Origin of the sequence: Saccharothrix tamanrassetensis (genome assembly GCF_014203665.1) — a bacterium.
GTDB classification, from domain to species: Bacteria; Actinomycetota; Actinomycetes; order Mycobacteriales; family Pseudonocardiaceae; genus Actinosynnema; species Actinosynnema tamanrassetense.
In genome coordinates this window covers 1-112,729 of the sequence record NZ_JACHJN010000002.1, presented here as the reverse complement: position 1 = coordinate 112,729, position 112,729 = coordinate 1, and the positions used below count along the sequence as shown (strand labels likewise).

Here is a 112,729-nt window from a genome sequence, read left to right as displayed (position 1 = left end):
ATGGGCGGCACTCCTCGGTGTTCTCAGCGAACTCTCAGGCCCGCACCCTGCCGTGCTGGGCCGAACAGAGCAACCAGCGTCACCCGTTGGCACCAGTGCTACGAGGAATGTGCTGGTCACCACCGCCCCTTAGGGGACATTCCGAGAAAAACCAGGGCAGTCCGCCCTTCCCGACCGTCCACCCGGGACGCATCATGGGCGGGTGAAAACGGGGGTTACCGATCGTGTCGCGCAATTCCGCGACCAGTACTGGGACCGGGGCGAGCCGGGGCGGGACACGCCGCCCGCGCTGGTCTCCGGCCTGTACCGGCTGTGGCTGCTCGGCCTGCTGCTCAAGCTGCTCGGGTCGTCCTGGGACGTCGCCTGGCACTTCAAATGGCTGCGCGACGAACTGGCGCCACCGCACCTGATCAACACCATCGGCACGGTGATCGTGGTGGGGCTGACGCTGTTCCACACCTACACCGGGTACGGGGCGGACCGGCCCGCGCTGCGGCTGATGCAGTGGGGCACCGGCGTCTTCCTGGTGGCACTGCCCATCGACCTGATCAACCACCGCATCAACGGGCTGGACATCACGTCGTGGAGCGGCTCGCACGCCCTGCTCTACCTGGGCACCGCGATCATGCTGGCGGGTGCCCTGCGCGGGTGGATCCGGCTGTACCCGGAGTCCCGGTGGCGGGTTCCCGGGCTGGCCGCGCTGTGGTTCTTCTTCCTGGAGAACATGTGGTTCCCCAACCAGCACCAGGAGTACGGCGTGCTGGAGATCGCGTCCTGGGACCGGGGTGACCCGTACGCGGAGCCGATCCTGCTCCAGTTCGCGGCGGACCAGATCGGGCGCCCGGTCGACCGCGAGTCGATCGTGCAGTTCTCGCTGCCCATCCCCGACTGGGTCTACCCGGTGTGGGGCCTGATCGCGGCGGCCCTGGTGCTGGTCGCGGCGCGGCGGACCATCGGCAGGCGGTGGGCGGCGACGGCGGTGGCCGGCGGTTACGTGGCGTACCGGTGCCTGATCTGGCCGCTGCTGGCGGGTGCGGACTTCCCGCTGTCGGCCGTGCCGCTGTTCCTGGTGCTCATCGGCCTGGCCGTGGACGCGGCCCACCTCGGCCGGGTGCCGACGCCGGTCGCGGCGGTGCTGGGCTCGGCGGCGGTGACCGGGCTCGGGTACGGCGGGATCTGGGCGCAGCAGGCGTTCGACGCGGCCCCGCCGATCTTCTACCCGTCGGCGGCGGCGACGTTCGTGGTGCTCAGCGTGCTGTGGACGGCCGGGGACCTGGTCGCCCGGCGCTGGGAGCCTGCGGCCCGCCGGTCCTTGCGGGTGGGGCCCACCCCCACCTGAGGACGGGTGTCCGCCGGATCGAACCGGCGGGCGTGAGCGCCCAGGATCGATCACGTCGAAACCTGATCGATCCTGGGGGCTCCCTGATGACCAAGCGTTTCCTGCGGGCGGCGGTGGCCGCCGCGCTCACGGTCGGCCTGGCCGCGGCCACGGTCGGCGTCGCCGCGGCCGGGCCACCGTCCACGCTCTCCGAAGCCGCCCAACGGCTCATGGCCGCCGGCGTGCCCGGTGTCGTGGTGCGGGTGGACGACGGCCGCAGCCGGCCGGTGGAGATCGTGCGGCAGCAGTGGTGGACCAGGGCGGACCACCGGCTCGCTGCCGACGACGAGTTCCGGATGGCCTCCAACACCAAGACCGTGACCGCGACCATCCTGCTCCAGCTGGTCGCCGAGGGCCGGGCCGGGCTGGACGACCCGGTTCGGAAGTGGCTGCCCGGCGTGGTGCCCGACGGGTCCGCGATCACGCTGAAGATGCTGCTCAACCAGACCAGCGGCCTGTTCGACTTCCTCAACGACCCGGCCACCTTCGGCATGCTCACCGGCCAGGCCCCGCGCCCGTGGCCGCCGGCGGACCTGGTGGCGGTGGCCGTGTCGCACCCGCCGCTGTTCCCGCCCGGTGAGCGGTGGAGCTACAGCAACACCAACTACACCCTGCTGGGCATGGTGCTGGAGAAGGTCACCGGCCGTTCGTACTCGGACCTGGTCACCCAGCGGATCACCAGGCCGTTGCGGCTGGAGGACACCTACCTGCCGACGAACGCGGACTTCCGGGGCCGGCACGCCCACGGCTACGAGCCCGACGCCGAGCACCTCGCCCCGCTGTTCCCGCCCGGCACGCCCGTCGGCGACGGCTTCGCGGGCCCCGAACGCCACGACCGGGTGAACACGACCGCGATCGACCTGAGTGCGGCGTGGTCGGCGGGCGGCCTGGTCTCCACCGCTCACGACTGGAACCGGTACCTGTCGGCGCTGATGTCCGGGCGGCTGGTCCCGCAGGCCCAGCTGGAGCAGATGCGGACGGCGGTACCCCAGGGCGGTACCTCGGACGACGGCTACGGCCTGGGTCTGATGGAGGTCAACACGCCGTGCGGCACGGTCTGGGGCCACTCCGGCGGCTTCCCCGGCTACCGCAGCCACAACTACACCGACCGCACCGGCCGCCGCACGGTGAACGTGCTGGCCACCACCACCTACGGCCTGCGCACGCCCGAGGCCGCCGCGGCGCAGGAAGCGCTGGTGAACGCGGCCGTGTGCCGGATGTACGGCAAGACCGGCTGACCCGACCGGCGCGGAGACCGACCGGGACGAGAACGGCCCCCTCCGGACGTGGAGGGGGCCGTTCAGGCGATCGAGTCAGCCGGCGATCATCCGACCGGAGGACTTCAGGTGCTCGCAGGCCTGGGCGATGCGAGCCGCCATGCCCTGCTCGGCCGCCTTCAGGTAGCTGCGCGGGTCGTAGGCCTTCTTGTTGCCGACCTCGCCGTCCACCTTGAGCACGCCGTCGTAGTTGGTGAAGAAGTGGCCCACGATCGGGCGGGTGAAGGCGTACTGCGTGTCGGTGTCGATGTTCATCTTGATCACGCCGTACGAGACCGCCTCGTGGATCTCCTCCAGCAGCGAGCCCGAGCCGCCGTGGAAGACCAGGTCGAACGGCTTGGAGCCGGGCGCCAGGCCCAGCTTCTCGGCCACCACGTCCTGGCCCTGCTTGAGGATCTCCGGGCGCAGCTTCACGTTGCCCGGCTTGTACACGCCGTGCACGTTGCCGAAGGTCGCGGCGACCAGGTAGCGGCCCTTCTCACCGGTGCCGAGGGCCTCCACCGTCTTCAGGTAGTCCTCGGGGGTGGTGTAGAGCTTGTCGTTGATCTCGTTGGCGACGCCGTCCTCCTCGCCGCCGACGACGCCGACCTCGATCTCCAGGATGATCTTCGCCTTGGCGGCGGCCTCGAGCAGCTCGGTGGCGATCTTCAGGTTCTCGTCCAGCGGCACCGCCGAGCCGTCCCACATGTGGGACTGGAACAGCGGGTTCAGGCCGCGGTCGACGCGCTCCTGGCTGATCGCGATGAGCGGGCGGACGTAGCCGTCCAGCTTGTCCTTGGGGCAGTGGTCGGTGTGCAGCGCGATGTTCACCGGGTACTTCTCGGCGACCACGTGCGCGAACTCCGCCAGCGCGACCGCGCCGGTGACCATGTCCTTGACCTTGGTGCCGGAGGCGAACTCGGCACCACCGGTCGAGACCTGGATGATCCCGTCGCTCTCGGCCTCCGCGAAGCCGCGCAGCGCCGCGTTGAGCGTCTCGGACGAGGTGACGTTGATCGCGGGGTAGGCGAACTCGTTCGCCTTGGCGCGGTCGAGCATCTCGGCGTAGACCTCGGGGGTGGCGATGGGCATCGTGTGGTCCTCCTCGGGTGCCCGGAACGCGGTGTCGCGCAGCATCCTACGGGCACCGCCCGGCGGGAGAAGTCGATCACCGGCATAGTGGAGCCATGGCGATCGCACGGTGGAACGGCGAGATCATCGCCGAGAGCGACAAGACCGAGATGGTGGAGGGGAATCACTACTTCCCCCTGGAGTCGGTGCACGCCCACTACCTGAGGCCCTCCGACACCACGTCGGTGTGCCCGTGGAAGGGCACGGCGAACTACTACACCCTGCACGTGAACGGCGAGGAGAACACCGACGCCGCGTGGTACTACGCGGAGCCCAAGGAGGCGGCGGCCGACATCAAGGGCCACGTCGCGTTCTGGCGCGGCGTCGAGATCACCGACTAGGTCCGCGCCGAGGGCGCGCTCTCGCGAGTCGCGGGTTCGGGCCGGCTGAGCCCCGAACGCGCGACTCGCGAGGTTCGACCACGCGGCGCGCCGGGCGGCGCGCAACCGCGACACGCCGAGCGCGAACGCATGACGTGGCGTGGGCGGCACCCCCTACTCGGCCAGCGCGGCGGCCAGCTCCCGGAACGCCCCGGAGGTGTCCTGCCGCTCGCCGAGCAGCTGCACGGACACGTGGTCGGCCCCGGCCTCGTGGTGCTCGCGGAGCCGGCGCGCGACCCGGTCCACGGACCCCCAGGCCACCAGCGCGTCCACCAGCCGGTCGCTCCCGCCGTCCCGCAGGTCGTCCTCGGTGAAGCCGTTGCGCAGCCAATTCTTGGCGTAGTTCTCCAGCGCGAGGTAGTGCCTGAGGTTCTCCCGCCCGACGGCACGCGCCTTCGCCGGGTCCTCCTCCAGCACGACGTGCTGCTCGGGCGCGAGCACGGTGCCCGCGCCGATGGTCTCCCGGGCCCGCGCGGTGTACTCGGGCGTCACCAGGTAGGGGTGGGCGACGCTGGTGCGCGCGGCGGCGAGCCGGAGCACTCGCGGGCCGAGGGCGGCCAGGGCCAGGCGGTCGCGCGGGACGTCGAGTTCGTCCAGGTAGTGCACCAGCTTCTGGTAGGGGCTGTGGTAGACCTCACCGACGCTCTCCCGGTGGCCCGCGCCGACGCCGACCAGGAACCGGTCGGTCCAGGCGAGGTCCCGGTAGCCGGTGTTGACCTCGGCGGCCGGGGTGGTCCACACGTTGAGGATGCCGGTCGCGATCACCAGCCGGTCGGTGGCGTCGAGCAGCTCGGACACCAGGCCCAGGACACCGCCGTCGGGTGCCCCGCCCAGCCACAGCGTGCCGAAACCCAGCTCTTCCAGCCCGGTCGCGGCGCCGGCGCGGCCCGCCCAGCGGCCTGCCAGGTCCCACACCCCGTACTTGCCCAGCTCAACGGTCACTTCGACTCCCCTCGAAACCTGCGGTCGACCACGGCAACCCGCGCGTCCCACCATTTAGTCCTGGCTGTGATGTTCGGCGCGACCCGACTCGCGAAGTTAGGTTCGCACCATGACGAAACTGGGAACCAGCGACCTGGACGTGTCCCGCCTCTGCCTCGGCGGCAACGTGTTCGGGTGGACGGCCGACGAGGAGGCGTCCTTCGCCGTGCTCGACGCGTACGTGGCGGCCGGCGGCAACTTCGTGGACACCGCGGACGTGTACTCGGCCTGGGGCGACGCCCACGTCGGCGGTGAGTCGGAGACGGTCATCGGCAGGTGGCTGAAGGCGCGCGGGAACCGGGACGCGGTGATCGTCGCCACCAAGGTCGGGATGCTGGAGGTGGGCGGCCTGGACAACCTGAGGGCGGACACCATCGCCACCGCCGCCGAGAACTCGCTGAGGCGGCTGGGCGTGGACCACATCGACCTGTACTACGCGCACCAGGACGACCCGAAGACGCCGCAGGAGGAGACCCTGGCGGCGTTCGACGCGCTGGTGAAGGCCGGCAAGGTCCGGTACGTCGCGGCGTCGAACTACACCGCCGCCCGGCTGACCTCGGCGCTGGAGGTCTCCGAGCGCGAGGGGTTCGCCGAGTACGTGGCGCTCCAGCAGCACTACAACCTGGTCGAGAGGTCCTACGAGGGCGAGCTGTCGACCGCGGTCGCCGATGCGGGCCTGTCCTCGGCGCCGTACTGGTCGCTCGCGAAGGGCTTCCTGACCGGCAAGTACCGGCCCGGCGTGGAGGTCGAGAGCGTGCGCGCGGCCGGCGCGTCGAAGTACCTGGACGACCGCGGCCTGCGGGTGCTCGCGGCGTTGGACGAGGTGGCCGCCGCCCACGGCACGAGCGTCGCTTCGGTGGCGCTGGCCTGGCTCGCGGCGCAGCCGACAGTGGCCGCGCCCATCGCCAGCGCGCGGACCGCGGACCAGTTGGACGACCTGCTGCCCGCGCTGGAGCTGGAGCTGAAGGCGGACGAGATCGCCCGGTTGACCGCCGCGAGCGAGGTCCAGATTTCTTAACTCACCAGTAGCTTACTGGCGGTAAGTTGCGTTACGGTGACCTCCAGGCGAACCCGTTCGAGGAGGTCACCGTGGACGTTGCGGGCAAGGTTGTGCTGATCACCGGCGCGGCGAGGGGCATCGGCGCGGAGGTGGCCCGCAGGCTGGCCGCCAAGGGCGCGAAGGTGGCGCTCGTCGGGTTGGAGGGCGACCGGCTGCGCCAGGTCGCCGACCAGTGCGGCGGCCGGGCGTGGGAAGCCGACGTCACCGACTGGCAGGCGTTGGAGACCGCCGTGAACGGCGTGGTCGACCACTTCGGCGGCATCGACGTGGTGGTGGCCAACGCGGGCATCGCGGCCACCGGCTTCGTGCGTTCCATCGACCCGGCCGCGTTCGAACGGGTCATCGAGGTCAACCTGCTCGGTGTGTGGCGGACCGTGCGGACCTGCCTGCCGCACCTGATCGCCAGCCGGGGTTACTGCCTGGTGGTGTCGTCGCTGGCGGCGATCGTGCACATCCCCGGCAACGCGGCCTACTCGGCGGCCAAGGCGGGCTGCGAGGCGTTCGCGGACAGCCTGCGCGCCGAGGTGCGGCACCTGGGCGTCGGCGTGGGCGTGGCGTACTTCTCGTGGATCTCCACGGACATGGTGAACAGTGCCGACCAGCACCCGGTGTTCGGCCCGCTGCGCAGCGGGATGCCCGGCCTGGCGGGGAAGAAGTACCCGGTGTCGGTCGTGGGCAAGGCCGTCGTCCGCGGCATCGAGCGCCGCGCGAGGGCCGTGCACGTGCCGGGCTGGGTCGGCGGCCTGAAGATCTTCCGCGCGTTTGCCCCGAGGGTGGTGGACCGGCAGGCGGCGAGCCAGGTGCCCGCCGCCGACCGGGAGATGGCGAACGGGGACCGCCCCGACCTCCCGAGCCTGGTGGGACCGGGAGGTCAGGCGGCGGGCCTGAAGGAGCCCGCCCCGAAGAACCGCTAGAACCGGCCGGAGCCCGGTCGGAGCCCGATGGACCGAAGCCCGGTCGGAGCCCGATGGACCGGAGCCCGGTCGGAGCCCGATGGACCGGAGCCCGGTCGGAGCCCGATGGACCGAAGCCCGGTCGGTCGGAGCTAGAGCCAGACACCCATGAGCGGCTGCCACTCGTGCACGCGCGTCTCGGCCACCACCCCGGCGGGCGTGTACGGGTCGGCGGCCAGCACGGCCTTCAACTCGGCCTCGTCCGCGACGTCGTAGATCAGCACCGCACCCGACTGGTCGGCGTACGGCCCGGACACCAGCAACTTGCCCTGCTCGACCAGTGTCGCCAGGTAGTCCCGGTGCGCCGGTCGGACGGCCATCCGCTCGTCCTGGTTGTCCCCGAACTTCAACTCGACCACGAACCGAGCCACCGCCCACCTCCGCAAGAGACCAACGCTCTACCCGAAGCTACCGGCCGAGGAGGTAACGTCTTTTCCGTGGTCGGTTCGGAGCAGAGCAGCGGCGGCATCGCGCGTGTGCAGGACACGCTGACGAACCTGCGCATCCAGGACGGCGTGGCCCCACCGCCCACCGGTCCGCTCACGCTGGAGGACCTCTACCGCCAGCACCGGATGCGACTGGTCCGACTGGCCCTGCTCCTCGTCGACGAACCCGCGACAGCGGAGGACGTGGTCCAGGAAGCCTTCACCGGCCTGCACCGCAACTGGTCCAACCTCCGGGACGCCCAGGCGGCGGTCGGCTACCTGCGCACCGCGGTGGTCAACGGCTCCCGCAGCGTCCTGCGCCGCCGGAAGACAGCCCGCGACTACACCCCTCCGCACGTGGCGAACGCCCGTTCGGCGGAAAGCCTCGCCATGCTGACGGCCGAACACCAGGCAGTCGTCGCCGCCCTGTCCCAGCTGCCCCCGCGCCAGCGCGAGGTGCTGGTGCTGCGCTATTACGGCGACCTCACGGAAGCGGAAATCGCCGAGGCGACCGGCATCTCCAAGGGCACCGTGAAAAGCACCGCCAGCAGAGCCCTAGACGCCTTGCAAAAAATCATGGCCGCCCGCTAATCCTCACAAATATCCACTCCATACCACCTCGACATCACTCCACCGCAATAGCCGCGCGCAGCGCACACCTCTGCCGTGCTGTGTGTCATCCCCGTACGGCCTGCGCGCAGCGAACCACGCTTGTCTTGGGGGTGCAAGCACGCTTCACCGCTTGCACCCCCAAGACAAGCGTGGTTGTCTTTTGACCAGGCCGTACAGGGATGACACACAGCACCACGCCCGCAAAGCTCGAAGAGCTTTGCCCTCATCCTTGGTGGTCTGCCCGTCCGGCGAGGACTCTTTTCCTTTTCTTTCTGACGGGATCGGTCGGCGACTTGGTGCTGGATCGCTTTTGGTTCTCAGACTAAAAGCAAAAGCGACGCTCGCCGCTTGGCAGGCCTCCGGGGAGGAAGAACGAAGAAAGGGCGGTCGTGTTCTCCCCGCATGGCCTGTCAAAGACGACCACCCTTGTCCGGGGAGGTCAAGCGGAAAGCGTGCTTGACCTCCCCGGACAAGCGCGGTAGCCCTCCGGGCAGGCCATACGGGGAGAACACGAGGCGACGGGTCTGTGGGGGGGGTGCACGGCCTGGGTCGGGAGGCGGGTTCTGTTAACGCCGGGTGTCCGTGGAGGGGTCCTCGAACCTGGCGCACGGGGCGGAACCGGCGTGTCAGGGGTGGGTCCGCGGGTGGGCGGATGTGTACCGGGTGGGGGAATCGGGCACTTGGTATAGACCAATGGTGCGTCGATGCCGCACTATCGGTCCTCGTGGCGCGCACTAGACACGTGATAGCCGTCGATGTCGGCGGTACCGAGACCAAGGCTGCACTGGTGGCCGGCACCGCCCTCGACGTCCGGGCGGTGAAGCAGCGGCGGCGGGCTACCACCCGTGACGCCGAGGCAGTGGTCGACGACGTCGCCGCGTTGGTCGAGGAGTTGCGTGCGGGTACCGACGTCGAGGCGGTCGGGCTGGTCGTGCCCGGGGTCGTGGACGAGGACAACGGGATCGGCGTGTACTCGGCCAACCTGGGCTGGCAGGACTACCCGTTCGTCAAGCAGGTCGAAGCGCGGATCGGGTTGAAGACCTCGTTCGGGCACGACGTGCGGGCCGGAGGGTTGGCCGAGTTGCGCATCGGCAACGCCCGCGGCCTCCGGAACGCGGTGATCATGCCGATCGGCACGGGCATCGCCGGCGCGCTCGTCCTGGACGGCCGGATCTACCGGGGCGACGGCAGCGTCGGCGAGATCGGCCACGTCGACGTCGGGCACGGCGACCCGTGCGGCTGCGGCCAAACGGGTTGTGTCGAGGCCAGGGCCTCGTCGGCGGCCATCGCGCGCCGGTACGCCGAGCGGACCGGCAACCCGGTCCACGGCGCCGCCGACGTGGCGAAGCTGGTCCGAGCGGGCGACCCGGACGCGGTGATGGTGTGGCAGGAAGCGGTGGAAGCCCTGGCTAGGGGCATTCTGCTGGTAGCGGCTCTACTGGGCCCGGAGGCGGTGGTCCTGGGCGGTGGTCTCGCGCTCGCCGGGCCGCTGCTCACGGACCCGTTGCGGGACCGGCTGGACGGGTTGATCACGTTCCAGCGGCGTCCGGAACTGCGGCTGGCGGCGTTGGGCGACGAGGCCGGATGCCTCGGCGCCGCGCTGCTGGCCATCGACATGCTGGAGGAGAGATGAGCACGTGGGGTGGACCGGTGGACGTGACCCTGACCGGTGGTCGGGTCGTCACGCCGGACGGGGTGCTCGACCAGGGCTGGGTGGCGGTGCGCGACGGCTTGATCGTCGCCGTCGGCGAAGGGACCGCCCCTGACGGGCCGATCACGGACGTGGGTGACAACTGGCTGGTGCCGGGTTTCGTGGACATCCACTGCCACGGTGGCGGCGGTGAAGCGTTCACCAGCGCCGATCCGGAACGGGTGCGCAAGGCCGCCGCCGCGCACCGCCGGCACGGCACGACGACGATGCTGGCCAGCCTGGTGTCCCGCCCGATACCCGAGCTCGCCGACCAGGTGAGCGCGCTGGCCGAGCTGGTCCAGGACGGCGTCGTCGCGGGCATCCACCTGGAGGGCCCGTTCCTGTCCGCCGCCCGCTGCGGAGCACACGATCCCGCCATCCTGTGCCCGCCGGACCGCGCGTCGGTCAACCAACTGCTCATCGCGGGCCGCGGCACGGTCCGCATGGTCACCGTCGCGCCGGAGCTCGAACACGGCGTGGAGGCGGTCCGCCAGTTGGTCGACAACGATGTCCTGGCCGCGATCGGCCACACGGACGCGACCGAAGCCCAGATCCGGCCCGCCGTGGAGGCCGGAGCGACGGTGGCGACGCACCTGTTCAACGGGATGCGCCCGCTGCACCACCGGGAGCCCGGTCCGATCGGCGCGCTGCTGGACGACGAGCGCGTCACCGTGGAGCTGATCTGCGACCTGGTGCACCTGCACCCGACAGCGGTCCGGCTGGCCGCCCGGCACGCGGGCCTGAACCGCACCGTGCTGGTCACCGACGCCATCGCGGCGGCCGGTGTGGGTGACGGCGTGTACGACGTGGGCGGGCTGGAGGTGCGCGTGGTGGACGGCGTGCCGACGCTCGCGGGCGGCGCGTCGCTGGCGGGCAGCACGCTCACCATGGACGCGGCCTTCCGCAACGCCGTGCAGTCCTGCGGGCTGACCATGGCGGAGGCGGTGAACGCCACCGCCACCCGTCCCGCGTACCTGCTGGGCATGGAGGACAAGACCGGTGAGATCAAGACCGGCCTGGCCGCCGACCTGGTGGTGCTGGACGACGAGCTCAAGCCCCGCGAGGTGATGAGCCGGGGCGAGTGGGTGAAAGACTGACCCACGTGCCCGACGACCACGAGCGGCTGGTGGCCGACGCGTTGCGCGCGCAGGCCACCAGCTCCGGCAGCTTCGCCACCCCCGCGTCCCGCCCGACCCGCCCGGCGCTGGGCGCGGGGTGGGTGCTGCTGCTCGCCGTGCTGCTCGGGTCCGCCGCCGGAACGGTCGCGGCGGTGATCACGCTCCGTTGAGCCTGTACCGTGGTTCGGGTGACGGTCTCGCTCGCCTCCACCTCGCTCGCCATCGGCCCGGCGTGGCTGGACCCGCAAACCCTGCTCGAAGGACTCGGGCCGTACATGCTGGTCGGCCTGTGCTTCATCGTGTTCGCCGAGTGCGGCCTGCTGGTCGGCTTCTTCCTGCCCGGTGACTCGCTGCTGTTCACGGCGGGTCTGTTCGTGGCCAACGGCATCCTGGACTACCCGCTGTGGCTGGTGTGCCTGCTGCTCACCGCCTGCGCCCTGGTGGGCAACGTGGTGGGCTACTGGATCGGCTGGCGGGCCGGACCGGCGCTGTTCAGCAAGCCGGAGTCGAAGATCTTCAAGAAGGAGTACGTCGACAAGACGCACGAGTTCTTCGACAAGTACGGCGCCCGCGCCATCGTGATGGCCCGGTTCGTGCCGATCGTGCGGACGTTCATCACCGCGATGGCGGGCGTGGGCCGGATGGACACCCGCAAGTACTTCACGTACTCGCTCATCGGCGGTGTGGCGTGGGCGGCCGGTCTGACCGTCCTGGGCTACTTCCTGGGCCAGATCCCGTTCGTGCGCGACAACATCGAGATGATGCTGATCCTGATCGTGCTGATCTCGGTCGTCCCGATCGTCATCGAGGTCATCAAGGCGCGGCGGGAGAAGAAGGCGCTGCTGGCGCAGGAGGCCGACGACATCACCCAGCAGTTCAAGCGCATCGACTGAGCCCCTTCGGCCCCGGGCCGGTCGGCGTGCGCTGATCAGCGGTTGACCGCGCCCCTCAATGGTCTGTACCAGTTGAGGGGTGCTCCGCAATGCGCTCGCCGCGTGCGCGGCCCTCCTGCTCGTGGTGACCGGCACGTCGGTGCCCGCGACCGCCGCACCGCGCGCCGTCGTCGGGGCGTATCACGGCAACTGGTCCAGCGGGTCGAAGCCGATCTCCGCGATCCCGTCCGACACCCCCATCACGCACCTGTTCTACGCGTTCTCCACCATCGAGAACGGCCGCTGCGTGCTCGACGCCCCCACCGCGGCCAAGGACTTCGCCGACATCACCGACCTCAAGCGCCGCAAGCCCTCGCTCAAGGCGTTGATCTCCATCGGCGGCTGGGGCGCGGGCGGCTTCTCCGACGCGGCACTGACCCGCGAGTCCCGGCAGTCCTTCGTCGCGTCCTGCGTGGACCGGTTCTTCCGGCAGCACAGGGGCGTCTTCGACGGCGTGGACGTCGACTGGGAGTTCCCGGTCTACGGCGGCCCCGCCGAGATCACCGACCGCCCGTCGGACAAGCGCAACATGACCCTGCTGGTGCGCGAGTTCCGCCGCCAGCTGCCCCACCGCGCCCTGGTCACCGCCGCGCTGCCCACCGGCCGGCTCCAGACCGACGGCGCCTACGACCCGGCCCGGAGCTTCGAGCTGGGCGCGCTGGGCCGTGAACTGGACTTCATCACCCTGATGACCTACGACATGGGCACCGGCTTCTCACCCGTGTCGACCTTCAACGCCCCGTTCCGCGAGGTCCGCGAAGACCCCATGCCCGCCGCCGACCGCCGCTGGAACAACGTGACCGGCGCCGTCGACTACTACGTGCGGCACGGCGTCTCCCCGCGCAAGCTCGTCCTGGGAACGCCGTTCTACGGCCGGGGCTTCGTCGTCCGCGCGGAGGGCCCGGACCACGGCCTGTACCAGCCGTACGAAAGCGCGTTCTGGGTCGACGGCGTGGACGAGGTGCAGCGCCTGCGCACGACGCCGGGCTGGCGCGAGTACTGGCACCCGACCGCGCGGTCGCCCTGGCTCTACAACGCGGCCGAGCGGAAGTTCGTCAGCTTCGAGAACGCCCGCTCCATCGGGCTGCGGGCGAGCTACGCCGAGCACCGGGGCCTGCTCGGCACGTTCATGTGGGAGTTGGGCCACGACGACACGCAGCACACCCTCCTCACCGCCATGGCCAGGCCTTTCCGGTAACCGGTGAAGGCCCGGACGTCCCCCCACCCGGACGCACGCGAAAGGCCCCCGTACCGGTTGGTGCGGGGCCAGGTGTCCGACGAGCACCTGCGCTCCTTCGTCGCCGTCAACGAGCGAACATGGAGCCCGGGTTGAACAGGTTCTCCGGGTCCAGCGCCTGCTTGATCTCGCGGTGGACCCGGAGACCGACCGGCCCGATCTCGGTGGCCAGCCACTCCCGCTTGATCCGGCCGATGCCGTGCTCGCCGGACACCGTGCCGCCCAGTGCCAGCCCCAGTCCCAGGATCAGGTCGAACGCCGTCCGGGCCCGCTCCAACTCGTCCACCGAGGACGCGTCGTACACGATCGTCGGGTGCATGTTGCCGTCACCGGCGTGCCCCACGACGGCGATCCGCAGCCCCACCTCGGCGCTGATCCGCTCGCACCCGGCGATCAGCTCCGCGATCTTGGTGCGCGGCACGCAGACGTCGTCGGTCAGCCAGGCCCCGTAGACCTCCAGCGCCGTCAGGACCGCCCGACGTGCCGTCAACAGGTCGCGGCCCTCGCCGAGGTCGTCCGTCGCGTACGTCAGCGCCGCCCCGGAATCGACGCACACCTGCTCGATGACGGCCAGTTCCCGCCGAGCCGCCTCGCCACCCGCGTCGGACTGGCAGATCAACAACGCCGCACCGGCGTTCAGGTCGGTGTTCAGGTAGCGCTCGACCGCCTCGATGGAGGTCCGGTCCATGATCTCCATCAACGACGGCACGACGCCCTCGCGCACCACCCTCGCCACCGCCGCCCCGGCGTCGGCCGTGCGGTCGAACGTCGCCACCAGCGTCGACGGGGCCTGCGGCAACGGCCGCAACGCCAGCGTCGCCCGCGTGATGACGCCCAACGTGCCCTCGCTGCCGACGAACAGCTTGGTGAGGTCGTACCCGGCGACGCCCTTGACCGTGCGCCGCCCGGTCTTGAGCAACGAGCCGTCCGCCAGCACCACTTCGAGCCCCAGCACGGAGTCGGTGGTCACGCCGTACTTCACGCAGCACAGGCCGCCCGCGTTGGTGGACAGGTTCCCGCCGATCGTGCACCAGTCGTAGCTGGACGGGTCCGGCGGGTAGAACAGCCCGTGCTTCTCCACGGCCCCGCGCAGGTCGAGGTTGACCACCCCCGGCTCGACCACGGCCAACCGGTTGTCGGCGTCGACCTCCACGATGGCGTTCATCTTCGTGGTGACCAGCACCACACACCCGTCGATGGCGTTGGCCGCACCCGACAGGCCGCTGCCCGCCCCGCGCGGCACGATCGGCGTGCGGAAGGCGGCACAGGCCCGCACCACCGCCTGGACCTGTTCGGTGGAGACCGGCAGGACCACCGCCAAGGGCGAGCCGGAGGGCGCGAGCGGCATCATGTCGCGCTGGTAGGCGGACGTCACGTCGGCGTCGGTCAACACCGCGTCCGCACCCACGGCCGCGCGCAGTTCGGTGAGCAGCGCCTCCATACGGACACGCTAGCCGCCGGAACCCGCTGTGTTCGAGTGTGCGCGCAGCGGTCCGGTCGCCAAGCTTTCGGCAAGCGTTAGCCGGGAGTGGCAATGCGGACACCGGGGCCCACGTAGGGTGGCACCCGTGGTGTTGTCCGCATCGTCCGAAGCCGTCGCCTTCGCCCCGTTGGAGACCGCAGGCCCGCTGGCCGTGTGGCTCATCACCCTGAGCTTCGTCTTCTTCGAGTGCGCGTTCATCTTCGGCCTCTTCCTGCCCGGCGACTCGCTGCTGTTCGCGGCCGGGGTCGTGCTGGCGCAGCACGACGGCGAGCTGAGCGCGTGGCTGCTCTCCATCGCCGCCATGATCGTGGCCGTGGTCGGCAACCAGATCGGCTACTACATCGGCCGGCACACCGGGACCAGGCTGCTGGCCAGGCGCGGCGGCAAGGTGCTCAACAAGGAGAACCTCGCCAAGGCCCGCGACTTCCTGGACCGGCGGGGCTTCTGGGCGATCGTGCTGGCCCGCTGGATCCCGTGGGTGCGCACGCTGGCCCCGATGATCGCCGGTGCGGCCCGGATGGACCCGCGCAGGTTCATGCTGGCGACCACCATCGGCGCGCTGGCCTGGGTGCCGACGCTGGTGCTGGCCGGCTACTACGGCGCGGGCCTGCTCACCTCGATCCCGTGGCTCCAGACGGCCGCCGTCATCCTGAGCGTCGCGTTCTTCGTCTTCGGCACCGCGTACGGCCTGTACCGGTACCGCCAGGAGATGCGCAAGCCGCTCGAGGAAGAGGTCGGCAGCGCCCCGGGCAACCAGTAGCCGCGCGACCGGGAGCCGGGCGACCGGAGCCGGGCAGGGGAGCCGGCGACTAGAGCACCTCGGTGATCAGCAGGTCGGCGGTGGACTTGGACGCGTTGATCATCAGCGCGTTGACGTGGTCCGTGCCGCTGAGCACGCGTTCCCGGGCGTCCTCCACCGACCGGCCGTAGCGGACGTGCCGGTCGATCAGCCGGGCCACCCGCAGGTCCTCGTCGATCATCAGGAACCACGCCTCGTCCAGCACGATCCGCACGCGCTTCCACTTGTCGTACTGCATGAGCAGGTAGTTGCCCTCGGTCACGACCAGCGGCACGTCCGGCGGCACCGGCACCGCGCAGGCCACCGGCTCCTCGATCTCCCGGCGGAACTCGGGCGCGTACACCACGTCCGGCCTGCACGCCTTGAGCCGCCCGAGCAGGTCCACGTAGCCGGGGATGTCGAACGTGTCCGGCGCCCCCTTCCGCTCCGCGACGCCGAGCCGCTCCAGCTCCCGCTGCGCCAGGTGGAACCCGTCCATCCCGACCAGCGCCGCCGAGCCGTCCAGCGCCTCCACCAGCCGCCGCGCCAACGTCGACTTCCCCGAGCCGGGCGCACCGCCGATCCCGAGCAGCTTCCGCTCACCCGTCTCGGCCAGCCCCCGCGCCCGCGCGACCAGTTCGTCGAACCTCACCCGCTGTCCCGCCACCGCTCCAACTCCTCAACCCAGTCCCACGCGGCGTTGCGCACCCGCACCGCGGCGACCTCGTTCGCCCGGCGCACGGCCTCCGCCACCGGCAACCGGCCGGCGACCGCGACCGCCAACGCCCCGTGCCAGACGTCGCCCGCGCCGTTGGTGTCCCGCACCTCCACCACGGGTACCGCCTGGCTGCCGACCACGCCATGCCGCGACCAGGTGACGGGCTCGGGCCCGTGCGTGCGGATCACCAGCGGCACACCGCGGGCGTGCACCTCGGGCTCGGACAGCTCGAACGCGGCGGAGCACGCGGCGACGTCCACGAGCGGCAACAGGTCGTCGAGGACAGGTTTCCAGCTACCCGCGTCCAACACCACAGACACGCCCTCACGTCTCGCCTGGCGGGCGACCTCCAGCGCCAGCGGCCCCAGGTGGCCGTCGAGCAGCACCACATCGGACTCGGCGACCAGCCGCGGGTCCACTGTGGCCCTCGGCGTGAACCCGGCGGCGTTGCGGGAGACGACCGTGCGCTCACCGTCCCGCTCACGCACCGCGACCATGCTCAGCGCCGGTCCGCCGGGCCCGAAGTCGTGCACCTCGACGCCGCGGAGCATCCCGCGCGCGAAGTCGCCGAGCTGGTCGCCCAACGCCGTGCACAGCACCGCCCGGTGCCCCAGCGCGGCCACGGCGCGCGCGGCGTTCGCCGCCGGACCGCCCGGTGCCAGGTGGACCCCCAGCGACTGGACCTTCTGCCCCGGCAGGGGGAATTCGACCACCCGCTGGGAGACGTCGACCGTCGTCAGGCCGACACAGAGCACCGTTGCCAAGCCCCTGCACCTCCGAGCCGGTATGGTCGCCGCAATCGCTTGCGCAAGGCCGAACGGGACGGGTCCATGGTCACCATGAAGGAGGTCGCCGCGCTGGCCGGTGTCTCCATCACCACGGTCTCACACGTGATCAACGAGACCCGGTCGGTCGCGTCGAGCACCAGGGAACGGGTGCTGAAAGCGATCGAGGAGACCGGGTACACCGGCGACGCGATCGCCCGCTCGCTGGTCACCGGGGGTACGAAGTCGCTGGGGCTGGCGGTGTCGCTGGTGTCGCACCCCTACTTCGCGGAGCTCATCGCGGCGATCGAGGGCGAGGCCACCCGGGCCGGGTACACGCTGGTGCTGATCGACACCCGGGACTCCGCCGAGTCGGAGCAGGCGGCGGTGCGGATGCTGCGGTCGCGCCGGGTCGACGGGGTGCTGCTGACGCCCACGGCCGGGTCGGCGGCGCTGCCCGAGCTGCGCCGGCTGGGTGTGCCGACGGTGCTGGTGGACCGGCTGACCGTGGCGAAGGACCTGGACCAGGTGGGGCCGGAGAACGTGCAGGCCACCTCCACCCTGGTGCGGCACCTGGCGGAGCTGGGGCACCGGCGGATCGGCCTGGTCACCGCCCCGCCGGGACTGGCGACCACCGACGAACGCGTGCTCGGCTACCGGCTGGGCCTGGGGCGCGCCGGTCTGGCGTGGGACGAGGGGCTGGTGACGCGGTCGCTGGACCCGTTGCTCGGGCGGGCGTCGGCGGTGGTGGTGAGCGACCACCAGGTGTTGATGGGCGTGCTGCACACGGCCCGTGCGCGGGGCGTGCGGATCGGCAGCGAACTGGCGCTGGTGACCTACGACGAGGTGGAGTGGGCGGAACTGGTCGACCCGCCGCTGACCACCATGGCGCAACCGGTGGAGGAGATCGGGCGGACCGCCGTGCGGTTGCTGCTGGCGCGCATCGCGGACCCGGACCGGGCGCCGGAGACGATCCGGCTGCCGCCCGAGTTGAAACACCGCCAATCCTGCGGATGTCACTAGTACGTGGGCCCGTGCTGATACCCGGCTTGGGTTCGGTGACCTTCGTGCGCTCCCCGTGCCGGACGACTCGCGCAGACAGTTCCGCCGGGACGCGGCCGTGCGGCCGGCGTGGCTCAGCTCTGCGGCGGCGTGCAGCCGTTGCGCTCCAACAGGGCCGCCGCTTCCAACGCCATCCACCCACCCAGCTGGACGGACAGGTCCCGCTCCGGTTCGTCCTTCGTCGGCCGCACCGCCCGCACCGTCCACTCCGGACCGAACAGCGGGCCGCCGACCACCGTCGTCCGGTTCGCCCACAGCGCGTCCGCCGACCTGAACACGAGGTCGGCCGCCTTGGCGGCCTCCGGCCGGTCGAGCTCCAGCGCCGCCAGCGCGAGGTAGCGCATGAGGATCCCGCCGAACAGGCCGCCGTCCCCGCCGCCGTGACCGCGCAGCACGCCGTCCGTGGCGAGGTTCTTGTCCACGGCCGTGATGATGCGGGCGGCGCGGTCGGCGTACTCCGCGCTGCCGAGTTCGACGCACGCGCCGAGCACCACGCCCTGGCCGTACGTGTAGAGGTTCTTCTCGACCTCCCGGACCGAGCCGTCGGGGTGGACGTGCAGGCCGTCCCAGAACAGCCCGGTCTCCTCGTCCAGCAGGTGGTCCTCGACCCAGTCCACGATGGACCGAGCCCGACCCAGGTCCCCGTACTCGCCACCGGCTCCCGCGAGGCGGGCGAAGAAGATCGCCGCCGGACCGTTGGCGGGGACGTTCTTGAAGTCGTCGTTCCGCTTCCACCAGATCCCGCCGCCCGCGTGGTCGGTCCACCCGGCGCGCAGCCGGCGCGCGATGGCGTCGACGGCACCGGGCTTCTCGACCCCGGCCCGGGCGGCTCGCTGCAGGGCCAGGCCGAGCCACGCGATGTCGTCGTAGAAGTCGTTCGTCCAGCCGAGCACGTTGCGGACCCGGATGCCGCGCACCAGCCGCCGGATCGTGGTGAGCCGGGCGTCGCTGGGGGCGCGGAGCTGGGCGTCCAGGACGCAGTCCAGCAGGTGCGCCTGCCACCAGTAGCCGAACCGCAGGTGCACCCGGCCGGGCCAGTCCACCGGCCACCCGACGGCGCCGAGCAGCGTGCCCGGCAGGCCCCAGACCCGGCGCAGGTGGCGCGACTCGACCGCGCGTTCGGCCACGCCCGCGCGGGCGGCGAGGAGCTTGGGCGTCGTCACCCGTCCAGCTTGCCCACTTGACCGTTCAAGTCGCGCGCCGGAACAGCTCCCAGTGGTAGAGCGCCATGGCCACGCTCGTGGTGAGGTTGTAGCTGGACACCTTCGGCCGCATCGGCAACGACACCACCCGGTCGGCCCGCGCCCGCACCACGTCCGACAGCCCGTGCCGCTCGGACCCGAAGGCCAGCACGGCGCCGTCCGGGATCCGCGCGTCCCGCAGGTCCTCCCCGTCGGCGTCGAAGGCGATCACCTCGCCCTCGATCCCGCCCACCCCGTCCAGGCGCCCCACCGGCACCGCGAAGTGCAACCCCGCGCTGCCCCGCACGACGTTGGGGTGCCACGGGTCCACGTCCCCGACCGACACCACGCCACCGGCGCCCAACCCGGCGGCCACCCGGATCACCGCACCGAAGTTGCCCAGGTTGCGCGGGTTGTCCAGCAGCACCAGCGGCGCGGTCCGCGCACCGAACCCCGGCTCGGCGGGCCGTCGGGCCACACCGCCGACGCCGGTCGGGTGCGCCCGGCCGACCACCCGGACGAACTCGGCGGCATCGACCACCCGCGCGCGCTGCTCGAACACGCCGACCAGGTCAGGCGCATGGGACCGGGCGAACGCCACCGCCTTCGCCGCGTCGAGCACCACGACGGGGTCCACTTCCGCACCGAACCGCAACGCGTGCTTGACCGCGTGAAAGCCCTCCAGCGTGACGCTCATCCGACCATCATCGCGAACCCCGCCCGTCACCCGAGCGGGGTCGTCACCGCTACTTCTTGTCGGTGTCCCCGCCGCTTCCGGTCTCGCCGCCACGGGGAATGCCTGCCGAGGTCGAATCGATCATCGGCGGAGACTACAGCTCGCCGGGATGACTCCTTCGGGTGACCCGCCGCTGTTCAGGCCAGATCCAGTTTCACCCCGACCTTGCGATATGCCGGTATGTCGCACACGGTCAGCGTGGTTTCCGGCTGGCCGGCCCGGTTCACGGTCTGGGTGAGCGTGTAGTCGTCGCGGGTGGGCACGAGTCCGAGCTTGTCCACCCGCACGTGGTAACCGACTGGCAGCGTGATGACGTACTGGGCGAACGGCACGATCTCGCCGAACGACACCAGCAGCTCGTCCGGCAGGTAGCCCTTCATGAACGGTGCGCACTTGGCGGGCCAGAACACGTCCACCACGAAGCTCACCTCTTCACCGCGCAGAGCGGGCTCGTCGAGGTGCACCATCGTCTTCAGCCGCCGGTGGTCCAGCCACGCGGTGGTCACGCCGAACCGCGTGCCGCCTTCACCGCCGACCTGGACACTGCGCACCTTCACCTTCACCCGCCGGATCAGCCGGACCGGCCAGTCCCAGTTGGTCCGATCGGTAAAACTGCAGAAGTCCAACTCGTCACAGCGGACCACAATGGTGAAGGCGATGTGCTGGTGCACGTCCCCGTTCGACCGGATGTCCACTTCCTGGTGCCAGTACTTCACCGCCCATTTCCGGCCGTGCCGCTTTTCCAGGGTGTCGCAGTAGCGCAACAGCAGCCGGCGTTCCGCGTCGTCCCGGCGGTGCCACGCCACCCGGTTCGCCACCAGCAGCACGACGAGCACCGTCACACCGCCGGTGACCAGCATCCACCCGATGGCGCGCAGACCTGCCGCGACGGCCGCGAAGCCGGCGGCGACCGAGGCCGCGGCGGACGCCTCCAGCGGTCCGAAGACGCCGGAGTGCACCACGTAGTCCCGCAGCCACGAACCCATCACCGCCCCCGGCGCCCGACGCCTGCCGCGGTGCGCGGGTTCCCGAACCTCAAGACGTGTCCGAGCCACCCCCATCGCCGACCGCCTTTCCCCGACCCGTGGTTCCAGGGTAAGGCACGGAAACGCCCGCGGAATTACGATTCGTACGGTCGGGTACTCGATTGGTCCACTACGGTGATGGCCGAATGGGCACTTTATCGGTGATTGGTGAACTGCACCGGATTACACATTTGTTCAGCCCGTCGCTTCAGCCAGAAGCCGGCCCACGAGGCGGCCACCGCGAAGCCCACCAGGAGCTGCACGGTGCGGGCCGCGGACTCCGGGTACAGCACACCGTCGATGTAGGTGTCGATGAAGCCGCTGGCCAGTTCCGGTTGGCCGGCGGCGCTGCGGAAGGTGTTCTCCAGCCAGGTCAGCGGGCACGCCAGCGGGAACGTCACGACCAGCAGGCCCCAGGCGGCCATCGCCAGGTGCGGGTAGATGAGGCGCGGCCAGCGCCAGGCCAGGAAGCCGCCCACCACCAGGAACACCAGCACGGCGAAGTGGAGCACCATGACCAGTTCGGCGAACGCCAACGCGACCACAGCGACCTCCCTTGACTGCCAGAGTAGGCCGGAATACCCGCGGATGCGCCTGATATAACGCGCGTCACCCGCGCGGCAGCGCCTGCCAGGGGACTCGGGACGCCACGTCGAGCAGCAGGTCGGCGAGGTGGCCCAGCGGGGCCTGGAGCATCGGGCCGGGCACCGCCGCCGCCAGGTTGTGCTCGTCGAACGCGATCGCCACGCCGTTCGCGCGCGGGTCCTGGAGCAGGGCCTGCGGCAGGCCGGAGCCGAGCAGCGCGGTGGCGAAGGCCGGGTTCTTGCGGCGCACCTCGTAGCGGGCGTCGAACGCCGGGTCTCCGGTGGCCACGAACTGCTCGAACAGGCCCCACACGCTGTCGTTGCGCGGGCTGATCAGCACCCACGGGCCCGGCATCGGACGCGGCACGACGACCACGGAGTACGTCCGGTACTCCGAGGTCACCATGTTGTCCGCGCGCAGCACGACCTCCACCGCGAGCACCGGCACGCCCCGCCAGTGGCCGACCAGCTGGAACTTCACCCGGCTGCGGTCGGCCTCCAGCATCCGGCCGATCTGCGGCACGCGTTCCTGGAAACCCTGGTCCTCGGCGACGAACCGCCAGCCCAGGGACGCCTCCAAGGCCCGCATCCGCTGCTCGCACTGGTTCACGAACCGCGGGTTCGTGAACGGGTTGCGCTTGCGGCGCGCCAGCCCCACGGCGACCCCCACCCCGAGGATCGCCACGATCACCAGGAGCAGGACGAGGCTCACCATGTCAGGCCAGGCCGAGGTCGGCGAGGTCCAGCAGGTAGCGGTACGGCAGGCCCTGCGCCTCGATCACCTCACGGGCCACCGTGCCGCGGTCCACCACGGTCGCCACGCCCACCACGGTCGCGCCCGCCTCGCGCAGGGCTTCGACCGCGGTCAGCACGCTGCTGCCCGTGGTGGAGGTGTCCTCCACGGCGAGCACGCGCTGCCCGGCGACCTCGATGCCCTCGATCCGGCGCTGCATGCCGTGCTGCTTGGTGGCCTTGCGCACCACGAACGCGTCCAGCACGTCACCGGCCGCCGAGGCGGCGTGCATCATCGCGCACGCCACGGGATCCGCGCCCAGCGTCAGACCGCCCGCCGCGACGTAGTCCCAGTCGGCGGTGAGCTGGCGCAGGAGCCTGCCGATCAGCGGGGCGGCGGCGTGGTGCAGCGTCGCCCGCCGCAGGTCGATGTAGTAGTCGGCCTCGGCACCCGAGGACAACGTCACCTTGCCGTGCACGACGGCCAACTCGCTCACCAACCGCGCCAGTTCGGCCTTGGCGCCGGAGTCCAGAACCACTTCAGTTCGCACGGGTTCCAAGACTGTCATACGCCCGTACGCTGGCACACCGTGACGCTTCCCGACACCCTGATCGTCGAGCAGCCGTGGGGCGCAGCCCGGCACCTGTTCGGCACCCGCTTCGAGACCCGCGCGTACACCGAGCAGGGCGCACCGGTCGCCGTGGCGGCCGACCGGAAGCGGCTCGGGCCGGTGCGCAAGCTGTTGCGCGCCACGGGTTTCTCGGGTCGCACGACGTTCGACCTGGCGGTGTCGCAGCTCGGGCAGCCGCTGCTGCTGATCCGGAAAGGGCCGGGCAAGCCACCCACCCGGGTGTCCCGCCCGGACGGCGTCCCGCTCGGCTCGGTGGTCAAGGAGAGCCGCACCCACTACGCGCTGCTCGACCCGTCCGGGCGACGGATCTGCTACTTCGGCGACGTGGCCGGCTTCACGCAGGGCGCGATCGCCAGGCGGGACGGCCGCAGGGTGCGCCGGGACGTGCTGCACGTCCGTCCGGGCACCCCCGAACCGGCGCGCTCGCTGGCGATCGCGGTGGGTCTCGCGTTCGACGTGGTCCGGGGTGTCGGCACGAACCACACCGGGGGCGGCGGGTTCGACTTCCCCGCCGCCTGACCGCTGCGGCTACCAGGCGTCCTGGGTGAACTGCCCCGGCTCGTCGTCGTCGTCGCGGCGGGCCGGTCGCGGGGTGCCGGAGGCGACGACGTCCTCCGGGTCGTTGCCCTCCTGGAGCGCGTTGTAGGCCCGCTGGAGCTCGGGCACGCCGGCCTGCAACGCGCGCTGCACGCTCTCGTCGCCCGCCCGCTCGCCGGACGCGATGTCCTGCCACGTCATCTCGCCCGCGTCGATCCGGCGGGCCAGGTCGCGCAGTTCCTTCGGCGCGGCGGCGCTGTTGGCGAACCGGTTGATCTCGGCGTAGTCGGCCTCGGTCAGGCCCTTGGACCGCAGCTGCACCTGGACGGCCTCACGGGAGATCCGCTCGGCCGCCGCCAGCCGCTGGTCCACGTCGGCGACCAGCGCGTCCAGCCGGGCCCGGTCGTAGGGGAACGTCACTGCCCACCCCCGCCGCCCGCGCCGGCACCGCTCGGGGCGGGAGCCGGGGCTCCACCGCCACCGCCACCACCGGCCGTCCCGCCGCCACCGCCGCCCGCACCCGCGGTGTACCGGCCGGTGCCGCCGACGGCGCCCTTGAGGCCGTAGCCGTCCAGCGCGAGGCTGAACGCACCCGACTTCACCGCCGACTTGCCGTTGTCGAACTTCTGCTTGCCGTCCTGCACGCCGTCCACCACGTCGAGCAGGTCGTTGACGTCGCGCACGTCCTTGAGCTTGGCCAGCGCGGTGCCCATGGCGACGATGCCGTCGACCATGCCCTGGACGCCCTCGATGATGGTCTGGATGGAGAGGATGATCTTGCGGATGGCGTCCACGATCTGGATGGCGTCGTAGACCATCCACACCGCCTTGCCCCAGCCGACCACCGGGATGGGCGCCATGAGCACGGCTTCCATCAGCTTGGTGACCAGCTTGTCCAGCAGCGTCAGCGCCAGCCCGGTGGCCGTGCGGCAGGTCGACGCCATGGACTGGAACTTGTTGCCGATGATCCGGGCCACCTGCGAGTCCGCCTCGATGGCGAGCACCCACATGGTGTTCATCCGCAGCTCGAACGCCTGCGCCGCGTCGCCGTCCCAGTGCGGCGACAGCTGCTCCACGCCCGCGCCCACGTTGTGCCGCACCGAGTCCAGGGCCTTGGCGACCTGGTCCCACGCGTTGGCGTTGGCGTCGATCTTCTCGAAGTCGCCCAGCAGCGGGCTGATCAGCGACTCGATCAGGTTCTCGCCGGTGACCTTCTCATAGATCCAGTTGACGCCCTGGATCTTCCAGCCGGCCTTCTCGATGAGCTCCTTGGTGGTCTGCCGGCCCGGCCGGTCCTCGGCGGCGACGCGGAGGGCGACGGAGGGGTCCTCGACGTCGGCGTACCCGGTCACCTGCCACCGCCCAGGGTGGGCGCCTGCGCGGCCTCGGCGAGCTTGGCCAGCACCTCGTCGAGCAGGCTCATCGCGGCTTCCTCGCCCTTGGCGTACAGGTCGGCGGCCTTGGTCAGGCCCTCGGCCTCCTTGGTCATCATCCGGTTCGCGAAGTCCAGCGTCTCGCCGTACAGGTTCGCGACCCCGGTGACGACCGGGTGGAGCAGCGTCAGCAGCCCGGTGAAGCCGGCGGTGTCACCGCCCTTGGTGACCGCGTGGTCCTTGATGGTCAGGAAGTGCTGCGCGTTGCGGGTCAGCAGCTCGCCGTACCCGTGCAACTCGGCAGGCTCGACCTTGAAGCCTTCACCCATGGACGGATCCCTCCTCACTCCGATTCGGGGAGTGGGACGGTCCGGACGGCCGTCGGGTTCCCGCCGTTCGCCACCGATCGCGGGGCGGTGGGTCAGGTCCGGCCGCGCGCTCCGGCGGCCCGGGACGCCAGGGCGCGCAGCAGCGGACGCGGGATGAGCCTGCTCAGCGTCGCGATCGCCTTGTACTGGAGACCGGGGATGGACAGCTGCCTGCCGGACCGCAGGTCGGCCAGGCAGTCGTGCACCACGCGGTCGGCGTCCAGCCAGAGGAACTCCGGGGTCTTGGACATGTCGATCCGCGCGCGCTCGTGGAACTCGGTGTGCACGAAGCCGGGGCACAGGGCCAGCACGCGCACCCCCGTGCCCGCCGTGGCCTGCGCCATGCCCTCGGAGAACGCGGTCACCCACGCCTTGTCCGCGCTGTAGGTCGAGCCGCGGCCGGGCAGGAAGCCGGCGATGCTGGACACGTTGACCACCGCGCCCCGACGACGCTGCACCATGCCGGGCAGCGCGGCGCGGGTCAGCCGCAGCACGCTGGTCACGTTCACGTCGAGCTGGGTCTGGAGCTTGTCCGCGTCGGCGGCGAAGAACTCACCCGAAATGGCGAACCCGGCGTTGTTCACCAGCAGGTCGAAGGGGCGGGCCGCCAGCACCCGCTCGACCTCGCCGCGGCCTTCCCCGGTCGCCAGGTCGGCGGGCAGCACCTCCACCCGCACGCCGTGCTGCGCCCGCAGCTTCCCGGCGGTCTCCTCCAACCGGTCCACCGTGCGGGCGACCAGCACCAGGTCGTGCCCCTCGGCGGCGAGCCTGCGCGCGAAAGCGGCCCCGATCCCGGCGGTCGCGCCGGTGACCAGGGCGAGCGGCGGGGTCACTGCTTGCGGCCGAACTGCGGGCGGTGGACCTCGCCACCGGTGTCGGCGTCCGGATCGGCGTCGAACGGGTCGACCACGTCTGCCAGCTCCCCGAGATCGCGCAACAGTCGTTCCAGCCGGGCGGGTGTCGAGTTCGGCGGCGCCGCCGCCAGCACCCAGTCGTCCTCCAGCCAGACCACGGTGACGTCCGCGCCGATCTCCTCGGCGGCGTCCACCAGGTCCGGCGTGATCAGCTTGCGGGCGGCGGGCAGCTCGCTGACGAACGCGTACCGCGAGCCCACCGGGCCGAGCAGGTCGGGCATCTGGTCGCGCTGGAACGGCACGCTGGGCAGCCACAGCTCGACCACCACGCCGAGCGCACGCCGGCAGCGCACGCCCACCAGCACCGAGTTGACCTTGCCCCCGGTCTCGTGGTCGAGCACGTAGACCTGGCGGCGGCCGTCCGCGGTGAACGTCGAGCCCGCCACCACGTCCTTCGCCACGCCGGTGCCGTAGTACGCGATCGCGCCGCTCTCCCAGCGGGTGGGCAGCACGTGGTCGGTCTCCTCGAACTGCCACCCGCGCAACGCCGCCCACCGACGCCGCTCGCGGTTACGCGCGGTTCGCTGCGCCCGGTCGGTCGCGAGCAGAGCGAACCCCGCCACGCCCGCGACGGCGGCGACGGTGAACCAGACCCACGCCGGTATGCCCACGACTGCGAGAGTAGCGGGCCCGGGGACGAGAACGAAGATCACTGCGCCTAATCGTCGCCGTGCCGCTCGGACGGGCGAGGTCGCCCGGGAGTCCCGCGGCGACCTCGCCCGGCGAAGCTCAGGTACGGCCGACGATCAGGCCGGATTGGTCGTCGAGGACGTCGACCTTCACCGTGTCGCCGTCCCGCACCTCGCCCGCCAGCAGTTCCTTCGCCAGCTGGTCGCCGATGGAGGACTGCACCAGCCTGCGCAGCGGCCGGGCGCCGTAGACCGGGTCGAAGCCGTTGATCGCGAGCCACTCGCGGGCGGCCGGGCTGACCTCCAGGGACAGCCGGCGCTGGGCCAGCCGGCGGGCCAGCCGGTCCACCTGGATGTCCACGATCGAGGTCAGCTCCTCGGTGGCCAGCGCGTGGAACACCACCACGTCGTCCAACCGGTTGAGGAACTCCGGCTTGAAGTGCGTGCGGACCACCGACATGACGGCGTCGTTGCGCTGCCGCTCGTCCAGGTTGGCGTCCGCGATGACCTGCGAGCCCAGGTTCGAGGTGAGCACCAGGATGGTGTTGCGGAAGTCGACCGTGCGGCCCTGGCCGTCGGTCAGCCGGCCGTCGTCCAGCACCTGGAGCAGCACGTCGAACACGTCCGGGTGAGCTTTTTCCACCTCGTCGAGCAGCACCACGCTGTACGGCCGCCGCCGGACGCTCTCGGTCAGCTGCCCGCCCTGGTCGTAGCCGACGTAGCCGGGGGGCGCACCGACCAGGCGGGCCACCGAGTGCTTCTCGGAGTACTCGCTCATGTCGATCCGGATCATCGCCCGCTCGTCGTCGAACAGGAACTCGGCCAGCGCCTTGGCCAGCTCGGTCTTGCCCACGCCGGTCGGCCCGAGGAACAGGAAGCTGCCGGTCGGGCGGTCCGGGTCGGCCACGCCCGCGCGGGTCCGCCGCACCGCGTCGGAGACCACGCGCACCGCCTCGGCCTGGCCGACGACGCGCTTGGCCAGCTCGTCCTCCATCCGCAGCAGCTTCGCCGTCTCGCCCTCCAGCAGCCGGCCCGCCGGGATGCCGGTCCACGCGCTGACCACGTCCGCGACGTCGTCCGGGCCGACCTCCTCCTTCAGCATCACCGCCGCGTCCTGGGTGCTGCGGGTCGCGGTCTCCAGCTCCTTCTCCAGCGCCGGGATGCGGCCGTAGCGCAGCTCGGCGGCCCGGCCCAGGTCGCCGTCCCGCTCGGCCCGCTCGGACTCGCCGCGCAGCTGCTCCAGCTGCTCCTTCAGGTCGCGGACCTTCTCGATCGAGCCCTTCTCGTTCTGCCAGCGCGCGGTCAGCGCGGACAGCGTCTCGCGCTGCTCGGCCAGCTCGGCGCGCAGCGCGGCGAGGCGTTCGACCGAGGCCGGGTCGGACTCCTTGGCCAGCGCCATCTCCTCGATCTCCAGCCGGCGCACGGCCCGTTCCACCTCGTCGATCTCCACCGGCCGGGAGTCGATCTCCATCCGCAGCCGGGACGCCGACTCGTCCACCAGGTCGATCGCCTTGTCCGGCAGGAACCGGGCGGTGATGTACCGGTCGGACAGCGTGGCGGCGGCGACCAGGGCGGCGTCGGTGATGCGCACGCCGTGGTGCACCTCGTAGCGGTCCTTCAGGCCGCGCAGGATGCCGATCGTGTCCTCCACGGACGGCTCACCCACCAGGACCTGCTGGAACCGGCGTTCCAGCGCGGCGTCCTTCTCGATGTGCTCGCGGTACTCGTCCAGCGTGGTCGCCCCGACCATCCGCAGCTCGCCGCGGGCCAGCATGGGCTTGATCATGTTGCCCGCGTCCATGGCGGACTCGCCGGTCGCGCCGGCTCCCACGATCGTGTGAAGTTCGTCGATGAACGTGATCACCTGGCCCGCCGAGTCGGTGATCTCCTTGAGCACGGCCTTGAGCCGCTCCTCGAACTCGCCCCGGTACTTCGCGCCCGCGACCATCGCGCCCAGGTCCAGCGCCACGACCCGCTTGCCGCGCAGCGACTCCGGCACGTCGCCGGCGATGATCCGCTGCGCCAGGCCCTCCACGATGGCGGTCTTGCCCACGCCGGGCTCGCCGATCAGGACCGGGTTGTTCTTGGTGCGGCGGCTGAGCACCTGCACCACCCGGCGGATCTCGGTGTTGCGGCCGATCACCGGGTCGAGCTCGCCCTTGCGGGCCCGTTCGGTCAGGTCGACGCCGTACTTCTCCAACGCCTTGTAGGTGCCCTCCGGGTCCGGGCTGGTCACCCGCGCGGAGCCGCGCACCTTGCCGAACGCCTCCTTCAGCGCGTCCGGCGTCGCGCCGTGCCGGGTGAGCAGGTCGGCGACCTGGCCGCCGTGGTGGGCCAGGCCCACCAGCAGGTGCTCGGTGGAGACGTACTCGTCCCCCATCTCGGTGGCCAGTTCCTGGGCCTTGCCGAGCACGCGGACGGCGTCCCGGGACAGCTGCGGCGCGGACACCGACGAACCGCTCGCCGCGGGCAGCGCGCGGGCCAGCTGCTCCAGCTCCTTGTGCACCAGCTTCGGGTCCGCGCCCACGGCGGACAGCAGCGGCGCGGTCAGCCCGTCGCCCTGGGCCAGCAGCGCGCCGAGGAGGTGGACCGAGCTGACGTCGGGGTTCCCCGCGATCGTCGCCGCCTGCACCGCGGCGGACACCGCCTGCTGCGTCTTCGTGGTCGGGTTGAAAGCGTCCATTCCTCACCTCGGTCGGCGTGTCGTGCACAGGGCCGGCGTTCCGAACCGCCCGCCACCCACCTCAACGTCAGAAAAGTTGAGCCAGTTCCGCTCAACCTAGCGGAAGTGGTGTGTCCTGGGCCACGGCTTGACCTCCACCATGCTGGAGGTTTTACGGTGAGTGACATGACCGTGAAGCTGAACCACACCATCGTTTCCGCTCACGACGCCCAAGCCACCGCCGACTTCCTGGTCCAGGTCTTCGGGTTCCGACCCGCCGTCCCGTTCGGGCCGTTCCTCTGCGTCGAGACCGACAACGAGGTCTCCCTCGACATCATGTCCGTGACCGACGCCATCACCCCGCAGCACTACGCGTTCCTGGTGTCCGACGCCGAGTTCGACCGGATCTTCGACCGGGTGCGCGAGCGCGGCCTGCCGTACTGGGCCGACCCGTTCCACCGGGAACCCGGTGTGATCAACACCAACGACGGCGGGCGGGGCGTGTACTTCGAGGACCCCAACGGGCACAACCTGGAGATCATCACCGTCCCGTACGGGGGCTAAATCCGGTGCGCCCGCCCGGCGGACCCGTGATGATCCGCGCATGACTTCACTCGTGCAACACATCACGATCGACTGCGGGGACGCCTACGAGCTGGGCCAGTGGTGGAGCCGGGTGACCGGCAGGCCGCTGGCCGACGACGACGAGCCCGGCGACCCGGAGGTGCTGATCAAGCTGCCCGCGGGCCCCGGACTGCTGTTCATCCAGGTACCCGAGGGCAAGGCGGTGAAGAACCGGGTGCACCTCGACCTCCAGCCCGACTCCACGCGGGACGAGGAGGTGGAGCGGCTGCTCGGCATCGGCGCCACCCTGGTCGACGACCGGCGCCGGCCGGACGGCAAGGGGTGGGTCGTGCTGGCGGACCCGGAGGGCAACGAGTTCTGCGTGGAACGCAGCGCAGCGGAGCGGGCCGCCAACCCCTGACCCGGTCACCCACATGTCGCAGTGAGGTTGTCCACACCACCGGCGTAGTTGTCCACAATCCGCAGGTGGGAATCCACAGGTCACCACGGCACACCGCACTGGTGCGGAACACCAGCCGCCACCAGGGTGACGCCGCCGAGGTAGCTTCGGCGGGTCGGGACGCGGATTCCGCCGATCGAAGCACTTGGTCGGCGAAAATCGTGGCTCGACCCGCCGACGTCCACCGGGATCCGGCCCGACATGCCTCCGGGCAGGTCAATCCGACCCCGGATGACCACCTGAAAGTTGCAACTGACCGTGACCGCGCGTAATCGCACTGCACTCGAAGGTGGCATCAAGGAGTCAACCGGCCAGTTGACGGGTTAGCCTCCCATCGTCGGGGATGGATGCTTGACGAGGACGTAGCGCCTTGCTGGCGCCGCCAGAAACGTGGAGACTGCGCCCGGACCATGACTGCGAACGCTGTGTTGAGCCCCATCCCGAGCCCTCCCCACCGAGAACCTCCTCCGGGTGTCACCGCGATGGTGCGGATGATCCGGGAGAGCTTCGCGGTGGTCGAGCCGCGCTCCGAAGAGGTCGCCAAGTTCTTCTACGGCATGCTCTTCAGCCTGGCGCCCGCGACCCGCGAGATGTTCCCCGCGAACATGGAGGTGCAGCGGAGCAGGCTGCTCCGGGCCCTGGTCCACGTCGTGCAGATGGTGGACCGCCCGGACGACCTGATCCCGTTCCTGCGCCAGCTCGGCCGTGACCACCGCAAGTTCGGCGTGGTCAACGTGCACTACGAGTCGGTCGGCACCGCCCTGCTGGCGGCCGTGAAGAAGTACGCGGGCAGCGCGTGGACGCCCCAGGTCGAGCTGGCCTGGGCCGAGGCGTACACGATCATGGCCCGCGCCATGCAGGAGGCGGCGGCGGCCGACGACGGACCCGCCTACTGGCACGCCACCGTGCTGGAGCACCAGCGGGTGAGCTGGGACCTGGCCGTGGTGCGGCTCCAGCCGGACCACCCCATCGGCTACCGCGCCGGCCAGTACGTGAGCGTGGAGACGCCGCAACGGGCCCGGCTGTGGCGGTACTTCTCGCCCGCCAACGCCCCGCGCGACGACGGCATCATCGAGTTCCACGTGCGCTCGGTGGAGGCCGGCTGGGTGAGCCGGTCGGTCGTCGGTCACACCCAACCGGGCGACGTCTGGCGCATCGGTCCGCCGATGGGCCGGCTGCACGTCGACCGGAAGTCCGGCAACGACGTGCTCATGGTGGCCGGCGGCACGGGCGTCGCGCCGATGCACGCGATCATCGACGAGATGGCGCAGTGGGGCGAGAACCCCCGCGTGCACCTGTTCGTCGGCGGCCGGACCCGCGAGGACCTCTACGACCTGGACAACCTGCAACGGTTCGCCATGACCAACCCGTGGCTGACCGTCGTGCCGGTGCTGGAGTCCGACCCCGGCGCGCGCGGGGTGGAGCAGGGCACCCTGGCCGACGTGGTCACCCGGTACGGGGCCTGGGAGGACCGGGACGTGCTGGTGTGCGGTTCGCCGTCGATGATCCGGGCCACCGTGTCCCGGATGCTCGTCGCCGGCACGCCACTGGACCGCATCAAGTACGACCCGTTCACGCTGGACTGAGCCCGGACGGCCAGGTCTCCGCTCGCGGCCTGGCCGGCACCCGGGTCCCGGACGGCTCGGCCGGTGCTCGCTGCGGGCCGGTGCTCGCTGCTCGCGGTCCGGTCAGCGCTTGCGGTTGGGCTTCCAGACCACCAGGGCCGTCTCGTGCCGGACCGGCACGAGGTCGCGGCGCAGCGAGGCGTGCACGGAGGCCGCCGCGTGCTCGGCCGCAGCCAGCGCGGACGCGAGTTCCTCGGTCAGCTCCGCCAGTCGGGCGCGCAGCGCGCCCACCTCGTTCTCCAGCTCGATGATCCGCTTGATGCCCGCCAGGTTCACGCCCTCCTCCTGGGAGAGGCGCTGCACCTCGCGCAGCAGCACGATGTCGCGCATCGAGTACCGCCGCCCGCCACCGGACGTGCGCCCCGGCGACACCAGACCCAACCGGTCGTACGACCGGAGGGTCTGCGCGTGCAGGCCGGACAGCTGCGCCGCCACGGAGATCACGAAGAACGGGGTGTCCTCGTCCGTTCCGGGCGGGAACGGAAAAGTCATGTAGACCTCTTCTCCACCAGGGCGTTGAGGTCCGCCCTCGGGTCGTGCTGAGCCGTCTTCGACGCGTACGCCTCCAACGCCTCGCGCGCGGCGGCGTCCATGTTGTTCGGCACCGCCACCTGCAGCGTGATCAGCAGGTCGCCGACCTGGCCGTCACGCCTGGCGATGCCCTTGCCCTTGGCCCGCAGCACCCGGCCGGAAGCCGTGCCCGCGGGCACCTTCAACGTCACCTTGCCGTCCAGCGTGGGCACGGTCAACGTGGTGCCCAGCGCCAGTTCGGGGAACGTCACCGGCACGGTCACGGTCAGGTTGTTGCCCGACCGCCCGAACAACGGGTCCGGGTTGACGTGCACGCGGACGAACAGGTCGCCGTTGGGCCCGTTGTTGCGGCCCGGCTCGCCCTGCCCGGCCAGCCTGATCCGCTGCCCGTCGTCCACCCCCGCCGGGATGCGGATGGTCAGCGTGCGGGTCTTGGTGCTCACCCCGTCGCCACCGCAGTCCGGGCACGGGTCGTCCACGATCCGCCCGGTGCCCCGGCAGTCGGCGCACGGCTCGGAGAACGCGAACGCACCCTGGTTGCGGGTCACCAGGCCCGCGCCGGCGCAGTTCGGGCAGGTGCGCGGCGAGGTGCCCGGCCGTGCCCCGGAACCCGCGCAGGTGGAGCAGGTCGCCGGGCTGGACAGCCGCATCGGCACCGTCGCGCCCTGCACCGCCTCGGTGAAGTCGATCCGCACGTCGGTCTCGACGTCCTCGCCCCGGCGCGGCCTGGTCGCCGACGACGCCGTGCCGCCGGCCCGCCGGTTGAACAGGCCGCCGAGCAGGTCGCCCAGGCCGCCCATGCCACCGGCCTGCTGCTGCCGGCTGAACAGGTCGCCGACGTCGAAGCCGCCGCCCTGCCCGAAGCCGCCGGGGAAGCCCCCGCCGCCCGCGAACAGCCGGCGGGCCTCGTCGTACTGCTTGCGCTTGGCGGTGTCCGAGAGCACGCCGTACGCCTCGGACACCGACTTGAAGCGCGCCTCGGCCTTGGCGTCACCGGGGTTGGCGTCGGGGTGGAGCTCCCGCGCCAGCTTCCGGTACGCCTTCTTCACCTCGTCGGCCGAGGCGTCCGAGGAGACGCCCAGCTCACGGTAGAAGTCCTTGTCGATCCAATCCCGAGCACTCACCCGGACGTCCCCCCTTCCGTCAGTCCTGCTGCTGCTCGTCCGACGGCTGGTCCGCCGCCGGTTCGTGATCGGTCACCGCGACCAGCGCGGGCCGCAGCACGCGCTCGCCGAACCGGTAGCCGCGCCGCAGCACGGCGGTCACCGTCGGGCCGGTCACGTCCGGGGACGTGCTGTGCTGCACCGCCTCGTGCACCGAGGGGTCGAACTCCTCGCCCTCGTGCCCGAACGGCTCCAGCCCGGTCCCGTGCAGGGCGCCGACCAGCTTGTCGGCCACCGCCTTGAACGCGCCGGTCAGGTCGCCGTGCGCACCGGCCCGCTCGATGTCGTCCAACACCGCCAGCAGTTCGTTCGCCACCTGCGCCTTGGCGTTGGTGATCACCGACTCCCGGTCGCGCTCGACGCGCTTGCGGTAGTTGGCGTACTCGGCGGTGAGCCGCTGGAGGTCGGCGGTCCGCTCGTCCAGCTGCGCCTTCAGCTCGGCGGCCGGGTCGGCGTCCGCGAGGTCGGCCTCCGGGGCGGCGTGCCTGCCGCCCCCGTCGCCCGCGCCCGCCTCGTCCGGGCCGGTGCCCGGAGCCGACGCCGAGCCCGACCCGTCCGAGCCTTCCGGCGCGCCGGCGGCTGCCGACCCGCCAGGGGTACCCGCCGCACCGGAGGTCTCCGGTGCGGCAGCGGTCTCCGGTGCGTCCTCCGCGACCGGGGGACGCACCTCGCCGGTCTCCGGGTCGATCCGGCGACGGTCGCGCACCACCACGTGGGGCTGCTCTTCCGGCTGGGACTGGGGCTGGGTCACTTCTTCTCGTCCTCGTCCACGATCTCGGCGTCCACCACGTCGTCGGCCTTGGCACCCCCGGCGGCACCGGACGGGCCGGCGTCACCGGTGGGCGCGTCCGCGGTCGGGTTCGCGCCGGTGTTGGCGTACAGGGACTGGCCGATGGCCTGCGACTCGGTGGCCAGCTTCTCCACCGCGGACCGGACCTTGGCGATGTCCGTGCCCTTCAGCGCCTCGTTGGTCTCCTCGATCGCGGCCTTGACCTTCTCCTTGACGTCGGCCGGGATCTTCTCGTCGTTCTCCTTGACGACCTTCTCGGTCTGGTAGACGAGCGTCTCGGCCTGGTTGCGGACCTCGGCCTCGTCGCGGCGGCGCTTGTCCTCCTCGGCGTGCGCCTCGGCGTCCTTGATCATCCGGTCGATGTCGTCCTTCGGCAGCGCCGAGCCGCCGGTGATCGTCATCCGCTGCTCCTTGCCCGTGCCCATGTCCTTCGCGGACACGTGCACGATGCCGTTCGCGTCGATGTCGAAGGTGACCTCGATCTGCGGGACGCCGCGCGGGGCGGGCGGCAGGCCGGTCAGCTCGAACATGCCGAGCTTCTTGTTGTCCGCCGCGAAGTCGCGCTCACCCTGGAAGACCTGGATCTGCACGGACGGCTGGTTGTCGTCGGCCGTGGTGAAGATCTCGGACCGCTTGGTCGGGATGGTCGTGTTGCGCTCGATGAGCTTGGTCATCACGCCGCCCTTGGTCTCGATGCCCAGGGACAGCGGGGTGACGTCGAGCAGCAGGACGTCCTTGACCTCGCCCTTCAGCACACCGGCCTGGAGCGCCGCGCCGACCGCGACGACCTCGTCCGGGTTCACGCCCTTGTTCGGCTCGCGACCGCCGGTCAGCTCCTTGACCAGCTCGGCCACCGCCGGCATCCGGGTGGAGCCGCCGACCAGCACCACGTGGTCGATGTCGCCGACCGAGATGCCGGCGTCCTTGATCACGTTGTTGAACGGGGCGCGGGTGCGCTCCAGCAGGTCGTTGGTGATCCGCTGGAACTCGGCGCGGGACAGCGTCTCGTCCAGGAACAGCGGGTTCTTGTCCGCGTCGACGGTGATGTAGGGCAGGTTGATGGCGGCGTTGTTCGAGCTGGACAGCTCGATCTTCGCCTTCTCGGCGGCCTCGCGGATCCGCTGGAGGGCCATCTTGTCCTTGGTCAGGTCGATGCCGCTGGACTGCTTGAAGCGCTCGACCAGCCAGTCCACGATGCGCTGGTCCCAGTCGTCACCACCGAGGTGGTTGTCACCGGAGGTCGCGCGCACCTCGACCACGCCGTCGCCGAGCTCCAGCAGCGAGACGTCGAACGTGCCGCCACCGAGGTCGAAGACCAGGATGGTCTGCTCCTTCTCGCCCTTGTCCAGGCCGTAGGCCAGGGCGGCGGAGGTGGGCTCGTTGACGATGCGCAGCACGTTGAGGCCCGCGATCTGGCCGGCCTCCTTGGTGGCCTGCCGCTGCGCGTCCTCGAAGTACGCGGGGACGGTGATCACCGCGTCGGTGATCTCCTCGCCCAGGTACGCCTCGGCGTCGCGCTTGAGCTTCATCAGCACCCGCGCGCTGATCTCCTGCGGCGTGTACTTCTTGCCGTCGATCTCGTCGGTCGTCCAGCTCGTGCCGATGTGCCGCTTCACCGACCGGATCGTCCGGTCGACGTTGGTCACCGCCTGGTTCTTGGCGGGCTGACCGGTGAGCACCTCGCCGTTCTTGGCGAAGGCCACGATGGACGGGGTGGTCCGCGACCCCTCGGAGTTGGCGATGACCGTCGGCTCGCCACCTTCGAGAACCGCGACGACAGAGTTGGTCGTCCCCAGGTCGATGCCGACCGCTCGCGCCATTGGATTCCTCCTGGTAGTGCGTCTGTGAGAGCCCCGCGTTGAGCGGCGTGGACTCAAGTTTGCCAGGCTGCCCCGACTTGAGTCCACTCGACTCAATCTTTCTGCTCGTCCAACGAGTGGGAGTCGTCGGGTGTTCCCGGCTGACGGTGATCCGGGACACTCGACCCATGGACTCGCCCGCGGACATGACGGCCGCCGTTACTGCCTCCATGCTCGAGCGCACCGGCCGCACGCTGGACGAATGGGTCGCGCTGGTGGCGGACTCCGGCCTCGACCCGACCGACCGGAAGACGGTCCGCGCGTGGCTGCGGGACACCCATGGCGTGAGGCAGAACTCGCAGTGGGCCATCGCCGACGCGGCGGCCCGTGCGGCGGGCTGGGTGGAACCGACCTTGGCGGAGTACGTCGACTCGCAGTACACCGGGCGCAAGGCACCTCTGCGGCCCGTCTACGACCGGATCGCCGTACTGGCGCTCTCCCTGGGCGAGGACGTCCGCGCCGAGGGTCGCGCGACCTACGTGCCGTTCGTGCGGGGGCGCCAGTTCGCCGCCGTCCAGGCCCTCGCGACCAGGGTGGACCTCGGCCTGCGCTTCACCGAAGCCCCGACCGGCGGCCGGCTGGCACCAGGCGGTCCCGGCCAGTCGACCCACAAGGTGTCGCTGACCGGGACCGATGAGGTGGACGGGGAGGTGGAAGCGCTCCTGCGCGCGGCGTACGAGCAGAACGCCTGATCAGGAGCCCTGGTCCGGCGACGACCGGTCGTCCCCGCGCGGCCGGCGCCTGGTGAGGATCCGCAGCGCGTCGGCGGCAGCCCGCCGGCGCGCCGGTTTGCCGGACCAGATCAACGGGAGGATCACGAGCAGCAAGAGCAGGAAGCGGAGGCCCGCCACAGCGGTCACGGAGATCACCGCGGGCGTGGCTTCGGTCACCCAACTGGCCAGTCCGATCAACGCAACCTCCGACGCGTCGACGTCGACCTGACCAGGTTATCCATCAGAGGGACACGGCGGACCACCCCAACCGGGTGATCGTCGGGGCCCGCCCCGGGCGGGCCCCGACCACCGACCTCTCAGGCGGCGCGCAACGTCAGGTCGCCGCTGTTGGACCGCAGGACCAGCTCGACGGAGGCGTTCGGATCGCTCTTCACGTCGATGTTCTTGTCCCCGCTGCCGGCTTCGACCTCGACCCGGTACGCACCCTGCGGCACCCGCACGTTCACGTTGCCCGACCCGGCCTCCGCGCGCACGGGTCGCACGGCCGCCATCTCGACATCGATGTTGCCGGAGTTGTTGTCCACCATCACCGGCCCGCTCATCTTCGACAACCGGATGTCCCCGGACCCGACCTTGCCGTTGAACTCCCCGCCGATGTCCGAACCGATGACGTCACCGGAGCCGTTGTCCACCCGGACCACCCCGGCCACGTTGCGGACGGTCGCGTTGCCCGACCCGACACTGATCTCGACACTGGCCACACCGTCCAGCGTCACGTCACCGGAACTGTTGTCCCCGAGGATCTTCACGTCCTTGGAAGGCACGGTGACCTCGTAGTTGACCGAACACCGGTTGCCGCACCCGTCGAGCACGAGGGTGTCGCCCTCCAACCGGTGCGTGACCCCGGTCGGCTTGTCGGCGTCCTTCGGGTACTCGACCTTCCGCCGGACCTCGGTGCTCCCGGCCCCGTCCCGACTGCGCACCACGACGTTCCCCGAACCGTTCTGAAGGCGAACAGTGGAAACCGTCTCGGTCACCTCGTGCCGATCATCGAAGCTGTTCTGCACCAGCCGCACACAAGACGACAGCGCCCCCGCCACAGCCACCGCCATGACGGCCGCCAACGCGATCCGCTTAACCACCACTGCCCCCTCAGGCATCAAGGTCATTACCCACAAACTAGGACCCGGCCCCGCCCACCGACACCAGGAAGGCCCCCGACCCACTACGGGGGCTGTCCCTACCCCATCCGTCAGCGAACCCCCGCCCACCGGCTGCGCGCCCCGCGCACACCTGTGGTCCGCCTGCGCGCCCCGCGCACACCTGCGATCCGCCTGCGCGCCCCGCGCACACCTGCGATCCGCCTGCGCGCCCCGCGCACACCTGCGATCCGGCTGCGCGCCAGCGCACACCCCTGCTGCTGCGTGTCATCCCCGTATGGCCTGCGCGCCAGCGAACCGCATGTGTCAAGGGCAGATCGAACCCGCGACCACCGAACACACCCTCACGATCTGCCCTTGACGCATGTGGTTGTCTCCGACCAGGTCATACGGGGAGGACACGCAGACCACCGCCCTTCAAGGCTCGAAGAGCTTTGAAGGGCTTTTGTGGAGATCCTTGGCGGCCAGCCCGTCCGGCGAGGACGCTTTTCAAGCCCGTAGACCCCAACCCACCGAATCCACCCCGAGGCCACGCTCCGCAGGCGTCCCCTCGACGTGAACGCCCCCGACACACACCCAACCAGCCAGGTACGACAATCCCCGCGCCCAAAGCTGAGAACCGCCACGCAGCCCAACCCTCGAACTCTCAGCTGAAGACCCTCAAGCCCACCCTCAGCCCTCAGCCCCAGGCCCAGGCCCCTCAAGTCCAAGCCCCTTCGAACCAGGCCCCTCAGCCTTCAGCCCGAAGCCCTCAAGCCCTCAAGCCCTCAAGCCCTCAAGCCCTCAAGCCAACGACTCCACCACCGCACGCAACGCCGGAGCACACCGCGCCGGATCCCCCAGGAACCGCTCCGAAGCGATCACGTGCGACTCCGTCATCCGCTCCCACACCAACCCCTGCACCGAAACCACCGTGATCACCAACCGGAACGGCTTCACGTACCGCCCCAGCCGGCTCTCCACCCCCCGCACGACCTCCCCGACCGGCAACGCACCGGGCGACCGCCCCGCGTGCACCCGCTCGTACTCCGAAGCCGCGCCCTTCAACGCCAGCACCGCCGCCCGCAAGCTGGGCCGGATGGCCAACGACGCCCCGCCCGGGTCGATCGGCGACCCCGAGGGCAGCTCCGTCCGGGCGTGGTCGAGCACGTCCGCCCACCACCCGAGCCACTCCTCCGCCGCCCCGCCGCGATCCACCCCCGGCGGCACGAACACCGGCACCGACGGGTCCAGGCCAGGCAGTTCCGGCACGGTGTCGACCGACAGCGCCAACGTGTCACGGAGGAACAGAGCGGTGTTGACCGTCTGGTTCGTCCCGTGCGACACCTGCCACGACTCGCGTCCGGCGAACTTCATGCCCACAGTGTCCCGCGTGAAGGTCATCGAGAGGGCATCAGAAGGGACACGACCGGCTCCATCTGTTCCGCCGTTGGGGGGAAATCCGCGATCAGGCCCTGGATCAGCAGCCCGTCCAGCGCCGCCACGAACCCCAGGAACGCCGCCGGCTCCATCGTGCCGAACACGGACGACAGCAGCGTGATCCACCGGCGGGCCGCCGGCCGCAGCTCGGGCCGCCGCGCCGCCAGCAGGTACAGCTCGTACTCGGCCAGCGTCCGCCCCCGGTTCACCCCCACGGCCTCCGCCAGGAACCGGGCCACCGAACCCGGCGTCGGCTTGACCGCCCCGAACCCCAGCGCCATCTCCCGCGCGGACCACGTCAACGTCGCGATCAGCAGGTCGTCCAGGGTCGCGTAGTAGTACGTCGACGACGACACCGGCAGGTCGGCTTCACGGGCCACGGACCGGTGCGACACCCCGGCCACCCCTTCACGCTCGATCACCCGCAGCGTCGCCGCGAGCAGCGCACGCCGCCGCCGCTCGCCCCTCGCCCTGCGCCCGTCAGCCGGCGGACGCACCGGCACTGCCCAGCTCGATCGCCACCACACCCAGCACGACCAGCACGAGTCCGCCGATCATGGTGAGGTTGATCGGCTCCTCGAACAGCACCACACCGACCGCCGCCACCGCCGCGATGCCGAACGCGCACCAGATCGCGTACGCCACGCCGATCGGCATCCCCGCCTTCAACACGTACCCGAGCGAGGTGAACGCCACGAGGTACCCCACCACCACCGCCACCACCGGCCACGGCTTGGTGAACCCCTCGGACAGCTTCAGCGACACGGTGGCCACCACCTCGCCCATGATCGCCAGTGCGAGCAGCAGGTACACCACAGCGCACCTCCCAACTAGTTGAACACCTGTCCCACTAGTTTATGTGATCGGCCACGCTCAGGTGGTTACCCGTGAGTAGTCGGGCGTAGGCTGCCCAGCCAGGAGAACGGACGAGAAAGGCCGCCACCACAATGGGAGCCCTCCAGCTCACCCTCGGCGCCATCGGCGTCGCCGTCAGCGTGTACGCCTGGGGTCTGTTCGTGGCCGGTGTGGTCCGGATGATCAGGATCATCCGCCTGGGCCAGCCCGACGCGACTCGCAACGGCCCGTTCGGGCCGCGCCTGCGCACCCTGCTCGTGGAGTTCGTCGCGCACACCAGAATGGCCAAGTTCCGCAAGGTCGCCCCGTGGCACTGGATGGTGATGTGGGGCTTCCTCATCGGCTCCGCGGTGCTGTTCGAGGCCTACGGCGAGGTGTTCTACCCGCCGTTCCACTGGCCGGTCATCGGCACGTGGTCGCTCTGGGCCCTGCTCATCGAACTGCTCGGCCTCGGCACGGTCGTCGGCGGTGTCGCGCTCGCGATCATCCGCCAGCTCAACCACCCGCGCCGGGCCGACCGGCTGTCCCGGTTCGCCGGTTCGAGCTTCAAGGCCGCCTACTTCGTGGAAGCGGTCGTGATCATCGAGGGTCTCGGCATCCTCGGCGTGAAGGCGTTCAAGCAGTCCTCCGGCCTGGAGGACCCGCCGCTGTGGTCGTCGTTCGTCACGCAGCCGCTGAGCCACATCCTGCCCGCCAGCCCCGACTGGATCTCCATCATGGCGATCGTCAAGCTGCTGTCCGGCATGATCTGGTTGATCGTCGTCGGGCGGAACCTGACCATGGGTGTCGCGTGGCACCGGTTCAGCGCGTTCTTCAACATCTACTTCAAGCGCGAGGACGACGGCGGGGTCGCGCTCGGCGCCTTGAAGCCCATGATGAGCGGCGGCAAGGTCCTCGACCTCGAAGAAGCCGACCCGGACAAGGACGTGTTCGGCGTCGGCAAGGTGGAGGACTTCTCCTGGAAGGGCTGGCTGGACTTCAGCACCTGCACGGAGTGCGGTCGCTGCCAGTCCCAGTGCCCGGCGTGGAACACCGGCAAGCCGCTGTCCCCGAAGCTGGTCATCACCCAGCTGCGCGACCACGCGTTCGCCAAGGCCCCCTACCTGCTGGCCGGCGGCAGCCGGGACATGGCGGGCGACGAGGTCGGCCTGACCGAGGACAAGTACGAGGACTACCAGAAGCGCCTGGAGTCCATCGACGTGCTGGCGATGGCCGAGTCCGAGCGCCCGCTGATCGCCGGCGCCGAGGAGCTGGGCGTCATCGACCCCGAGGTGCTGTGGTCCTGCACCACGTGCGGCGCGTGCGTCGAGCAGTGCCCGGTGGACATCGAGCACGTCGACCACATCGTCGACATGCGCCGCTACCAGGTGCTGATCGAGTCGAACTTCCCGTCCGAGCTGGGCGGCATGTTCAAGAACCTGGAGAACAAGGGCAACCCGTGGGGCCAGAACGCCAAGGACCGCCTGGCCTGGACCGAAGGCCTGGACTTCCCGGTGCCGGTGTTCGACGGCGAGCTCGGCGACACCGAGTACCTGTTCTGGGTCGGCTGCGCCGGCGCCTTCGAGGACCGCGCCAAGAAGACCACCCGGGCCGTCGCGGAGCTCCTGCACACCGCGGGCGTCAAGTACACCGTGCTCGGACCGGAGGAGACCTGCACCGGTGACCCGGCGCGGCGCGCGGGCAACGAGTTCCTGTTCCAGATGCTGGCGCAGCAGAACGTCGAGGTCCTCAACACCGTCTTCGACGGCCGCGACCCCGGTCAGCGCAAGATCGTCGTGACGTGCGCGCACTGCTTCAACACCCTGGCCAACGAGTACCCGCAGGTCGGCGGCCAGTTCGAGGTCGTGCACCACACCCAGCTGCTGAACCGCCTGGTGCGGGAACGCCGGCTGGTGCCGGTCGCCGAGATCGCGGAGGACGTCACCTACCACGACCCGTGCTACCTGGGCCGGCACAACAAGGTCTACGAGGCCCCGCGCGAGCTGGTCGGCGCGTCCGGCGCGAAGCTGCGCGAGATGCCCCGCCACGGCGACCGCTCCATGTGCTGCGGCGCGGGTGGCGCGCGGATGTGGATGGAGGAGCGCATCGGCAAGCGCATCAACATCGACCGCGTGGACGAGGCGCTCGGCACCGCCCCGTCGAAGATCGCCACCGGCTGCCCGTTCTGCCGCGTGATGCTCACCGACGGCGTGACGGCCCGCCAGAACGAGGGTCAGGCCGGCTCGCACGTGGAGGTCGTGGACGTGGCGCAACTGCTGCTCACCGCCGTTCGCCGGGGCAAGGAGCGCCAGGACGTGCCGACGGACGAGGTGCCCACCGGCACCCCGCTGCCGGACGAGGACAAGGCACCCACCCAGCGCTAGCAGAGCCGAGAAGAAGGCCCGCCCGTCCTGTGTGGACGGGCGGGCCTTCTTCTCGGTCGACCAGTCCCTCGAACCAGTCAGGCCCTCGGACCGGTCAGCCCTCAGACCAGTCAGCTCGAACCGGTCAACCCTCCGAACCCCGGTCAGTCCCCGTCCGTGATCCGGTCGTACACCAGGTTCAGCACCCAACTGGCCAGCGCCACGATGATCGCGCCGAAGAACGCGGGCCAGAAGCCGGTCACCTCGAACGGCAGGCCGAACTGCTGCGCCAGCCACCCGGTGAGCCAGAACAGCAGCCCGTTCACCACCAGGCCGATCAGCCCGAGCGTCACCAGGTAGAAGACGCAGCCGAAGAACTTCACCAACGGCTTCACGATCACGTTGACGAGCCCGAACAGCAGCGCCACGCCGAGGAGCGTGCCGATCTTCGCGGGTGTCGAGCCTTCCCCGAGGTCGATGCCGGGGATGACCGTGGAGACCCAGACCGCCACCGCGGTCAGCAGCACGTGCACCAGAATGCCCATGCCGCGCAGGCTAGCGGTGACGGTGGTCCGAACGGCTCAGGCGCGACGACGCCTGCGTGCCGCCAAGTAGGCCAACGCCCCACCGCCCACCAGCAGCCCGCCGATCACCACGAACACCCCCGGCGCCACACCGGTCGACGCCAGGCCACCGCCGCCGCTCACCACTGCGACCGGCGCGGCGACGGTGCCCGACGCGGTCCCGGGCTCCTCCGCCGTCGTGGGCGTCGCAGCCGCAGTGGACGTCGCGGACGTCGCCGATGTGGGCGTGGTGCCGGTCGACAGCTTGATCGGCACGATCGCGTGGTTGTTCCTCACGTTGGAATCGCGGAAGCCCTGCGCCGAATTCGGCCGGCTGAACAGGTGCAACTCTTCGATGTCCGCGCTGTCCAGCACGTACCGGATGCCGATCTCCACGGTCCCGCCCGGCTGGAGCACCTCACGCAGCCCGAATTCCTGACCGGACGCCTCCATCACCAGGCTGTCGGTCACCGACCGGGCCGGACCCATCCGGAACATGGTGAACTTCGCCCGGTCCGCGACCGGCCCCAGGTTCGTCACCGGCACGGTCAGCTCGACCTCGTCGCCGAGCGCATAGGTGTCCTTGGCGGGCGTCAGCTTCGGCGTGCCCATCGCGAAGTCGATCGTCTGCCAGACGTAGCGGACATCGGCACGTCCCGCGCCGGCTACCGGCACGGTGATCGTCTTCCTCCTGGTGACCGGGTCGACGTCCAGCTCGGTCAGCGGTGCGGCGATGTGCGCGGCCGGCGCCCGGTCGGCTGCCTCCAGCACGTACTCCCCGGCGGGCAGGTCCCGGAACACGTACCCGCCCTCGCCGAGCACCTCGGGCGACGGCAGCTCGACCGCGCCACGGGTGAGGCGCAGCGTCCGCGCCACGGCGAGACCGTGCTCGTCGGGCTGCCGCACGCCGTCCTCGTTCTGGTCCACGAACAGCCGTCCTTCGACGGTGCCGCCGACCAGCCCGAAGTCGACCGTGCCCGGTCCCTTCCTGGCCGGTCCGACCCGGAACACGTCGGCATCCACGACCTGGACGTCCAGGTCGACCTTCGGGAGCCCCTCGGCCCGGTAGCGGCCGGACGCGTCGGTCGGGAACTCGCCGAGCACGGCCCGAGTCGCGGCATCGACGATCCGCACGCCACGGCTGTTCCCGTAGACCGGCTCGCCCCATTCCCACACGTTGTTCTCGTTGCGGTCGAACCAGAGTTGGCCTTCGAGCACGACGGAGTCCTCCTGCGCTCCCGCCACGCCCGCAGGGCCCACCGCCAACGTCGTCAACGCCGTCATCAGGGCAGCCGTCAGCGCAGCTGCCGAACGCAGGTCCTTCACCCTTGTTTCCCCCCGATATGGAATAACCACCTGCTTATCGACCGACTGCCGGGCCGCGTTTCACGATTTGCCTCACAGCGGCGACAGGTCACCGCGACGCATCCGCGACGCGCGAGCCGACGCCGGTGGACTTACGGTCGGCTCATGAGTTCCAAGGGCGGGGAGAGCACGCTGACCGTGCTGCTGGCGCTGGCCGTGAACCTGGCCATCGCGGTGATGAAGGCGATCGCCGGCGCGATCACCGGATCGGCGGCGATGCTCGCGGAAGCCGCCCACTCGGTGGCCGACACGTTCACCGAAGGCCTCCTGCTCACCGCCCTGCGCCGCTCGGAACGCCCCGCCGACCGCCGCCACCCGTTCGGGTACGGGAAGGACCGGTTCTTCTGGTCGCTGCTGGCCGCCGTGTCGATCTTCGTGTCGGGCGCGGTGTTCGCGTTCTACGAGGGGATCCGCGCGGTCTTCGGCGAGTCGACCGAGCAGACCAATCCGGGCGTCGGGTACGTGGTGCTGGCGATCGCGTTCGCGCTGGAGTCGGTGTCGTTCACGCAGGCCGTGCGGCAGGTGCGGCGTGAGTCGCGGGCCGAGGGCCGCTCGGTGCTCGCGTACCTGCGGATGTCCGACGACCCGACGGTGAAGACGGTGTTCATGGAGGACTCGGCGGCCCTGGTCGGCCTGCTGCTGGCGTTCGGCGGGCTCGGGCTGCACCACCTGACCGGCTCGTCGGTCTGGGACGGCGTGGCGTCGCTGCTGATCGGCGTGCTGCTCGCGTTCGCGGCCTACGTGCTGGCCGGCACGAACCGCGGCCTGCTCATCGGCCGCCAAGCCGACCCCAAGCTGGTCCGCGCGGTGTGGGACCACCTGCGCGGGGTGCCCGAGGTGGAGCAGGTGGTGGACCTGCTCACGATGGCCGTCGGCACCGACCGGGTCCTGCTGTGCGCGCGGCTGGACTTCGACGACGCCCTGTCGGCGGCCGACCTGGAGCGGGCCTGCGTGCGCATCGACGGCGAGCTGCGCACCCGCTGGCCCGACCTGGACGAGGTCTTCCTGGAACCGGTGCCCAGGACGGACCCGGAACTGCGGTCACGAGTGCTGGCCAGGTACGGCAACCTGCTCTAGCGCCGCGTCTCCGACCGGTGGAAGTTCAGGTAGGCGCGGGACGGCGTGGGCCCCCGCTGCCCCTGGTACCGCGAGCCCGCCTGCTTCGACCCGTACGGGAACTCGGCCGCCGAACTGAGCCGGAACAGGCAGAGCTGGCCGATCTTCATGCCCGACCACAGCGTGATCGGCAGGTTGGCGACGTTGGACAGCTCCAACGTGATGTGCCCCGAGAACCCGGGATCGATGAACCCGGCCGTCGAGTGCGTCAGCAACCCGAGCCGCCCCAACGACGACTTGCCCTCCAACCGCCCGGCAAGATCATCCGGGAGGGTGACGGACTCGAACGTCGAGCCGAGCACGAACTCGCCCGGGTGCAGCACGAAGGGTTCGTCGTCGGGCGTCTCGACCAACGAGGTCAGGTCGTCCTGCTGGATCGAGGGGTCGATGTGCGTGTACCGGGTGTTGTTGAACACCCGGAAGAACCGGTCGAGACGGACGTCGATGCTGGACGGCTGCACCATGACGTCGTCGAACGGCTCCAGCACCAGGCGGCCCGAGTCGACCTCTTTGCGTAGATCGCGGTCACTCAACAACACGGGCACAGCCTATGTGTATGATCGGACCCGCAGCACGCGGGTGTAGTTCATTGGTAGAACGACAGCTTCCCAAGCTGTAGAGGCGGGTTCGATTCCCGTCACCCGCTCTTGATCGCGAAGGCCCAGGTCGGCACCGGTTCCCCGGTCTCACCTGGGCCTTCGTCGTGATCGGACCCCACCGCCGAGCACCCGCGGGCAGCAGGCCGTTTCGCGTTCCAGCCCCGGCACGGCGAAGGTCGACCCCGGCGCGGTCCCCATCGCTTGCTCGGTGCGGTCCCGTTGACCTTGAGCGTCATGGCGTCGGCAGGGGCGGGCGGGGCGACGTGGTCGCCGGCGGGGGACAGGTGAGCTGTTGGGGGTGCAGTTCCGCCACCCGACCCCACACCCGGTTGCGAAAGTCCAGCTCGTCGACCGGATGCGAGTGGCACTCGACAAATGGTCCGTGGGCGTGATCGGGAAAGTCGTTCCTTCGTCGCAGTAATTGCGTGATCATCGGGTACCCGGACTATTCGATGCGCGGAACACATAGGCGGTTGATGCAATGGTTGTCGAAGTGCCCCAGCACAGCCCTCTCGGTCTGCTCTCCACTCGGACGGGCGACCGGCGGACGATGATCGGGCACGTTGTCGTGTGCCGGGCGGACGACGGGACGTTGGCCGTCTGGCACGTCGACACCGAAGGCTTACGCACGGCGGCTTGGGTCGAGAACGCGGAGGACGTGTTCGCGGACGGTGAGGCTGCTCGACGGGTGCTCCTCCGGTGCCGGAAGAGGGGGTTGCTGGTGTGGGAGCCGACGGGTGCGATCGCGACCCTCCGTGAGTTGGAGGCGGTCGCGGGGATTCCCGGGACGGACTGGGAGGCACGGGTGTGCGCCATTCCGGACCTGCTCGCCGAGATCGAGCGCATCCGGGCCGGGTACCAGGAGCGCGTGGCCGAGGAACAGGCGGTGAAGAAGAACGTCGCGCCGCTCGACTGGCAGCTCGAACTGCCGGTACCGCCGCCCGCCACGCCGGCCGAACTCCAGGAGCTGGCACGGTTCGCGCCCCTCACCGCTCCGTCGGCCGCCGCGACCGAAGCGCTGATGATCGGGCAGCTCTGCGCGTGGGTCGTGCAGCGGTGGCGGGAGACCGCGGTGGTGCTGGGGCGGCGGGACTACCTGCGGGCCGCGTTCGGGCAGCCCACGGTTCTCCCGCCTGCGTGGGAGGCACGGCTGGCGGACGCGTTCGCCGCGGATGCCGCGCCGAAGAGTTGATGGCGGCCTGGTTCGGCCGCGAGCAGGATCGGTTCACCGGATCGGGGACGTCGACGCGGTAGCGGTCACGACTCGGAGCCGTGGGCTGAGCTCGGCTTTCGGGTCGACGTCCCGGGTCTCGGGTGGCCTACACGCCCCGCAGGGGCGGGTACGGCGTCTCGGGCGTCTCGGGCGCCGGCTTGGCGTTGAGGGCCCTGGCTTCTTCGAGCTGGTCTTCGAGGGTGACGATGCGGCAGGCCGCTTCCAGGGCGGTGCCCTGGTCGACCAGTTCCCGGACGCGGGCCGCCAGGCGCAGTTGGTAGCGGGAGTACCTGCGGTGGCCGCCCGCGGAGCGCTGCGGCTCGATCAGTTTCGCCTCGTCGAGGCTGCGCAGGAACCCCGCGCTGGTGTTCAGCATCTCCGCGGCCCGGCCCATGGTGTAGGCGGGGTAGTGGTCGTCGTCGAACTTGTCGGCCGCGGACTGCGGTTGGTTGCTCTCTGGGGTCATCGCGCCTCCGCATCACGAGGGGCCCCGGCGCAGTAGCGCCGGGGCCCCAGGGTGTTGGGTTTCACTTCCATCAACCGACCGTGAGATCGATTTCCTCTGTCCGCCGGACCCGCACCAGAGGCGGGCACTGCGGGGATCGCTTGTGCGTAACCGAAGACCACCTTCCAATCCGATGGAACCGCGGTACCTGTTCGGCAGAGTTCAGCCGTGAACAGGCGATCCGATGGTGTGCAACCCTTCCCTTCTCCTCTGTTACGCGAACTTCTCATCCTCACGTGACCGTCGGCACCGGACCTCTTGCACACGCCGGTTTCACCTCGCCGACAGTCCTTGGTCACCCGCCGGAACCCCTTCTACCGATCGGCCCCGGCGCATCTGACCGTCCTGACTTGCGCCTTGCACTTGCTTTGCGACTTACTACTTGCACTTGCATCTAGCTCTTGCACTTGCGACTTGCACCTGCGTCTTGCTATTTCACCTACGACTTGCACTTCAACTTGCTTACGACTTGCACTTCAACTTGCATCGAACTCGTACTGCGTCTTGCCGGTACTGCGGTACTGCATCCTGCGGTAGTACTGCCTTGCTGGTACTGCGCCTTGCTCCTACTGGTACTTCCCACTTCCGACTGTCGGCTCCGGGTGTCGTGCGTACTGCGGTAGTGCTCCCGGACTTGCGTGCCGATCGTCCTTGGCCACCCTGCCGGAACCCCTTCCACTGATCGGCTCCAACACGCCTGGCCGTCTTGCGCCTTGCCTTGCCCTCACGGGTAGTTCGTCATCTCCCGTGTTCATGTCTCTCTCGCAACAAGGAGAACACTACACACACCGAGGGGCGAATGTCTACCTCCGCTGGCATAGATTTGCTCGAACGAGTGGCACAGGCATGTTGACCTGCACGTTCACGTCCCGGGCTGCGTCAGTTCCGGCGGCCGACCCCGATCCCGGTCACCCGGGTGGGGTTCGCCAGGCCTCGTTGTAGCGGCGTTCGCGGTCGCGGTCGGTCTCGGTGGATCGCTCCTTGCGGTACGTGCTGGCCGCCGCGCGGGGATAGCCGTACTTCGTCATGCGGTGGTCGGTGCTCTCGATGGCGTACGACACCGCGAAGTACACGCCGACCACCAGCCCCAGGGAGCCGCAGGCGATGGCCAGCGGCAGCGGCGAGCCCAGGCCCCAGACCAGGGCCAGCGTGATCACGATCGTCAACGGCAGGACCTGGAGCAGCGCACGGGCCACGAACCACGCCAGCCAGGTCGGCTTGGTCGCCTGGTGGAAGACCCAGTCGCGGTACTTCACCGGCAGTCGGCCGCCGACGAGGTACCAGGCCCGCAACAGCAGAGGCGGCTTGGTCATGTGCGGTCCGTCGCGGCGATGACGCGGGTCAGTACGGCGTGCAGGTCCTGCAGCTCGGCCAACGTCATGCCGAGGCGCTCGACCACCGCGGGCGGGATCGACAGCGCCTGTTCCCGCAGGGCCGCACCCCGCTCGGTCAGCCCCACGGCGAGCTGGCGCTCGTCGGAGATGGCCCGCGACCGGGTGATGTAACCGATCGACTCCAGCCGCTTGAGCAGCGGCGACAAGGTCGCGGGCTCCAACGCCAGCAATCGGCTCAGCTCCTTCACCGACAGCGGTGTCCCACCCCACAGGGCCAGCATGACCAGGTACTGCGGGTGCGTCAGACCCATCGGTTCCAGCAGCGGCCGGTAGAGGGCCACCACGTTCCTGGATGCGATGGCCAGGGCGAAGCAGACCTGCCGGTCCAGGGCCAGCGGGTCGCCCTCGAAAGTTTGTGCACTAATCATTAGTGCACAGAGTACTACCTGGTCTCCAGCTCCGCCCAACCCCCGCCGGACGCCAGCACGGCCCGCACGCTCGCCGCGTGCTTCGCGACACCCGCCAGGTCGCCGTGCAGCAGGGCCGCCCGATCCGCGTCGACCGGCACGTGGTCGTCGCGCCACAGATCCACCGGGAGGCTGATCACGAACACCACGGAGTCGACGAGCCGCAGCACCGGCGCGTCACCGGGGCACTGGGACCTGATCTCCGCGCACGCCGACGCGATCTCGCGCAGCCCGAGCACGGCCGCCGCGGGTGTCCCGTCCCACGACCCGTCCGGCCACAACCGCGTGCTCAGCGCCAGCCACAGGCTCCACCCGGCGGCCGACTCCGTCTCGTCCCGCGGCTGCCAAGCACCCATGGACCCCACTGTGGCGGCACCGAGCCGATCGGACCGCATGAGCCTGCCCACAAAGCCCCGAGCGATCGGTGTGCGCAAGACCACACTCGATCCCCGGCTCACGCTTGCCACCCTCGTCCGGCTAGGTCAACGGAGTGAACCGCTCGAAGTTTTTCCGCGAATCACCGTCATGTTCAGCGGGTACGTGACTCCTATCCACATGCGAACCGGTGTCAACGCGCGTCCGTCGTCCGCGGCGGGCGCAGGTCGGCATGTCACGGAACCGGGTATCGCGCTGGTGGACCCCATACCGCTGTTCCGCGAGGGCCTCTCGGCCGTCGTCCGCCGGACACCGGGGCTGCACTGGCTCGGCTCGACCGGCCACCTGAACACGGCCGTCCGCCTGCACGAGCGCCTGCGGCCGGACGTGCTGCTGATCGACTCCGTGCTCGACCCGCAGGGCCACCTGGCGACCCTGCTGACCGGCAACGACCCCCAACTGCTGGTGATCTCGCTGGTCCGCGAGCCGCACCGGACCGCGAAGTACGTGCGGGCCGCGCTGTCCGCCGGGGTGCGCGGCATGGTGCCGAGGGCGGGCGAGATCGGCGAGGTGCTCCAGGCGATCGTGCGCGGCCACCAGGAGCGGATGTACCTGGACCCGACGCTCGCGCCGCTGGCCGCCGGCTTCACGCCCACCGCCGAGGCCGGGTCGCGCCGCGCGCTGTCCCGCCGGGAGTACGAGGTGCTCCAGCTCATCGCGGACGGCCTGGAGAACCAGGCGGTCGCGAACGAGCTGTACGTGTCCGTGGAGACCGTCCGCACGCACGTGAAGAACATCCTGCGCAAACTCCGGGCACGGGACCGCACGCACGCCGTCTCGCTCGCCTACCAGGCAGGACTGCTCAGCAGCAACATGAAGTAGGCCGGTTCCGCCCGCCACATCCGGGTGGTCGGCCTTGCCGGGGTTACTGACAGGTAATACCCTGTTGTTACCGGTCAGTAAGGGGACAGCCCCGACCTTCATGGAGTGAGACGAGATGGGTCACTACAAGAGCAACGTCCGAGACCTCGAATTCAACCTGTTCGAAGTCTTCAACGTGCAGGACCACCTCGGCACGGGGCCGTTCGAGCAGTCCGACGAGGACACCGCGCGCGGCGTGCTGGCCGAGTTGAACAACCTGGCCGTCGGCCCGCTGGCGGAGTCCTTCGCCGACGCCGACCGCAACCCGCCGGTGTTCGACCCCAAGACGCACTCGGCGACGCTGCCCGAGTCGTTCAAGAAGTCCTACCGGGCCATCTGGGACGGCGAGTGGTACCGCCTGTCGCTGCCCAACGAGCTGGGCGGCTTCGGCATCCCGCCGTCGGTGCAGTGGGCGGCGTCCGAGCTGATCCTGGGCGCGAACCCGGCCATCTACATGTACCTGGCGGGCCCGAACTTCGCGACGGTCGTCTACCGCAACGGCACCGAGCGGCAGAAGCGGTGGGCCGAGCTGATGATCGAGCGCGGCTGGGGCGCCACCATGGTGCTCACCGAGCCCGACGCCGGCTCCGACGTGGGCGCGGGCCGCACCAAGGCGGTGCTCCAGGAGGACGGCTCGTGGCACCTCGACGGGGTCAAGCGGTTCATCACCTCGGGTGACCAGGACCTGACCGAGAACATCATGCACCTGGTGCTGGCCCGTCCCGAGGGCCCCGGCATCGAGGCGAGGCCCGGCACCAAGGGCCTGTCGCTGTTCCTGGTGCCGAAGCTGCACTTCGACCCGGAGACCGGCGAGCCGACCGGCGAGCGCAACGGCGCCTTCGTCACCAACGTCGAGCACAAGATGGGCCTCAAGGTCTCGACCACCTGCGAGCTGACCTTCGGCCAGCACGGCGTGCCCGCGAAGGGCTGGCTGCTGGGCGAGGTGCACGACGGCATCGCGCAGATGTTCCAGGTCATCGAGTACGCCCGGATGATGGTCGGCACCAAGGCCATCGGCACCCTGTCGACCGGCTACCTGAACGCCCTGTCGTACGCCAAGGAGCGCGTGCAGAGCGCCGACCTGACCCGGATGACGGACAAGACCGCGCCGCGCGTCACCATCACGAACCACCCGGACGTGCGACGTTCGCTGATGTTGCAGAAGGCGTACGCCGAGGGCCTGCGCGCGGTGTACCTGTACACGGCCACGTTCCAGGACCGGATCGCGCTGGGCGGGCCGGACAAGGAGCTGGCGGAGAAGGTCAACGACCTGCTGCTGCCGGTCGTGAAGGGCGTCGGCTCGGAGCGGGCGTACGAGCAGCTCGCGCAGTCGCTGCAGACGCTGGGCGGCTCGGGGTTCCTCCAGGAGTACCCGATCGAGCAGTACATCCGGGATTCCAAGATCGACTCGCTGTACGAGGGCACCACCGCCATCCAGTCCCTGGACTTCTTCTTCCGCAAGATCATCCGGGACAAGGGCCAGGCGCTGGGCTTCATCAACGGCGAGATCCAGAAGTTCCTGGACAACGAGGGCGGCAACGGCCGGCTCAAGGAGGAGCGGGCGCTGCTCAAGCAGGGCCTGGAGGACCTCCAGGGCATGCTCGGCGCGCTGGTCGGCTTCCTGACCACCTCGCAGGAGGACGTGCGCAACCTGTACAAGGTCGGCCAGAACTCCGTCCGGCTGCTGATGACCGCGGGCGACGTGCTGGTGGGCTGGCTGCTGCTGCGCCAGGCCGAGGTGGCGCTGGCCAAGCTCGACGGCCAGGTGTCGGCCCGGGACAAGGCGTTCTACGAGGGCAAGGTCGCGGTCGCGTCGTTCTTCGCGAAGTCGGTCCTGCCGGAGCTCTCGGCCCGCCGCAAGATCGCCGAGACGACGGACAACTCGCTGATGGACGTGGACGAGGCCGCGTTCTGAGCTGAGGGTCCGGCGTTGGGTTGACGGCTTGACCGAAGGGCGGCACCCCCGGTTCGCGGGGGTGCCGCCCTTCGCGCTGTCCGGATGTCCCGGACGGCCGCCTGGTCCGGTTCGGGTGGCGGCAAGAGGGTCACGTCAACCGAGGCACACCCGAGGAGGCAGACCAGGGCCGAGGTGGAACCTGACGCCGGCGGTGCTCGTCACCGCCGGCGTCAGTCCTTGTGGGCACGCGCAGCGGCGAAGCAGTAACCGCCGAACCCCAGGAACCCCAGGGCGATCACGGCGAGCAGGAAGACCCCGTAGGGCTGGGCGGCGAGCGTGTGCAGGGCCTTGTCCAGGCCACCGGACTCGGCGGGGTTGGCGGTGATCGCCGCGAAGCCGACCAGGATGCCGATCAACGCGTACGAGATGCCCTTGCCGATCCAGCCGATGCGGCCGAGCCGTTCCACCCACTTCCGCGACGCGGCGGGCAGCTCGGACATGTTCAGGTCGTCCTCGAACGCCTTCTTGAAGCCCTTGCGCGCCACCGCGACGCCGAGCCCGATGACGAATAGCGCCACCGCGCCGACCAGCACCTGGCCGAACGGCAGCGCGAGCACGCGGGCCGTCCAGGTCTGGGACTGCTCGGTGGAGCTGGACTGGCTGCTGCCGGTCGCGTAGTTGACCGCGGCGATGCCGATGGCGGTGCCGGTGATGGCGCGGCCGGCCGAGCCGAGCCGGCGGAAGACCCGCTTGCGCTCGGGGGAGACCCAGTTGTAGCCGGAGGCGGCCATGGCGATCTGCCAGACCGCGAACGCGAACAGCCCGATGGCGAGGATCCACAGCAGCACCGGCCCGAAGCCGGTCTGGGTGAGGGTCGCCACCGCGCCCTTCTGGTCGGTGCGTTCCCCGCTGTCACCGAAAACCACCTGGGCGGTGAGTACGGCGAGCAGCACGTGCACCAATCCGTAGCACACCATCCCACCGCGACCGAGGAACTGCACGGCCGGGTGACGTCTTACCGAGTGAACGCTCACGAACGGGTGACTACCCCGCTGGTGGGCGTTCTAAGCAAACCCGGTGGTCAGGCGTGCCGAGCCAACCCGTTGGTCGGGTGTGCCGGGCGGACGCGGTGGTAGGGCGGCCGGGCGGACGCGGTGGTCAGCCCGCCGGTGGGGCTTCGCAGACGATCTTCGGCGACGGGTCGTAGCGCACCGTGCGCGACTCGGAGCGGGTCTGGCCGGTGCGGCGGTCCTTGATGGTGCGGGTGTCGGTGACCGTGAAGCCCTGCGCGCCGGCGCTGTTCACGCACGGCTGGGTGTTCTTCTTGACCTCGTTCGGCTCGGTGAAGTTGGACTTCTCGCTGGTCGAACCGCTGACGTCGTAGTTCTTCGTGCCCCACAGCACGATCCGGATCGAGGACGGCGTCCAGATCGTCTGGATCGCCACGCCCGTGTCGTCCGGGTTGGTGAACTTGATGTCGATCAGGCTGTTGCCCGCGTTGTCCATGAACACGGTGGCCTCGCGGCCCGCCGGGTAGCGCGAGATCCAGTAGCTGTGCTCCTTGTGGCCCGCGTCCTTCATGCCCGCGTGGTAGCCCGCGTTGTACAGCGTGGTCGCGAACTGCGAGATGCCGCCGCCGACCGCGCGGCCGGGAGCGCCGTTCTCGATGATGCCCGCCTCGACGTAGCCCTGCGCCAGGCCGCGCGGACCGGTGTGGCCGTTGAGCGAGAACGTCTCGCCGGGCTTGACGATCGCGCCGTTCACCTTCTCCGCCACCACGCGGATGTTGGTGCCCGAGTCGGCCGCGAAGCCACCGGTCTGGAACTCGCCGATGACCTCCTTGATGCCCATCTTGTTGGCCTGCTCGGTGGTCACCTTGGCGGGCGTGTGCTTGTACTCCGCCTTGATCTCCCGCTTGTCCGCGCTCTTCAGCACGTCCATGAACGGCACCAGGGACTTCTCCCAGTCGATGCCGAGGCCGTCCACCGACTCCTTGACGGTCGGCTTGCCGCCCTCGAACACGATCTCGGCGTCCTTGCCCTCCTTCTCGGTGTCCTTCAGCTGCGGGCCGGCGGCTTCGACGACCTTGTTGTTGTCCACCTTGACGATCAGGTTGCCGTCGTCGGCGGGCTCGAACACCAGGGTGGCGGCCAGCTGCTCGGGCGTGAGCGTGGCGTCCTTGCCCTCGCCCTTGACGACCACCGGCGCGGCGGTGGCGGGCTTGGCGAACTCCTCCAGCGCCTTCTGCACGCCTGCCTTGGTGGTCTTCACCGGCGTGGTCGCGACCGGCAGCTCGATGGTGCCGCCGTCCGCCCAGTCCGCGAGCAGCTTGTCCGACGCGCCCGGCACGTCCAGCTTCTGGCCCTGCTTCGGGTCCACCGCGACCGGCGTCGCGCCCTCGAACCGGATGGTGCCCTCGGCCGGGTCGTGGTCGGTCTTGGCGCGCAGCGCCTCCAGCGCGGCGGTCAGCTTCGCCTCGTCGCTGCGGGTGGCGAAACCGACCTCGCGGGAGGTGAAGAACGAGGTCACGCGGGTGATCGGGGACAGCGGCTGGTCGCCCGCCCGGTCCAGGGTGGCGACCCAGTCCAGCTCCAGCCCGGCGCCCTGCGGGTCGAACTCGGTGGTCACGTCGCCCGCCTGGGTCTTCACCGGCTGGGCCAGCCGCGGGCCGATGGTGTCGCGCAGCTTCTGCTCGGCGGCGGTGTGGCTCATACCGCCCACGTCGACGCCGGCGACCGTCACGCCGCGCGGCACGTTGCCGCCGGAGATCAGCATGTCCGCGCCGTAGAGCACGACCAGCAGGCCGAGCACGCTCGCCGCGACGATGAGGACCTTCCGCCGGTTCTTCCGCCGGGCGTCGCCCTCCTCGGCCGCGGTCTTCTCGTCCACCATCACCGGGCCCAGCACGGTGGCCTCGGGCTCCGACACCGGGCTGGCGAAGACCGTGGTCTCCTCCGACGGCGACGGGTTGCGCGGGTTGTCCGGCGGGAACGCGCGGGTCTCCGCGGCCGGCGGGACCGCCGCACGGGTCTGCTCGGCCGGTGGGGTTGCCGCACGGGGCTGCTCCGCCGGCGGGTTGAGCTTGTGCGTCACCGACTCGGCCGGCGGCGCGAGGTCGCGGGTGGCCTCGCCGGGCATGATCCGCGTCGCCTCGGACGGCGGGACGTTGCGCACGGTCGGGGCCGACGACGGCTCGTCCGGCTCCTCCTGCGGCCAGGCCTCCTCGTCGGTGGGCCAGGCGGCCTCCTGCACCGACGACGCCGGGATCTGCGTCGTGCGCTCCGAAGCGGTGCCCGACGGGCGGACGGGCTCGAACGCCCTGGTCCGCTCAGCGTCGTACTCCGGTCGCTGGTTCTCCGGCACCGCTCCCCCTCTTGCCTCTCGCAAGTCCTCGGGACTGCTTACCCGACCGCCGTCACGCGTCGATCACTTCTCGGTGCTGCACAGGTCTCGGTGCTTCACAGGTACCCGCGCTTCACAGGTAGAGACCGGTGCCGTGGTCCGACCGCTCGCTGGCGACGGCGTGCACGTCCCGTTCCCGCAGGACCAGGTAGGTCGCGCCCTGCACCTCGAACTCGTACTGGTCCTCCGGGTTGAACAGCACCCGGTCACCGACCTTGACGTGCCGCACGTTCGTGCCGACGCCGTGGACGTCACCCCAGGCCAGACGCTTGGCCATCTGCGCGGTCGCCGGGATCACGATGCCGCCGCTGCTGCGGCGCTCACCGTCCTCCGGCGAGATCCGCACCATGACGCGGTCGTGCAGCATCTGGATCTCAAGCTTGACATCGGGCACCAGCAGAGTCTACGTGGCGCCTCGTCAGCCCTCGTCCAGGCCGCCCATCAGCAGGGGCAGCCGGTGCGGGGCGTCCGCCGTGACGCGGATCGGCACGCCCCAGTCCTGGCGGGTCAGCTTGCACACCGGGTGCTCCACGGCGGGGTCGTCGGTGCAACTGGCGGCCTGCGCGACGACGTGCAGCACGCCCTCGGTGAAGCCCTCGGCGATGTGGATCGTGCGGGTCAGGTCGGTGCCCACGCCGGCGCCCGCTGTCAGGAGTCCGGGCGGCGAGCTGGTGATCTCCAGCCGTGTCGACGGGCCGTAGCGGTCGTCCAGCCTGGTGCCGGCCGGCGGGGTGAAGACGACCTTCAATTCCAGGTCGCCGGGCGCGAGCAGGGTCGGCGGTCGGCGCACCTGGTGGGCCTCGCCGAGGACTTTCGTGCCGGGCGCCACGGGGCGCTCCAGGCGGTGCGCGGCGGACGCGACGACCACCAGCTCGCCGTCCGCGTAGAGGACGTCGGACGGTTCGGCGATGTCGGTCGCGAGCGTGGACACCTCCCCGGTCGAGGGGTCGTAACGCCGGATCGCACCGTTGTAGGTGTCGGCGATGGACACGGTGCCGTCCGGCAGCACGGCGACGCCCAGCGGGTGCTGGAGGAGGGCTTGGTCGGCTTCGCCGTCGCGGTGGCCGAAGTCGAACAGCCCCTTGCCCACGGCGGTGTGCACCTCGCCGTGCTCCAGGTAGCGGAGGGCGGAGGTCTCGGAGTCGACCAGCCAGAGGCGGTCCCCGTCGGCGGCCAGGCCGGAGGTCTGCGCGAAGAAGGCCTCCTCGAACGAGCCGTCGCCGAGCCCTTCGACCGTGGTGCCCGCGAGGCGTTCCAGGCGGCGTTCGGCGGGCTTGAACAGGCCGAGGGTGTGGTTGCCTGCCAACGCGACGGCGACGCCCCCGGCGGGCTCCCACCAGGTCACGTCCCAGGGGCTGGTGAGACGGATCCGGTGGGCCGGGCCGTCCGTCTCGCCGTCCATCCACTGCTCACCCGTGCCCGCGACGGTGGTGACCTCGCCGGTGTCCAGGTCGAGGCCGCGCAGGAGGTGGTTGACGGTGTCGGCGACGACCACGTGGTAGCCGACCTCGGCGGCGACGTCGGCGGGGAGGAGGGTCAGGCCGGCGGGCTCGGAGAAGCTCGGGTCGAGACCGTCGCGCCGCCCCCGCTCGCCCGTGCCGATGCGGCGGATGACCGTCTCGCCGTCGAGTTCGAGCTCGACCAGGCTGTGGTGGGCGGAGTCGCTGACCAGGAGCGTGTTGTTCGGGGTGACGAGTGCCTTGGCCGGGAAGCGGAGTTCCGTGTCGGCGGGGGCGGGCGGCACGTAAGGACCTTCGCCGCGGTGCAGCGTGCCCTTCGCGTCGTGCTCTTCGACCAGCTCGGAGACGACCTGGCGCAGCGCGTCCACGTGGCCTTCGCCCGCGGCGACGTGCACGACGTAGCCCTCGGGGTCCACCACGACCAGCGTGGGCCACGCCTTGACGGCGTAGTTCTGCCACGTCGTGAGTTCGGGGTCGTCCAGCACGGGGTGGTGCACTTCGTAGCGTTCGACCGCTGCCTTGAGCGCGTCGGCGTCGGCTTCGTGCACGAACTTCGGCGAGTGGACGCCGACGGTGACCAGGACGTCCGCGAACTCGGCTTCGAGCGGGCGGAGTTCGTCGAGCACGTGCAGGCAGTTGATGCAGCAGAAGGTCCAGAAGTCCAGCAGCACGACCTTGCCGCGCAGGTCTTTGAGCGCGATGTCGCGGTCACCGGTGTTGAGCCAGCCGCGACCGACCAGTTCGGGGGCGCGGACGCGGGCACGGCGGCGTTGAGCAGTCGTCACGTTCGAAGTCAACAGGACGCCGGCGCGTCCTGTTCCGCCCGTCCACCATATGAGCGAAGCCATCTTTCGTTTTGTTCGTTTTGAGCTTACGGTCGTGCCATGACGACGATCGTGGGCGAACGGACCCTGCTACCGCCGGCACGACCGGAGTCCTCGTCGGCCTTGGCCGCCCTGCTCGCCGGTCTTCGACAGGACAAGGCGATCCTGGTAGCGCCCGACGGCAGCCGCCTGGAGTTGCCCGCCGAGGTGTTCGAGGTCATCCGGGACGTCGTGCAGGCGATGTCGCAGGGCCTGGCGATCACGGTCGCACCCCGCCACACCGTGTTGACCACCAGTGAAGCGGCTCAGGTGTTGGGCGTTTCCCGACCTACCCTGGTCCGCCTGCTCGAAGCGGGCGAGATCCCCTACGAGAAGCCGAACCGCCACCGCCGGGTGCTGCTGGCCGATCTTCTGGCCTACCAGGAACGCGTTCGCAGGGCCCGTGCCGCCGGTCTGGACCAAATGGTGCGCGACGGCGAGGAGAGTGGACTCTACGACCTGCCGATCGACACGCCGTTCGAACGGATGCCGCCAGACGACGACAGGTGATCTTTGTACTCCGTCTTCCTGGACACGTGCGTACTGCTGAAGCCGTACCTCTGTGACACGGTCCTGAGCATCGCCGAGTGCGGCATCTACCGGCCGCTGTGGTCGGCGGGCGTGTTGGAGGAACTCGACCGGAACCTGCGCAAACGCGGGGCGACCGAGGAGCAGGTCCGTCACCGGCTCGACCAGATGACCCGTCACTTCCCGGACGCGCGGGTCGACGGCTACGAAGACCTCATCCGCTCGATGACGAACCACCCCAGGACCGACACGTCTTGGCGGCTGCCGTGCGGGGCGGCGCGGAAGCACTGGTGACGGAGAACCTGAGGGATTTCCCCGAGTCGGCCGTCGCGCCGTACGGGATCTTCGTCCTCCACCAGGACCACTTCCTCCAGGACCAGCTGGACCTCGCCCCTGAAGCGGTCCACAGCAGTCTGCGCAGGCAGGTCTCGCGGTACAAGCGCGCTCCGCGGTCGGTCGCGGACCTGCTGGACCTGCTCGGCAACGAAGGACACGGCTGCGTGAACTTCGCGGCGGCGTGCCGTGACCACCACGACCGCGAGTGGAGGCGTTGACCTGCTGGCAGCAGAAGATCCGGAAGTCCGGCAGCACCACCTCGCCGCGCAGGTCGGCGAGTTCGATCTCCCGGTCACCGGCGCTCAGCCGGCCGCGTCCGGTCAACTCGGGACCGCGCAGACACGAGCGCAGCGGCGATGAGCGGTCGCGATGTGCGCGGTTCATCCGCGCCCACCGTGTTCGACCGGCGTTCCGCGCCTGTCATGATCGCGAACCATGGCACTCAGGACCGACTTCACCCTCAAGTCCCTGCTTCTCGAACTGCACGAACTGGCGGCCCCGGAAATCGCGCCGCACTTCATGGACGCGATCGAATCGATGGGCCCACAGAGCCCGTACAAGGGGGGCAAGCGCCTGGTCGAACTGTTGGAGTTCATCGTGCGGGAGGCACATCAGGCCGGAGACGCTCCGAGCGAGGAAGGCGCACAGGATGCGGTCGCCTACATGCTGGGCCGTCTGCTGGAATCCGACCTGACGATGAAGTACGACCTGTATGACGGTTCCGGGCAGTTACGCGACATCCAAATGATCCAAACGTCGATGAGCGCCGGCAACGAGTTCATCCGGCAGGAGATCGACAAGCTGCTTGCTGACAATCCGACTGCCACTGCTGCCGACATCCGTGCTCACTTCGAGGAGGCGGGGCGCCGAGCGGTGCGGTTCGTGAGGGCAAGGCGAGCCGGGCACTACGGCGCGTTCCGGGTCAGATCCGACATCGCCGCCTGGCTGGTCGACGTGCTGGTCGACCGAGTCGAATTCCACACCGACGAGGACACCGACCCGCAGGTCGATGCACTGTTGGCGGCACCCGACGCGAATCTCCTGGTGGCAGCGGCCCAACTCCGGCTGAGGCGCACGCAATTGGACGAACTGGAGGCGGCGGTCGAGAACCCGTTCACCAAGGAGCGCGGGTTGCAGCGACTGGTGGAGCGCGCGGCCTGGTTGTTCGGAGGCGGGTACACCGGCGTCTCCGACGTGAGGCGCCTGACGTCCGGCACCGAGGTCGACTTGGCGTTGCTGCGACCGGACGGGGTACTTCACGTCGTCGAACTCAAGAAGGCGAACACGCGGTTGGTCAAGCTGCACCGAGGCGTCCCGATCACTTCCGACGACGTGAATCGGGCCTCCGCACAGGTCACGAACTACCTTCGCGCGTTCGACGAGGACCGGGCGGGAATTCTGGAACGTCACGGCATCGACGCAAGGCGGGCGAGCGGCACGGTGGTCATCGGACACCCGATGTACGACGTCGACTTCACCGAGCAGCAAGTCGATGAGGCGCTACGGGTGTACAACGCCGACCGCTCCCGGATCGAGGTCGTCACCTACAAACAGTTGATCGACAGGGCCCGCCACGCGCTGGAACTGAGCGCACCGAGCGAGGGTCACGGGAGGTAACGCAGAGCGGCGGTGGAGTTCGCAGTCGGCGGTGCCAGGCTGCGCCGGGACTTCGCCCCGTGGAGGAGCCAGCCGTCCGGCAGCAGAACGTCCAGATGGCCGGACGGCACCTTGCCGCGAAGCCAGAGCGCCTCACCAGAGCGCGCCGCGCGTTTCGACGGCGCGGCCCCTTCGTGTTCCCGAACATCCGCGCCGGCTGAGTCAGCCCGCGGCCACCGACCGGAAGCGGCCGGTTTCAGGACGGGCGGTGGACGGATCGGGGGCCGAGGACGGTGGCGCCGAGGTCGGTTACGCGGCGGCGGAGTTCGCGGTCGGCGGTGACGACGGCGCAGGGGCGGTTTTCCGCCTCATTGCGGACTACGTCGACTATGGCGTCGTCTCCGGACGCAGTGGCGGAGACCACACGGACGCCGGGGACGGACTGCACGTGGCGGGCCTTGCCTTCCACCACCAAGACGATGTCGAGCGGACCCGGTGCGAAGCCGTCCAGGCCGTGCTCACCCACTCCCACCAGCGAGTTTCGCAATCTCGTGGCAGCGCCTGCGCGGTCTCGCCACCAGCCGTCGGGCACGGATCCGATGACATTTGCCGCGTCAACCACCAGGAGCGGGCGGGTCATCGCCCCATGCTCTCAGCAAACCTTCAAAAAACTGTCGTACCCCGATGGCACCATGGGTGGTGTCCATGGGGGACAAGACACATTCAGGGGGATAGTGATGAACAGGCATGCCCGCAGACAGGACGAAGACACCTGGACCGGCTCGGCCACGTCCAAGTAGCAGTCCGGACATGCACTAAGCAGTCGGGGGAGAGATGGGAAACCCCGCGGTGCTGCCAGGTCGGGGGTCCGACAGCACCGCGGGGTCACCCGGAACATCGAGACACGATCGTGGACTGTTACACCCCTATGGCGTGTGACCCAGATCACGTTTCGATAGGTACACCATAGCCGAAGGCCCTGTCGCGCGGGAGGTGCGACAGGGCCTTCGGAGTTTCCCCCTTCGCCAGTGGGTGGGACGACGGGGCGCGTGCCCGGTGTCGATCGGGCGGTCGCCCCACCCGGAGGCTCAGCGGAGGGTGGTCACCTGGGCCTGGGCGATCGCCATCAGCTCGTGACGCATCGCCGGGGTGGGCGCCTGGTCGATCGCGCGGGCGACAGCCTTGCGGTTGCGAGCCTCGACACGACGAGCGCGGAGCTTCGCAGTGAAGTTCATCGGGGTTTCATCCCTCTCGAAGGTGTTCCTCGGTGGTGTGCCTCAAGTATGCACCCTCCGGGCGGCGAAATCACCCGATTATCCGGTGAGGTGGCGCACAGGCCGATGAATCACCGGCCACTACCTGACGGACCCCTGTGATTCGCCTGACAGACACCTGCTGAGCCGAACAGCCCCGAAGCCGCCCTCTAGCGTCACCGCTAGACGACGGTAGGCAACCGCAGATCAGTCCTCGCGCCCCAGCAGGAACCGGCCGAAGTGCGGCACGGTGAACGCGATCTGACCGCGTTCCGCGCTGTAGACCAGGCCCTTCTTGATCAGGCTGTCCCGCGCGGGCGACAGCGAGGACGGCTTGCGGCCGAGGTGGTCGGCCACCTGCGCGGTGTTCACGCCCGCGTCCTTGCCGTCGGTCAGCTCCGCCATCGCCCGCAGGTACTCCCGCTCGGCCGGCGTCGCCCGCTCGTACCGCGACCCGAAGAACCCGACCGCGAGCTCCGCGTCCGCCTCCGGCGCGGCCACCGCCACGTCCAGCGCGCTGATCGGGTCGGCGGGCGCGGCGTCCCAGGCGGCCTTCCCGTACGCCTGGATGAAGTACGGGTAACCACCGGAGGCGTCGAACAGCGCGTCCAGCGCCTCGTCCTGGATGCCCGCCTCCTCCCGTTCGACGGGCGCGAGCACTGCCCGGTCGGCGTCCTCGCGGGAGAGCCGGTCGATCCGCACGTAGCGGAACAGCCGCTCGGAGTACGACTTCGACGCCGACAGCACGGCGGGCAGGTGCGGCAGCCCCGCGCCGACCACCACCAGCGGCGCACCGGACTGCGACAGCTCGTGGCAGGCCGCGCACAACGCCGAGATGTCGTCCGGCGGCACGTCCTGCATCTCGTCGATGAGCAGCGCGACCCCCGTGCCCACGTCCTGCGCCAGCTCCGCGACCTCGGTGAACAGCTCCACCAGGTCGATCTCGATGTCCCCGGAGTCGGCCCGGCCCTGCGCGGCTGGCACGTCGATGCCGGGCTGCCACCGGTCCCGCAGCTTCGCGTCGGCCGGGTTGGCGCGCAGCGCGAACGCCTTCAGCACGCCCAGCACGGCCTCCACCCGTTCGGGGGCGCGGTGCCGGACGGCCAGGTCCCGGATCGCCCGGTGCAGGGCGGCGGACAGCGGACGCCGGAGCCCCGCCTCGGGCCGCGCCTCGATCTTCCCCGCACCCCAGCCGCGCTTGACCGCCATCGACCGCAACTCGCCGAGCAGCACCGTCTTGCCGACGCCGCGCAGCCCGGTGAGCACCAGACTCCGCTCGGGTCGCCCGCGAGCCACCCGTTCGAGCACCACCTCGAAGGCTGCGAGCTCCTTGTCGCGTCCCGCCAGCTCGGGCGGTCGCTGCCCCGCGCCGGGGGCGAACGGGTTGCGGACCGGGTCCATCCTCGGACGGTATCGAGCTGTCTACGACCGATCCAATAGTGCAGGCGTGTCGGCCTGTATTCGGTTGTCTAGCATTAGAGGTATAAAGCCTTATCGTTGCGGATGATCCGGTAGCGGAGTTGGCTGGGCGTCGTGGCTGAAGTCGTGACCAAGGGCACCGGCAAGGTCGAGCGCACCGCCGACCGCGCCGAGGTGCAGGTGAACTTCGAGACCGTCGGCTCGACCCGGAACGAGGCGGTCGACCAGCTGACCCGGCGCGTCGCGTCGGTCGAGCCGGTCCTGGAACGGCCGGGCGTGGAAGTGCGGTCGCGGCAGTTGTCCGTGCACGACAACTGGGACGGCCAGCAGCGGGCAGGCAGCCGCGCGTCCCAGCAGTACACGCTGCGGGTGGAGGACCTGGCGCAGTTGGACGACCTGCTGTCGGCACTCGTGGCCGCCGAACCGACGTGGCTCAACGGCCCGCAGTGGCAACTCGCCGCCGACGCCGAGGCGATCCGCGAGGCCCAGCGGGAGGCCGTGCTGGACGCGCGGCGGCGCGCCGAGGGCTACGCCGAGGCGTTGGGCGCACGCCTGGGCACGCTGCAGCGCCTCTCCGACGGCGACGGCGAGACGTGGGCCGCCGAGTCCACCCCCGGCCGTGCCATGGCGGCGTACGGCGGCTCGGTCGGCCAGGCTCCGAACATGGACGAGCTCAACCTGGAGGCCCAGCAGATCGTCGTCACGGTGCGCTGCACCGCAGCCTGGACGTTGCTGGACTGACGGGTGCGCGGCTCACAGTTGCCCGGCTGACGGGTGCGTGACTTGACGGTCACCCGGCTGACGGTTGCGTGGAATCGCCGGACGGTGCGGCGGATCGTCGTCCACCGCACCACGTCCCGGACGTTGCCGGACTACCGCTCCACGATCGCCGTCACGCCCTGCCCGCCGGCCGCGCAGATGGAGATCAGGCCACGCCCCGAGCCCTTCTCGGCGAGCAGCTTGGCCAAGGTCGCCACGATGCGCGCGCCGGTCGCCGCGAACGGGTGCCCCGCCGCCAGCGACGACCCGTTGACGTTCAGTTTGGACCGGTCGATCGGGCCCAGCGGGGCCTCCAGCCCCAGCCTGCCCTTGCAGAAGTCGGCGTCCTCCCAGGCCTTCAGGGTCGCCAGCACCTGCGAGGCGAACGCCTCGTGGATCTCGTAGAAGTCGAAGTCCTGCAACGACCGGCCGGCACGCGCGAGCATCCGGGGCACCGCGTACGCCGGAGCCATGAGCAGGCCCTCGCCGCCGTGCACGTAGTCGACCGCCGCGGTCTCGGTGAACGTCAGGTAGGCCAGCACCGGCAGCCTGCGCGCCGCCGCCCACTCCTCGCTCGCCAGCAGCACCACGGACGCACCGTCGCTCAGCGGCGTGGAGTTGCCCGCCGTCATGGTCGCGCCCTCGTCCCGTCCGAACACCGGCTTGAGCTCGGCCAGCTTCTCCACCGACGAGTCCGGCCGGAGGTTCTGGTCGCGGGAGAGACCGGCGAACGGGGTCACCAGGTCGTCGAAGAAGCCCCGGTCGTAGGCGGCGGCGAGGTTCCGGTGGCTGGTGGCGGCCAGCAGGTCCTGGTCTTCGCGGGTGATGCCCCACTCGCGGGCGGTGATGGCGGCGTGGTCGCCCATCGACAGGCCGGTGCGGGGTTCGCCGTTGCGGGGGATGTCCGGGACCACGTGCCTCGGGCGCAATCTGGCGGCGGCCTTGAGCTTCGCGCCGGTGGTGCGGGCCCGGTTGAACTCCAGCAGGACGCCGCGCAGGTCTTCGTTGACGCCGATCGGCGCGTCGCTGGTGGTGTCCACGCCGCCCGCGATGCCGGACTCGATCTGACCGAGCGCGATCTTGTTCGCCACCGCGATGACGGCTTGCAGGCCGGTGCCGCACGCCTGCTGCACGTCGTACGCCGGGGTCTCGGCGGACAGGCTGCCGCCCAGGACGGATTCCCGGACCAGGTTGAAGTCGCGGCTGTGCTTGAGCACCGCGCCGGCGACCACCTCGCCCAGCCGTTCGCCCTGCAGCGCGAACCGGCTCACCAGGCCGTCCAGCGCGGCGGTGAACATGTCCTGGTTCGACGCGGTGGCGTACGGGCCGTTCGAGCGGGCGAACGGGATTCGGTTGCCGCCCACGATGGCAACCCTCCGGATCTCGGCCATGTCGTCGTCCTCCAGCTGCGGGGGGTGTGTTGGCCAGCTTACCTACTCACCAGTAGACTTACTAACAAGTAGGGAGTGTGATGTGCGCATGGATCGCTACCAGTCGTTCGCCAGGTCCGGCTTCGGACGGTTCGTCGTCGGCAAGCTCGGCCTGCCCGACCCGTACCCGCTGCGCCGCCACTCGCCCACCCAGCCTCCTCTCGACGGCCCCGTGCTGCTCGGTGGCAGCGGTCGGCTGGTCGAGCCGGTCGGCGCCGCGCTCGGGTCCATCGGGCTGGACGTGGTGTCCGAGAGCCCGCGCTACGGCGCGCTGGTGTTCGACGCGACGGGCATCGACAGCACCGAACGGCTGCGGGAACTGCACGAGTTCTTCCACCCGGTGATCCGGTCGCTCGGACCGTGCGGGCGGGTGGTCGTGCTCGGCACGCCGCCCGCGTCCGCCGCGTCGCAGGTCGCGCAGCGGGCGTTGGAGGGTTTCGTGCGCAGCGTGGGCAAGGAGCTCAAGCGCGGCGGCACGGCACAGCTCGTCTACGTGGCCGAGGGCGCGGAGGGCAGCGTCGGGTCCACGCTCCGCTTCCTGCTCTCCGGGCGGTCCGCGTACGTGTCCGGCCAGGTGATCCGCATCGGCACCGGCCCGATCGAGGTGCCCGAGGACTGGTCCCGGCCGCTCGCCGGCAAGGTCGCCCTGGTCACCGGCGCCTCACGCGGCATCGGTGCGGCGATCGCCGAAGTACTGGGTCGCGACGGCGCGCACGTCGTCTGCCTGGACGTGCCCGCCCAGGGCGACGAGTTGTCCGCCGTCGCGAACCGGGTGCGCGGCTCGACGATCCAACTGGACATCACGTCGGCCGGAGCGCCCGCGAGGATCGTCGAACACGTGACCCAGCGGCACGGCGGCGTGGACATCGTGGTGCACAACGCGGGCATCACCCGCGACCGGACGCTCGGCCGGATGGACGAGGGCCGGTGGGACGCGGTGGTCGCGGTCAACCTGGCCAGTCAGGAGCGGGTCAACCAGGCGCTGTTCGACTCCGGGGCGCTGCGGCCGAACGGGCGGGTCATCGGGGTGTCGTCCATCGCGGGCATCGCCGGCAACGTCGGCCAGACCAACTACGCCACCACCAAGGCCGGCGTGATCGGCATGGTGGACTCGCTGTCCGCGCAGGTGGCCGGTACCGGGACGACGGTCAACGCGGTCGCGCCCGGCTTCATCGAGACCAGGATGACCGCCGCCGTGCCGCTGTTCATCCGGGAGGCCGGGCGGCGGATGAACAGCCTGTCGCAGGGCGGCCTGCCGGTGGACGTGGCGGAGACCATCGCGTGGTTCGCGCACCCGGCGTCGGGGGGCGTCAACGGGAACGTGGTGCGGGTCTGCGGCCAGAGCCTGCTGGGTGCGTGATGGCGAACCTGACCTGGCTGTACGCGAAGGCGGCGCTGACCGGGTTCACCCGGCGCGGGTCCTCGCTGCCGTCCGACGTGCGGTCGTTGCGGACGACCGTCGACCGTGAGCACCTGGCGGCGTACGACCGCGTGTGCGGGTTCCCGGTGCGTGAGGAACTGCCCGTCACGTACCCGCACGTCCTGGCGTTCCCGTTGCAGATCGAGCTGATGACCGGTCGCGGGTTCCCGTTCCCGCTGCCGGGCCTGGTGCACGTGGCGAACCGGATTGCGCAGACCCGGCCGTTGCTCGCGTCCGACGAGCTGGACCTGCGGGTGCACGTCGAGAACCTCCGGCCGCACGAGCGTGGACGGCAGTTCGACGTGGTGTCCACGGCGTCCGTGGCCGGCGAGCAGGTTTGGGTCGACGTGTCGACTTATCTCCGTCGTGGCGGAAGCGGGGAAGGCAGTTCTCCGGGCGAACGCGCCGAACCGCCGCGCCCGACCGGGGTGTGGCGGGTCGGCGGGGACATCGGCCGCCGGTACGCAAACGTCTCGGGCGACCGCAACCCGATCCACCTGCACGCGCTGACCGCGAAGGCGTTCGGCTTCCCCCGCGCCATCGCGCACGGCATGTGGTCGAAGGCGCGGTGCGTGGCGGCGTTCGAGGGCAGGCTGCCCGACGCCTGCACGGTGGACGTGCGCTTCAAAGCCCCGGTCCTGCTGCCCGCGGAGGTCGACTTCTCGGCCACGCCGACCGGCGACGGGTGGCGCTTCGCGCTGTGGTCGGACCGTCCTCACCTGGAAGGCACGATCAGCGGCTGACCCGCGGTTTCAGCTCTCCGCCCCGGGTTGGGGGGTGTCCGGCGCGCGCCGCGACGGCGGGTGCCAGACGTTGCCACCCACCAGGTCGCCGAATCCCATCCAGACCAGGTTCATCAGCCGGGCGGCGACCACGCCGGCGGGTTCCTCCGGGTTGTCCAGCCACCAGTCGGCCAGCGACTCACCCGCGCCGACCAGGGCGGCGGCCAGCGACTCCGCCTCCTTGTCGCCCGCCCGCGGCACGTTCGGGAAGTCCGACGAGTGCACCAGCAGGGCCGCGACCAGGCTGATGGCCCGGCCGCGCATGTCGGCCAGTTCCGCCGCGAACGGGCCGCCCTGGGACGACGCCTGGCGGTGCAGCACCTGCCAACCGGCCCGGTTGCCGCCGACGAAGCCGAAGAACGCCCGCAGGCCGCTCCACAGCTGCACGTCCGGCGGCTGGTCGGGCTCGACGCCGGTCGCGATGGCCTCCATCATCCGGGTCGCCTCACGGCGGATGCAGGTCGCGAAGAGCTCCTCCTTCGAGCCCAGGTAGGCGTACAGCATGGGTTTCGAGATGCCCGCGACCTCGGAGATCTCGTCCATGGACGAGGCGTGGAAACCCAACCGCGAGAAGACGTCCACGGCCGCGTCCAGGATCTGCCGCTCGCGCACCGCGCGGGGCAGCCTCTTGGCTCGACCGGTGCGGACCGGTTGCTCTGCGTGCATCACACCCCCTGAAGGCTGGGACAAGATTATCCGACGCCCTTGCCGGTCTACCTACTCATCAGTAGTCTTACCTGCGAGTAGGTAGCGGAGGTGCCACCATGACCATCGACCTCACCGCCGAGGCGATCGCGAAACTCGGCCCGCAAGAGCTGATCTCGACGCTCCAGCGGGTCGATCCGGCCGACCCCGCGCTCAAGGACGTCGACATCGACGTCATCGCGCGCGGCATCGACCCCAAGAAGCTCGGCAAGGACGAGTTCGCCGACCTCCTCGGCGTGCTCGGCGACCTGGCCGACGCCGGCGCGGACCTCGACCTGGCCAAGATGGACGCGCAGAACTTCGCCCGCATCATCTCGCGCGCGTCGAAGGACCAGGTCGACGCCGTCACCGGCCGCGCCGGCCTCCGCGAGCGCGTGCTGGACGAGGTGTTCCGGCGCATGGAGGTCCACTTCCGCACCGACCGCGCGGGCGCCACCCGCGCCGTCGTGCACTTCCGGCTCTCCGGCGGCTTCGGCGACGGCGGGCACGACGTGTACGAGGCGGTCATCGAGGACGCCGCCTGCACGATCAACAAGGGCGCCACCCGCGAGTCGCGCGCGACCGTCACGCTCGGCCCGGTCGAGTTCCTCAAGCTGGCCACCGGCAACGCGTCCGCCCCCGTGCTGTTCATGACCGGCAAGCTGAAGGTCAAGGGGGACCTCGGCTTCGCGGCGGGGTTCATGAGCCTTTTCGACATCCCGAAGGCGTGAGGACCACATGGGCGGCTTTTCGCTGGAACTGAACGAGGACCAGGTAGACCTGCGGAACTGGGTGCACGGCTTCGCCGAGGGGGTGATCCGCCCCGCCGCGGCCGAGTGGGACGAGCGGGAGGAGACCCCGTGGCCGGTCATCCAGGAGGCCGCGAAGATCGGCCTGTACGGCTTCGAGGCGCTGGCCACCTGGTTCGCCGACCCGATCGGCCTGTCGCTGCCGATCGCCACCGAGGAGCTGTTCTGGGGTGACGCGGGCATCGCGCTGGCCCTGATGGGCACCGGCCTGGCGGCGGCGGGCATCTTCGCGTCCGGCGAGCCCGAGCAGCTGGCCGAGTGGGTGCCCGAGTGCTTCGGCACCGAGGACGACCCGAAGCTGGCCGCGTTCTGCGCCTCCGAGCCGCAGGCGGGCTCCGACGTGGCCGGGTACCGCACCCGCGCCGTGTACGACGAGGCGACCGACGAGTGGGTGATCAACGGCCAGAAGGCGTGGGCCACCAACGGCGGCATCGCGAACGTCCACGTCGTCACCGCCGTGGTCGACCCGGCGCTGGGGTCACGCGGGCAGGCCGGTTTCATCGTGCCGCCGGGGACGCCGGGCCTGTCGTCGCCGGGGAAGATCAAGAAGCACGGCATGAGGGCGTCGCACACGGCCGACGTGTTCCTCGACGACGTGCGCGTGCCGGGGCGCTGCCTGCTGGGCGGCAAGGAGAAGTTGGACCACCGGCTGGCACGGGCCCGCGAGGGGCAGAAGGCCGGCGGCCAGGCGGCGATGGCGACGTTCGAGACCACGCGGCCGACCGTCGGCGCGATGGCGGTGGGCGTGGCGCGGGCGGCGTACGAGTACGCGCTGGAGTACGCGAAGGACCGCGAGGCGTTCGGCCGCAAGATCATCGAGAACCAGTCCATCGCGTTCGACCTGGCGAACATGAAGCTGGAGATCGACGCTTCGCGGCTGCTGGTGTGGCGCGCGGCCTGGATGGGGCGCAACAACGTGCCGTTCACGGCCGGCGAGGGGTCGATGTCCAAGCTGAAGGCCGGTGAGGTGTCGGTGTGGGCGACCGAACGCGCCATCCACATCCTGGGCGGGGCGGGGTACACGCGTGAGCACCCGGTCGAGCGGATGCACCGTGACGCGAAGATCTTCACCATCTTCGAGGGGACGTCGGAGATCCAGCGGTTGGTCGTGGCGCGGGCTATTTCGGGGATGTACATCAGGTGAGCTGATCTTCCCGGGCCGTCTCGGGCGGTGGCGGGTCGGGCGGGGTTCTTCGGGCGGGGTTCTTCGGGCGCGGAGGACCCCGCTCGTCGCTGTGCCGACCAGGCCCGCCGAGGCGGACTACGCTTCGGGGCATGATCGGGACCTTGCAGTGCGTGGTGCTGGACTGCCCGGAGCCGAAGGCGTTGGCCGAGTTCTACCGGGGCCTGTTGGGCGGCGAGGTCGATCGGCCGGGGCAGCAGTGGTCGTTGGACGCGGACTGGTCGACGTTGCACCACGGGGGCGGGGTGTTGGCTTTTCAGCGGGTCGCGGAGTACTCGGCGCCCGCGTGGCCGGATCCGGCCAAGCCGCAGCAGTTCCACCTGGACATCGCGGTGGAGGACCTCGGCGTGGGCAAGGCCGAGGTCCTCCGGTCGGGTGGCTCCGTGCTGGACGACTCGTACGAGAGGTGGGCGGTGTTCGCCGACCCGGTGGGGCACCCGTTCTGCCTCGTGCAGGCCTAGCGGCTGCCCCGTGCGGGCCTAGCGGCTCTGCCTCGTGCGGGCCTGGCGACCGGCTTCGGCCAGCCACTTCCGTTCCGCGCTGGTGTCCGGCACCGGGGGCCAGCCGTTGATCGTCGCCAGCAGCATCCAGTAGCGCTCGGCCCGCGGGTCGCCGAACTGCTCCAGCTGTCGGGTCAGTTCCGGACCGACCGGGACGCCCACGACCCGGCTCCACCGCTCGTTGACCTCGGCGACGATCCGGCGCCCCTCGTCCGACGTCGGGGCGATGCCCGCGTCCAACGCCGCCCGTGCCGCGCCCATCGCGTGCTGGAACGCCTCCATCTGCTCCGCACCGCCACCGGACAGGTCCGCGCCCTCCGCGCGCATCTCCTGGTGGCGCACCGACATCTGCCGGATGGACGCGCGGAAGTCCTGATCCCGCACCAGGTTCGCCAGTTCGATCCACGCCTCCAGCTGCTCGGGCGTCGGGTCGTCGGGCAGTTCCACCCGGACCGAGCGCATCCGGTCGCGGAAGTCCGGATCCAGGTCCAGGCCGCCGAACACCTCGTCGAAGAAGTCGTCCAGAATCGCCTGCCGCTCGTCCTCCGACAGCCGCGCCATCTCGTGCACCATCTCCACCTCCCCGTTGCGCGCCACCACCCGCAGCACGGCCCGGCGCAACCGGAGCGTCCGCAACTGCGCGTCGATGGCTTCTGCGTGCGTCCGCGCCACCTCGGCGACGGACACCTCACGTGCCAGCACGCGTTGCGCCGTGGGCAGGTCCACGCCCAGGTCGCGCAACGTCCGCACCAGCTTGAGCCGCGCCAACCCGTCGACGTCGTAGGTGCGGAACCCGCCCACCGTCCGCCCCGCCACGGGGATCAGACCGGAGTCGGAGTAGAACCGGATCGTCCTGGTGGACAAGCCGGTCAGCCGCGCCAGCTGGCCGATCGAGTAGTGCGTCACGGGGACCACCTTGGACTCTCCAGTTACTGGAACTTCAACTCCATTACCGCGATGATCGGGCAGCATGTCCCGTCGTGCACGAGGCGCGGGAACTGATCGACGCGTACTGGCCCGTCCTGTTCGCGTTCCTGACGCTGCTCGCGGTCTGGCGGCTGGCGCGGGCCGCGTTCCTGGTGTGGTCCGGGCAGGCCGTCGAGAAGGAGCCGAAGCGGCGCAGCGCGGTGGACGGCGCGCGGGGGTCGATGGGCTGGGCGGTGGCGCGGTGGCTGCTGCTGGCGACCGTGCTGGCCGGTGCCACCGGTTTCGGGTTGTTCTGGCTGCTGGGACGGCCTTCGCTGCCGTCGGGTGCCAGCTTCACCACGACCGAGCTGCTGGACCTGCTGAAGATCGGGCTCGCGGTGGTCGGCGGCCTGGGCGCGGTGGTGGCGCTCGCGGTCGCCTACCGGAAGCAGCAGGTGTCCGAGGCCGCGCACGTGATCGCCACCCGGCAGGAGGACCGCGAGCGCACGAAGTACTTCAACGAGCGGTACGGCAGGGCCGCCGAGCAGCTCGGGCACGACAGCTTCGCCGTGCGGCTGGCCGGGGTGTACGCGATGGCGGGCCTCGCGGACGACTGGCGCGCCCAGCGGCAGACCTGCGTGGACGTGCTGTGCGGGTACCTGCGCACGCCCTACCCGGAGGACGACCGCACCGAGCGCGAGGTGCGCCAGGCGATCATCACCACGCTGCTCGACCAGGAGGGGCGTTCGGCGGGACTGGAGCTGGACTTCCGGGGTGTCGAGTTCGAGGACCTGGACCTGTCCCGGCGGTCGTTCGCGGGCTCCATCACGTTCGACAAGGCGGTCTTCCACGGTGACCTGACCGACTTCTCCGGTGCGGAGTTCCGCGGGACCGCCACCTTCCGGGGCGCGCGGTTCACCGCGACGCGCACCTCGTTCGCCGAGGTGACGGCCCAACGCGCCGAACTGGACTTCAGCGGCGCGGAGTTCACCGGGGAGCTGGTCGACTTCACGGCCGCCAACCTGTCCGACACCAAGGTCCACTTCACCGACTCCGCCATCCGCGACACGACGCTGGACTTCCGGTGGCTGCTGGCGCACCACGTGGCGCTGTCGTTCGAACGGGCCGAGCTGCGCCGGGCGACGCTGGACCTGTCGGCGGTCAACGTGCTGCCGGGCAGCCTGACGAACCGGTCCAGGTCCCAGCTGGTCCTGCGGTCCGCGGACGCGGAGGACAGCACGATCCGGTTCTCCGGCAGCCGGCTGAACCACGCCGTGCTGGACGCCGACGGCGGCCGGTTCGCGGACTGCGTGCTGGAGGCCGACCTGGTGGAGGCCGCCCACGCCGGGCTGAGCACGGAAGGCGTGTCACCCGAGGGGTTCGCCGCCGGGCTGCGGGCGATGCGACGGGCCGGGCACCCGCAGGTCCCCGGCCCGTCGACGGACTGAGCTCAGTACGTCATCGCCACGCCGGGGTCGGCCAGCAGCGCGCCGACGTCGGCCAGGAACTGCGAGCCCTGCTGGCCGTCGACCACCCGGTGGTCGAAGCTCAGCGCCAGCTGGCAGACCTTGCGCGGCACCACCTGGCCGTCCACCACCCACGGCATGTCGCGGATCGCGCCGAACGCGAGGATCGCGGACTCGCCGGGGTTGATGATGGGCGTGCCGGTGTCGACGCCGAACACGCCGACGTTGGTGATGGTGATGGTGCCGTTCAGCATGTCCGCCGGGGACGTCTTGCCGTTGCGCGCGACCGTGGCGAGGTCGTCGAGGGCGATGGCCAGTTCGCGCAGCGACAGGCGGTTCGCGTCGCGGACCTTCGGCACCACCAGGCCTCGCGGCGTGGCGGCGGCGATGCCCAGGTGGACGTAGTCCTTGTAGACGATCTCGCCGGCCGCCGCGTCCCACGTCGCGTTCACGTCGGGGGTGCGGCGGGTGGCCAGGACGACGGCCTTGGCCGCGAACGCCAGCGGGGTGAGCTTGACGTCGCGGAACTGCGGCGTGCCCTTGAGCCTGGCGCGGAGCTCCATCATCGGGGTGACGTCGACGGTGAGGAACTCCGTGACGTGCGGTGCGGTGAACGCGCTGTCCACCATCGCCTGCGCGGTCGCCTTGCGGACGCCCTTGACGGGCACCCGGCGCTCCCTCGCCGCGCTGTCCACACCGGACACCGCAGGCGCACTCGGCGCCTCCGGTGCGGCGAGGGCCTGCTCCACGTCCTCGCGGGTGATCACGCCACCGGGGCCGCTGCCGGACAGGCCGTGCAGGTCCACGCCCAAGTCCTTGGCCAGCTTGCGGACCGGGGGCTTGGCCAGCGGCACGTAGCCGCCCGCGGACGTGGACGCCGGTGCAGTGGACGCCGGCGCAGAGGGTGCCGGGACCGTCGGTGCGGCGGCGGCCGGGGCGGCCGGAGCCACGACGGGCTTCGGCTCCACGACCGCGGGTGCGGGTGGGGCGGACGCGACCGCCGTGGCGGCCACCGGGACCGGGGCGGGGGCGTCCTTGCGGGCACGTCGCTTCGCCGGGCTCGCCTTCGGCCCGTACCCGACCAGGTTGGCCACCCGGCCGTCGTCCTCGGGCTTCCCGGACGCCGGAGTCCCGTTCGTCGCCGACGGGGCCGCCGTGCCCGACGGGTCCACGTCAATGGTGATGATCGGCACGCCGACCTCGACCGTCTGGCCCACCCGGGCCAGCAGCTCGGTCACCACGCCGTCCCACGGGCACGGCAGCTCGACCGCCGCCTTGGCGGTCTCGATCTCCACGATGATGTCGTTGACCTTGACCGTGTCGCCCGGTCCCACGTGCCAGGTGAGGATCTCGGCCTCGGTCAGCCCCTCCGCCGTGTCGGGCAGGGGGAAGTTCCTGAACTGCGGCATTCCTGCGTTCCCCTTACCAGGCCAGCGAGCGGTCGACGGCGTGCAGCACCCGGTCGAGGTCGGGGAGGAAATCCTCCTCCAGCTTCGACGGCGGGTACGGCGTGTCGAACCCGGTCACCCGCAGCACCGGCGCTTCCAGGGAGTAGAAGCACTCCTGCTGCACCTTGGCCGCGATCTCGCTGGAGATGGAGGACTCGCTGGGCGCCTCGGTCACCACGACCAGCCGCCCGGTGCGCCGCACCGACTCGTAGACCGGACCCAGGTCCAGCGGGGACAGCGAACGCAGGTCGACGACCTCCAGCGAGCGGCCCTCCTCCTCGGCCGCCGCCGCGGCGTCCAGGGAGGTGCGGACCATCGGGCCGTAGGTCACCAGGGTGGCGTCCGTGCCGGTGCGCAGCACGCGCGACGAGTACAGCGGGGCGGGCGCGGCGGTCGTGTCGACCTCGCCCTTCTCGTAGTAGCGCCGCTTGGGCTCGAAGAACAGCACCGGGTCGTCGGAGTCGATCGCCTGCTGGATCATCCAGTAGGCGTCGGCCGGGTTCGAGCACGCCACGACCTTCAGGCCGGCGGTGTGCGCGAAGTACGACTCGGGCGACTCGGAGTGGTGCTCGACCGCGCCGATGCCGCCGCCGAACGGCACCCGGATCACCATCGGCAGCTTGATCCGGCCCTGGGTGCGGAAGTGCAGCTTCGCGACCTGGCTGACGATCTGGTCGAAGCCGGGGAAGATGAAGCCCTCGAACTGGATCTCGCACACCGGCCGGTAGCCGCGGATCGCCAGGCCCACCGCCGTGCCGATGATGCCGGACTCCGACAGCGGGGTGTCCAGCACCCGCTGCTCGCCGAAGTCCTTCTGCAGGCCGTCGGTGATCCGGAAGACGCCGCCGAGCTTGCCGACGTCCTCGCCCATCACGAGGACCTTCGGGTCGGCCTCCATCGCCGCGCGCAGGCCGTTGTTGATCGCCTTGGCGACGGTCAGCGTCTGCTTGGCGGCCGGCGTCGCGGACGTGAGTGGGTCCATCGTCGGAGCAGCCATCAGTGCTCACCTCCCGCGAAACCGGCGTGGTAGGCCAGGAACTCGTCGCGCTGGGCGTCCAGCACGGGGTTGGCCTCGGCGTAGACCTGGCTGAACATCCGCTCGGCGGGCGGGTCGGGCAGGTTGACGCAGTAGTCCCGCATCCCGATCGCGAGCTGCTCGGCGTCCGCCTCCACCGAGTCGAAGAACGCGTGGTCCGCCCACTGCTGCTTGACCAGGTAGACCTTGACCCGCTCGATCGGGTCCTTGAGCTTCCACAGCTCCAGCTCGTCGGAGAGCCGGTAGCGGGACGGGTCGTCGGACGTGGTGTGCGCGTCCATCCGGTAGGTGAAGGCCTCGATCAGGATCGGGCCGTTGCCCTGCCGGCACTCCTCCAGCGCCCAGCGGCTGACCGCGAGGGTGGCCAGCACGTCGTTGCCGTCGACCCGGATGCCGGGGAAGCCGTAGCCGCGGGCCCGCTGGTACAGCGGCAGCCGGGACTGGCGCTCGGTGGGCTCGGAGATGGCCCACTGGTTGTTCTGGCAGAAGAAGACGAGGGGCGCGTCGTACACCGCCGCCCAGACGAAGCCCTCGTGCACGTCACCCTGGCTGGTCGCACCGTCGCCGAAGAAGCACATGGTGGCTTCGCTGTCGGCGTCGTCGCCCACCTTGCCGTCGAACTTCTGGCCCATGGCGTAGCCGGCGGCGTTGAGCACCTGGTTGCCGATGACGATCGTGTACGGGTGGAAGCGGTGCTCCACCGGATCCCACGAGCCGTTGTCGGTGCCCCGGAACATGCCCAGGATCTCGGTCGGCTGGATGCCCCGGCACCAGGCCACGCCGTGCTCGCGGTAGCTGGGGAACGCCATGTCCATCGGTCGCAGCGCCCGGCCCGCGCCGATCTGCGCGGCCTCCTGGCCGAGCAGCGGCACCCACAGGCCCAGCTCGCCCTTGCGCTGGAGCGCGTTCGCCTCGCGGTCGGCCCGGCGGACCAGGACCATGTCCCGGTACAGGCCGCGCAGCTCCTCGGCGGAGATGTCGATGTCGAAGTCCGGGTGCTGGACCCGCTCGCCCTCGGGGGTGAGCAGTTGCACCAGGTCGGCGCCACCCTCGTCGGTCGCCTTCAAGCCTGCGATCACCTGTTCAGCGGTCGGTGCGGCGGCGGTCGCCGGTGGACCGTCCGGCCCGGGGTGCGTCCATTTCTCAGGGGACGACATTGCGCCTTACTCCTCGTCTACGAGGCCGCCCAGTCGCTCGTGACGACCATGCGCGGCGGCACCGCCAGTCGCCGCCACCCTGGTGAGGGAGGCCGGACAACCGTCGGCGCTGACGGTGTTCTCATCCACATCCTGACACGCGCTCACCCGGGATGGTGAGTCCTGTCCCAGTTTGTAATCGCAGGCGCACCGCCCTGAACAGGCACAACGTTCGGACGGCCAATCTTCGGCCGTCCGAGTAGGGCGTTCGGACAACGAACGTAACCGTCCCGGTTACCGATCGTTAACAACGTTCCGTACGCCACCGGCCACACCGCGTTGGGCATTTCGCCCGCGCGCGACCTCGCCAGTTGGCCGCGCCGCCGCTGCCGGCACCCGTGGACGTCCGACCTTCGCGGGCACTGCCCTTGTCCACACCCCGGTACGACCCGAAGCCGTGACAGGATCGGGTTCGTGGACCGATCCGTGCTGACCCGTACCGTCCGTGGGCTCTGGGATGACGACATCCTCCCCAGCCTGTCCGATCTGGTCGCGGTGCCCGCGATCTCGCCGGCGTTCGACCCCGCGTGGGTCGAGCACGGCCACCTCGCCGCCGCGATCGAGCACGTGCGCGCCTGGCTCGCCACCCGCGACCTGCCCGGCGTCGCGATCGAGGTCGTCCAGCTGCCCGAGCGCACGCCGCTGCTGCTGGTCGACGTGCCCGGCACGACCGGCGACGACACCGTGCTGCTCTACGGCCACCTGGACAAGCAGCCGCCGGTGGCGAACTGGTCGGAGGGCCTGGGCCCGTGGACGCCGGTCGTGCGCGACGGGCGGCTCTACGGTCGGGGCTCCGCCGACGACTGCTACTCCGGGTACGCGGCCATCGCCGCGATCGAGGCCGTGCGCGCGGCCGGTGGCGAGCACGCCCGGTGCGTCGTGCTGCTGGAGACCGGCGAGGAGTCCGGCAGCCCGGACCTGCCCGCCTACCTGGAGCACCTGCGGCCGCGGCTCGGCGACGTGTCGCTGGTGGTGTGCCTGGACTCGGGCGGCAACGACTACGAACGGATGTGGCTGACCACCTCGCTGCGCGGGCTGGCGCAGGCCAACATGACCGTGCGGGTGCTGGAGAGCGGGCTGCACTCGGGCATGGCGAGCGGGATCGTGCCGAGCTCGTTCCGGATCGCGCGGCAGCTGCTGGACCGGCTGGAGGACTCCGCCACCGGCGAGGTGTTGATCCGCGAGATGCACGTGGACGTGCCGGAGAACCGGATCACCGAGGCGCGCGAGGCCATCGCCAGCGCGCCGGGCGTTCAGGTCGGCTCCGTGCCGTGGGCGCCGGGCGTGCGGCCGGTCACCGACGACGAGGTGGAGCTGGCGCTCAACGCCGGGTGGCGGCCGACGCTGTCCATCACCGGCGCGGACGGCCTGCCCGCCCCGGAGGACGCCGGCAACGTGCTGCGCCCGTTCACCGCGCTCGTGCTGAGCTTCCGGCTGCCGCCGACGGCCGACTCGAAGGCGGCGGTCGAGACCGTGCGGAAGCTGCTGACCACCGACGTGCCCTACGGCGCCGTGGTCGAGCTGAGCAGGGTCGAGAACGCCGACGGCTGGAACGCGCCCGACCTCGCGCCGTGGCTGCGGGACGCCCTGGACCAGGTGGGCGAGGAGGTGTTCGGCGCGCCGTGGCGGACCGTGTCGCTGGGCGGCTCGATCCCGTTCATGGGTCTGCTGCACGAGGCGTACCCGGACGCGCAGTTCCTGGTCACCGGTGCGGTCGGGCCGGACAGCAACTGCCACGTGCCGGACGAGTGGCTGCACCTGGCGCACGCCGCGCGCATCACCGAGGGCGTGGCCGTGGTGCTGGACGCGCACACCCGGCGCTGATTTCCGGCACTGATTTCCGGCACTGACACCCGGCGCTGAATATCCGGCACTGAATATCCGGCGCTGACGACCCCGGCCGGATCCGGTTCACCTCAGGGTGGCCGGGTCCGGGCCGCGGGTCACCGCAGCGCGATCGGGTCCAGGCCCCGGGTCGTGCGGATGTCGTTGAGCAGCCCGAGCCCGGCGACGGGGTTGCTCCCCACGTACCGGCGGGCGCGGGCGATCAGGTCGAAGTCGATCTCCCGCGTCCGCCGCTCGTCCAGGTCGTCGGTGAAGATGTCGCGGACCGTCTCCAGGAAGCACACCCGGACGCCCACCGCGTCCCGCAGCCTCCGGACCTGCTCGGAGTGGCCGTCGTAGGTGTGCAGGACGCGTTCGCCGTAGCCCCTGGGCTCGGTCGGTCGTTCGTCCAGCAGGCGCAGCAGCGCGGTCACGCCGTCGCGGTCGTCGACCGTGGCCAGCGCGTCGGCGGTGGTCTGGCAGGCCCTCGTCAGCTCGGCCTGGACGATGGCCCGGACCACCTCCTCGATGGACCGCCCCGGCTGCCCGCGACCCGCGTCCACGATGGCGCGGGTGACCCGGACGAGTTGCCGCGCCAGGCCGCCGGACAGCACGTAGGCGAGCGCGAGGAACTGCTCGGACAGGCCCAGGACGTACCGGCGGAGCAGCTTCCGGGCGTACTCGAAGTCCAGGTAGTCGACCCGGACCACCTCGTCGAACGAGCTGTCGAACACGCTGCGCAGACCCAGTCCGGACAGCTCGAAGTCGTGCTGGGCCTCGGTGGAGACGGACACCAGGTAGTGGCAGCCGGCGACGTCGAACACCGCTTTGATCTCGTTGAGGAACCGGCGGGCCGGGTCGCCGACGCCGATCCGGTCCAGTTCGTCGATGGCGATGATCACCCGTCCGGGTGGTTGGCCGGCCCGCTCGCCGCGGGCGGCCGACTCGGCGACGGCCAGCGCGAGGAACTCCCGGAACCGCTTGACCAGCTCGGGGTGGTTGAGCGGGCGCCCGGCCAGGGTGACCGCCCGCTTGCCGCTGAGCTCGAAGCCCTTGAACCCGCCCTTGCCGGCGATCTCGTCGGTGTGCGAGCGGACGTAGTTGAGCAGCACCAGGTTCTCCCGCGCCGCCGCCACCAGCCGGGGCGGTGCGACCTTGCGGCGCAGCCGGGAGACGCCCCGGACCGGCTCCGCCGCGGACAGGTGGCCGATCACCGCCTGGCACGTCTCCGCGAACAGGTGCAGCACGAACTCCTGCGGGACGTAGTCGACCGGCGCGGACACCAGCACCGCGAGGTCCGGCAACCGGTCCGGTTCGCGGTAGCGGCCCGCGCAGAACGCCCGGAGCAGGTCGGTCTTGCCCGCCCCGCGCGCGCCCGCGACGGCGAAGCTGCCCCCGCCCAGTTGGGCGACCAGCCTGGTCAGCTCCACGCCGGCGGGCGTCGGCACGTGCATCCGCAGGCGGTCCGCACTCCGCAGCGCCGACGCCTCGCGCACGGACAGCGTGGTCGAGTAGACCGCCTCGGTCGCCTCGTTGATCCGGGCGTACAGGACCGGCAGCACACCGTCCCGCCGCAGCACGTCCAGCCAGGCCTGGAAGGCGTCCGTCGCCTCTCTCGACGAATCCGACGCCAACGTGAAGAGGATCCAGGACGTGAACCCGGAGGTCACCAGGGCGATGACGACGGCCACCACCGCCGCGACCGCCAGTGCCCAGGAAGAGGAGAGGATCGCCGCGGGGATCGCGGCCAGCGGGATCGGCACCAGCACCGCGCCCATGCCCCAGGACAGCTTGCCCAACGGCACCCCGGCGACCACGACCACCACGAAGAGGGCCGACACCAGGGCCACCATCGGCCGCACCGAGTCGAGGTCCAGCGAAGAGTCGACGAGCCCGAGCGTCGATGCCAGCGCGGCGAGCAGCACGAAGGCGAGCACCAGGGGAAAGCCGCCGAACCAGGCCGCGAAGGTCCTGTTCAGGCTCCGCGTGGCCCCGGGCGACATCGGCACGGCCTTGCGCCGGTAGGTGTCCTCCAGGTCCGCGGCCGCCGCGAACACCGAGGCCTGCGACTCGTGCACCGCTTCGACCAGGTCCTCGGCGGTCAGGTCGGCCGGTCCCAGCGCCGACCGGACCTTCCGATCCGCCAGCGCGTCCGCCACCAGGTCCGCGAGCACGCGTTCACGGCTGTCACCGCCGTCACGCCAGGGCCTCCGCCGGTCAGCCATGAGGGGACATGGTCCACGACCCGTGGGTGAACGTGTGACCCTAACCCGTCGGTAACCGGTTTACTGGATCGATGCCGCACACTGGCCCGGTGAACGAGCATCGGCAGCAGGCTGAGCGGGCGCGGTTGGGCGAGGCCGCCTCCCCGACCTCGCCCTGGCGCCTGTGGGGGCCCTACCTGGCCGGACGGCAGTGGGGCACGGTTCGCGAGGACTACTCCGCGGGCGGTGACGCCTGGCGGTCGTTCCCGTTCGGGCACGCCCGGGCGCGGGCCTACCGGTGGGGCGAGGACGGCATCGCGGGCATCTGCGACGTGCACGGGTTCCTCAACCTCGGGCTCGCGCTGTGGAACGGCCGCGACCCGATCCTCAAGGAGCGGTACTTCGGGCTGACCAACGACGAGGGCAACCACGGCGAGGACGTCAAGGAGCACTGGTGGGTGACCGACGGCACGCCCACGCACTCGTGGATGCAGGTCGTCTACCGGTACCCGCAGGCCGAGTTCCCGTACCGCGAGCTGCGCGAGATGGCGGTCCGGGCCGGGCGGCAGGCCCGTGAGCCGGAGCTGTCCGACACGGGCGTGCTGGAGGAGAACCGGTTCTTCGACGTCCAGGTCACCTACGCCAAGGCCGCGCCCACCGACATCTGCGTCGAGCTGACCGCCACCAACCACGGCCCGGACCCGGCTCCGCTGCACCTGCTGCCCCAGTTCTGGTTCCGCAACACGTGGGCGTGGGGGCGCGACGACCGCAAGCCGCGGCTGACCGCGTCGTCCCGGGACGGGTGGCGGCGGATCACCGCCGAGCACGGCGCGCTGGGCCGGTACACGCTGCACGTCGAAGGCACGCCGACGCTCCTGGTCACCGACAACGAGACGAACGAGGTCGAGCTGTTCGGGGCCGAGGAGAACCCCACCCGGTTCACCAAGGACGGCATCGACCGGTACGTGGTCCGCAACGACAGCACCGCCTGCCAGGTCACCGGACCGGACGACGAGAGCGCGCCGGGCACGAAGGCCGCCGCCTGGTACTCGTTCGACCCGGTGGAGCCCGGCGAGTCGGTCACCGTGCGGCTCAGGCTGGTCGAGGGCGACGGGCACGTCGACGCGTTCGGCCCGACGTTCCAGGCCACCGTGGAGGACCGGCTCGCGGAAGCCGACGCGTTCCACCGCACGGACCTGGACCCGTTGCGCGCCAAGGTGGTCCGCCGCGCGCTCGCGGGCCTGATGTGGACCAAGCAGCACTACCGGTTCCGCACCAGGGAGTGGCTGGACGGCGACCCGGCGCAGCCCGCCGCGCCCAAGTCGCGGCAGAGCCCGCACGCCCGCAACGCGCACTGGCGGCACTTCGACGTGGCCGACGTGATCTCCATGCCGGACGAGTGGGAGTACCCCTGGTTCGCCGCGTGGGACCTGGCGTTCCACACCGTGCCGTTCGCGATGGTGGACCCGGCGTTCGCCAAGGAGCAGCTGCTGCTGCTGTGCCGGGAGTGGCTGATGCACCCCAACGGCCAGCTGCCCGCCTACGAGTGGGAGTTCGGCGACGTCAACCCGCCGGTGCACGCGTGGGCCGCGTTGCAGGTGTTCCAGATCGACCCGGACCGGAAGTTCCTGGCGAAGGTCTTCCACAAGCTGCTGCTCAACTTCTCCTGGTGGGTCAACCGCAAGGACGCCGACGGCAGCTACCTGTTCGAGGGCGGGTTCCTCGGCATGGACAACATCGGCCCGGTCAACCGGTCGGAGCCGATGCTCGGCCAGTGGCGGCTGGAGCAGTCCGACGCGACCTCCTGGATGGCCGCGTACAGCCTGCACCTGATGCGGATGGCGCTGGAGCTGGCGCGGCACGACGAGTCGTACGAGGACGTGGCCACGAAGTTCGTGGAGCACTTCCTGAGCATCGCCGAGGCGTCCACCCGGTTCGGTTCCGGCGGGCGCGGGATCTGGGACGAGACGGACGGCTTCTGCTACGACGTGGTCTCGCGCCGGCTGCCGGACGGCACGGTCGAGTCGCAGCCGGTGCGGGTGCGGTCGATGGTCGGGCTGATCCCGGTGCTGGCGTGCGCGGTGCTGGAGCCGTGGGTGTTCGAGGAGCTGCCCGGCTTCGCGCGGCGGTTGGAGCACCTGCTGGCCCGCCGCCCCGAGCTGGGGCAGTTCCTGAGCAGGCGGGACGGCCGCGTGCTGCTGTCCCTGCTGGACGACGGCAAGCTGCGCCGCGTGCTGCGCCGGATGCTGGACGAGGGCGAGTTCCTGTCCCCGCACGGCATCCGCAGCCTGTCCGCCGCGCACCGGGAGGGCCTGGAGGTCCACGTGGCCGACCAGGAGCACCGGATGGGCTACGAGCCGGGCGAGTCCCGCACGCCGATGTTCGGCGGCAACTCGAACTGGCGCGGCCCGGTCTGGTTCCCCACCAACGCCCTGCTGGTAGAGGCCCTGCGGACGGTCGAGTCGTTCCACGGCGGTCGGTTCCACGTGGAACTACCCACCCGCTCGCAGCGCCACGTGACGGCCGGCCGGGCGGCGGACGAGCTGGTCAGGCGGCTGGTGTCGCTGTTCCTGCCGGACCACGACGGGCGGCGGCCGGCCGACGGCAAGCGGATCGAGTCGACCGATTCGACGCTGTGGCGGGAGCACGTCACCTTCAGCGAGTACTTCGACGGCGACACCGGCGAGGGCCTGGGCGCGACGCACCAGACCGGCTGGACGGCGCTGGTCGCCAGCCTGTTGACAGATCGTCGCCAAACGGGCGCTCTCGGTGCATCTATTGTGTGATTTAGCCCAAACCGCTGAACATCTTGCGTCCAGGAACCTCATGTGACGCAAGATTCGCGCGCCACTTCGGGCTGTAACACTGACGTGCTGTGCACCACGTCACCCAAGTGGCAGTATGCCGAACACTCGACCGACACTGTTACGAGGAGTGACGCCGTGGCCCGTCGTACCAGGCACGCTGTGCTCGCCCTGCTGCCCGCGCTCGCGCTGGCGGTGACGGCGTGCGCGACCAAGGTCAACACCGGCTCGCAGGACAGCGGGTCGGGCATCACCCTGGTCAAGAGCGGCAAGCTGGTCACCTGCACCCACCTGTCCTACAAGCCGTTCCAGTACAGCGAGGGTGACAAGACGGTCGGCTTCGACGTCGACCTGGTCAACCTCGTGGCCAAGGAACTGAACGTCACGCAGGAAATCTTCGACACGCCGTTCGAGAACATCACCTCCGGCACGGTCTTCACCACCGGCGACTGCGACCTCGCGGCGGCCGGCATGACGATCAACGAGGACCGGAAGAAGGCGATCGACTTCTCCGACCCGTACTTCGACGCCTCGCAGGCGCTGCTGGTGAAGAAGGACTCCGGGATCAAGGACCTGCCCGACCTCAAGGGCAAGCGCCTGGGCGTCCAGCAGGACACCACCGGTGAGGAGTACGGGACCAAGAACGCGGCGACCCACGGTTACACGGTCGTGGAGTTCGAGGACCTGCCGCTGCTGGAGACCGCCGTGCGCACCGGCGCGGTGGACGCGGCCATCAACGACAACGGCGTGCTCTACGACTACGTCAAGGAGTTCCCGGACACCGAGGTGACCCGGGAGTTCGACACCGGCGAGAGCTACGGCATCGGCATGAAGAAGGGCAACACCGCGCTCCAGGCCAAGGTCAACGAGGTGTTGAAGAAGGCCAAGGACAGCGGCGAGTACGACAAGATCTACGAGAAGTGGTTCAACAAGAAGCCGGAGAAGAAGTGACCGGTTGACCACGGGGCCGGTGCTCACGGGCACCGGCCCCGTCCTTGTCCGAACCCTCTTGCGAGGAGCGCCGAGATGGCCATGTCGAAACGGCGGAGGGCGATCGCCTTCCGCCGCGCGCAGTACGCCCTGCTGATCGTGATCGTCCTGCTGGTCGCGGTCTTCGCCGACTGGGGCGACATCCGACGTTCGTTCTTCGACGTCGACACCGCGGTCGCGATGTTCCCCACGGTCATCACGACCGCGCTGGTGAACACGATCGTCTACAGCACCTTCGGGTTCGCGATCGGGCTCACGCTCGGGCTGCTCCTGGCGCTGATGAAGCTGTCCCCGGTGGCGCCGTGGCGGTGGATCGCCACGATCTACATTGAGTTCTTCCGCGGGGTGCCCGCGCTGCTGGTGTTCGTCGCGCTGAGCGTGGCGGTGCCGCTCGCGTTCGGGCTGAAGTTCGACATCAACTCGACGGCCGGCCTCGCGCTCGGCATCGTCGGCAGCGCGTACATCGCCGAGACGATCCGGGCCGGGATCAAGGCGGTGCCGAAGGGGCAGATCGAGGCGGCTCGATCGCTGGGCATGTCGCAGGGGCGCACGCTGCTCACGGTGACCATCCCGCAGGCCTTCCGGATCGTGCTGCCCCCGCTGACCAACGAGCTGATCATGCTCATCAAGGACTCCTCGCTGATCAGCGTGGTCGGTCTGACCGCGCTGGACTACGAGTTGACGAAGTTCGGCCGGGAGACGCTGAGCCGGTCGCCCTCGCTGACCCCGCTGCTGGTCGCCGGCCTGTGCTACCTGATCATCACGCTGCCGCTCGGCCAGCTCTCGCGGTACCTGGAGCGACGCACCGGCGGCCGGAAGATCGACACGCCGGAATCGACGGGGGTGTAGTGGTGTCTGACGTCGCGGTCGAGGTAACCGGGCTGAAGAAGTCGTTCGGGTCGTTGGAGGTGCTCAAGGGCATCGACGTGTCGGTGCGGCGCGGTGACGTCGTGTGCATCATCGGGCCGTCCGGCTCGGGCAAGTCGACGCTGCTGCGGTGCGTGAACCTGCTGGAGGAGCCGTCCGGCGGGAAGATCGTGGTCAACGGGGTCGAGCTGACCGACCCGGACGTGGACATCGACCTCGCGCGCACCAGCATCGGCATGGTGTTCCAGTCGTTCAACCTGTTCTCGCACATGAGCGTGCTGAACAACCTGACCGTCGCGCAGCGCAAGGTGCTCGGGCGCTCGCCGGCGGAGGCGCAGCAGGTCGCGCTGCGCAACCTCGAACGGGTCGGGTTGTCGGAGAAGGTGAACGCCATGCCGGCGCAGCTGTCCGGCGGGCAGCAGCAGCGGGTGGCGATCGCGCGGGCGCTGTCCATGGACCCCTCGGTGATGTTGTTCGACGAGCCGACCTCGGCGCTGGACCCCGAGCTGGTGGGGGACGTGCTGGGGGTGATGCGGCAGTTGGCCGACGAGGGCATGACGATGCTGGTGGTGACGCACGAGATGCAGTTCGCGCGCGAGGTGGCCGACCGGGTGCTGTTCATGGACGGCGGGTACGTCGTGGAGGAAGGCCCGGCCGCGCAGGTCATCGGTGAGCCGCAGCACGAGCGGACGCAGTCGTTCCTGGCGCGCGTGCTGGACCCGACCCACCAGGGGCCGAGCACCTGACCCTGGCGCGCTCGGGGAAGTTCCGGGCGGGTGGGGCGGTGTTTTGCCGGATTGCCTTGCGGGCGCGGCGTGCCAACCCCCATTGTCGATCACATGACCGAGACGGGGGCGCGCGGGCTGGACGTGTTCGACCCCAGCCCGCCGCGCACCCACCGGATGCCTGCGGCGGACGTGCTGCGCGGGCTGGGCGAGGTCGACGGCGGTCGGCTGCTGCCCCGGCGCAAGCCGAACGTGCCACCGGTGATCCGGGTGGCGGACAAGTACCTGACCGGGCCGCTGGACCTGCGCGCGGTGGAGCTGAACTACCTGCTGGAGTTCGTCCGCTGCCGGTTCGAGGAGCCGCCGGACCTGCGGCAGGGCAAGCTCGCCGGGGTGGAGTTCGCGGACTGCTGGCTGCCGGGCCTGCTCGCGCGCAACCTCGGCAGCGCCAACGAGGTGTCGCTGGCGGGCAGCACGGTGGAGGGCGTGGTGGACCTCACCGACGCGGACATCGCCGCCTCGCTGTCGTTGCGGGACAGCACGTTGCGGGTGCCGGGCGGGGTGGCCGTGCAGGCGGACCGGGTGAAGCTGGCGGGCGCGCTGCTGGCGCAGCGGGTGTCGGTGGTGGGCGAGTTGCGGCTGGCCAGCGCGCAGGTCGGCGGCTACTGCAACTTCGCGGGCGGCACGTTGGACAACCCGGCGGGCTACGCGGTGCGGGCCACGAACGCCCACGTCGGCGGCAGTCTGCTGCTGAACGACTCGGTGATCCGCGGGACGGTGCTGCTGGCCAGCGTCCGGGTCGAGTCGGAGCTGACGCTGCGCGGAGCCGTGCTGACGGACGCGCGGCAGGACGGGGAAGCCGCGCTGGACCCGCACGCCGACCCGTCGTCCACCGTCGTGCTGGACCGCGTCGCGATCACCGGCGACGTGCACCTGGACCGGGGCTTCACCAGCACGGGCACGGTCCGGATGGTCAACGCCACGCTCGGCGGCACGCTCTCGCTGTCCGGCGGGCGGTTCGACGCGCTGCGCGCGCCTTCCGGCAGCGACCCCATCGGCTACGGGCGGGCGCTGCACCTGGACGGCGCGCAGGTCGGCGGCGACATCGTCGGGCGGCAGGCCCGCGTGCGCGGCCAGGTGCGGATGGTGGACCTCCGGGTCAAGGGCAGCCTCGGGCTCGACGGGTCCACCGTGGACAACCCGGACGCGGACGCCGTGCTCGGCAACCGCTCGCAGATCGGCAGCAACCTCACCCTGCGCGAGGTGGAGGTGGCGGGCGGGCTGCAGCTGCGCGGGGTCCGCATCGGGGCGAACCTGGACCTGCGCGGCAGCAGGCTGACCCGGCCCGGCCGCTACCGGCACCTGTCGGCGGGCAAGCCGTCGCTGGACATCGGCGGCGCGGTGCTCGGCCGCGACCTGATCTGCGCGCGCGGCGCGAAGGAGTTCGTGGCGCACGGCGGCGTGCGGGCGCGGCGGGCGCAGATCGGCCGGATGGCGAACTTCGCGGGCGCGGTGCTCGGCGACAAGCTGGACAGCCACGCCCTCAACCTGCTCGGGATGCAGGTGCAGGAACTGGTGCTCACCCCGATCACCCCGCCGCGCGGCGACGTGACGCTGCGCCAGGTGCGCTGCACGTCGTTGGACGACAACGAGGCGTTCTGGTCGGCCACCGGGTGGATCGACCTGGAGGAGTTCCGCTACGACTCGCTGCGCCACCCGATCGACCTGCGCGACGACGAGCAGGTCGGGCACCGCCTGCGGTGGCTGCGGCAGGCGATGCGGCGCACCTACCGGCCGGGGCCGTACGACCAGTTCGCCGACATGCTGCGGGCGAGCGGCAACGACGAGCACGCGGCGACCGTGCTGGTGGAGAAGCAGCGGCTGCGGTACCGGGCGGTGGCCGAGGGGCGGCAGTGGCTGCGACCGCTGGTGCAGCTGTGGAGCTGGCTCCAGCGGTCCATGGTGGGCTACGGGTACCGGCCGGCGCGCGCGCTCGCGTGGCTGGTGGTGTCGTGGCTGCTCGGCAGCATCTGGTTCACCGCCGCCGGACCGCTGGACGTGATCAACTCCGACGACCGGCTGTCGTGGAACGCGTGGCTGTACACCATCGACCTGGTGGTGCCGATCGTGGACCTGGGCAACAAGAACCGCTGGCAGACCGGGGGCGCTTCGCAGTGGATCGCGGCCGGGCTGATCGTCACCGGCTGGGTGCTGGCCACCACGGTCGCGGCCGGTGTCACCCGGATGCTCAAGCGGTAGCCGCGCGGGACGCCCTGGGTGCACGTCGCCGACTCGACCTGTTCGGGTGCCGCGGGTTCGGCGTGACCTAGGGTGCTCGTGTGACGGACTTGGTGCTGGCATTGGACGTGGGCGGCACCAAGATCGCCGGCGGGCTGGTGGACCGCAGTGGTGCGCTGCGGCGGGCGGTGCGGGTGGCGACCCCCACCGAGCACGCCGAGCAGACCTGGCAGGCGGTCGTGGACGTGGTCGAGCAGGTGCTCGAAGGCGAGACGGTCGCGGGCGTCGGCATCGCGTGCGCGGGACCGGTGGACGCCGTCGCGGGCACCGCGAGCCCGATCAACGTCACCGCGTGGCAAGGCTTCCCGCTGCGCGACCGGGTGTCGACGCTGCTGCCGGGCGTGCCGGTGGAGCTGGCCGGCGACGGGCCGTGCATGGCGTTGGGCGAGCACTGGCTGGGCGCGGGCCAGGGCAGCCGGTTCATGGTCGGGCTGGTCGTGTCGACCGGGGTCGGCGGTGGGCTGGTGCTGGGCGGACGGCCGTTCGGCGGGCGCACCGGCAACGCCGGGCACGTCGGGCACGTGGTCGTCGAACCGGACGGTGAACCCTGCACCTGCGGTGGGCGCGGCTGCGCGGAGACCGTGGCCGGTGGGCCGCGGATGGTGGCGTGGGCGCGGCGGCAGGGCTGGCAGGGGCCGGAGAACGCGGACGCGGCGCACCTCGCGGCGGCGGCGCTGTCGGGCGAGGACCTGCCGAAGGCGGCGTTCGAACGGGCCGGGCGCGCGGTGGGGCTGGCCATCGCGGCGACGGCGGCGGTGTGCGACCTGGACCTGGCGGTGGTCGGAGGCGGTGTGGCGCAGGCGGGCGACCTGTTGCTCGACCCGATCCGCCACACCCTCGCCGACCACTGTGGACTGTCCTACTTGGACGGTCTGCGGGTCGAGCCCGCCCGGCTCGGCGGCCAGGCGGGACTCGTCGGCGCGGCTGCGCTGGTGCTGCAGCCCTGACGCTCCGGCCGTTCCCGGTCAGTGCGCGGCGACCGGCTTCACCCGGCTGCTGCCCTCGTCCGCGTGGTAGTCCTCACCGTTGGTCTCGTCGGTGCCGTTGAAGACGTGGAGCTTCTTGGCGACCAGCGTCACGAGCACCGCCACCACCAGGTTCGCCGCGACGGCGACGATGCCGACGTAGACCTGCACGGTGGAGCCGGCGAACGGCTGCCAGCCGAACAGCGACAGCTTGTCCAGCGCCAGCGCGGAACCGGCGAAGTGCGGCCGGCCCGCCGTGACGACCTTGCCGGCGGCGTCCCTCACCTCCGGGGTGCCGATGTTGTAGAGCAGCCACATGCCCCAGCCCATGCCGACGAACCACCCGATGACCAGGCCGTACACGTGGAACCACCGGGTGTACAAGGCGATCGCCACGGCGGGCAGCGTCTGCAGGATCATCACGCCGCCGATGAGCTGGAGGTCGATGGAGAACTGCGGGTCGATGAACACGATGAACGCGACCGCGCCGAACTTCACCACCAGCGAGGCGATCTTGGCCTGCTTCGCCTCCTGCTTCGGCGTGGCGTCCTTCTTCAGGTACTCCTTGTAGACGTTGCGGGTCCACAGGTTCGCCGCCGCGATGGACATGATGGCGGCGGGCACCAGCGCGCCGATGCCGATGGCGGCGAACGCGATGCCCGCGAACCAGGCCGGGAACTCCTGGCCGAACAGCACCGGGATGACGGTGTTCGTGTCGGCGCGGCCGGTGGCCTGGTTGGTGATCGGCTTGACGCCCGCGCTGATCGCCACGAACCCGAGCATCGCCAGCAGGCCCAGCAGCAGCGAGTACGCGGGCAGCGCGACCATGTTGCGCTTGATCACGTTGCGGCCGCGCGAGGCGAGGATGCCGGTCAGCGAGTGCGGGTACAGGAACAGCGCCAGCGCGGAGCCCAGCGCGAGGGTCGCGTACTGGAGCTGGTTGTTGGCGTTCAACAGGATTCCGTCGGACTTCTGCGGTGACGCGTCGTACTTCACCTGCGCGGTGTCGAAGATCTGGCCCCAGCCGCCGAACTTCGCCGGCAGGTAGATCACGGCGACCAGGATCACGATGTAGATCAGCGTGTCCTTGACGAACGCGATGAGCGCCGGCGCGCGCAGCCCCGACTGGTACGTGTAGAGCGCGAGAATCACGAACGCGACGAACAGCGGGGCGTGGCCTAGCACGCCGGAGCCGTTGAGCCCCATGGTGCGCAGCACCGCTTCCAAGCCGACCAACTGCAACGCGATGTACGGCATGGTCGCGACGATGCCAGTGATGGCGATCAGCAGCGCCAGCCAGTGCGAGCCGTAACGACCGCGCACGAAGTCGGCGGGCGTCACGTAGCCGTGCACGCGCGACACCGACCACATCCGCACCAGCGGCAGGAAGACGATCGGGTACAGGATCACCGTGTACGGCAAGGCGAAGAAGCCCGTGGCGCCCGCGCCGAACACCAGGGCGGGCACCGCGACGAACGTGTACGCGGTGTAGAGGTCACCGCCGACGAGGAACCAGGTGATCCACGAGCCGAACTTGCGCCCGCCCAGCCCCCACTCGTCCAGGTGGTCGAGCGTGGAGCCCGCCTGCCACCGGGCCGCGACGAAACCCAGGACGGTGACCAGCAGGAACAGCGCGCTGAAGACGATCAACTCGGTCCACTGCATCACTTCGCCCCCTCGTCCAGGTCGTCCACGCCCAGCAGGTCGGGCTTGTCCTCGGCCACCGCCGCGTTCCGGGTCTTGACGTAGACGAGCCCGACGCAGACGACACCCACGGGCACCCAGGCGAACTGGTACCAGTAGAAGAACGGCAACCCGAACAGCCGCGGCCCATCGGAGTTGAACCACGGCGTGACGAGCATGAGCAGCGGGATCAGCAGCAGCAGGTTCCAGTTGCTCCAGCGCAGGCTGGATGGTCGAGGCATGGGTGCCCTCCGGGTGGCCCTGGTGACCGGGTGTCGCGCGATGCTAGGCCGGTGGAAGGACAGCCGTCACGAGGTCCGGTGGATTGGCGGCCGGTGACGTAGTTGAATCGTGACCCTTCTTCACTCCCCGCGCAGGCCGGTCACCAAGTGCTTCTCCGCGCGGTCGAAGTAGTCGGCCATGGTCTCCTCGGCCTGCCGCACGGCACCGCGCTCCAGGTGGCCGAGGATCTCCCGGTTGAGCGGCAGGTAGTCCTTGTGGAAGCCCTTGGGGTCGCCCATCACGTGGAACGCGAGCCGGACCTCGGCGAGCAGCCGCTGCATCTCCTCGTCGAGCCGCCTGCTGCCCACCAGGGCCGTGATGGCCTGGTGGAACTTGACGTTCGCGGTGCCGACGGTGACCCAGTCGTTCTGCTCGGCGCTCGCCAGGCCCAGGCCCACCGCGTCCCGCACCGCGTCCTTCGCGTCGTCGGCGGCCTGCGGCCAGTACCGGACCGCACCGCCCTCGACGACCCGGCGGGCCGCGTAGAGGTCCACGATGTCGCGCCAGTCGGGCTTCCGCACGAAGACGCCCTTGCTGTACTCGTGCACCAGCAGGCGTTCGTGCGTGAGCAGGCGGAACGCCTCGCGCAGGGTGTTGCGGGAGACCCGGAGCACGTCGCCGAGCGCCTTCTCGTTGAGCTGCTGGCCGGGCTTGATGTCGCCGTCGAGCACGCTGGTGCGGAGCTTGTCGGCGACCCGTTCGGCGGTGCTGGAGCGGTCGATGTCACCGCGCTCCTCGGCCAGTGCCCGGAGCCAGTCGTCGTCAACGCTCGTCATGCGAGCGAGTCTAGTGCTCTACAAGTCAAACGGAGTATTGCCGAATTGTTCAACAAATCTGGGATCGAGGTGGCGGGGTGAGCGGCCTCGGGGTTCGACCCGAACGCTCCGTCATGTGCCCTGCCACGGTTTCCGCCTTGTCGGGCGACGGGCTGTGCCGCGAGCACGGCTTCGAGCGGGAGCCGCCTGTCGCAGAAGGTCACCGGTCCGGCGGTCATGGCGCCACGGGGGATGACTGCTCGCACTGGATGGGGTGGTCCCAGGGGTGTGGAGGGGAAAGTGCTGGTGGCACGGGAATCCGGGAGTGCACGTCTTTGGCCCGACATCAAGAACAGGAGGTGACGATCATGCGGAAGATTTCGATGAAGGCGCGTCCGGTCATTCGCCCGGAGCGCACCATCCGGTCGTTCAGCTGGTTCTCGGGCGACGACAGCTGATGAGTGCCCACAACTGATTCCCGGGGCCGGGCCCGCGAAGCACGGGCCCGGCCCCTCCACCGTGTGGTTGTTCCGCCAGGCGCGCCGTGCCCTGGCCCGCGTCTTTGGAGTAGTCATGCGTCTGCGCCGTGCGAGTTGTCTGACCTGCTATTGGCACGAGGGCGAGTTCGTCGTCCACCCGTACCCCGGCGGCACGCCCACCGCGCTGCACCCGGCGGCGGCGGAGGTCCTCGCCGCGTTCGACGACTGGGTCGAGCCCGCCAAGGCCGCCGAGTCGCTGGACCACCTCACGCCGGACACCGTCGCCGAGGCGGTGCAGGCCCTGCACGAGGCGGGGGCGCTGCTCGCCGAGGGCAGTGACGAGGCCGACCGCGACGAGAAGGTGGCCCGCCGGTGGCAGACGTGGGCGCCCGAGGCGTCGTTCTTCCACTACGCCACCCAGGACGTCCCGTACGCCGATCTGGAGCGCGCCGGCGGAAACCGGCAGGGCGAGGCCGACACGACCCCCGTGGACACCGCCGTGTCGGCCGTGGACGGCCCGTCGCACTCGATGTTCACCGAGTACCCCGACGCCGACCGCGTCCTGCTGCCGCGCCGACCCGCCGACCTTCGCGTCCCCTACGAGCAAGTGCTCTACGCGCGCCGGACCCACCGCGACTTCACCGACGACCCGGTGCCGCTGCCCACCCTGGCCACCCTGCTGTCCACGGTGTTCGGCCCGGTCGACTACATCGACTCCGGTCGGAGCGCGCTGTTCCGCCGCACCAGCCCGGCCGGCGGGTCCAGGCAGGAACTCGACGCCTACGTCGGCATCCTCAACGTCACCGGCGTCGACCCCGGCATGTACCACTACAACCTGCGCGAGCACTCCCTGGAACTGCTCTCGCCCGGCCTCGGCCGTGACGAGGTCGTCCGCCTGGGTGCCGGCCAGGACTGGATCGGCGGTGTCGCGTTCCTGGTCGTGCTCACCGCCGTCATCGACCGGATGAGCAGCAAGTACCACACGCCGCGCTGCTACCGGGTCAGCCTGCTCGACGCCGGCCACCTCGGCCAGACCTTCGCCCTCACCGCCACCGCCCTGGGCCTCGGCCCGGCCCAGACCGGCGCCTTCTGCGACACCCCCATCGCCGAACGGCTCGGCCTGGACAACATCGGCCACACCCCGCTTTACGTCCTGGCCGCCGGAACGCCCCACCCGGACCCGAAATGGGCGCCACCGCGCGCGACCCTGGACACCTTCCGGGCCACCACCCTGCGCTAGCGGCGGACACCACACGGCCGGTTGGCGGGTTTCGAGGGGCGTTGGGATTCGACAGGATCTGAGCGGTGATCAGACGACTGCGTACCGTGATCCCGCTGGTTGTCGGGATGGCCCTCGTCGGGCTGCCGGGGGTGGCCGCTGCCCAGGTCAAGCCCTGTTTCGACGGCGGCGCCGCGTTGTCCGTGGAAGAACAGCGGCTGGACGACGCGTTGGCTCCGGGCCGGCCGGCGGTCGGTCCCGAGCTGGTTCGGCTCGGCGGGCTGGACGACGACGTCCGGCGGTTCGAGGCCCGGTTGTGCGGGGGCGTGGCCAAGTCGCGGGCCGAGTCGGTCGTCGCCGAAGCCGGCGGGGAGTTGTGGCGGGCCGCGGTGGAGCGGGCTCGGGAGTCGGTGGACGACCGACCGTTGTACTGGGCTCGGTTGCTGTTCACGAAAGCCGTTCGGCAGTGGCAGCCGAAGGGGTACGCGCTGTCCGTCGCGGAGCGGGCGAGGTTGGTGCAGCGGGTCGACGTCGCGGCGCGCGGGGTGGAGGACGTCCGGTTCCGGGGCGGGTTGCGTCGGGTCGTGGTGAGCGGGTTCGACCCGTTCCAGCTCGACGGGACGTCCGTGCGGCGGTCGAACCCCGCCGGGGCGGCGGCGTTGCGGCTCGACGGGAAGGTGTTCGACACGCCCGGGGGACGGGTCGTGGTCGAGGCGGCGGTGCTGCCGGTGCTGTGGGGAGCGTTCGACCAAGGCGTCGTGGAGCGGTTCTACGGCGGGACGCTGCTGGGCAAAACGAAGCCGGACGCGTTCGTGACGATCAGCCAAGGCCGTCCGGGGCGGTTCGACGTGGAGCGGTGGGCGGCCCGGTGGCGAGGCGGGTTCCCGGACAACAACGACGTCGCCGCGCGCGGGACGGTGCCGGACGCCCCGGGGTGGCCGCAGCCGGCGCACGAGTTCATCGAGACGACGTTGCCCGCCCAGAAGATGGTCGACGCCGGGACGTCGCCCTATCCGGTGCACTTCAACCGCTCGTTCTGCGAGTGGCCGATCGGGTCCACCCCCGGCGTCGGCACACCCGACTGCCGGACCGACGAGCCGACGCCCGGCGCGGTGGCCGCTGTGGGCAGCGGTGGCGACTACCTGTCCAACGAGTCGATGTACCGGGCCAACCGGGTGCGGCTCGGGCTGTCCGCCACCACGACCTCGGGCGGGCACCTGCACACACCGGTGCTGGGCCAGCCCGCCGACCCGGTGGCGCTGACCGATCCCGAGTTCGAGGCCGAACGACGCCGGATCGTCGACCAGGTGGTCGCGTTGGTCGCAGTAGTCTGACCCCCGTGCGGCGCGGGCGGGCGGTGGTCGGTTTCCTGGTGCTGTCGCTCGCCTGGGTCACGGGGTGCACGGCGCACGTCACGGGCGTGCCGGACGCGGAAGTGGTCCGCCCGTCGATCACGCCCGGCCCGCAGGACCTGCCCAAGGCAGGCGAGTGCACGGACGGCTCGCTCACCGCCGTCGACTGCGCCAAGCCGCACGACGCCGAGGTGGTCGGAGCCGGCGAGTTCACCGGGATGGCCGCCGACTACCCGAGCGAACGGGACCTCCGCCGGCAGGCCATGCCCGCCTGCCGGGACGCCATGGCCGGCTACCTCGGCAGCACCGACCACGACGCGACCCGCCTCCACGCGCAGGTGTTGTGGCCGAGCCGCGACGGCTGGGCGAAGGGCGACCGCTGGCGGCTGTGCACGGTGGTCGAGTTCGAGCCGGACGGGCAGCGCCGCAAGCGCACCGGCAAGGCCAAGGACCTGCTCAAGGCGGCCGGGTTCGGGCAGGTGCAGTTGTGCGCGCAGGGGTCGCCCGCCAAGGACGCCGACCCGAAGATCGCCGCCTGCGACGGACCGCACCTCGCCGAGGCCGTGCCGGGGGTGTTGGAGTTGGGTGCACCGGGTGACCCGACGCCGTCCCGGGAACAGGTCAACGAGCGGGCGAAGGACCACTGCGCGACGGCCGTGGCCGGGTACGTCGGGGCGGAACGGCAGGACGTGTTCGCCTCGTGGCGGTCGTTCGGCAGCCAAGCCTGGTCCGAGGGCTTCACCACGGTCGTCTGCTACGCCGAGGCGACCCGCCCGTTCACCGGCCGGCTGTGGGGCCTGGGGACGAAGAACCTGCCGGCGTGAGGCGGGTGCGTGACGAACCACCCTCCAACGGGTTAAGTCCACAGCCTGTGCACAGCTTCATCCACAACCTGTGGACAACTACCGCCGCCGGAACGCGAGCACGATCAGCAGAACGCCCACGCCGACCGGCACGCCGCTCTCGAACACCATCCTGAGCACGGGCAATACCCGAAAAGCACTTAGTTCGTACGCCACCGCACCAGCCAGCGACAGCCCACCGGCAGTCAGGGGAGCGGCTGGGGACAGCCTTCCCAAGGTCACCAGTCCCACCACGAGTCCCGCCAGTCCCATCGCCACCAGTCCGCGCACCCGGACCTCGTCGAACTGGTCGATCCCGTAGCCCCAGGCGAACGCGGCGACGCCGATCCCGAGCGCGCCCAGCAGCACCCCGAGCAGGTGCCACCACGGCGAGGTACGCCGCCGGGGCGGCGGGCCAGAGGGCTCGACCGGGTAGTACCGCACGATCCCGGTCTGCGGCCCGACCTGCACGTCGCGAGCGCCGTCGTAGTGCAGGCCGCCCAGGAAGTCGTCCTGCGGGGTCACTCTTCCTTGGTACCCGGCACCCCGGAGGAAGTCACCGAGGGTGATCAAAAAGAGACCCGGCGGACGTCGTCGTCCGCCGGGTCACCTGCTGGTCGGGCTCAGCCCAGGCGCTGGCGCAGCGCTTCGAGCTCGTCGCGCAGCGAGGTCGGCACCTTGTCGCCGATCTTGGCGAACCACTCCTCGATCATCGGGAGCTCGGCACGCCACTCGTCGGCGTCGAACGCCAGCGACGCTTCGATGTCCTCACGCGGCGCGTCCAGCCCGGACAGGTCCAGCTCGTCCGCGGTCGGCACGTGGCCGATCGGCGTCTCCCGCGCGGCGGCCTTGCCCTCGATGCGCTCGATGGCCCACTTCAGCACGCGCGAGTTCTCGCCGAACCCGGGCCACAGGAAGCGCTTGTCCTCGCCCCGGCGGAACCAGTTGACGTAGAAGATCTTCGGCAGCTTGTCCGCGTCGGCCGACTTGCCGGTGTCGATCCAGTGCTGGAAGTAGTCACCGGCGTGGTAGCCGATGAACGGCAGCATCGCCATCGGGTCGCGGCGCACCACGCCGGTCTTGCCGACGGCCGCGGCGGTCGTCTCGCTGGACAGCGTGGCGCCCATGAACACGCCGTGCTGCCAGTCGCGCGACTCGGTGATCAGCGGGATCGTGGTGGCGCGCCGGCCGCCGAAGAAGATCGCCGAGATCGGCACGCCCTTCGGGTCCTCCCACTCCGGGGCCTTGATGTCGCACTGGGCGATCGGCGTGCAGTAGCGGGAGTTCGGGTGCGAGGACAGCTCCTCGCTGTCCGGCGTCCAGTCCTGCTTCTTCCACGAGGTGAGGTGCGCGGGCGGCTCGCCCATGCCCTCCCACCACACGTCGCCGTCGTCGGTCAGCGCCACGTTGGTGAAGAGCGAGTTGCCCTTCTCGATGGTGCGCATGGCGTTCGGGTTGGTGTGGTAGTCCGTGCCGGGCGCGACGCCGAAGAAGCCGTTCTCCGGGTTGACCGCGTAGAGCCGGCCGTCCTCGCCGAACCGCATCCAGGCGATGTCGTCGCCCAGGGTCTCGACCTTCCAGCCGGGGATGGTCGGCTCCAGCATGGCCAGGTTGGTCTTGCCGCAGGCGCTGGGGAACGCGGCGGCGATGTAGTACTTCTTGTTCTCCGGCGAGGTGAGCTTGAGGATCAGCATGTGCTCGGCCAGCCAGCCCTCGTCGCGGGCCATCACCGAGGCGATGCGCAGCGAGTAGCACTTCTTGCCCAGCAACGCGTTCCCACCGTAACCGGAGCCGAACGACCAGATCGTCCGCTCCTCCGGGAACTGCGTGATGTACTTGGTTTCGTTGCAGGGCCACGGGACGTCCGCCTGGCCCGGCTCCAGCGGCGCGCCGATCGAGTGCAGCGCCTTGACGAAGTCGGCGTCCTCGCCGAATCGGTCGAGCGCCCTGGTCCCCATGCGGGTCATGATGTGCATCGAGACGACGACGTACTCGGAGTCGGTGATCTCCACGCCCAGCATCGGCTTCTCGGCGTCCAGCGGACCCATGCAGAACGGGATCACGTACATCGTGCGACCGCGCATCGAGCCCCGGTAGAGCTCGGTCATGATCGCCTTCATCTCGGCGGGGTCCATCCAGTTGTTCGTGGGGCCGCAGTCGGCCTCGTCCACGGAACAGATGAACGTGCGCTCCTCCACCCGCGCCACGTCGGTGGGATCCGAAGCCGCCCAGAACGAGTTGGGTTTCTTCTTCAGCGGGACGAACGTGCCGGCGTCCACGAGCTTGGCGGTGAGGCGGTTCCACTCGTCCTGCGAACCGTCGGCCCAGACGACCTCGTCGGGGCAGGTGAGCTCGGCAACCTCGCGCACCCAGGAGAGCAGCCGCGCGTGGTTGGTCGGTGCGTGGTCGAGACCGGGAATGGTCACTGCCGTCATCTCGTCTCGTCTCCTAGCTGAGCGCCAGCCCACGGTGGACGCCGTTGTCCGGGTGGGACGTCCTCGGGAATGGCTCCGCCCGCCCCGGAGGAGGGCGTGCCGTTTAAGGGATAGACGGAGGTTAGCCGGGTTAATCCTCGGTAACGCACATCTGTCCTGTCGGCTCCCTCACAAAACCGATTCTGGAATCGATTCAGCACCCGATCATCACAAACCGGGCTGTGACCTGCGCTTTAGTCGGCCGAATGCAAGGGCCGGCCGGTGCGGCGGTGGCCACACGGCGAGGTCGCAGCCGGGTAACGATGTGAGAGCGCTCTCATGGCGGCGCGCAAGAATTGCGCGGAGAATTGTCCGGGTTTTAGCCGGGTGTGCAGGCGTCACGCACGGCCCGCACCGCGGTGTCCGGGTCGATGCCCAATGTCCGGATCTCGGCCGCATATCTCGCGGCGGCAGCGGCGAGAGCGGACGCGATATCCGTTGCGGCACTTGGGTTCGCTCGGTCCCCGGGGCTCGGGTTGGCGTGGTTCGCGGGGATCGCCGCCACCACGGTTCCCCGGCGGCGCGCGGTGTGCAGGAGGCCGGCGGTCTCCAGCTCGCGGTAGACCCGTGCCACCGTTCCGGCGGACAGACCGAGGTCGCGGGCCAGTTGGCGGATCGACGGCAGCGGCGAGCCGACCGGGAGCTGCCCGACCCGGATCAGGTGGACGAGCTGGTCGCGCACCTGCCGCCACGGCGCGACCCCGCTGTCCGGGTCGACGACGACGCGAGTCACCGACCGGCCTCCACGGCGTTCGCCGGGGTGCGGCGCGGCGGGTTCGCCACCCAGATCCAGCCCACCACCGCGGCGAGCAGCACGAACAACCCGCCCGAGTCGATCACCGGCACGACGCCCATCCACCCGGGACCGCTCCCGCTGGGGTTCGACAGGCTGTAGAGCGACGAGAGCCGGCCGTTGGCGATGGTGACCATCCAGGCCATCCACGCCATGCCGATGCCGACCGCGACCCGCGCGCTGCGCATCCGCAACACCGCGTCGACCTCGGGATCGGCCACCGACCCACGCCGCACCGCGAGCCGGACCACGCCCAGCACGGCCATTAGACCCAGGGCCGCTCCGACCAGCACGACGACACCGACCGGTCGGGCGATCTCGGCCCGGAAGTGGTCGGTGAACCTCTCGGCGCTCACCGTGGTCAGCGCCCACGGCTGAGCGGACAGCGCGGCGGACGCGAACAGGACGGCCAACGCGGTGAGGGCGGAGAAGAGGGACATCGCCCACCGGGGCACCAGGTCTCGCCACCGGCGGCGGCTCAACGCCGCGACGCGCAGGCCGCGCACCGGTCGAAGCGCCGCGATCACTTCGCCGATCAGCAGCGCCACGATGCCGGGTGCGAGCAGGTCGCGGAATCCGCTGGTCTCCGGTGTCGGCAGGTCGAGCAGGCCGGCGACGGCGGTGGCGACGGGCGCGGCCAGCAGGAAGACCAGGAGGTAGAGCAGACGTCGGTCGCGGAGGTAGCGGAGGGCGTGCGACCCCTGTTCTTCGGTGGGGTCTTCGACGCCCCAACGCCGGAGGAACCTGGCGGCCACGGACCGCGTCGGCCACAGGACGAGCAGGACGGCCAACCCGATCAGCCCGTAGAGCAGTACTGTGCCCACCGTCCCGCCCCCTTTGTATCAACCCCTTGTTACAAAGGATGGCATACCGGGCCGGGGTCAGACGAGGGCTACGTCCGCTTCCACCCGCTTGGCCGCTTCGTCGAGCGAGGCGCGGAAGTCGGCGATCAACTCGCCGTCGAGGCCGAAGCAGAAGGTGTCGCCCGGCCCGAAGAACTCGATCACGCCTCGCGAGACCTCGATGGAGCACACCGCCGGCTCGCCCCGGTTGGTGGCGCAGCGGACCAGCCACTCACGCCGCTCGGACACCTCGTTGCCCATCACGGACTCCTCACCTGGTTGTATGTGATCGAATACAGCAAGTAACTGGCTATGACTTTAGACTTCGATGAGATTTTGAGCTATTACCCGATCGAGTGGAGTGATCAATGGGCACTGCCAGGCCGACCGTCGAGCGTCTTCAACTCGGTTTGGCCCTGACCCGGCTCCGCACCGCGGCAAACCGGTCACAGGGCGAAGCGGCGGAGGCGATCGGGCGCACCGGCGGGCGGCTGAGCCAAGTCGAGAACGGCAAGGGTGGCCTCGGTCCGGACGAGCTGAGCAAGCTGCTCGACTTCTACGGGGTGCGCGGGCCGGAGCGGGAGACGATCCTCGCCCTCGGAGCGGCGGCGCGGAGGCGGGCCCCTCGCCGGGCGTACGTGGACAACCTGCCCGAACCGTTCCAGCGGTTGAGCGAACTCCAGGCCGCCGCGCGGGAGATCAACTGGTACGAGTGCGGGGTGATCCCCGGCCTGGTGCAGTCACCCGACTACGTCCGAGCGATCATGGCCCTGTCGAACTCGATCTACTGGGACGACTCGGAACAGGAGACCAGCGAGCGAATCGCCTACCGGCAGGAGCACCAGCGCCGGGTGTTGGAGGCGAGCGACCCCAAGACCATCAGCGTGGTCTTCACCGAAGACACCCTGGACCACGTCATCGGTGGGCCGTCGGTGATGCGCGGGCAGGTGCTGCACCTGCTCCAGTTGACCGAGCGCCACCCCACGCTGAGCATCCGGATCATCCCGAACACGACGGTGGACAACCCCGCCCTCGGTGGAGGCTTGGTGGTGCTGGACTTCCCCCACGCGACCCCGGTGAGCTTCTCGGCGGTTCTGTACGGCCCGTACACCTTCTACGATCACCGCGAGGACATCGAACCGATGCAGCGACTGTTCAGGCGCGTCGAAGAGTTGTCCTTGAGTCGCGAAGACAGCCGTGCGCTGCTGGTGGACAGAATCAAGGAGGGCAAGGGATGAACCGCGACACCGGCTGGTTCAAGAGCAGCCACAGTTCCGGTGGCAGCAACGGCTGCGTTGAAGTGCGGTTCGCTGCCGGCACCGTGGGCGTGCGGGACTCCAAGAACGCCACCGGGCCGCGCTTCGAGTTCACGACCCGCGCGTGGCGATCCTTCCGGGCAGCGACAACACGACCATCTTGCTGATCGACATGCTGTGAGGAGCCACAACATGGAACGCGACACTGGATGGTTCAAGAGCAGCCACAGCACTGCAGGCAGCAACGGTTGCGTCGCGGTCCGGTTCGCCGATACTCGCGTGAAGGTCCGCGACTCCAAGAACCCGGACGGGCCACGCTTCGCCTTCACAGCGCGTGCGTGGCACACCTTCATGAGCCGGGTCGGCTCGTGAACCGCGATACCGGGTGGTTCAAGAGCAGCCGCAGCGCGGCTAGCAGTGACGCCTGCGTTGAGGTGCGGTTCGCTGCCGGCGCCGTGGGGGTGCGGGACTCCAAGAACGCCACCGGGCCGCGCTTCGAGTTCACGACCCGCGCGTGGCGATCCTTCCTGGCAGCCACCAACCGCTAGTACCGCCACCGGCGACCCAGGCGCACGGACCCGACGTTCGACCAGGTCAGTCGGACCAGGTCAGACCGATCAGGACAGGCCGATCAGTTCGGGCTGATCCACTGACCCGTCACGGAGTCGATGCGGACGACTCCGGAGACGGTCACCTTCTGCTCGGACGACCACGCCTCGTCGCTGTCCAGACCGTGCTTGCCGTCCGGGACGTACTTGCCGTTCTCGTCGATCCGACCGTGCTCCACCTCGGTCCACTCGTCCTCGCCGGTGTGCTTGGACATGGTGACCTCGCCGTCCGCCGTGATCTCGGTGGCGATGTCGGCCTTCCCATCACCGTCCGAATCGGTGAACAGCCAGGTGTCGCCCTCGGCGTCCTTCACCACCGCCGTGTCCGCGCGCCCGTCGTTGTCGGTGTCCTCGGTGGCCGGCCCGACGTTCTGGTCCGCGCCGCCCTCGATGTCGACGACGATCGACTTGCCGGCGTTCGTGTTGGTCTGCTGGCTGTGGTCGTCGGACGGCTCCACGGCGATCCACTCGCCGGAACCCTCGTCGAACCGCGCCTGGCCGACCAGGTCGCCGTCCTTGTCGAACGTGCTCATCAGGTCCGCGTCGCCGTCGCCGTCCGTGTCGCTGAACGCCAGGTGGCCGCCGTCGTCGGTCTCGACCACGGCGCTCTCGTTCACCCCGTCGTCGTTCAGGTCGTAGGTCGCCTCGGCGGTGTACTCCTCGTCTTCGACGGTGACCTTCAGCTCGCCGTCGGTCGCGCCTGTCTCGTCGATGTACACCGGATCCCACCCTCCTGCGCTCTGTACCGCTACGACTCACGTTATGCCGATTCGGTTCCGCTGCGGAACCCACGTCACCCTTTGTCAGGACTCGAACACGCTTAATCGTTCGAGATCCGGCGGCTCCGCTCCGACCCGGTCAGACCCGGTCGCGCAGCGCCCTGATCCTGGACAGCAGCTCGTCGACCTTGGCCCGCCCCGCTCTCAGCTCCGCCAGCTGCCGGGTGACCGCGCCCAACGCCTTCGAGCGCTCGCCGGCTTCCATCCGCAGCGCCTTGTCGACCTCGCGCAGCTCCGCCTCGATGGCGTCCACGCGCTTGCCCAGCGCGTCGTCCAACGCCAGCGACAACTGCTGCTCGGCCTCGATCAGCTGTTCCGCCACCAACTGGTCCACAGTGGACCGCGCGTCGGCGATGGCGTCCGACAGCCACTGCTTGAGGTGCTGCTTGTCCGCCGAGTGCTTCCTGGTCCGCGCCATCCACCAGCCCGCGCCCAGACCCAGCACGATCGTCACCGGCAGCACGATCGGGTTCAGGGCCGCCACACCCAGCCCCGCCAACGGCATCGCCGCCAGCCGCCCCGCGCCCAGACCGCCCGAGACGCCCATGAACACCAGCAGCTTGTCCTCGGCCGTGGGCGCGCGCTTCTCCGGCGGGCGCAGCACGATCGGCGGCGTCACGCCGCGGGCGAACTGACCGCGGATGACCGCCAGTTCCTCCGCGGAGAACAGGTCGGCCAACGCCGCATCGGCGACCCGGGACAGCCGGACACCCAATCCGCCGCTGATCCGACCGGACACCATCTGCAACGCCGCGTCCACCTGCTGCGGCAACGTCGCCAGCTGCTCACGGGTGGCCGCGTCGATCGCCGTGCGGAACCACGCCTGGACGTCCCGCATCTGCCGGCTGACCTCGTGGCCGCCCTCCACCCGCGCCCGCTGCACCTCGCCGCGCAGCCGCACCTGCCAACTGCGGGTGGACGAACGGCGCTGGGCGTTCAGCTCGTCGCGCCGCTCGCGCAGCGTCTCGGCCTCCTCCTCGCCGGACGACAGCGCCCGCTTGTCCGACTCGCCGCGTGCGATCAGCTCGTCCAGCACGGTCGCCAAGGCCCGCAGCGTGTTCGCCTCGCCGAGCATCGCCGCCCGGCCCACCACGAGTTCCTGCAGCGCCGCTTGCAGCTCACCGATGCCGGACCGCTCGCGGATCATGGCGGCGGCGTCCGGGTTCGGGGCTTTCCCGGCCAGCTCGAACATCCGGGACGACACCGGGTGGAAGGTCGCGCCGGCGAACCTCGGGGCGTGTTCGGCCAGCAGGGCCTGGTCGGCTTCGAGGACCGTGCGCCAGCCCCGGTACTGGTCGACCTTGGTCAGCGCGAAGACCACCGTCTCGACGCGTTCTCCCACCGTGGCAAGGAATTCCAGCTCGCCACGGGTGAACGGCGCGGACGCGTCCACCACGAACAGCAGTGCCGTGGCGGAGGCCGCCGCTTCGGCCGCGAGTTCGCCGTGCACCGACTCCAGACCACCCACGCCGGGTGTGTCCACCACGGACAAGCGCTCCAGCAGCGGGATCGGCGCGTCGACCTCCACGTAGCGGGGCGGCAGCATCCCCTCCGGCAGCTCGTGCGCGGCCGAGACCCAGTTGACCAGCTCCGAGCGGTCGAACGGGACGGGCGACATCGAGCCCGCGTAGCAGGCGCGGGCGGACCAGTCCGCGCCGTGGCGGAACACCAGGTAGGTCGCCGTGGCGACCTCGGCGTCGACCGGCGACAGCCCCGGCGTCGCGAGCAGGGCGTTGACCAGGGAACTCTTGCCCCGGTTCGTCTCGCCCACCACGACCACCGACGCCGGGCCGCCGCGCCGCGTCTCCACGAACGACGCCGCCTGCGGGTCGATACCGCGGACGAGGGTGGTCAGCCGTTCCCGGGTCTGCCGGACGGTCTGCGGAAGTGTGCTCATCGCGTCGTGTACACGGTCACGATCGGCGCGCGCAGCGTCCGCCCCCGGTCCAGGAACCCGACCACCTCGGTCTCCGCGACGACGCCGTCCAGCGACGTGTCGTCGGTCGGCACCGTGCCGCCCGCCTCGTGCACGGACGGGTCGAACCGCTCGCCGTCCGGCCGCCAGGCGGTGACGCCGATCCCGGCCAGGCCCTCTTCGAGCCGCTCGACCACGCCGGAACTCCGGGCGCGGTCCAACGCGTACAGGCAGAGCTGCACCAGGGCGCGCCGCTCCGCCAGCGCCTGGTCCAGCAGCTCGCCGGCGATGGTCTCCACGTCGGGGTCCGACGCGTCCGCCGGGTATTCCGTTCCGCCTGTCATCGCCGCCCCCGCAGTTGTTGCCAGATCAGGAAGTACGCCCGGTGCACCACGTGCGCCACGCGGCTCTGCGCGGGTGTGGCGCCGAACGACGCGAAGGAACGCCACCAGCCCGCGCGTTCCAGCGCGTAGGCGACGAGCTCGTGCGGGGGCCGGCCGCGCAGGCCCAGCTGCTCGGACACGTCGGGCGACGTGCCGAACCGCAGCACCTCCTCGGCCAGGTCCGCGGGCATCGCCACCGCGCCGGAGGCCACCAGGGTCAGCGCCTCCAGCAGCCGGAGCTGGTGCGCCTCCGGCTTGGCCAGCAGGACCTCGATGGCGTCGTGCACGCGCTGGCGCTCGTTCGGGTCACCGGAGGCGGCGGCCAGCGCGGTGACGGAAGCGAGTGCGGCGGCGGCCTTGATGCCGTCCGCGCGGGACCGGAACACGGCGTTCAGCTTGCCGCGCACGCCGTCGAGGCCGGACGAGTCGAGCAGCTTGCGCCGCAGCGCGCCCGCCGTGATCGCCGGTTCGGCGTCCACCGCCGCCAGCGCGCAGCGGATCCCGTACAGGTCGAGCTTCTCCAGCAGGCGGGTGCGCACGCCCACCGGGACGTCGCAGTCCCAGCCCACGAACAGGTCCGCCGAGATCAGCATCGTCTCGCGGGTGCCCTCGTCCAGTTCGGCGAGCTTGCGCAGGGCGTCCGCGTCGGCCGAGGTGAAGCCGCCGGTCTCGACGGACTCGGCGACCAGGCCGATCACCGGGATGACGTCGGCGACCCGCGGCTTGAGGGTGTGCGCCTGGCGCTCGGCGAGCAGCACCGCCGCCTGCCAGGTGTCGCCGTCGGCGCCTTCGACGGTCTCGGCGGCGATCGTGTCGGCCTTGTTGAGCACCGCGATGGCGTTCACCGGACCGGCCTCGCGGCTCGCGGTGGCGGCGGTGAACGCGGCCAGCGCCTGCTGGTCGTCGCCGCGCACGCCCTGCGTCACGACGTAGAGGACGGCCTCCGCGCCGGCGACCGCGTTGCGGGACACCGGGTCCAGCTCGTTGCCGAGCAGCGCTTCGGTGCGGGCGACCGACGCGGCGTCCAGCGAACCCAGGCCGGGCGTGTCGATCACGGTCAGGTCCCGCAGCACGGCGTTGGTCAGGTAGGCCTCGATGTGCGAGACCTCCTCGACGTCCACCCCGAGGTCCGCCGGGATGCTGCCGTTGGCGTCGAACGGCAGGACCTGCTTGCGGCCGTCGGTGAACACGACCTCGATGCGGTCCACCGTGCCGTACTGGAACCTGGTCACCAGGCGGGTGCACTCGCCCACGTCGGTCGGCGCCACCCGGCGCCCGATCAGCGCGTTCACCAGGGTGGACTTGCCCGACTTGATCCGGCCCGCGACGGCCACCTGGAGCGGCGCGGACAGCCGGCGCAGCACCTCCCGGAAGCCGGCGGCGGTGTTCGGCGACACCTGCTGCCGAAGCCCGACGCACAGGTTCGCCACCGCGGCCGAAAGCGGGCCGGCGAGCTGCTGGGCCTGGGCGGTCACGACGCAGATCGTGCCACGCGGGCACGACGGGCGTTTGTGAACGGCCCCCGGGGGGTATTCCGCGCGGCGAGAGGGAGGTCACGTCATGGAACAGGGTTATGCCGTTTTCCTGCTGCTCGGCGTGGTACTGGTGTTGATCGACGGCCAGTTGATCTACCGCAGCGGACGGGCCTACATGAACCGGGCGTACGGGGATCCGGAGGCGGCCAGGTCCATGACCGCACTCGCCACCGTCCTGTTCCACCTGGTGGTGCTGGGACTGCTGGCGATCGTGTCGATCGTCCGCGTCGACACCGGTGACCCGGTCAAGAACGTGGTCGTCAAGCTCGGCATCGTGTTGCTGCTGCTGGCCTTGGTGCACGGAGTGACGATGATGATCCTCGGCCGCATCCGGGACCGTCAGCTCCAGCAGCAGCTCGCCGACGAGATGGCCGAGGACCACCGGCAGTTCGAGCGGGAGCACCAGGTGCCGTCGCAGTCGCCGCGCATCGAGCCGGTGCAGCCGTCGCAGACGACACCGCCGCAGATCAAGACGACCCGCTGAGCGGCCATCCGCCTGGAGGACTAGACCGAGGTCAGACCGTGGCGCGACGCGCGCCGGACGGGCCGATACCTAACCTGGTCACGTGCGGCGGCTGAGCCTGTGGATGCGAGCCCACCCGGTGTTCGGGGACTCCCTGATCGCCGGGACGCTCGCGATCTTCGACCTGGGCGCGATGGTCGCCGCCGGCGGCCTGGTATCGGTCTCGGCGCTGGTCTTCGTCGGCCTGCTGCTCGTGGTACCGGTGGTGTTCCGGCGGAAGTACCCGAAGGCCAGCAGCTACACCATCCTGGCCGGCGGCGTCATCCAGCTGTTCACCCACGGGGGCGTGGACGGCGGCTACCCGATCCGGCCGGCGGACTTCGCGCTGGCCGTCGCGCTGTACACGATGGTCGCGTTCGAGGGGCGGCGTCCCGCGCTGGTCTACGCGATCTGGCTGGCGCTCGGCACGTTCGTCTGGGCGGTGTGGCGGATCGGGGCCGGCACCGACGCGGTCTTCTTCGTCTTCGTCATCGCGGTGATCTTCGGGTTCAGCTGGGCGCTGGGCGAGTTCGTCGGCGCCCGCCGGGCCTACCAATGGGAGCTGGAGCAGCGGCTCAAGCTGCTGGAGACCGAACGGGGCCGGCAGGCGCGGATCGCGGTCGGCGAGGAGCGGTCCCGGATCGCGCGGGAGCTGCACGACGTGGTGGCGCACGCGGTGTCGGTGATGGTGGTGCAGGCCGACGGCGCGGGGTACGCGATCAAGTCGAACCCGGACATGGCCGAGGCCGCGATGCGGACCATCGCCGACACCGGGCGGCAGGCGTTGACCGAACTGCGGCGGCTGCTGGGCGTGCTGCGGTCGGAGGACCAGTCGGGCACGCAGTGGGCCCCGCAGCCGGGGGCGGCCGATCTGGCGGAGCTGACCGAGAACCTGCGGACGGCCGGGCTGCCGGTGCGGCTGGAGACCTCGGGGGACCTCCGGGCGCTGCCCGCCGGGCTGGGGCTGGGGATCTACCGGATCGTGCAGGAGGCGTTGACCAACACGCTGAAGCACGCCGGGACGGGCGCGTCGGCCGTGGTGCGGGTGTCCCACGTCGGCGAGCACGTCGAGCTGGAAGTGGCCGACGACGGTTTCGGCACGCCGCACGACCTGGTCGCGGTGTCCGGGGGGAACGGGTTGATCGGGATGCGCGAACGGGCCGGCGTGCTGGGCGGCACGCTGGAAGCCGGACCGAACCCCGGCGGTGGCTGGCGCGTTCGGGCCGTGCTCCCGCTGGTGCCGTCATAGGGTGGGAACGTGATCCGAGTACTGCTGGTGGACGATCAGGAGCTCATGCGGATGGGCTTCCGGATGGTGCTCGGCGCCCAAGAGGACATCGACGTGGTGGGCGAGGCCGGCGACGGGCTCGACGCCGTGCACATGGCGGCTTCGCTGCGGCCGGACGTGGTGTTGATGGACGTGCGGATGCCGGTGCTGGACGGGGTGGAGGCGACCAAGCGGATAGCCGAGGCCGGCACGGCGAAGGTGCTGGTGATGACCACGTTCGACATGGACGAGTACGCGCTTTCGGCGTTGCGCAACGGGGCTTCCGGGTTCCTGCTCAAGGACACCCCGCCGGGTGACCTGGTGTCGGCGCTGCGGGCGGTCGCGTCCGGGGACGCCGTGGTGTCGCCCTCGGTGACCAAGCGGCTGTTGAGCCGGTTCCTCGGGGAGAGCGGCGGGGAGCTGCGGGACGCCGCCGTGCTGGAGGCGTTGACCGAGCGCGAGCGCGAAGTGCTGGTGCTGATCGCCAAGGGCATGTCGAACACCGAGATCGCGCGGAAGCTGTTCCTGTCCGAGGCGACGGTGAAGACGCACGTCGGGCGGATCCTGGCGAAGCTGGAGCTGCGCGACCGGGTGCAGGCCGTGGTGCTGGCCTACGAGACCGGACTGGTCCGGCCCGGCGACGTCTAGTCCCACGCGGTCGCCTCACCCGGCGCGCGGGTCAGGAGGTGACGGCGAGGCCTTCCGGCTGCGCCCCGACGGGCACGGTCGCGACCGGCTTAGCGGTCGAAGCGTCCAGGATGGACATCGAGTCGGCCCCGGTGTTGGTGACGTAGACGAAGCTGTTGTCCGGGGCGGCGGCGGAACCCTCGGGCTGTGCCGGCACGGGGACCGCCGGACCGAGCGGGGCACCGGCCCGGTCCAGCACCGAGACGGTGTCCGCGCCCGCGTTGGCCACGAACACCCGGCCGCGCGGCGTCACCGACACCCCCATCGGCGCACGGCCGACCTCGGTGGTGCCGACCGGTTTGTGGTTCCGGGTGTCGATCACGGTCACCGTCCCCGAACCGGTGTTGGCCACGTACACCCGTGCACCGTCCGGACTGACCGCGACACCGGCCGGGAAGAGGCCGACCGGCACGGTGGCGACGGGCTTCTGGCTGGCGGTGTCGATCACCGTCACGCTCTGCGCGCCGTTGTTGGTGACGTAGACGTACCTGCCGTTCGGGCTCACCACCGGCGTGTGCGGGAACCGGCCCACCGGGATCTCGCCGACCGGCTGGTTCGTGGCGACGTCGACGAGGGTGACCGAGGCGGAGCCGAAGTTCGTCACGTACGCGTGCGTCGGGGTCACCGCGACACCGAACGGGTGCCGGCCGACCGGCACGGTGGCCGTCACGGCGTAGGACCGCGCGTCGATCACCGAGACGGTGTCGGACTGCTCGTTGGTCACGTACACCCGGTCACCACCCGGCGCCGCTCCCACGCCCACCGGCGTGCGGCCGACCGAAATGGTGCCGACCACTTCACCCATCCGCGTGTCGAAGACCGAGACCGAGTTCGCGCCGCTGTTGGCGACGAACACTTGGACGCGCGGCGGGTAAGGGACCGCCGAGGCGTGAACGGGCCAGAGGAGAATCGCCACCACGGCCGCGATGGCACCTGTTCGCACGGTACCGGCACGCGCGTGAGCACAGCGGGAGAAAAGCGGGCGAAATCGTGGCCTACCGGGGAACATCGTCATCGACTACACCTTTGACCAGCTAGTTCGTCGCTCCACCCGTGGTTCGGGGTGACCGCGCGGCTCTTCCGGCGGCTACGTCGCCACCGTGCGGTGCCAATTTTAAAGACCGGTTAATCGGTGGCGCCGGGTGAGCAGCGACCTATTGCCTGGTCGGGGGCGTGAATTTCGCGCGAAAGTGTTTCAGGACGCGGACCTCACCCTCCGCACATGATAAACCGGCCCTTTCGGTGACTCGGTAATCCCGCCATGGAGTCCACCACGCCGTAGTTGTGACGCGGTACCTCCCACCCTCCCGGACCGCGCGGACGAGCGCGATCATGTGGACCGCGGGCAGGTCGTGGGGGCCCGCTCCCGCGATACTGGTGGGCTCGGTGACGTCCGCTATACCGTGCCGATCCCGCGCTTTTCCACTCCATGTAATCAGGTAGCTCGAACACCTTCCTTAACATTAGGCCGTTCAGGTGATTCCGGAACCGGCCACGGGAGTCTTCGAATCCTCTGGAACAATGGACGTGCGAGGGGGGCTTCGCAGGCGTACCGGGGGGTTCGCCGGTCAGCTCGTGCATTCACTCCGACCACCCCCTTCGCACTGTGTCGGGCGAATTTTTTGGGGGATTCGTGAGGAAGTTCGACAGATCTCGGAGATTGCTCGCCGGGGTGGGCGTCGCGGTGGCGATCGCGGCACTGCTCGGGGCGCCGGCCCACGCACAGGCCGCGGCCGGCGGGCAGCAGGCGCCGGGCGCCGATCCACCGGCGGCGCCGGTGGTCACCCGGGCCGCGCAGTACAGCGACGAGGAGAACCCGGCCGGCTTCTGGACCGCCGAGCGGATGGCGCAGGCCGTGCCGGCCGACGTGCTGACCACCGGTAATCGCGAACCGGCCCGGCGGCAAGCCACCGCACAGCAGCCGCAACGGCTGGCGCCGGCCGCGGCCGGACAGCCCGGCGGCGACGTGCACGCCGAGCTGACCAGCACGAACGTCGTCGGCAAGGTCTACTACAAGCTGCCCACCGGCGAGCTGAGGTCCTGCTCGGCGGCGGCGGTCAACAACCCGGCCCGCAACATGGTCTTCACGGCCGGGCACTGCGTGCACACCGGTGACGGCGGCGACTGGATGCGCGAGTGGACCTTCGTGCCCGCGAAGCGCCAGGACGACGAGCCCTTCGGCCGGTTCACCGCCTACGCGCTGGGCACGATGAACGGCTGGGCGCAGGACTCCTCCTGGGGGTACGACACCGGCATCGCGTTGCTGAACGGCAACGAGCGGGGCCGGCTGGTCGACGTCGTGGGCGGCAACGGGCTCACCGTGGGCGGCCCGTTCGAGCAGTTCCGCACCATCTTCGGATATCCCGAGGACCGGGAGAACGGGAAGTCGCAGCTCACCTGCGAAGGCAACTCGCAGCAGGCGTCGGTCTTCTTCCCGCGGCAGATCACCATCGGGTGCGGCCTGGGTGAAGGTTCGTCCGGCGGGCCGTGGTTCATCAATTACGTCGACCGGCCGGATGGCACCGGACGGGGCGACGTCAACGGGGTCACCAGCAATGGTGACATCTTCGGGAACCTGCGTTCGCCGTATTTCACGAACGACGGTGAAGGCAATCTGTACCGGCAGATGGCCAACGGGTAGTTCGGCCGGGCTCGATCAACGGGTCGTGGGGGGGGGGGGGCCCCGCGCGCCCCCCCCCCCCCCCCCGGGGGGGGGGGGGGGGGGGGCGGGGGCCCCCCCCCCCCCGGGGGGGGGGGGGGCCCGGGGGGGGGGGGCCGGCCCGGGCCGGGCGCCC

Annotated in this window: 113 protein-coding genes and 1 tRNA gene; 53 read left to right on the top strand and 61 right to left on the bottom strand. The window is 70.5% G+C overall.

From position 1 onward, the window contains the following. Positions 1–202 precede the first annotated feature (202 nt). Both FHS29_RS05315 and FHS29_RS05310 read left to right on the top strand, forming a co-directional pair. The gene (locus FHS29_RS05315) at positions 203–1,339 is read left to right on the top strand and encodes a hypothetical protein (RefSeq protein WP_184688848.1); all 1,137 of its coding nucleotides are present in this window, start codon (positions 203–205) and stop codon (positions 1,337–1,339) included. A gap of 86 nt (positions 1,340–1,425) precedes the next feature. Further along, positions 1,426–2,616: a serine hydrolase domain-containing protein gene (locus FHS29_RS05310; protein WP_184688846.1), complete on the top strand. Its 1,191-nt coding sequence runs from the start codon at positions 1,426–1,428 to the stop codon at positions 2,614–2,616. Positions 2,617–2,691: 75 nt separating this feature from the next. On the opposite strand, the gene fbaA is transcribed toward FHS29_RS05310, so the two are convergent. Then, complete coding sequence (gene fbaA, locus FHS29_RS05305) at positions 2,692–3,726, bottom strand: class II fructose-bisphosphate aldolase (protein WP_184689971.1); 1,035 nt, start codon at positions 3,724–3,726, stop codon at positions 2,692–2,694. A 95-nt stretch (positions 3,727–3,821) separates the two neighbouring features. Here fbaA and FHS29_RS05300 point away from each other — a divergent pair, with 95 nt between their 5' ends. Beyond that, complete coding sequence (locus FHS29_RS05300; protein WP_184688844.1) at positions 3,822–4,106, top strand: DUF427 domain-containing protein; 285 nt, start codon at positions 3,822–3,824, stop codon at positions 4,104–4,106. Between the two features lie 153 nt (positions 4,107–4,259). Here FHS29_RS05300 and FHS29_RS05295 read toward each other — a convergent pair whose 3' ends face one another. Next, the gene (locus FHS29_RS05295; protein WP_312864765.1) at positions 4,260–5,087 is read right to left on the bottom strand and encodes an LLM class F420-dependent oxidoreductase; all 828 of its coding nucleotides are present in this window, start codon (positions 5,085–5,087) and stop codon (positions 4,260–4,262) included. A 109-nt stretch (positions 5,088–5,196) separates the two neighbouring features. Between FHS29_RS05295 and FHS29_RS05290 the strand changes: the two genes are divergently transcribed. Both FHS29_RS05290 and FHS29_RS05285 read left to right on the top strand, forming a co-directional pair. Further along, the gene (locus FHS29_RS05290; RefSeq protein ID WP_184688840.1) at positions 5,197–6,144 is read left to right on the top strand and encodes an aldo/keto reductase; all 948 of its coding nucleotides are present in this window, start codon (positions 5,197–5,199) and stop codon (positions 6,142–6,144) included. Between the two features lie 26 nt (positions 6,145–6,170). Beyond that, positions 6,171–7,100, top strand: a complete 930-nt coding sequence (locus tag FHS29_RS05285) for an SDR family oxidoreductase (protein ID WP_184688838.1) — start codon at positions 6,171–6,173, stop codon at positions 7,098–7,100. A 131-nt stretch (positions 7,101–7,231) separates the two neighbouring features. Here FHS29_RS05285 and FHS29_RS05280 read toward each other — a convergent pair whose 3' ends face one another. Further along, the gene (locus FHS29_RS05280) at positions 7,232–7,510 is read right to left on the bottom strand and encodes a YciI family protein (RefSeq protein WP_184688836.1); all 279 of its coding nucleotides are present in this window, start codon (positions 7,508–7,510) and stop codon (positions 7,232–7,234) included. A gap of 66 nt (positions 7,511–7,576) precedes the next feature. Between FHS29_RS05280 and FHS29_RS05275 the strand changes: the two genes are divergently transcribed. The 6 genes from FHS29_RS05275 (at position 7,577) to FHS29_RS05250 (ending at position 13,114) form a co-directional block, all read left to right on the top strand. Further along, positions 7,577–8,155 (top strand): SigE family RNA polymerase sigma factor, encoded by a 579-nt coding sequence (locus FHS29_RS05275; RefSeq protein ID WP_184688834.1) that lies wholly within the window; start codon positions 7,577–7,579, stop codon positions 8,153–8,155. 763 nt (positions 8,156–8,918) lie between these two features. Then, on the top strand, positions 8,919–9,809 hold the full coding sequence (locus FHS29_RS05270; protein WP_184689969.1) for an ROK family protein: 891 nt from the start codon (positions 8,919–8,921) through the stop codon (positions 9,807–9,809). Then, a complete protein-coding gene (nagA, locus tag FHS29_RS05265; RefSeq protein WP_184688833.1) occupies positions 9,806–10,963 on the top strand; it encodes an N-acetylglucosamine-6-phosphate deacetylase in 1,158 nt (385 codons plus the stop codon). Before FHS29_RS05270 ends, nagA begins: the two co-directional genes overlap by 4 nt. Beyond that, positions 10,948–11,154, top strand: a complete 207-nt coding sequence (locus FHS29_RS05260; protein WP_246440153.1) for a hypothetical protein — start codon at positions 10,948–10,950, stop codon at positions 11,152–11,154. The genes nagA and FHS29_RS05260 overlap by 16 nt, the downstream gene beginning before the upstream one ends. Before the next feature lie 9 nt (positions 11,155–11,163). Beyond that, positions 11,164–11,877, top strand: coding sequence for a DedA family protein (locus FHS29_RS05255; protein ID WP_184688831.1), 714 nt, complete (start codon positions 11,164–11,166; stop codon positions 11,875–11,877). Between the two features lie 79 nt (positions 11,878–11,956). After that, the gene (locus FHS29_RS05250) at positions 11,957–13,114 is read left to right on the top strand and encodes a glycoside hydrolase family 18 protein (protein ID WP_184688829.1); all 1,158 of its coding nucleotides are present in this window, start codon (positions 11,957–11,959) and stop codon (positions 13,112–13,114) included. Positions 13,115–13,220: 106 nt separating this feature from the next. On the opposite strand, the gene FHS29_RS05245 is transcribed toward FHS29_RS05250, so the two are convergent. After that, positions 13,221–14,594, bottom strand: a complete 1,374-nt coding sequence (locus FHS29_RS05245; RefSeq protein ID WP_184688827.1) for an FAD-binding oxidoreductase — start codon at positions 14,592–14,594, stop codon at positions 13,221–13,223. Positions 14,595–14,721: 127 nt separating this feature from the next. On the opposite strand from FHS29_RS05245, the gene FHS29_RS05240 reads away from it, so the two are divergent. Next, positions 14,722–15,396 carry a DedA family protein gene (locus FHS29_RS05240; protein ID WP_184688825.1) on the top strand — a complete coding sequence of 225 codons (675 nt, stop codon included), beginning with the start codon at positions 14,722–14,724 and terminating at the stop codon, positions 15,394–15,396. A gap of 49 nt (positions 15,397–15,445) precedes the next feature. On the opposite strand, the gene FHS29_RS05235 is transcribed toward FHS29_RS05240, so the two are convergent. Beyond that, positions 15,446–16,081, bottom strand: coding sequence for a nucleoside/nucleotide kinase family protein (locus FHS29_RS05235; RefSeq protein WP_312864764.1), 636 nt, complete (start codon positions 16,079–16,081; stop codon positions 15,446–15,448). Continuing rightward, positions 16,063–16,896, bottom strand: coding sequence for a PfkB family carbohydrate kinase (locus tag FHS29_RS05230; protein WP_184688823.1), 834 nt, complete (start codon positions 16,894–16,896; stop codon positions 16,063–16,065). The genes FHS29_RS05235 and FHS29_RS05230 overlap by 19 nt, the downstream gene beginning before the upstream one ends. A 66-nt stretch (positions 16,897–16,962) precedes the next feature. Here FHS29_RS05230 and FHS29_RS05225 point away from each other — a divergent pair, with 66 nt between their 5' ends. Continuing rightward, positions 16,963–17,919 (top strand): LacI family DNA-binding transcriptional regulator, encoded by a 957-nt coding sequence (locus tag FHS29_RS05225; RefSeq protein WP_184688821.1) that lies wholly within the window; start codon positions 16,963–16,965, stop codon positions 17,917–17,919. 113 nt (positions 17,920–18,032) lie between these two features. On the opposite strand, the gene FHS29_RS05220 is transcribed toward FHS29_RS05225, so the two are convergent. The 6 genes from FHS29_RS05220 to pyrE form a co-directional block, all read right to left on the bottom strand. Then, the gene (locus tag FHS29_RS05220; protein WP_184688819.1) at positions 18,033–19,121 is read right to left on the bottom strand and encodes a glycoside hydrolase family 76 protein; all 1,089 of its coding nucleotides are present in this window, start codon (positions 19,119–19,121) and stop codon (positions 18,033–18,035) included. Between the two features lie 25 nt (positions 19,122–19,146). Next, positions 19,147–19,836 carry a TrmH family RNA methyltransferase gene (locus tag FHS29_RS05215; protein WP_184688817.1) on the bottom strand — a complete coding sequence of 230 codons (690 nt, stop codon included), beginning with the start codon at positions 19,834–19,836 and terminating at the stop codon, positions 19,147–19,149. A gap of 176 nt (positions 19,837–20,012) precedes the next feature. Continuing rightward, positions 20,013–20,861 (bottom strand): hypothetical protein, encoded by an 849-nt coding sequence (locus FHS29_RS05210; protein ID WP_184688815.1) that lies wholly within the window; start codon positions 20,859–20,861, stop codon positions 20,013–20,015. Positions 20,862–21,055: 194 nt separating this feature from the next. Continuing rightward, positions 21,056–21,445, bottom strand: a complete 390-nt coding sequence (locus tag FHS29_RS05205; protein WP_184688813.1) for a DUF2784 domain-containing protein — start codon at positions 21,443–21,445, stop codon at positions 21,056–21,058. Between the two features lie 64 nt (positions 21,446–21,509). Continuing rightward, positions 21,510–22,199, bottom strand: coding sequence for a hypothetical protein (locus FHS29_RS05200; protein ID WP_184688811.1), 690 nt, complete (start codon positions 22,197–22,199; stop codon positions 21,510–21,512). 1 nt (position 22,200) lies between these two features. Continuing rightward, positions 22,201–22,755, bottom strand: coding sequence for an orotate phosphoribosyltransferase (gene pyrE, locus FHS29_RS05195; RefSeq protein ID WP_312864830.1), 555 nt, complete (start codon positions 22,753–22,755; stop codon positions 22,201–22,203). Between the two features lie 51 nt (positions 22,756–22,806). Between pyrE and FHS29_RS05190 the strand changes: the two genes are divergently transcribed. Further along, complete coding sequence (locus tag FHS29_RS05190) at positions 22,807–23,367, top strand: hypothetical protein (RefSeq protein WP_184688807.1); 561 nt, start codon at positions 22,807–22,809, stop codon at positions 23,365–23,367. A 9-nt stretch (positions 23,368–23,376) separates the two neighbouring features. Here FHS29_RS05190 and FHS29_RS05185 read toward each other — a convergent pair whose 3' ends face one another. The 6 genes from FHS29_RS05185 to clpB form a co-directional block, all read right to left on the bottom strand. After that, a complete protein-coding gene (locus tag FHS29_RS05185) occupies positions 23,377–23,805 on the bottom strand; it encodes a hypothetical protein (protein ID WP_184688805.1) in 429 nt (142 codons plus the stop codon). Next, positions 23,802–24,737 (bottom strand): WXG100 family type VII secretion target, encoded by a 936-nt coding sequence (locus FHS29_RS05180; RefSeq protein WP_184688803.1) that lies wholly within the window; start codon positions 24,735–24,737, stop codon positions 23,802–23,804. The genes FHS29_RS05185 and FHS29_RS05180 overlap by 4 nt, the downstream gene beginning before the upstream one ends. Beyond that, positions 24,734–25,087 (bottom strand): hypothetical protein, encoded by a 354-nt coding sequence (locus FHS29_RS05175; RefSeq protein ID WP_184688801.1) that lies wholly within the window; start codon positions 25,085–25,087, stop codon positions 24,734–24,736. The genes FHS29_RS05180 and FHS29_RS05175 overlap by 4 nt, the downstream gene beginning before the upstream one ends. A gap of 92 nt (positions 25,088–25,179) precedes the next feature. Further along, the gene (locus tag FHS29_RS05170) at positions 25,180–25,959 is read right to left on the bottom strand and encodes an SDR family NAD(P)-dependent oxidoreductase (RefSeq protein ID WP_184688799.1); all 780 of its coding nucleotides are present in this window, start codon (positions 25,957–25,959) and stop codon (positions 25,180–25,182) included. Further along, positions 25,956–26,651: a TtfA family protein gene (locus FHS29_RS05165; protein ID WP_184688797.1), complete on the bottom strand. Its 696-nt coding sequence runs from the start codon at positions 26,649–26,651 to the stop codon at positions 25,956–25,958. Before FHS29_RS05165 ends, FHS29_RS05170 begins: the two co-directional genes overlap by 4 nt. A 118-nt stretch (positions 26,652–26,769) precedes the next feature. Beyond that, positions 26,770–29,352: an ATP-dependent chaperone ClpB gene (gene clpB / locus FHS29_RS05160; protein WP_184688795.1), complete on the bottom strand. Its 2,583-nt coding sequence runs from the start codon at positions 29,350–29,352 to the stop codon at positions 26,770–26,772. 165 nt (positions 29,353–29,517) lie between these two features. On the opposite strand from clpB, the gene FHS29_RS05155 reads away from it, so the two are divergent. From FHS29_RS05155 to FHS29_RS05145, 3 genes are all read left to right on the top strand, one after another. Beyond that, positions 29,518–29,895 (top strand): VOC family protein, encoded by a 378-nt coding sequence (locus FHS29_RS05155; RefSeq protein WP_184688794.1) that lies wholly within the window; start codon positions 29,518–29,520, stop codon positions 29,893–29,895. A gap of 40 nt (positions 29,896–29,935) precedes the next feature. Continuing rightward, a complete protein-coding gene (locus tag FHS29_RS05150; RefSeq protein WP_184688792.1) occupies positions 29,936–30,316 on the top strand; it encodes a VOC family protein in 381 nt (126 codons plus the stop codon). A gap of 521 nt (positions 30,317–30,837) precedes the next feature. Then, positions 30,838–31,941, top strand: coding sequence for an FAD-binding oxidoreductase (locus FHS29_RS05145; protein ID WP_184688790.1), 1,104 nt, complete (start codon positions 30,838–30,840; stop codon positions 31,939–31,941). 102 nt (positions 31,942–32,043) lie between these two features. Here the strand turns inward: FHS29_RS05145 and FHS29_RS05140 are convergent, their stop codons facing one another. Genes FHS29_RS05140 through dnaK form a run of 4 tightly spaced genes read right to left on the bottom strand, consistent with a single transcriptional unit; the run spans position 32,044 to position 36,284 of the window. Continuing rightward, entirely contained in the window at positions 32,044–32,472 is a 429-nt protein-coding gene (locus FHS29_RS05140; protein ID WP_184688788.1) for a heat shock protein transcriptional repressor HspR, read from the bottom strand. Then, positions 32,469–33,635 (bottom strand): molecular chaperone DnaJ, encoded by a 1,167-nt coding sequence (gene dnaJ / locus FHS29_RS05135; RefSeq protein ID WP_184688786.1) that lies wholly within the window; start codon positions 33,633–33,635, stop codon positions 32,469–32,471. Before dnaJ ends, FHS29_RS05140 begins: the two co-directional genes overlap by 4 nt. Before the next feature lie 19 nt (positions 33,636–33,654). Further along, complete coding sequence (gene grpE / locus FHS29_RS05130; protein WP_184688784.1) at positions 33,655–34,425, bottom strand: nucleotide exchange factor GrpE; 771 nt, start codon at positions 34,423–34,425, stop codon at positions 33,655–33,657. Next, on the bottom strand, positions 34,422–36,284 hold the full coding sequence (dnaK, locus tag FHS29_RS05125; RefSeq protein ID WP_184688782.1) for a molecular chaperone DnaK: 1,863 nt from the start codon (positions 36,282–36,284) through the stop codon (positions 34,422–34,424). The genes grpE (FHS29_RS05130) and dnaK overlap by 4 nt, the downstream gene beginning before the upstream one ends. A 167-nt stretch (positions 36,285–36,451) precedes the next feature. Here dnaK and FHS29_RS05120 point away from each other — a divergent pair, with 167 nt between their 5' ends. Next, complete coding sequence (locus FHS29_RS05120) at positions 36,452–37,015, top strand: DUF5655 domain-containing protein (protein ID WP_184688781.1); 564 nt, start codon at positions 36,452–36,454, stop codon at positions 37,013–37,015. On the opposite strand, the gene FHS29_RS05115 is transcribed toward FHS29_RS05120, so the two are convergent. The 5 genes from FHS29_RS05115 to FHS29_RS05095 form a co-directional block, all read right to left on the bottom strand. Beyond that, complete coding sequence (locus tag FHS29_RS05115) at positions 37,016–37,234, bottom strand: hypothetical protein (protein WP_184688779.1); 219 nt, start codon at positions 37,232–37,234, stop codon at positions 37,016–37,018. 119 nt (positions 37,235–37,353) lie between these two features. Next, the gene (locus FHS29_RS05110; RefSeq protein ID WP_184688777.1) at positions 37,354–38,166 is read right to left on the bottom strand and encodes a DUF4097 family beta strand repeat-containing protein; all 813 of its coding nucleotides are present in this window, start codon (positions 38,164–38,166) and stop codon (positions 37,354–37,356) included. Positions 38,167–38,940: 774 nt separating this feature from the next. Further along, positions 38,941–39,513, bottom strand: a complete 573-nt coding sequence (locus FHS29_RS05105) for a hypothetical protein (protein WP_184688775.1) — start codon at positions 39,511–39,513, stop codon at positions 38,941–38,943. Between the two features lie 23 nt (positions 39,514–39,536). Beyond that, positions 39,537–40,073 carry a TetR/AcrR family transcriptional regulator gene (locus FHS29_RS05100; protein ID WP_184688773.1) on the bottom strand — a complete coding sequence of 179 codons (537 nt, stop codon included), beginning with the start codon at positions 40,071–40,073 and terminating at the stop codon, positions 39,537–39,539. Continuing rightward, a complete protein-coding gene (locus FHS29_RS05095) occupies positions 40,057–40,392 on the bottom strand; it encodes a DMT family transporter (protein WP_184688772.1) in 336 nt (111 codons plus the stop codon). The genes FHS29_RS05100 and FHS29_RS05095 overlap by 17 nt, the downstream gene beginning before the upstream one ends. 131 nt (positions 40,393–40,523) lie before the next feature. Between FHS29_RS05095 and FHS29_RS05090 the strand changes: the two genes are divergently transcribed. Next, a complete protein-coding gene (locus tag FHS29_RS05090) occupies positions 40,524–42,794 on the top strand; it encodes a (Fe-S)-binding protein (RefSeq protein WP_184688770.1) in 2,271 nt (756 codons plus the stop codon). 143 nt (positions 42,795–42,937) lie between these two features. On the opposite strand, the gene FHS29_RS05085 is transcribed toward FHS29_RS05090, so the two are convergent. Together FHS29_RS05085 and FHS29_RS05080 are read right to left on the bottom strand one after the other, a co-directional pair. Next, positions 42,938–43,318: a phage holin family protein gene (locus FHS29_RS05085; RefSeq protein ID WP_184688769.1), complete on the bottom strand. Its 381-nt coding sequence runs from the start codon at positions 43,316–43,318 to the stop codon at positions 42,938–42,940. A gap of 36 nt (positions 43,319–43,354) precedes the next feature. Continuing rightward, positions 43,355–44,662: a hypothetical protein gene (locus FHS29_RS05080; RefSeq protein ID WP_184688767.1), complete on the bottom strand. Its 1,308-nt coding sequence runs from the start codon at positions 44,660–44,662 to the stop codon at positions 43,355–43,357. Positions 44,663–44,806: 144 nt separating this feature from the next. Between FHS29_RS05080 and FHS29_RS05075 the strand changes: the two genes are divergently transcribed. Continuing rightward, on the top strand, positions 44,807–45,778 hold the full coding sequence (locus FHS29_RS05075) for a cation diffusion facilitator family transporter (RefSeq protein WP_184688765.1): 972 nt from the start codon (positions 44,807–44,809) through the stop codon (positions 45,776–45,778). Here FHS29_RS05075 and dcd read toward each other — a convergent pair. Then, positions 45,775–46,356, bottom strand: a complete 582-nt coding sequence (gene dcd / locus FHS29_RS05070) for a dCTP deaminase (RefSeq protein ID WP_184688764.1) — start codon at positions 46,354–46,356, stop codon at positions 45,775–45,777. The two genes, FHS29_RS05075 and dcd, sit on opposite strands and share 4 nt — an antisense overlap. A 36-nt stretch (positions 46,357–46,392) precedes the next feature. Here dcd and FHS29_RS05065 point away from each other — a divergent pair. Next, positions 46,393–46,463: transfer RNA gene (locus FHS29_RS05065), tRNA-Gly, on the top strand. Positions 46,464–46,897: 434 nt separating this feature from the next. Continuing rightward, positions 46,898–47,608 (top strand): DUF6218 family protein, encoded by a 711-nt coding sequence (locus FHS29_RS05060; protein WP_221455463.1) that lies wholly within the window; start codon positions 46,898–46,900, stop codon positions 47,606–47,608. Between the two features lie 127 nt (positions 47,609–47,735). Here FHS29_RS05060 and FHS29_RS05055 read toward each other — a convergent pair whose 3' ends face one another. The 4 genes from FHS29_RS05055 to FHS29_RS05040 form a co-directional block, all read right to left on the bottom strand. Then, positions 47,736–48,095 carry a MerR family transcriptional regulator gene (locus tag FHS29_RS05055; protein WP_184688761.1) on the bottom strand — a complete coding sequence of 120 codons (360 nt, stop codon included), beginning with the start codon at positions 48,093–48,095 and terminating at the stop codon, positions 47,736–47,738. Between the two features lie 947 nt (positions 48,096–49,042). Further along, entirely contained in the window at positions 49,043–49,447 is a 405-nt protein-coding gene (locus FHS29_RS05050; protein WP_184688760.1) for a DUF5313 family protein, read from the bottom strand. After that, positions 49,444–49,896: a MarR family winged helix-turn-helix transcriptional regulator gene (locus FHS29_RS05045; RefSeq protein WP_184688758.1), complete on the bottom strand. Its 453-nt coding sequence runs from the start codon at positions 49,894–49,896 to the stop codon at positions 49,444–49,446. Before FHS29_RS05045 ends, FHS29_RS05050 begins: the two co-directional genes overlap by 4 nt. Before the next feature lie 14 nt (positions 49,897–49,910). Beyond that, on the bottom strand, positions 49,911–50,291 hold the full coding sequence (locus FHS29_RS05040) for a hypothetical protein (protein ID WP_184688756.1): 381 nt from the start codon (positions 50,289–50,291) through the stop codon (positions 49,911–49,913). Between the two features lie 277 nt (positions 50,292–50,568). On the opposite strand from FHS29_RS05040, the gene FHS29_RS05035 reads away from it, so the two are divergent. Together FHS29_RS05035 and FHS29_RS05030 are read left to right on the top strand one after the other, a co-directional pair. Next, positions 50,569–51,192 carry a LuxR C-terminal-related transcriptional regulator gene (locus FHS29_RS05035; RefSeq protein WP_312864762.1) on the top strand — a complete coding sequence of 208 codons (624 nt, stop codon included), beginning with the start codon at positions 50,569–50,571 and terminating at the stop codon, positions 51,190–51,192. A gap of 115 nt (positions 51,193–51,307) precedes the next feature. Further along, positions 51,308–53,146, top strand: a complete 1,839-nt coding sequence (locus tag FHS29_RS05030) for an acyl-CoA dehydrogenase (RefSeq protein WP_184688752.1) — start codon at positions 51,308–51,310, stop codon at positions 53,144–53,146. 212 nt (positions 53,147–53,358) lie between these two features. On the opposite strand, the gene FHS29_RS05025 is transcribed toward FHS29_RS05030, so the two are convergent. The 4 genes from FHS29_RS05025 to FHS29_RS05010 form a co-directional block, all read right to left on the bottom strand. Continuing rightward, positions 53,359–54,162, bottom strand: a complete 804-nt coding sequence (locus FHS29_RS05025; RefSeq protein ID WP_312864761.1) for a DUF1206 domain-containing protein — start codon at positions 54,160–54,162, stop codon at positions 53,359–53,361. Positions 54,163–54,286: 124 nt separating this feature from the next. Continuing rightward, entirely contained in the window at positions 54,287–56,491 is a 2,205-nt protein-coding gene (locus tag FHS29_RS05020) for a VanW family protein (RefSeq protein WP_376774388.1), read from the bottom strand. A gap of 112 nt (positions 56,492–56,603) precedes the next feature. Next, positions 56,604–56,897, bottom strand: coding sequence for a GroES family chaperonin (locus FHS29_RS05015; RefSeq protein ID WP_184689960.1), 294 nt, complete (start codon positions 56,895–56,897; stop codon positions 56,604–56,606). A 51-nt stretch (positions 56,898–56,948) separates the two neighbouring features. After that, a complete protein-coding gene (locus tag FHS29_RS05010) occupies positions 56,949–58,838 on the bottom strand; it encodes an NHL domain-containing thioredoxin family protein (RefSeq protein WP_184688750.1) in 1,890 nt (629 codons plus the stop codon). A 36-nt stretch (positions 58,839–58,874) separates the two neighbouring features. Here FHS29_RS05010 and FHS29_RS05005 point away from each other — a divergent pair, with 36 nt between their 5' ends. From FHS29_RS05005 to FHS29_RS04995, 4 genes are all read left to right on the top strand, one after another. Further along, positions 58,875–59,363, top strand: coding sequence for a helix-turn-helix domain-containing protein (locus FHS29_RS05005; RefSeq protein ID WP_184688748.1), 489 nt, complete (start codon positions 58,875–58,877; stop codon positions 59,361–59,363). Between the two features lie 3 nt (positions 59,364–59,366). Beyond that, positions 59,367–59,675 carry a PIN domain-containing protein gene (locus tag FHS29_RS36250; RefSeq protein WP_221455461.1) on the top strand — a complete coding sequence of 103 codons (309 nt, stop codon included), beginning with the start codon at positions 59,367–59,369 and terminating at the stop codon, positions 59,673–59,675. Next, complete coding sequence (locus FHS29_RS36245) at positions 59,672–59,935, top strand: VapC50 family PIN domain-containing toxin (RefSeq protein ID WP_221455460.1); 264 nt, start codon at positions 59,672–59,674, stop codon at positions 59,933–59,935. The genes FHS29_RS36250 and FHS29_RS36245 overlap by 4 nt, the downstream gene beginning before the upstream one ends. A 217-nt stretch (positions 59,936–60,152) precedes the next feature. Further along, on the top strand, positions 60,153–61,334 hold the full coding sequence (locus FHS29_RS04995) for a Shedu anti-phage system protein SduA domain-containing protein (RefSeq protein WP_184688746.1): 1,182 nt from the start codon (positions 60,153–60,155) through the stop codon (positions 61,332–61,334). Between the two features lie 235 nt (positions 61,335–61,569). On the opposite strand, the gene FHS29_RS04990 is transcribed toward FHS29_RS04995, so the two are convergent. From FHS29_RS04990 to FHS29_RS04980, 3 genes are all read right to left on the bottom strand, one after another. Beyond that, positions 61,570–61,953: a PIN domain-containing protein gene (locus FHS29_RS04990; RefSeq protein WP_184688744.1), complete on the bottom strand. Its 384-nt coding sequence runs from the start codon at positions 61,951–61,953 to the stop codon at positions 61,570–61,572. A gap of 448 nt (positions 61,954–62,401) precedes the next feature. Continuing rightward, positions 62,402–62,548 (bottom strand): hypothetical protein, encoded by a 147-nt coding sequence (locus FHS29_RS04985; RefSeq protein ID WP_170199033.1) that lies wholly within the window; start codon positions 62,546–62,548, stop codon positions 62,402–62,404. A gap of 225 nt (positions 62,549–62,773) precedes the next feature. Beyond that, positions 62,774–63,967, bottom strand: coding sequence for an ATP-binding protein (locus FHS29_RS04980; RefSeq protein ID WP_184688742.1), 1,194 nt, complete (start codon positions 63,965–63,967; stop codon positions 62,774–62,776). A gap of 132 nt (positions 63,968–64,099) precedes the next feature. On the opposite strand from FHS29_RS04980, the gene FHS29_RS04975 reads away from it, so the two are divergent. Continuing rightward, entirely contained in the window at positions 64,100–64,726 is a 627-nt protein-coding gene (locus FHS29_RS04975; protein ID WP_184688741.1) for an SIMPL domain-containing protein, read from the top strand. Positions 64,727–64,857: 131 nt separating this feature from the next. On the opposite strand, the gene FHS29_RS04970 is transcribed toward FHS29_RS04975, so the two are convergent. Next, the gene (locus tag FHS29_RS04970; RefSeq protein WP_184688739.1) at positions 64,858–66,135 is read right to left on the bottom strand and encodes an acetyl-CoA C-acetyltransferase; all 1,278 of its coding nucleotides are present in this window, start codon (positions 66,133–66,135) and stop codon (positions 64,858–64,860) included. Positions 66,136–66,223: 88 nt separating this feature from the next. Between FHS29_RS04970 and FHS29_RS04965 the strand changes: the two genes are divergently transcribed. Both FHS29_RS04965 and FHS29_RS04960 read left to right on the top strand, forming a co-directional pair. Beyond that, positions 66,224–67,534, top strand: coding sequence for a 3-oxoacyl-ACP reductase (locus FHS29_RS04965; protein ID WP_184688737.1), 1,311 nt, complete (start codon positions 66,224–66,226; stop codon positions 67,532–67,534). Beyond that, a complete protein-coding gene (locus FHS29_RS04960; RefSeq protein WP_184688735.1) occupies positions 67,534–68,337 on the top strand; it encodes a MaoC/PaaZ C-terminal domain-containing protein in 804 nt (267 codons plus the stop codon). Before FHS29_RS04965 ends, FHS29_RS04960 begins: the two co-directional genes overlap by 1 nt. A gap of 9 nt (positions 68,338–68,346) precedes the next feature. Here the strand turns inward: FHS29_RS04960 and FHS29_RS04955 are convergent, their stop codons facing one another. Continuing rightward, complete coding sequence (locus FHS29_RS04955; RefSeq protein ID WP_184688733.1) at positions 68,347–69,042, bottom strand: TetR/AcrR family transcriptional regulator; 696 nt, start codon at positions 69,040–69,042, stop codon at positions 68,347–68,349. Between the two features lie 98 nt (positions 69,043–69,140). Here FHS29_RS04955 and FHS29_RS04950 point away from each other — a divergent pair, with 98 nt between their 5' ends. From FHS29_RS04950 to FHS29_RS04940, 3 genes are all read left to right on the top strand, one after another. Then, positions 69,141–69,791 carry an SCP2 sterol-binding domain-containing protein gene (locus FHS29_RS04950; protein WP_184688731.1) on the top strand — a complete coding sequence of 217 codons (651 nt, stop codon included), beginning with the start codon at positions 69,141–69,143 and terminating at the stop codon, positions 69,789–69,791. Between the two features lie 7 nt (positions 69,792–69,798). Beyond that, complete coding sequence (locus tag FHS29_RS04945; RefSeq protein WP_184688729.1) at positions 69,799–71,013, top strand: acyl-CoA dehydrogenase family protein; 1,215 nt, start codon at positions 69,799–69,801, stop codon at positions 71,011–71,013. Positions 71,014–71,144: 131 nt separating this feature from the next. After that, positions 71,145–71,513 (top strand): VOC family protein, encoded by a 369-nt coding sequence (locus tag FHS29_RS04940; protein WP_184688727.1) that lies wholly within the window; start codon positions 71,145–71,147, stop codon positions 71,511–71,513. An 18-nt stretch (positions 71,514–71,531) separates the two neighbouring features. Here the strand turns inward: FHS29_RS04940 and FHS29_RS04935 are convergent, their stop codons facing one another. Beyond that, positions 71,532–72,458, bottom strand: a complete 927-nt coding sequence (locus FHS29_RS04935; RefSeq protein ID WP_312864760.1) for a helix-turn-helix domain-containing protein — start codon at positions 72,456–72,458, stop codon at positions 71,532–71,534. A gap of 74 nt (positions 72,459–72,532) precedes the next feature. On the opposite strand from FHS29_RS04935, the gene FHS29_RS38055 reads away from it, so the two are divergent. Beyond that, complete coding sequence (locus FHS29_RS38055) at positions 72,533–73,906, top strand: pentapeptide repeat-containing protein (protein WP_184688723.1); 1,374 nt, start codon at positions 72,533–72,535, stop codon at positions 73,904–73,906. A gap of 2 nt (positions 73,907–73,908) precedes the next feature. Here FHS29_RS38055 and FHS29_RS04925 read toward each other — a convergent pair whose 3' ends face one another. From FHS29_RS04925 to pdhA, 3 genes are read right to left on the bottom strand one after another with little or no spacing between them, the layout of a single operon-like run. Then, positions 73,909–75,333, bottom strand: a complete 1,425-nt coding sequence (locus tag FHS29_RS04925) for a dihydrolipoamide acetyltransferase family protein (protein ID WP_184688721.1) — start codon at positions 75,331–75,333, stop codon at positions 73,909–73,911. 13 nt (positions 75,334–75,346) lie between these two features. Continuing rightward, complete coding sequence (locus FHS29_RS04920) at positions 75,347–76,369, bottom strand: alpha-ketoacid dehydrogenase subunit beta (protein WP_184688719.1); 1,023 nt, start codon at positions 76,367–76,369, stop codon at positions 75,347–75,349. Further along, positions 76,369–77,565, bottom strand: coding sequence for a pyruvate dehydrogenase (acetyl-transferring) E1 component subunit alpha (gene pdhA / locus FHS29_RS04915; RefSeq protein WP_184688717.1), 1,197 nt, complete (start codon positions 77,563–77,565; stop codon positions 76,369–76,371). The genes FHS29_RS04920 and pdhA overlap by 1 nt, the downstream gene beginning before the upstream one ends. Before the next feature lie 453 nt (positions 77,566–78,018). Between pdhA and FHS29_RS04910 the strand changes: the two genes are divergently transcribed. Then, positions 78,019–79,428 (top strand): M20/M25/M40 family metallo-hydrolase, encoded by a 1,410-nt coding sequence (locus FHS29_RS04910; protein WP_184688715.1) that lies wholly within the window; start codon positions 78,019–78,021, stop codon positions 79,426–79,428. 119 nt (positions 79,429–79,547) lie between these two features. Here the strand turns inward: FHS29_RS04910 and FHS29_RS04905 are convergent, their stop codons facing one another. Next, complete coding sequence (locus FHS29_RS04905) at positions 79,548–81,653, bottom strand: hypothetical protein (protein WP_184688714.1); 2,106 nt, start codon at positions 81,651–81,653, stop codon at positions 79,548–79,550. A gap of 89 nt (positions 81,654–81,742) precedes the next feature. Between FHS29_RS04905 and FHS29_RS04900 the strand changes: the two genes are divergently transcribed. From FHS29_RS04900 to FHS29_RS04875, 6 genes are all read left to right on the top strand, one after another. After that, positions 81,743–84,418 (top strand): MGH1-like glycoside hydrolase domain-containing protein, encoded by a 2,676-nt coding sequence (locus FHS29_RS04900; protein ID WP_312864759.1) that lies wholly within the window; start codon positions 81,743–81,745, stop codon positions 84,416–84,418. A 156-nt stretch (positions 84,419–84,574) separates the two neighbouring features. Next, positions 84,575–85,387: a transporter substrate-binding domain-containing protein gene (locus FHS29_RS04895; RefSeq protein WP_184688711.1), complete on the top strand. Its 813-nt coding sequence runs from the start codon at positions 84,575–84,577 to the stop codon at positions 85,385–85,387. Positions 85,388–85,462: 75 nt separating this feature from the next. Then, the gene (locus FHS29_RS04890) at positions 85,463–86,275 is read left to right on the top strand and encodes an amino acid ABC transporter permease (protein ID WP_184688709.1); all 813 of its coding nucleotides are present in this window, start codon (positions 85,463–85,465) and stop codon (positions 86,273–86,275) included. Positions 86,276–86,277: 2 nt separating this feature from the next. Further along, a complete protein-coding gene (locus FHS29_RS04885) occupies positions 86,278–87,039 on the top strand; it encodes an amino acid ABC transporter ATP-binding protein (protein ID WP_184688708.1) in 762 nt (253 codons plus the stop codon). 93 nt (positions 87,040–87,132) lie between these two features. Continuing rightward, on the top strand, positions 87,133–89,277 hold the full coding sequence (locus FHS29_RS04880) for a translocation/assembly module TamB domain-containing protein (RefSeq protein ID WP_184688706.1): 2,145 nt from the start codon (positions 87,133–87,135) through the stop codon (positions 89,275–89,277). 80 nt (positions 89,278–89,357) lie between these two features. Beyond that, positions 89,358–90,263 (top strand): ROK family protein, encoded by a 906-nt coding sequence (locus FHS29_RS04875; protein WP_184688704.1) that lies wholly within the window; start codon positions 89,358–89,360, stop codon positions 90,261–90,263. 18 nt (positions 90,264–90,281) lie between these two features. On the opposite strand, the gene mctP is transcribed toward FHS29_RS04875, so the two are convergent. The 3 genes from mctP to FHS29_RS04860 form a co-directional block, all read right to left on the bottom strand. Continuing rightward, positions 90,282–91,946, bottom strand: a complete 1,665-nt coding sequence (gene mctP, locus FHS29_RS04870; RefSeq protein WP_184688703.1) for a monocarboxylate uptake permease MctP — start codon at positions 91,944–91,946, stop codon at positions 90,282–90,284. Next, positions 91,946–92,206, bottom strand: a complete 261-nt coding sequence (locus FHS29_RS04865; protein ID WP_184688701.1) for a DUF3311 domain-containing protein — start codon at positions 92,204–92,206, stop codon at positions 91,946–91,948. Before FHS29_RS04865 ends, mctP begins: the two co-directional genes overlap by 1 nt. Before the next feature lie 120 nt (positions 92,207–92,326). Next, complete coding sequence (locus FHS29_RS04860) at positions 92,327–93,022, bottom strand: GntR family transcriptional regulator (protein ID WP_184688700.1); 696 nt, start codon at positions 93,020–93,022, stop codon at positions 92,327–92,329. Between the two features lie 552 nt (positions 93,023–93,574). On the opposite strand from FHS29_RS04860, the gene FHS29_RS04855 reads away from it, so the two are divergent. From FHS29_RS04855 to FHS29_RS04845, 3 genes are all read left to right on the top strand, one after another. After that, on the top strand, positions 93,575–94,720 hold the full coding sequence (locus FHS29_RS04855) for a SagB/ThcOx family dehydrogenase (protein ID WP_184688698.1): 1,146 nt from the start codon (positions 93,575–93,577) through the stop codon (positions 94,718–94,720). A gap of 65 nt (positions 94,721–94,785) precedes the next feature. Further along, positions 94,786–96,033: a pyroglutamyl-peptidase I gene (locus FHS29_RS04850; RefSeq protein ID WP_312864757.1), complete on the top strand. Its 1,248-nt coding sequence runs from the start codon at positions 94,786–94,788 to the stop codon at positions 96,031–96,033. Positions 96,034–96,038: 5 nt separating this feature from the next. Then, positions 96,039–96,875 (top strand): septum formation family protein, encoded by an 837-nt coding sequence (locus FHS29_RS04845; protein WP_312864756.1) that lies wholly within the window; start codon positions 96,039–96,041, stop codon positions 96,873–96,875. A 78-nt stretch (positions 96,876–96,953) separates the two neighbouring features. Here FHS29_RS04845 and FHS29_RS04840 read toward each other — a convergent pair whose 3' ends face one another. The 5 genes from FHS29_RS04840 to FHS29_RS04820 form a co-directional block, all read right to left on the bottom strand. Beyond that, on the bottom strand, positions 96,954–97,418 hold the full coding sequence (locus tag FHS29_RS04840; RefSeq protein ID WP_184688697.1) for a hypothetical protein: 465 nt from the start codon (positions 97,416–97,418) through the stop codon (positions 96,954–96,956). 98 nt (positions 97,419–97,516) lie between these two features. Then, entirely contained in the window at positions 97,517–99,328 is a 1,812-nt protein-coding gene (locus FHS29_RS04835; protein WP_184688695.1) for a phosphoenolpyruvate carboxykinase (GTP), read from the bottom strand. A gap of 358 nt (positions 99,329–99,686) precedes the next feature. After that, on the bottom strand, positions 99,687–100,100 hold the full coding sequence (locus tag FHS29_RS04830) for a GntR family transcriptional regulator (RefSeq protein WP_184688693.1): 414 nt from the start codon (positions 100,098–100,100) through the stop codon (positions 99,687–99,689). Further along, complete coding sequence (locus FHS29_RS04825; protein WP_184688692.1) at positions 100,097–100,984, bottom strand: hypothetical protein; 888 nt, start codon at positions 100,982–100,984, stop codon at positions 100,097–100,099. The genes FHS29_RS04830 and FHS29_RS04825 overlap by 4 nt, the downstream gene beginning before the upstream one ends. A gap of 57 nt (positions 100,985–101,041) precedes the next feature. After that, entirely contained in the window at positions 101,042–101,263 is a 222-nt protein-coding gene (locus FHS29_RS04820; protein ID WP_184688690.1) for a hypothetical protein, read from the bottom strand. A 107-nt stretch (positions 101,264–101,370) separates the two neighbouring features. Here FHS29_RS04820 and FHS29_RS04815 point away from each other — a divergent pair, with 107 nt between their 5' ends. From FHS29_RS04815 to FHS29_RS36610, 4 genes are read left to right on the top strand one after another with little or no spacing between them, the layout of a single operon-like run. Then, on the top strand, positions 101,371–102,240 hold the full coding sequence (locus FHS29_RS04815) for a helix-turn-helix domain-containing protein (protein ID WP_184688687.1): 870 nt from the start codon (positions 101,371–101,373) through the stop codon (positions 102,238–102,240). Then, positions 102,237–102,425, top strand: coding sequence for a DUF397 domain-containing protein (locus tag FHS29_RS04810; RefSeq protein ID WP_184688685.1), 189 nt, complete (start codon positions 102,237–102,239; stop codon positions 102,423–102,425). The genes FHS29_RS04815 and FHS29_RS04810 overlap by 4 nt, the downstream gene beginning before the upstream one ends. A 25-nt stretch (positions 102,426–102,450) precedes the next feature. Beyond that, on the top strand, positions 102,451–102,630 hold the full coding sequence (locus FHS29_RS36615) for a DUF397 domain-containing protein (protein WP_184688683.1): 180 nt from the start codon (positions 102,451–102,453) through the stop codon (positions 102,628–102,630). Beyond that, positions 102,597–102,806, top strand: a complete 210-nt coding sequence (locus FHS29_RS36610; RefSeq protein WP_312864755.1) for a DUF397 domain-containing protein — start codon at positions 102,597–102,599, stop codon at positions 102,804–102,806. The genes FHS29_RS36615 and FHS29_RS36610 overlap by 34 nt, the downstream gene beginning before the upstream one ends. 83 nt (positions 102,807–102,889) lie before the next feature. Here FHS29_RS36610 and FHS29_RS04795 read toward each other — a convergent pair whose 3' ends face one another. The 4 genes from FHS29_RS04795 to FHS29_RS04780 form a co-directional block, all read right to left on the bottom strand. Continuing rightward, positions 102,890–103,585 carry a hypothetical protein gene (locus tag FHS29_RS04795; protein ID WP_184688679.1) on the bottom strand — a complete coding sequence of 232 codons (696 nt, stop codon included), beginning with the start codon at positions 103,583–103,585 and terminating at the stop codon, positions 102,890–102,892. Positions 103,586–103,724: 139 nt separating this feature from the next. After that, positions 103,725–105,542, bottom strand: coding sequence for a dynamin family protein (locus FHS29_RS04790; protein WP_184688677.1), 1,818 nt, complete (start codon positions 105,540–105,542; stop codon positions 103,725–103,727). Beyond that, the gene (gene grpE, locus FHS29_RS04785) at positions 105,539–105,928 is read right to left on the bottom strand and encodes a nucleotide exchange factor GrpE (RefSeq protein WP_376774396.1); all 390 of its coding nucleotides are present in this window, start codon (positions 105,926–105,928) and stop codon (positions 105,539–105,541) included. Before grpE (FHS29_RS04785) ends, FHS29_RS04790 begins: the two co-directional genes overlap by 4 nt. Beyond that, a complete protein-coding gene (locus FHS29_RS04780) occupies positions 105,901–107,418 on the bottom strand; it encodes a dynamin family protein (protein WP_184688673.1) in 1,518 nt (505 codons plus the stop codon). The genes grpE (FHS29_RS04785) and FHS29_RS04780 overlap by 28 nt, the downstream gene beginning before the upstream one ends. Positions 107,419–107,503: 85 nt before the next feature. Between FHS29_RS04780 and FHS29_RS04775 the strand changes: the two genes are divergently transcribed. The 3 genes from FHS29_RS04775 (at position 107,504) to FHS29_RS04765 (ending at position 109,895) form a co-directional block, all read left to right on the top strand. Beyond that, positions 107,504–107,962 carry a hypothetical protein gene (locus FHS29_RS04775; protein ID WP_184688671.1) on the top strand — a complete coding sequence of 153 codons (459 nt, stop codon included), beginning with the start codon at positions 107,504–107,506 and terminating at the stop codon, positions 107,960–107,962. A gap of 82 nt (positions 107,963–108,044) precedes the next feature. Next, on the top strand, positions 108,045–109,229 hold the full coding sequence (locus tag FHS29_RS04770) for a sensor histidine kinase (protein WP_446689059.1): 1,185 nt from the start codon (positions 108,045–108,047) through the stop codon (positions 109,227–109,229). A 9-nt stretch (positions 109,230–109,238) separates the two neighbouring features. Further along, positions 109,239–109,895 (top strand): response regulator, encoded by a 657-nt coding sequence (locus FHS29_RS04765; RefSeq protein WP_184688669.1) that lies wholly within the window; start codon positions 109,239–109,241, stop codon positions 109,893–109,895. Positions 109,896–109,926: 31 nt separating this feature from the next. Here the strand turns inward: FHS29_RS04765 and FHS29_RS04760 are convergent, their stop codons facing one another. Beyond that, complete coding sequence (locus FHS29_RS04760) at positions 109,927–110,850, bottom strand: beta-propeller fold lactonase family protein (protein ID WP_312864754.1); 924 nt, start codon at positions 110,848–110,850, stop codon at positions 109,927–109,929. 717 nt (positions 110,851–111,567) lie between these two features. Between FHS29_RS04760 and FHS29_RS04755 the strand changes: the two genes are divergently transcribed. Further along, a complete protein-coding gene (locus FHS29_RS04755) occupies positions 111,568–112,575 on the top strand; it encodes a trypsin-like serine peptidase (RefSeq protein ID WP_184688668.1) in 1,008 nt (335 codons plus the stop codon). The last annotated feature ends 154 nt before the right edge of the window (positions 112,576–112,729 follow it).

Coding starts and splice junctions, on each gene's coding strand:
- FHS29_RS36615 (WP_184688683.1), top strand. CDS start 102,451: ATGGAACGCGACACTGGATGGTTCAAGAGCAGCCACAGCACTGCAGGC.
- FHS29_RS04970 (WP_184688739.1), bottom strand. CDS start 66,135: ATGGCCGAGATCCGGAGGGTTGCCATCGTGGGCGGCAACCGAATCCCG.
- FHS29_RS05015 (WP_184689960.1), bottom strand. CDS start 56,897: ATGCTGCACGACCGCGTCATGGTGCGGATCTCGCCGGAGGACGGTGAG.
- FHS29_RS05085 (WP_184688769.1), bottom strand. CDS start 43,318: ATGGGCATTCTGGTGCACGTGCTGCTGACCGCGGTGGCGGTCTGGGTC.
- FHS29_RS04905 (WP_184688714.1), bottom strand. CDS start 81,653: ATGGCTGACCGGCGGAGGCCCTGGCGTGACGGCGGTGACAGCCGTGAA.
- FHS29_RS04890 (WP_184688709.1), top strand. CDS start 85,463: ATGGCCATGTCGAAACGGCGGAGGGCGATCGCCTTCCGCCGCGCGCAG.
- FHS29_RS05290 (WP_184688840.1), top strand. CDS start 5,197: ATGACGAAACTGGGAACCAGCGACCTGGACGTGTCCCGCCTCTGCCTC.
- FHS29_RS05200 (WP_184688811.1), bottom strand. CDS start 22,199: ATGGTGAGCCTCGTCCTGCTCCTGGTGATCGTGGCGATCCTCGGGGTG.
- FHS29_RS05010 (WP_184688750.1), bottom strand. CDS start 58,838: ATGGCTTCGCTCATATGGTGGACGGGCGGAACAGGACGCGCCGGCGTC.
- fbaA (WP_184689971.1), bottom strand. CDS start 3,726: ATGCCCATCGCCACCCCCGAGGTCTACGCCGAGATGCTCGACCGCGCC.
- FHS29_RS05225 (WP_184688821.1), top strand. CDS start 16,963: ATGGTCACCATGAAGGAGGTCGCCGCGCTGGCCGGTGTCTCCATCACC.
- FHS29_RS04865 (WP_184688701.1), bottom strand. CDS start 92,206: ATGCCTCGACCATCCAGCCTGCGCTGGAGCAACTGGAACCTGCTGCTG.
- FHS29_RS05005 (WP_184688748.1), top strand. CDS start 58,875: ATGACGACGATCGTGGGCGAACGGACCCTGCTACCGCCGGCACGACCG.
- FHS29_RS04815 (WP_184688687.1), top strand. CDS start 101,371: ATGGGCACTGCCAGGCCGACCGTCGAGCGTCTTCAACTCGGTTTGGCC.
- FHS29_RS04790 (WP_184688677.1), bottom strand. CDS start 105,542: ATGAGCACACTTCCGCAGACCGTCCGGCAGACCCGGGAACGGCTGACC.
- FHS29_RS04995 (WP_184688746.1), top strand. CDS start 60,153: ATGGCACTCAGGACCGACTTCACCCTCAAGTCCCTGCTTCTCGAACTG.
- FHS29_RS05105 (WP_184688775.1), bottom strand. CDS start 39,513: ATGAAGTTCGCCGGACGCGAGTCGTGGCAGGTGTCGCACGGGACGAAC.
- FHS29_RS04950 (WP_184688731.1), top strand. CDS start 69,141: ATGACCATCGACCTCACCGCCGAGGCGATCGCGAAACTCGGCCCGCAA.
- FHS29_RS05155 (WP_184688794.1), top strand. CDS start 29,518: ATGACCGTGAAGCTGAACCACACCATCGTTTCCGCTCACGACGCCCAA.
- FHS29_RS04855 (WP_184688698.1), top strand. CDS start 93,575: ATGCGTCTGCGCCGTGCGAGTTGTCTGACCTGCTATTGGCACGAGGGC.
- nagA (WP_184688833.1), top strand. CDS start 9,806: ATGAGCACGTGGGGTGGACCGGTGGACGTGACCCTGACCGGTGGTCGG.
- mctP (WP_184688703.1), bottom strand. CDS start 91,946: ATGCAGTGGACCGAGTTGATCGTCTTCAGCGCGCTGTTCCTGCTGGTC.
- FHS29_RS05090 (WP_184688770.1), top strand. CDS start 40,524: ATGGGAGCCCTCCAGCTCACCCTCGGCGCCATCGGCGTCGCCGTCAGC.
- FHS29_RS05110 (WP_184688777.1), bottom strand. CDS start 38,166: ATGACCTTGATGCCTGAGGGGGCAGTGGTGGTTAAGCGGATCGCGTTG.
- FHS29_RS04980 (WP_184688742.1), bottom strand. CDS start 63,967: ATGGACCCGGTCCGCAACCCGTTCGCCCCCGGCGCGGGGCAGCGACCG.
- FHS29_RS04985 (WP_170199033.1), bottom strand. CDS start 62,548: ATGAACTTCACTGCGAAGCTCCGCGCTCGTCGTGTCGAGGCTCGCAAC.
- FHS29_RS04940 (WP_184688727.1), top strand. CDS start 71,145: ATGATCGGGACCTTGCAGTGCGTGGTGCTGGACTGCCCGGAGCCGAAG.
- FHS29_RS04880 (WP_184688706.1), top strand. CDS start 87,133: ATGACCGAGACGGGGGCGCGCGGGCTGGACGTGTTCGACCCCAGCCCG.
- FHS29_RS05175 (WP_184688801.1), bottom strand. CDS start 25,087: ATGGGTGAAGGCTTCAAGGTCGAGCCTGCCGAGTTGCACGGGTACGGC.
- FHS29_RS05045 (WP_184688758.1), bottom strand. CDS start 49,896: ATGATTAGTGCACAAACTTTCGAGGGCGACCCGCTGGCCCTGGACCGG.
- FHS29_RS05040 (WP_184688756.1), bottom strand. CDS start 50,291: ATGGGTGCTTGGCAGCCGCGGGACGAGACGGAGTCGGCCGCCGGGTGG.
- FHS29_RS04835 (WP_184688695.1), bottom strand. CDS start 99,328: ATGACGGCAGTGACCATTCCCGGTCTCGACCACGCACCGACCAACCAC.
- FHS29_RS04810 (WP_184688685.1), top strand. CDS start 102,237: ATGAACCGCGACACCGGCTGGTTCAAGAGCAGCCACAGTTCCGGTGGC.
- FHS29_RS05145 (WP_184688790.1), top strand. CDS start 30,838: ATGGTGCGGATGATCCGGGAGAGCTTCGCGGTGGTCGAGCCGCGCTCC.
- FHS29_RS05245 (WP_184688827.1), bottom strand. CDS start 14,594: ATGGAGGCGCTGCTCACCGAACTGCGCGCGGCCGTGGGTGCGGACGCG.
- FHS29_RS05310 (WP_184688846.1), top strand. CDS start 1,426: ATGACCAAGCGTTTCCTGCGGGCGGCGGTGGCCGCCGCGCTCACGGTC.
- FHS29_RS05120 (WP_184688781.1), top strand. CDS start 36,452: ATGGACTCGCCCGCGGACATGACGGCCGCCGTTACTGCCTCCATGCTC.
- FHS29_RS04945 (WP_184688729.1), top strand. CDS start 69,799: ATGGGCGGCTTTTCGCTGGAACTGAACGAGGACCAGGTAGACCTGCGG.
- FHS29_RS04990 (WP_184688744.1), bottom strand. CDS start 61,953: ATGACCCGCCCGCTCCTGGTGGTTGACGCGGCAAATGTCATCGGATCC.
- FHS29_RS05300 (WP_184688844.1), top strand. CDS start 3,822: ATGGCGATCGCACGGTGGAACGGCGAGATCATCGCCGAGAGCGACAAG.
- FHS29_RS05055 (WP_184688761.1), bottom strand. CDS start 48,095: ATGACCCCAGAGAGCAACCAACCGCAGTCCGCGGCCGACAAGTTCGAC.
- pdhA (WP_184688717.1), bottom strand. CDS start 77,565: ATGTCGTCCCCTGAGAAATGGACGCACCCCGGGCCGGACGGTCCACCG.
- FHS29_RS05215 (WP_184688817.1), bottom strand. CDS start 19,836: ATGAGCGTCACGCTGGAGGGCTTTCACGCGGTCAAGCACGCGTTGCGG.
- FHS29_RS04860 (WP_184688700.1), bottom strand. CDS start 93,022: ATGACGAGCGTTGACGACGACTGGCTCCGGGCACTGGCCGAGGAGCGC.
- FHS29_RS04955 (WP_184688733.1), bottom strand. CDS start 69,042: ATGCACGCAGAGCAACCGGTCCGCACCGGTCGAGCCAAGAGGCTGCCC.
- FHS29_RS05030 (WP_184688752.1), top strand. CDS start 51,308: ATGGGTCACTACAAGAGCAACGTCCGAGACCTCGAATTCAACCTGTTC.
- dnaK (WP_184688782.1), bottom strand. CDS start 36,284: ATGGCGCGAGCGGTCGGCATCGACCTGGGGACGACCAACTCTGTCGTC.
- FHS29_RS05210 (WP_184688815.1), bottom strand. CDS start 20,861: ATGGGTTCGTGGCTGCGGGACTACGTGGTGCACTCCGGCGTCTTCGGA.
- FHS29_RS05050 (WP_184688760.1), bottom strand. CDS start 49,447: ATGACCAAGCCGCCTCTGCTGTTGCGGGCCTGGTACCTCGTCGGCGGC.
- FHS29_RS05140 (WP_184688788.1), bottom strand. CDS start 32,472: ATGACTTTTCCGTTCCCGCCCGGAACGGACGAGGACACCCCGTTCTTC.
- FHS29_RS04960 (WP_184688735.1), top strand. CDS start 67,534: ATGGCGAACCTGACCTGGCTGTACGCGAAGGCGGCGCTGACCGGGTTC.
- clpB (WP_184688795.1), bottom strand. CDS start 29,352: ATGGACGCTTTCAACCCGACCACGAAGACGCAGCAGGCGGTGTCCGCC.
- FHS29_RS05075 (WP_184688765.1), top strand. CDS start 44,807: ATGAGTTCCAAGGGCGGGGAGAGCACGCTGACCGTGCTGCTGGCGCTG.
- FHS29_RS04775 (WP_184688671.1), top strand. CDS start 107,504: ATGGAACAGGGTTATGCCGTTTTCCTGCTGCTCGGCGTGGTACTGGTG.
- FHS29_RS04925 (WP_184688721.1), bottom strand. CDS start 75,333: ATGCCGCAGTTCAGGAACTTCCCCCTGCCCGACACGGCGGAGGGGCTG.
- FHS29_RS04965 (WP_184688737.1), top strand. CDS start 66,224: ATGGATCGCTACCAGTCGTTCGCCAGGTCCGGCTTCGGACGGTTCGTC.
- FHS29_RS05150 (WP_184688792.1), top strand. CDS start 29,936: ATGACTTCACTCGTGCAACACATCACGATCGACTGCGGGGACGCCTAC.
- FHS29_RS05060 (WP_221455463.1), top strand. CDS start 46,898: ATGGTTGTCGAAGTGCCCCAGCACAGCCCTCTCGGTCTGCTCTCCACT.
- FHS29_RS04920 (WP_184688719.1), bottom strand. CDS start 76,369: ATGGCTGCTCCGACGATGGACCCACTCACGTCCGCGACGCCGGCCGCC.
- FHS29_RS04820 (WP_184688690.1), bottom strand. CDS start 101,263: ATGGGCAACGAGGTGTCCGAGCGGCGTGAGTGGCTGGTCCGCTGCGCC.